General features: G+C 69.4%; 119 protein-coding genes (1 of these 119 cut by a window edge). 78 read left to right on the top strand and 41 right to left on the bottom strand.

The features are described from left to right. The 29 genes from rplB to truA all read left to right on the top strand — a co-directional run. Positions 1–181 carry the 3' portion of a 50S ribosomal protein L2 gene (rplB, locus tag ACZ63D_RS33170; protein ID WP_009072306.1) on the top strand. Its footprint begins 653 nt before the window's first position, so 181 of the gene's 834 nt are visible here — the last part of the coding sequence; the start codon falls outside the window, past its left edge; the stop codon is at positions 179–181. A gap of 18 nt (positions 182–199) precedes the next feature. Further along, the gene (gene rpsS, locus ACZ63D_RS33165) at positions 200–481 is read left to right on the top strand and encodes a 30S ribosomal protein S19 (RefSeq protein WP_003102083.1); all 282 of its coding nucleotides are present in this window, start codon (positions 200–202) and stop codon (positions 479–481) included. A 28-nt stretch (positions 482–509) separates the two neighbouring features. Next, positions 510–923 carry a 50S ribosomal protein L22 gene (gene rplV / locus ACZ63D_RS33160; RefSeq protein WP_037360236.1) on the top strand — a complete coding sequence of 138 codons (414 nt, stop codon included), beginning with the start codon at positions 510–512 and terminating at the stop codon, positions 921–923. Continuing rightward, complete coding sequence (rpsC, locus tag ACZ63D_RS33155) at positions 923–1,768, top strand: 30S ribosomal protein S3 (RefSeq protein WP_465358272.1); 846 nt, start codon at positions 923–925, stop codon at positions 1,766–1,768. Before rplV ends, rpsC begins: the two co-directional genes overlap by 1 nt. Positions 1,769–1,771: 3 nt before the next feature. Beyond that, a complete protein-coding gene (rplP, locus tag ACZ63D_RS33150; protein WP_009072313.1) occupies positions 1,772–2,188 on the top strand; it encodes a 50S ribosomal protein L16 in 417 nt (138 codons plus the stop codon). Further along, positions 2,188–2,433 carry a 50S ribosomal protein L29 gene (gene rpmC, locus ACZ63D_RS33145; protein WP_009072314.1) on the top strand — a complete coding sequence of 82 codons (246 nt, stop codon included), beginning with the start codon at positions 2,188–2,190 and terminating at the stop codon, positions 2,431–2,433. Before rplP ends, rpmC begins: the two co-directional genes overlap by 1 nt. Then, on the top strand, positions 2,430–2,708 hold the full coding sequence (gene rpsQ, locus ACZ63D_RS33140; RefSeq protein WP_037816263.1) for a 30S ribosomal protein S17: 279 nt from the start codon (positions 2,430–2,432) through the stop codon (positions 2,706–2,708). Before rpmC ends, rpsQ begins: the two co-directional genes overlap by 4 nt. A gap of 75 nt (positions 2,709–2,783) precedes the next feature. Then, complete coding sequence (rplN, locus tag ACZ63D_RS33135; RefSeq protein ID WP_004558867.1) at positions 2,784–3,152, top strand: 50S ribosomal protein L14; 369 nt, start codon at positions 2,784–2,786, stop codon at positions 3,150–3,152. Next, positions 3,152–3,466, top strand: coding sequence for a 50S ribosomal protein L24 (gene rplX / locus ACZ63D_RS33130; RefSeq protein WP_009072317.1), 315 nt, complete (start codon positions 3,152–3,154; stop codon positions 3,464–3,466). Before rplN ends, rplX begins: the two co-directional genes overlap by 1 nt. 1 nt (position 3,467) lies before the next feature. Continuing rightward, on the top strand, positions 3,468–4,031 hold the full coding sequence (rplE, locus tag ACZ63D_RS33125) for a 50S ribosomal protein L5 (RefSeq protein WP_009072319.1): 564 nt from the start codon (positions 3,468–3,470) through the stop codon (positions 4,029–4,031). A 4-nt stretch (positions 4,032–4,035) separates the two neighbouring features. Further along, on the top strand, positions 4,036–4,221 hold the full coding sequence (locus ACZ63D_RS33120; protein ID WP_020662790.1) for a type Z 30S ribosomal protein S14: 186 nt from the start codon (positions 4,036–4,038) through the stop codon (positions 4,219–4,221). Between the two features lie 106 nt (positions 4,222–4,327). Further along, positions 4,328–4,726 carry a 30S ribosomal protein S8 gene (rpsH, locus tag ACZ63D_RS33115; RefSeq protein ID WP_009072322.1) on the top strand — a complete coding sequence of 133 codons (399 nt, stop codon included), beginning with the start codon at positions 4,328–4,330 and terminating at the stop codon, positions 4,724–4,726. Positions 4,727–4,742: 16 nt separating this feature from the next. After that, on the top strand, positions 4,743–5,282 hold the full coding sequence (gene rplF / locus ACZ63D_RS33110) for a 50S ribosomal protein L6 (protein ID WP_009072324.1): 540 nt from the start codon (positions 4,743–4,745) through the stop codon (positions 5,280–5,282). Next, positions 5,282–5,683, top strand: a complete 402-nt coding sequence (rplR, locus tag ACZ63D_RS33105) for a 50S ribosomal protein L18 (RefSeq protein ID WP_037712274.1) — start codon at positions 5,282–5,284, stop codon at positions 5,681–5,683. The genes rplF and rplR overlap by 1 nt, the downstream gene beginning before the upstream one ends. A 31-nt stretch (positions 5,684–5,714) precedes the next feature. Further along, positions 5,715–6,356: a 30S ribosomal protein S5 gene (gene rpsE, locus ACZ63D_RS33100; RefSeq protein ID WP_009072328.1), complete on the top strand. Its 642-nt coding sequence runs from the start codon at positions 5,715–5,717 to the stop codon at positions 6,354–6,356. 1 nt (position 6,357) lies between these two features. Then, a complete protein-coding gene (rpmD, locus tag ACZ63D_RS33095) occupies positions 6,358–6,543 on the top strand; it encodes a 50S ribosomal protein L30 (protein WP_004558875.1) in 186 nt (61 codons plus the stop codon). Beyond that, positions 6,540–6,986: a 50S ribosomal protein L15 gene (rplO, locus tag ACZ63D_RS33090; RefSeq protein WP_465358271.1), complete on the top strand. Its 447-nt coding sequence runs from the start codon at positions 6,540–6,542 to the stop codon at positions 6,984–6,986. Before rpmD ends, rplO begins: the two co-directional genes overlap by 4 nt. Before the next feature lie 760 nt (positions 6,987–7,746). Next, entirely contained in the window at positions 7,747–9,054 is a 1,308-nt protein-coding gene (gene secY, locus ACZ63D_RS33085; protein WP_344270202.1) for a preprotein translocase subunit SecY, read from the top strand. Continuing rightward, complete coding sequence (locus tag ACZ63D_RS33080; protein WP_465358270.1) at positions 9,051–9,605, top strand: adenylate kinase; 555 nt, start codon at positions 9,051–9,053, stop codon at positions 9,603–9,605. The genes secY and ACZ63D_RS33080 overlap by 4 nt, the downstream gene beginning before the upstream one ends. Positions 9,606–9,649: 44 nt before the next feature. Further along, on the top strand, positions 9,650–10,426 hold the full coding sequence (map, locus tag ACZ63D_RS33075; protein ID WP_465358475.1) for a type I methionyl aminopeptidase: 777 nt from the start codon (positions 9,650–9,652) through the stop codon (positions 10,424–10,426). A 236-nt stretch (positions 10,427–10,662) separates the two neighbouring features. Then, a complete protein-coding gene (gene infA / locus ACZ63D_RS33070; RefSeq protein WP_004558881.1) occupies positions 10,663–10,884 on the top strand; it encodes a translation initiation factor IF-1 in 222 nt (73 codons plus the stop codon). 37 nt (positions 10,885–10,921) lie between these two features. Continuing rightward, positions 10,922–11,035 carry a 50S ribosomal protein L36 gene (rpmJ, locus tag ACZ63D_RS33065; RefSeq protein ID WP_004558882.1) on the top strand — a complete coding sequence of 38 codons (114 nt, stop codon included), beginning with the start codon at positions 10,922–10,924 and terminating at the stop codon, positions 11,033–11,035. A 197-nt stretch (positions 11,036–11,232) separates the two neighbouring features. Beyond that, a complete protein-coding gene (rpsM, locus tag ACZ63D_RS33060) occupies positions 11,233–11,613 on the top strand; it encodes a 30S ribosomal protein S13 (RefSeq protein WP_009072337.1) in 381 nt (126 codons plus the stop codon). After that, entirely contained in the window at positions 11,610–11,795 is a 186-nt protein-coding gene (locus ACZ63D_RS33055; protein ID WP_009072338.1) for a hypothetical protein, read from the top strand. Before rpsM ends, ACZ63D_RS33055 begins: the two co-directional genes overlap by 4 nt. Before the next feature lie 18 nt (positions 11,796–11,813). After that, a complete protein-coding gene (gene rpsK / locus ACZ63D_RS33050) occupies positions 11,814–12,218 on the top strand; it encodes a 30S ribosomal protein S11 (RefSeq protein WP_009072340.1) in 405 nt (134 codons plus the stop codon). A 23-nt stretch (positions 12,219–12,241) separates the two neighbouring features. Then, positions 12,242–12,847: a 30S ribosomal protein S4 gene (rpsD, locus tag ACZ63D_RS33045; RefSeq protein ID WP_037368514.1), complete on the top strand. Its 606-nt coding sequence runs from the start codon at positions 12,242–12,244 to the stop codon at positions 12,845–12,847. A gap of 106 nt (positions 12,848–12,953) precedes the next feature. After that, a complete protein-coding gene (locus tag ACZ63D_RS33040) occupies positions 12,954–14,027 on the top strand; it encodes a DNA-directed RNA polymerase subunit alpha (RefSeq protein WP_009072342.1) in 1,074 nt (357 codons plus the stop codon). Between the two features lie 42 nt (positions 14,028–14,069). Then, positions 14,070–14,615: a 50S ribosomal protein L17 gene (gene rplQ, locus ACZ63D_RS33035; protein ID WP_465358269.1), complete on the top strand. Its 546-nt coding sequence runs from the start codon at positions 14,070–14,072 to the stop codon at positions 14,613–14,615. 72 nt (positions 14,616–14,687) lie between these two features. Then, complete coding sequence (gene truA / locus ACZ63D_RS33030; RefSeq protein ID WP_465358268.1) at positions 14,688–15,524, top strand: tRNA pseudouridine(38-40) synthase TruA; 837 nt, start codon at positions 14,688–14,690, stop codon at positions 15,522–15,524. 78 nt (positions 15,525–15,602) lie between these two features. On the opposite strand, the gene ACZ63D_RS33025 is transcribed toward truA, so the two are convergent. Beyond that, positions 15,603–16,322, bottom strand: coding sequence for a hypothetical protein (locus ACZ63D_RS33025; protein WP_037816254.1), 720 nt, complete (start codon positions 16,320–16,322; stop codon positions 15,603–15,605). Positions 16,323–16,404: 82 nt separating this feature from the next. Beyond that, entirely contained in the window at positions 16,405–17,637 is a 1,233-nt protein-coding gene (eccE, locus tag ACZ63D_RS33020; protein ID WP_465358267.1) for a type VII secretion protein EccE, read from the bottom strand. An 807-nt stretch (positions 17,638–18,444) separates the two neighbouring features. On the opposite strand from eccE, the gene eccB reads away from it, so the two are divergent. Genes eccB through ACZ63D_RS33005 form a run of 3 tightly spaced genes read left to right on the top strand, consistent with a single transcriptional unit; the run spans position 18,445 to position 21,501 of the window. Next, positions 18,445–20,076 carry a type VII secretion protein EccB gene (gene eccB, locus ACZ63D_RS33015; RefSeq protein ID WP_465358266.1) on the top strand — a complete coding sequence of 544 codons (1,632 nt, stop codon included), beginning with the start codon at positions 18,445–18,447 and terminating at the stop codon, positions 20,074–20,076. A 49-nt stretch (positions 20,077–20,125) separates the two neighbouring features. Then, entirely contained in the window at positions 20,126–20,476 is a 351-nt protein-coding gene (locus tag ACZ63D_RS33010) for a hypothetical protein (RefSeq protein WP_465358265.1), read from the top strand. Continuing rightward, a complete protein-coding gene (locus ACZ63D_RS33005; RefSeq protein WP_465358264.1) occupies positions 20,473–21,501 on the top strand; it encodes a WXG100 family type VII secretion target in 1,029 nt (342 codons plus the stop codon). Before ACZ63D_RS33010 ends, ACZ63D_RS33005 begins: the two co-directional genes overlap by 4 nt. Positions 21,502–21,639: 138 nt before the next feature. Here ACZ63D_RS33005 and ACZ63D_RS33000 read toward each other — a convergent pair whose 3' ends face one another. Together ACZ63D_RS33000 and eccD are read right to left on the bottom strand one after the other, a co-directional pair. Beyond that, complete coding sequence (locus ACZ63D_RS33000) at positions 21,640–23,295, bottom strand: S8 family serine peptidase (RefSeq protein WP_465358263.1); 1,656 nt, start codon at positions 23,293–23,295, stop codon at positions 21,640–21,642. A gap of 8 nt (positions 23,296–23,303) precedes the next feature. Next, positions 23,304–24,704 carry a type VII secretion integral membrane protein EccD gene (eccD, locus tag ACZ63D_RS32995; protein ID WP_465358262.1) on the bottom strand — a complete coding sequence of 467 codons (1,401 nt, stop codon included), beginning with the start codon at positions 24,702–24,704 and terminating at the stop codon, positions 23,304–23,306. 327 nt (positions 24,705–25,031) lie between these two features. Between eccD and eccCa the strand changes: the two genes are divergently transcribed. The 5 genes from eccCa to ACZ63D_RS32970 all read left to right on the top strand — a co-directional run bounded on the left by eccCa (position 25,032) and on the right by ACZ63D_RS32970 (position 32,405). Further along, positions 25,032–29,045, top strand: a complete 4,014-nt coding sequence (gene eccCa / locus ACZ63D_RS32990) for a type VII secretion protein EccCa (protein WP_465358261.1) — start codon at positions 25,032–25,034, stop codon at positions 29,043–29,045. Positions 29,046–29,085: 40 nt separating this feature from the next. After that, positions 29,086–31,107, top strand: coding sequence for a type VII secretion-associated protein (locus ACZ63D_RS32985; RefSeq protein ID WP_465358260.1), 2,022 nt, complete (start codon positions 29,086–29,088; stop codon positions 31,105–31,107). A gap of 14 nt (positions 31,108–31,121) precedes the next feature. Continuing rightward, complete coding sequence (locus ACZ63D_RS32980) at positions 31,122–31,481, top strand: hypothetical protein (RefSeq protein WP_465358259.1); 360 nt, start codon at positions 31,122–31,124, stop codon at positions 31,479–31,481. 241 nt (positions 31,482–31,722) lie between these two features. Next, positions 31,723–32,046 (top strand): WXG100 family type VII secretion target, encoded by a 324-nt coding sequence (locus ACZ63D_RS32975; protein WP_037368543.1) that lies wholly within the window; start codon positions 31,723–31,725, stop codon positions 32,044–32,046. A gap of 68 nt (positions 32,047–32,114) precedes the next feature. Further along, complete coding sequence (locus ACZ63D_RS32970) at positions 32,115–32,405, top strand: WXG100 family type VII secretion target (protein ID WP_465358258.1); 291 nt, start codon at positions 32,115–32,117, stop codon at positions 32,403–32,405. An 82-nt stretch (positions 32,406–32,487) separates the two neighbouring features. On the opposite strand, the gene ACZ63D_RS32965 is transcribed toward ACZ63D_RS32970, so the two are convergent. Further along, on the bottom strand, positions 32,488–33,177 hold the full coding sequence (locus tag ACZ63D_RS32965) for a DUF4333 domain-containing protein (RefSeq protein WP_465358257.1): 690 nt from the start codon (positions 33,175–33,177) through the stop codon (positions 32,488–32,490). 52 nt (positions 33,178–33,229) lie between these two features. Next, complete coding sequence (locus ACZ63D_RS32960; protein WP_465358256.1) at positions 33,230–34,135, bottom strand: hypothetical protein; 906 nt, start codon at positions 34,133–34,135, stop codon at positions 33,230–33,232. Positions 34,136–34,389: 254 nt separating this feature from the next. On the opposite strand from ACZ63D_RS32960, the gene rplM reads away from it, so the two are divergent. The 6 genes from rplM to ACZ63D_RS32930 all read left to right on the top strand — a co-directional run bounded on the left by rplM (position 34,390) and on the right by ACZ63D_RS32930 (position 40,085). Further along, positions 34,390–34,842: a 50S ribosomal protein L13 gene (gene rplM, locus ACZ63D_RS32955; protein WP_009072361.1), complete on the top strand. Its 453-nt coding sequence runs from the start codon at positions 34,390–34,392 to the stop codon at positions 34,840–34,842. Between the two features lie 11 nt (positions 34,843–34,853). Continuing rightward, on the top strand, positions 34,854–35,342 hold the full coding sequence (gene rpsI / locus ACZ63D_RS32950; RefSeq protein WP_037816243.1) for a 30S ribosomal protein S9: 489 nt from the start codon (positions 34,854–34,856) through the stop codon (positions 35,340–35,342). A 204-nt stretch (positions 35,343–35,546) separates the two neighbouring features. Beyond that, a complete protein-coding gene (glmM, locus tag ACZ63D_RS32945) occupies positions 35,547–36,884 on the top strand; it encodes a phosphoglucosamine mutase (RefSeq protein WP_465358255.1) in 1,338 nt (445 codons plus the stop codon). Positions 36,885–36,963: 79 nt separating this feature from the next. Then, complete coding sequence (locus ACZ63D_RS32940) at positions 36,964–37,422, top strand: hypothetical protein (protein WP_465358254.1); 459 nt, start codon at positions 36,964–36,966, stop codon at positions 37,420–37,422. Positions 37,423–37,449: 27 nt separating this feature from the next. Further along, positions 37,450–37,767 carry a hypothetical protein gene (locus tag ACZ63D_RS32935; protein ID WP_465358253.1) on the top strand — a complete coding sequence of 106 codons (318 nt, stop codon included), beginning with the start codon at positions 37,450–37,452 and terminating at the stop codon, positions 37,765–37,767. Between the two features lie 2 nt (positions 37,768–37,769). Next, entirely contained in the window at positions 37,770–40,085 is a 2,316-nt protein-coding gene (locus tag ACZ63D_RS32930) for a WXG100 family type VII secretion target (protein WP_465358252.1), read from the top strand. On the opposite strand, the gene ACZ63D_RS32925 is transcribed toward ACZ63D_RS32930, so the two are convergent. Then, positions 40,086–40,922 (bottom strand): dienelactone hydrolase family protein, encoded by an 837-nt coding sequence (locus tag ACZ63D_RS32925; protein ID WP_465358251.1) that lies wholly within the window; start codon positions 40,920–40,922, stop codon positions 40,086–40,088. Positions 40,923–41,116: 194 nt separating this feature from the next. On the opposite strand from ACZ63D_RS32925, the gene glmS reads away from it, so the two are divergent. Genes glmS through tsaE form a run of 8 tightly spaced genes read left to right on the top strand, consistent with a single transcriptional unit; the run spans position 41,117 to position 50,524 of the window. Continuing rightward, the gene (gene glmS / locus ACZ63D_RS32920; RefSeq protein WP_465358250.1) at positions 41,117–42,979 is read left to right on the top strand and encodes a glutamine--fructose-6-phosphate transaminase (isomerizing); all 1,863 of its coding nucleotides are present in this window, start codon (positions 41,117–41,119) and stop codon (positions 42,977–42,979) included. A gap of 12 nt (positions 42,980–42,991) precedes the next feature. Beyond that, positions 42,992–44,434 (top strand): NAD(P)H-hydrate dehydratase, encoded by a 1,443-nt coding sequence (locus ACZ63D_RS32915; RefSeq protein ID WP_465358249.1) that lies wholly within the window; start codon positions 42,992–42,994, stop codon positions 44,432–44,434. A gap of 50 nt (positions 44,435–44,484) precedes the next feature. Then, a complete protein-coding gene (locus ACZ63D_RS32910) occupies positions 44,485–45,309 on the top strand; it encodes a DeoR/GlpR family DNA-binding transcription regulator (protein WP_465358248.1) in 825 nt (274 codons plus the stop codon). Next, complete coding sequence (gene xylB / locus ACZ63D_RS32905; protein WP_465358247.1) at positions 45,299–46,732, top strand: xylulokinase; 1,434 nt, start codon at positions 45,299–45,301, stop codon at positions 46,730–46,732. Before ACZ63D_RS32910 ends, xylB begins: the two co-directional genes overlap by 11 nt. Positions 46,733–46,735: 3 nt before the next feature. Further along, positions 46,736–47,836: an ABC transporter ATP-binding protein gene (locus ACZ63D_RS32900; RefSeq protein ID WP_465358246.1), complete on the top strand. Its 1,101-nt coding sequence runs from the start codon at positions 46,736–46,738 to the stop codon at positions 47,834–47,836. A 29-nt stretch (positions 47,837–47,865) separates the two neighbouring features. Continuing rightward, on the top strand, positions 47,866–48,987 hold the full coding sequence (gene alr, locus ACZ63D_RS32895; RefSeq protein WP_465358245.1) for an alanine racemase: 1,122 nt from the start codon (positions 47,866–47,868) through the stop codon (positions 48,985–48,987). Further along, positions 48,984–50,072 carry an alpha/beta fold hydrolase gene (locus ACZ63D_RS32890; RefSeq protein ID WP_465358244.1) on the top strand — a complete coding sequence of 363 codons (1,089 nt, stop codon included), beginning with the start codon at positions 48,984–48,986 and terminating at the stop codon, positions 50,070–50,072. The genes alr and ACZ63D_RS32890 overlap by 4 nt, the downstream gene beginning before the upstream one ends. Then, entirely contained in the window at positions 50,060–50,524 is a 465-nt protein-coding gene (tsaE, locus tag ACZ63D_RS32885; RefSeq protein WP_465358243.1) for a tRNA (adenosine(37)-N6)-threonylcarbamoyltransferase complex ATPase subunit type 1 TsaE, read from the top strand. Before ACZ63D_RS32890 ends, tsaE begins: the two co-directional genes overlap by 13 nt. 56 nt (positions 50,525–50,580) lie before the next feature. Here tsaE and ACZ63D_RS32880 read toward each other — a convergent pair whose 3' ends face one another. From ACZ63D_RS32880 to ACZ63D_RS32845, 8 genes are all read right to left on the bottom strand, one after another. Beyond that, positions 50,581–51,990, bottom strand: coding sequence for an MFS transporter (locus ACZ63D_RS32880; RefSeq protein ID WP_465358242.1), 1,410 nt, complete (start codon positions 51,988–51,990; stop codon positions 50,581–50,583). 361 nt (positions 51,991–52,351) lie between these two features. Beyond that, positions 52,352–53,671 carry a carboxyl transferase domain-containing protein gene (locus ACZ63D_RS32875; RefSeq protein ID WP_465358241.1) on the bottom strand — a complete coding sequence of 440 codons (1,320 nt, stop codon included), beginning with the start codon at positions 53,669–53,671 and terminating at the stop codon, positions 52,352–52,354. Continuing rightward, positions 53,668–55,089 carry an acyl-CoA synthetase gene (locus tag ACZ63D_RS32870; protein WP_465358240.1) on the bottom strand — a complete coding sequence of 474 codons (1,422 nt, stop codon included), beginning with the start codon at positions 55,087–55,089 and terminating at the stop codon, positions 53,668–53,670. The genes ACZ63D_RS32875 and ACZ63D_RS32870 overlap by 4 nt, the downstream gene beginning before the upstream one ends. Positions 55,090–55,198: 109 nt before the next feature. Then, the gene (locus ACZ63D_RS32865; protein ID WP_465358239.1) at positions 55,199–55,945 is read right to left on the bottom strand and encodes an ESX secretion-associated protein EspG; all 747 of its coding nucleotides are present in this window, start codon (positions 55,943–55,945) and stop codon (positions 55,199–55,201) included. A gap of 2 nt (positions 55,946–55,947) precedes the next feature. After that, positions 55,948–57,279: a hypothetical protein gene (locus ACZ63D_RS32860; protein WP_465358238.1), complete on the bottom strand. Its 1,332-nt coding sequence runs from the start codon at positions 57,277–57,279 to the stop codon at positions 55,948–55,950. Continuing rightward, positions 57,279–57,590 (bottom strand): hypothetical protein, encoded by a 312-nt coding sequence (locus tag ACZ63D_RS32855; RefSeq protein ID WP_465358237.1) that lies wholly within the window; start codon positions 57,588–57,590, stop codon positions 57,279–57,281. Before ACZ63D_RS32855 ends, ACZ63D_RS32860 begins: the two co-directional genes overlap by 1 nt. Beyond that, positions 57,590–58,192 (bottom strand): DUF3558 domain-containing protein, encoded by a 603-nt coding sequence (locus ACZ63D_RS32850; protein WP_465358236.1) that lies wholly within the window; start codon positions 58,190–58,192, stop codon positions 57,590–57,592. The genes ACZ63D_RS32855 and ACZ63D_RS32850 overlap by 1 nt, the downstream gene beginning before the upstream one ends. Then, positions 58,189–58,680: a hypothetical protein gene (locus ACZ63D_RS32845; RefSeq protein WP_465358235.1), complete on the bottom strand. Its 492-nt coding sequence runs from the start codon at positions 58,678–58,680 to the stop codon at positions 58,189–58,191. Before ACZ63D_RS32845 ends, ACZ63D_RS32850 begins: the two co-directional genes overlap by 4 nt. 251 nt (positions 58,681–58,931) lie before the next feature. Between ACZ63D_RS32845 and tsaB the strand changes: the two genes are divergently transcribed. Genes tsaB through tsaD form a run of 3 tightly spaced genes read left to right on the top strand, consistent with a single transcriptional unit; the run spans position 58,932 to position 61,122 of the window. Continuing rightward, positions 58,932–59,597 carry a tRNA (adenosine(37)-N6)-threonylcarbamoyltransferase complex dimerization subunit type 1 TsaB gene (tsaB, locus tag ACZ63D_RS32840; protein WP_465358234.1) on the top strand — a complete coding sequence of 222 codons (666 nt, stop codon included), beginning with the start codon at positions 58,932–58,934 and terminating at the stop codon, positions 59,595–59,597. Continuing rightward, positions 59,594–60,076, top strand: a complete 483-nt coding sequence (rimI, locus tag ACZ63D_RS32835) for a ribosomal protein S18-alanine N-acetyltransferase (protein ID WP_465358233.1) — start codon at positions 59,594–59,596, stop codon at positions 60,074–60,076. Before tsaB ends, rimI begins: the two co-directional genes overlap by 4 nt. After that, complete coding sequence (gene tsaD / locus ACZ63D_RS32830) at positions 60,076–61,122, top strand: tRNA (adenosine(37)-N6)-threonylcarbamoyltransferase complex transferase subunit TsaD (RefSeq protein WP_465358232.1); 1,047 nt, start codon at positions 60,076–60,078, stop codon at positions 61,120–61,122. The genes rimI and tsaD overlap by 1 nt, the downstream gene beginning before the upstream one ends. On the opposite strand, the gene wecB is transcribed toward tsaD, so the two are convergent. The 3 genes from wecB to ACZ63D_RS32815 form a co-directional block, all read right to left on the bottom strand. Continuing rightward, positions 61,103–62,260 (bottom strand): non-hydrolyzing UDP-N-acetylglucosamine 2-epimerase, encoded by a 1,158-nt coding sequence (wecB, locus tag ACZ63D_RS32825; protein ID WP_465358474.1) that lies wholly within the window; start codon positions 62,258–62,260, stop codon positions 61,103–61,105. The two genes, tsaD and wecB, sit on opposite strands and share 20 nt — an antisense overlap. Positions 62,261–62,328: 68 nt before the next feature. Next, entirely contained in the window at positions 62,329–62,508 is a 180-nt protein-coding gene (locus ACZ63D_RS32820) for an LPXTG cell wall anchor domain-containing protein (protein ID WP_465358231.1), read from the bottom strand. 20 nt (positions 62,509–62,528) lie between these two features. Beyond that, on the bottom strand, positions 62,529–63,296 hold the full coding sequence (locus ACZ63D_RS32815) for a choice-of-anchor P family protein (RefSeq protein ID WP_465358230.1): 768 nt from the start codon (positions 63,294–63,296) through the stop codon (positions 62,529–62,531). Between the two features lie 378 nt (positions 63,297–63,674). Between ACZ63D_RS32815 and xrtP the strand changes: the two genes are divergently transcribed. Both xrtP and ACZ63D_RS32805 read left to right on the top strand, forming a co-directional pair. Then, positions 63,675–64,181 (top strand): exosortase P, encoded by a 507-nt coding sequence (xrtP, locus tag ACZ63D_RS32810; protein WP_465358229.1) that lies wholly within the window; start codon positions 63,675–63,677, stop codon positions 64,179–64,181. Between the two features lie 53 nt (positions 64,182–64,234). Continuing rightward, a complete protein-coding gene (locus ACZ63D_RS32805) occupies positions 64,235–65,563 on the top strand; it encodes a glycosyltransferase family 2 protein (RefSeq protein ID WP_465358473.1) in 1,329 nt (442 codons plus the stop codon). 45 nt (positions 65,564–65,608) lie between these two features. On the opposite strand, the gene ACZ63D_RS32800 is transcribed toward ACZ63D_RS32805, so the two are convergent. After that, entirely contained in the window at positions 65,609–67,531 is a 1,923-nt protein-coding gene (locus ACZ63D_RS32800; protein WP_465358228.1) for an N-acetylmuramoyl-L-alanine amidase, read from the bottom strand. 350 nt (positions 67,532–67,881) lie between these two features. Between ACZ63D_RS32800 and groES the strand changes: the two genes are divergently transcribed. Both groES and groL read left to right on the top strand, forming a co-directional pair. Then, positions 67,882–68,175, top strand: coding sequence for a co-chaperone GroES (groES, locus tag ACZ63D_RS32795; protein ID WP_009072407.1), 294 nt, complete (start codon positions 67,882–67,884; stop codon positions 68,173–68,175). A gap of 98 nt (positions 68,176–68,273) precedes the next feature. Continuing rightward, the gene (groL, locus tag ACZ63D_RS32790; protein WP_465358227.1) at positions 68,274–69,890 is read left to right on the top strand and encodes a chaperonin GroEL; all 1,617 of its coding nucleotides are present in this window, start codon (positions 68,274–68,276) and stop codon (positions 69,888–69,890) included. Between the two features lie 427 nt (positions 69,891–70,317). On the opposite strand, the gene ACZ63D_RS32785 is transcribed toward groL, so the two are convergent. After that, a complete protein-coding gene (locus ACZ63D_RS32785; protein ID WP_465358226.1) occupies positions 70,318–71,058 on the bottom strand; it encodes an SDR family NAD(P)-dependent oxidoreductase in 741 nt (246 codons plus the stop codon). Positions 71,059–71,152: 94 nt separating this feature from the next. Here ACZ63D_RS32785 and ACZ63D_RS32780 point away from each other — a divergent pair, with 94 nt between their 5' ends. Further along, positions 71,153–71,797, top strand: a complete 645-nt coding sequence (locus tag ACZ63D_RS32780) for a TetR/AcrR family transcriptional regulator (RefSeq protein WP_465358225.1) — start codon at positions 71,153–71,155, stop codon at positions 71,795–71,797. 3 nt (positions 71,798–71,800) lie between these two features. Here ACZ63D_RS32780 and ACZ63D_RS32775 read toward each other — a convergent pair whose 3' ends face one another. Continuing rightward, positions 71,801–72,103, bottom strand: a complete 303-nt coding sequence (locus tag ACZ63D_RS32775; protein ID WP_037816439.1) for a WhiB family transcriptional regulator — start codon at positions 72,101–72,103, stop codon at positions 71,801–71,803. Between the two features lie 247 nt (positions 72,104–72,350). Here ACZ63D_RS32775 and ACZ63D_RS32770 point away from each other — a divergent pair, with 247 nt between their 5' ends. Further along, positions 72,351–73,256: a MerR family transcriptional regulator gene (locus tag ACZ63D_RS32770; protein WP_465358224.1), complete on the top strand. Its 906-nt coding sequence runs from the start codon at positions 72,351–72,353 to the stop codon at positions 73,254–73,256. Between the two features lie 963 nt (positions 73,257–74,219). Here the strand turns inward: ACZ63D_RS32770 and ACZ63D_RS32765 are convergent. Next, positions 74,220–74,483, bottom strand: a complete 264-nt coding sequence (locus ACZ63D_RS32765; protein ID WP_465358223.1) for a hypothetical protein — start codon at positions 74,481–74,483, stop codon at positions 74,220–74,222. 308 nt (positions 74,484–74,791) lie between these two features. Here ACZ63D_RS32765 and ACZ63D_RS32760 point away from each other — a divergent pair, with 308 nt between their 5' ends. The 4 genes from ACZ63D_RS32760 to ACZ63D_RS32745 all read left to right on the top strand — a co-directional run bounded on the left by ACZ63D_RS32760 (position 74,792) and on the right by ACZ63D_RS32745 (position 77,578). Continuing rightward, positions 74,792–75,388, top strand: coding sequence for a response regulator transcription factor (locus ACZ63D_RS32760; RefSeq protein ID WP_020662719.1), 597 nt, complete (start codon positions 74,792–74,794; stop codon positions 75,386–75,388). A gap of 323 nt (positions 75,389–75,711) precedes the next feature. Next, positions 75,712–76,284, top strand: a complete 573-nt coding sequence (locus ACZ63D_RS32755) for a sigma-70 family RNA polymerase sigma factor (protein ID WP_009072423.1) — start codon at positions 75,712–75,714, stop codon at positions 76,282–76,284. After that, positions 76,285–77,220, top strand: a complete 936-nt coding sequence (locus ACZ63D_RS32750; RefSeq protein ID WP_465358222.1) for an anti-sigma-D factor RsdA — start codon at positions 76,285–76,287, stop codon at positions 77,218–77,220. 64 nt (positions 77,221–77,284) lie between these two features. Continuing rightward, on the top strand, positions 77,285–77,578 hold the full coding sequence (locus ACZ63D_RS32745; protein ID WP_465358221.1) for a hypothetical protein: 294 nt from the start codon (positions 77,285–77,287) through the stop codon (positions 77,576–77,578). 126 nt (positions 77,579–77,704) lie between these two features. Here the strand turns inward: ACZ63D_RS32745 and ACZ63D_RS32740 are convergent, their stop codons facing one another. After that, a complete protein-coding gene (locus ACZ63D_RS32740; RefSeq protein WP_199785759.1) occupies positions 77,705–78,091 on the bottom strand; it encodes a DUF5319 domain-containing protein in 387 nt (128 codons plus the stop codon). 147 nt (positions 78,092–78,238) lie between these two features. Between ACZ63D_RS32740 and guaB the strand changes: the two genes are divergently transcribed. Further along, a complete protein-coding gene (gene guaB / locus ACZ63D_RS32735) occupies positions 78,239–79,750 on the top strand; it encodes an IMP dehydrogenase (protein WP_465358220.1) in 1,512 nt (503 codons plus the stop codon). 79 nt (positions 79,751–79,829) lie between these two features. Next, on the top strand, positions 79,830–80,249 hold the full coding sequence (locus ACZ63D_RS32730; RefSeq protein WP_465358219.1) for a DUF3574 domain-containing protein: 420 nt from the start codon (positions 79,830–79,832) through the stop codon (positions 80,247–80,249). On the opposite strand, the gene ACZ63D_RS32725 is transcribed toward ACZ63D_RS32730, so the two are convergent. Beyond that, positions 80,201–81,436 carry an MFS transporter gene (locus ACZ63D_RS32725; RefSeq protein ID WP_465358218.1) on the bottom strand — a complete coding sequence of 412 codons (1,236 nt, stop codon included), beginning with the start codon at positions 81,434–81,436 and terminating at the stop codon, positions 80,201–80,203. The two genes, ACZ63D_RS32730 and ACZ63D_RS32725, sit on opposite strands and share 49 nt — an antisense overlap. A 171-nt stretch (positions 81,437–81,607) precedes the next feature. Here ACZ63D_RS32725 and ACZ63D_RS32720 point away from each other — a divergent pair, with 171 nt between their 5' ends. The 4 genes from ACZ63D_RS32720 to ACZ63D_RS32705 all read left to right on the top strand — a co-directional run bounded on the left by ACZ63D_RS32720 (position 81,608) and on the right by ACZ63D_RS32705 (position 85,529). Continuing rightward, positions 81,608–82,747 carry a GuaB3 family IMP dehydrogenase-related protein gene (locus ACZ63D_RS32720; protein ID WP_465358472.1) on the top strand — a complete coding sequence of 380 codons (1,140 nt, stop codon included), beginning with the start codon at positions 81,608–81,610 and terminating at the stop codon, positions 82,745–82,747. Positions 82,748–82,875: 128 nt separating this feature from the next. Next, on the top strand, positions 82,876–83,058 hold the full coding sequence (locus ACZ63D_RS32715; RefSeq protein WP_465358217.1) for a hypothetical protein: 183 nt from the start codon (positions 82,876–82,878) through the stop codon (positions 83,056–83,058). A 60-nt stretch (positions 83,059–83,118) separates the two neighbouring features. After that, entirely contained in the window at positions 83,119–84,825 is a 1,707-nt protein-coding gene (locus ACZ63D_RS32710) for a GMC family oxidoreductase N-terminal domain-containing protein (RefSeq protein ID WP_465358216.1), read from the top strand. Between the two features lie 14 nt (positions 84,826–84,839). Next, the gene (locus ACZ63D_RS32705) at positions 84,840–85,529 is read left to right on the top strand and encodes a maleylpyruvate isomerase N-terminal domain-containing protein (RefSeq protein ID WP_465358215.1); all 690 of its coding nucleotides are present in this window, start codon (positions 84,840–84,842) and stop codon (positions 85,527–85,529) included. A 1-nt stretch (position 85,530) separates the two neighbouring features. On the opposite strand, the gene ACZ63D_RS32700 is transcribed toward ACZ63D_RS32705, so the two are convergent. Beyond that, a complete protein-coding gene (locus ACZ63D_RS32700; RefSeq protein WP_465358214.1) occupies positions 85,531–85,980 on the bottom strand; it encodes an ester cyclase in 450 nt (149 codons plus the stop codon). A gap of 71 nt (positions 85,981–86,051) precedes the next feature. Here ACZ63D_RS32700 and ACZ63D_RS32695 point away from each other — a divergent pair, with 71 nt between their 5' ends. Further along, positions 86,052–86,696, top strand: a complete 645-nt coding sequence (locus ACZ63D_RS32695; RefSeq protein WP_465358213.1) for a TetR/AcrR family transcriptional regulator C-terminal domain-containing protein — start codon at positions 86,052–86,054, stop codon at positions 86,694–86,696. After that, complete coding sequence (locus tag ACZ63D_RS32690) at positions 86,693–88,156, top strand: FAD-binding oxidoreductase (RefSeq protein WP_465358212.1); 1,464 nt, start codon at positions 86,693–86,695, stop codon at positions 88,154–88,156. Before ACZ63D_RS32695 ends, ACZ63D_RS32690 begins: the two co-directional genes overlap by 4 nt. Here the strand turns inward: ACZ63D_RS32690 and ACZ63D_RS32685 are convergent. Next, entirely contained in the window at positions 88,144–88,596 is a 453-nt protein-coding gene (locus tag ACZ63D_RS32685) for a GNAT family N-acetyltransferase (protein ID WP_465358211.1), read from the bottom strand. The two genes, ACZ63D_RS32690 and ACZ63D_RS32685, sit on opposite strands and share 13 nt — an antisense overlap. Before the next feature lie 5 nt (positions 88,597–88,601). Continuing rightward, positions 88,602–90,047, bottom strand: coding sequence for an aldehyde dehydrogenase family protein (locus ACZ63D_RS32680; RefSeq protein ID WP_465358210.1), 1,446 nt, complete (start codon positions 90,045–90,047; stop codon positions 88,602–88,604). A 128-nt stretch (positions 90,048–90,175) separates the two neighbouring features. Between ACZ63D_RS32680 and ACZ63D_RS32675 the strand changes: the two genes are divergently transcribed. Continuing rightward, positions 90,176–90,823, top strand: coding sequence for a rhomboid family intramembrane serine protease (locus tag ACZ63D_RS32675; RefSeq protein ID WP_465358209.1), 648 nt, complete (start codon positions 90,176–90,178; stop codon positions 90,821–90,823). Here the strand turns inward: ACZ63D_RS32675 and ACZ63D_RS32670 are convergent. After that, positions 90,756–91,301, bottom strand: a complete 546-nt coding sequence (locus ACZ63D_RS32670) for a DinB family protein (RefSeq protein WP_465358208.1) — start codon at positions 91,299–91,301, stop codon at positions 90,756–90,758. The genes ACZ63D_RS32675 and ACZ63D_RS32670 overlap by 68 nt on opposite strands. Before the next feature lie 119 nt (positions 91,302–91,420). Here ACZ63D_RS32670 and guaA point away from each other — a divergent pair, with 119 nt between their 5' ends. Next, complete coding sequence (gene guaA / locus ACZ63D_RS32665; protein ID WP_465358207.1) at positions 91,421–92,977, top strand: glutamine-hydrolyzing GMP synthase; 1,557 nt, start codon at positions 91,421–91,423, stop codon at positions 92,975–92,977. Between the two features lie 49 nt (positions 92,978–93,026). On the opposite strand, the gene ACZ63D_RS32660 is transcribed toward guaA, so the two are convergent. The 5 genes from ACZ63D_RS32660 to ACZ63D_RS32640 all read right to left on the bottom strand — a co-directional run bounded on the left by ACZ63D_RS32660 (position 93,027) and on the right by ACZ63D_RS32640 (position 97,329). Further along, complete coding sequence (locus tag ACZ63D_RS32660; protein ID WP_465358206.1) at positions 93,027–93,257, bottom strand: hypothetical protein; 231 nt, start codon at positions 93,255–93,257, stop codon at positions 93,027–93,029. Next, entirely contained in the window at positions 93,250–94,542 is a 1,293-nt protein-coding gene (locus ACZ63D_RS32655; protein ID WP_465358205.1) for a PspC domain-containing protein, read from the bottom strand. The genes ACZ63D_RS32660 and ACZ63D_RS32655 overlap by 8 nt, the downstream gene beginning before the upstream one ends. Before the next feature lie 191 nt (positions 94,543–94,733). Then, positions 94,734–95,297: a hypothetical protein gene (locus ACZ63D_RS32650; RefSeq protein WP_465358204.1), complete on the bottom strand. Its 564-nt coding sequence runs from the start codon at positions 95,295–95,297 to the stop codon at positions 94,734–94,736. Further along, positions 95,294–95,791: a hypothetical protein gene (locus tag ACZ63D_RS32645; RefSeq protein ID WP_465358203.1), complete on the bottom strand. Its 498-nt coding sequence runs from the start codon at positions 95,789–95,791 to the stop codon at positions 95,294–95,296. The genes ACZ63D_RS32650 and ACZ63D_RS32645 overlap by 4 nt, the downstream gene beginning before the upstream one ends. An 83-nt stretch (positions 95,792–95,874) precedes the next feature. After that, a complete protein-coding gene (locus tag ACZ63D_RS32640) occupies positions 95,875–97,329 on the bottom strand; it encodes a hypothetical protein (RefSeq protein ID WP_465358202.1) in 1,455 nt (484 codons plus the stop codon). 238 nt (positions 97,330–97,567) lie between these two features. Here ACZ63D_RS32640 and ACZ63D_RS32635 point away from each other — a divergent pair, with 238 nt between their 5' ends. Together ACZ63D_RS32635 and ACZ63D_RS32630 are read left to right on the top strand one after the other, a co-directional pair. Beyond that, positions 97,568–98,842, top strand: coding sequence for an ATP-binding protein (locus tag ACZ63D_RS32635; RefSeq protein WP_465358201.1), 1,275 nt, complete (start codon positions 97,568–97,570; stop codon positions 98,840–98,842). Between the two features lie 44 nt (positions 98,843–98,886). Further along, positions 98,887–99,555, top strand: a complete 669-nt coding sequence (locus ACZ63D_RS32630; protein ID WP_009072456.1) for a response regulator — start codon at positions 98,887–98,889, stop codon at positions 99,553–99,555. On the opposite strand, the gene ACZ63D_RS32625 is transcribed toward ACZ63D_RS32630, so the two are convergent. Then, positions 99,552–100,460 (bottom strand): DMT family transporter, encoded by a 909-nt coding sequence (locus ACZ63D_RS32625; protein WP_465358200.1) that lies wholly within the window; start codon positions 100,458–100,460, stop codon positions 99,552–99,554. The genes ACZ63D_RS32630 and ACZ63D_RS32625 overlap by 4 nt on opposite strands. Before the next feature lie 105 nt (positions 100,461–100,565). Between ACZ63D_RS32625 and ACZ63D_RS32620 the strand changes: the two genes are divergently transcribed. Next, positions 100,566–101,468 (top strand): LysR family transcriptional regulator, encoded by a 903-nt coding sequence (locus ACZ63D_RS32620; protein ID WP_465358199.1) that lies wholly within the window; start codon positions 100,566–100,568, stop codon positions 101,466–101,468. An 8-nt stretch (positions 101,469–101,476) separates the two neighbouring features. Here ACZ63D_RS32620 and ACZ63D_RS32615 read toward each other — a convergent pair whose 3' ends face one another. From ACZ63D_RS32615 to ACZ63D_RS32585, 7 genes are all read right to left on the bottom strand, one after another. After that, positions 101,477–102,646 carry a serine/threonine-protein kinase gene (locus ACZ63D_RS32615; RefSeq protein WP_465358198.1) on the bottom strand — a complete coding sequence of 390 codons (1,170 nt, stop codon included), beginning with the start codon at positions 102,644–102,646 and terminating at the stop codon, positions 101,477–101,479. A 16-nt stretch (positions 102,647–102,662) separates the two neighbouring features. Beyond that, entirely contained in the window at positions 102,663–104,303 is a 1,641-nt protein-coding gene (locus tag ACZ63D_RS32610; RefSeq protein ID WP_465358197.1) for a serine/threonine-protein kinase, read from the bottom strand. A 212-nt stretch (positions 104,304–104,515) separates the two neighbouring features. Then, positions 104,516–105,415, bottom strand: a complete 900-nt coding sequence (locus ACZ63D_RS32605) for a hypothetical protein (protein WP_465358196.1) — start codon at positions 105,413–105,415, stop codon at positions 104,516–104,518. 252 nt (positions 105,416–105,667) lie between these two features. Then, positions 105,668–107,485 (bottom strand): DNA polymerase III subunit gamma/tau domain-containing protein, encoded by a 1,818-nt coding sequence (locus tag ACZ63D_RS32600; RefSeq protein ID WP_465358195.1) that lies wholly within the window; start codon positions 107,483–107,485, stop codon positions 105,668–105,670. A gap of 346 nt (positions 107,486–107,831) precedes the next feature. Beyond that, positions 107,832–108,137 carry a hypothetical protein gene (locus ACZ63D_RS32595; protein WP_465358194.1) on the bottom strand — a complete coding sequence of 102 codons (306 nt, stop codon included), beginning with the start codon at positions 108,135–108,137 and terminating at the stop codon, positions 107,832–107,834. A gap of 57 nt (positions 108,138–108,194) precedes the next feature. Continuing rightward, on the bottom strand, positions 108,195–108,491 hold the full coding sequence (locus ACZ63D_RS32590) for a chorismate mutase (protein WP_409183406.1): 297 nt from the start codon (positions 108,489–108,491) through the stop codon (positions 108,195–108,197). Positions 108,492–108,655: 164 nt separating this feature from the next. Then, complete coding sequence (locus ACZ63D_RS32585; RefSeq protein ID WP_465358193.1) at positions 108,656–109,090, bottom strand: DUF1707 SHOCT-like domain-containing protein; 435 nt, start codon at positions 109,088–109,090, stop codon at positions 108,656–108,658. A 134-nt stretch (positions 109,091–109,224) separates the two neighbouring features. Here ACZ63D_RS32585 and pcrA point away from each other — a divergent pair, with 134 nt between their 5' ends. Continuing rightward, positions 109,225–111,636 carry a DNA helicase PcrA gene (gene pcrA / locus ACZ63D_RS32580; RefSeq protein WP_465358192.1) on the top strand — a complete coding sequence of 804 codons (2,412 nt, stop codon included), beginning with the start codon at positions 109,225–109,227 and terminating at the stop codon, positions 111,634–111,636. Positions 111,637–111,862 lie beyond the last annotated feature (226 nt).

Genomic DNA, 111,862 nt, shown 5'->3' with positions numbered 1-111,862 from the left:
CCCGACTGTCCGCGGTGTCGTGATGAACCCGGTCGACCACCCGCACGGCGGTGGCGAGGGCAAGACCTCCGGTGGCCGTCACCCGGTGAACCCGAACGGCAAGCCCGAAGGCCGCACCCGCAAGAGCAAGCCGTCCGACAAACTGATCGTCCGCCGCCGGCGCACCGGCAAGAAGCGCTGAGCAGGGAGGTAGAAGCACATGCCACGCAGCCTTAAGAAGGGCCCGTTCGTGGACGACCACCTGCTCAAGAAGGTGGACGCGCTGAACGAATCGGGCAAGAAGACCGTGATCAAGACTTGGTCGCGGCGCTCCACGATCATCCCGGACTTCCTGGGTCACACGATCGCGGTGCACGACGGCCGCAAGCACGTCCCGGTGTTCGTCACCGAGGCGATGGTGGGTCACAAGCTGGGCGAGTTCGCCCCGACGCGGACCTTCAAGGGCCACATCAAGGACGACCGCAAGTCGCGCCGCCGCTGAGCGGGCCAGAGAAAGTTAAGGGAAGCAGATGAACGCCCAGTCAAACGCCACGGCCGCAGCCGAAGAGCTGCCCTCGGCCGTCGCGCGGGCTCGTTTCGTCCGGGACTCGCCGATGAAGGTGCGCCGGGTGATCGAGCTCGTCAAGGGTCGTAGCGTCAGCGAGGCCTTGGCCGTCCTCCGGTTCGCGCCGCAGGCGGCCAGCACGCCGCTCGCGAAGGTCATCGCCAGCGCGGCGGCCAACGCCGAGAACAACCTCCAGCTGGACCCGGAGACGCTCTGGATCAAGTCCGCGACCGCCGACGAGGGCCCGACCCTCAAGCGCATCCGTCCGCGTGCCCAGGGTCGTGCGTACCGGATCCGCAAGCGCACCAGCCACATCACCGTGGTGGTCGAGTCGCGGCCTGCGGAGAAGAAGAGCAACAAGAAGGCAGGTGGCCGGTAGTGGGCCAGAAGATCAACCCGCACGGCTTCCGCCTGGGTATCACCACTGACTGGAAGTCGCGCTGGTACGCCGACAAGCAGTACGCGGAGTACGTGGCCGAGGACGTCAAGATCCGCAAGCTGCTCTCCACCGGCATGGAGCGCGCCGGCATCTCCAAGGTCGAGATCGAGCGCACCCGTGACCGCGTCCGCGTCGACATCCACACCGCCCGGCCGGGCATCGTCATCGGCCGCCGCGGCGCGGAGGCCGACCGGATCCGCGGCGCGCTGGAGAAGCTGACCAAGAAGCAGGTCCAGCTGAACATCCTCGAGGTGAAGAACCCCGAGGCCGACGCGCAGCTGGTCGCCCAGGGTGTCGCGGAGCAGCTGAGCAACCGCGTGGCGTTCCGCCGCGCGATGCGCAAGGCGATCCAGACCTCCATGCGCTCGCCGCAGGTCAAGGGCATCCGCGTGCAGTGCGGCGGTCGTCTCGGCGGTGCCGAGATGTCCCGCTCCGAGCACTACCGCGACGGCCGGGTCCCGCTGCACACGCTGCGCGCCGACATCGACTACGGCTTCTTCGAGGCCAAGACGACGTTCGGTCGCATCGGCGTGAAGGTGTGGATCTACAAGGGCGAGCTGGTCGGCGGCCTGAAGGCGCGCGCCGAGCGCGACGCCGCCGCGTCGGCCGCGGACCGCGCGCCGCGCCGCGACCGTGGCGACCGGCCGTCCCGTCCGCGCCGTTCCGGCTCCTCGGGCACGACCCCGACCTCGACCGAGGCCGGCCGCGCCGCCGCTGCCGCGAAGAGCGACACCGCGACCGAGGCGGCCCCGGCCACCGAGACCGCAGAAAAGACGGAGGGCTGAGACGTGCTCATCCCGCGCAGGGTCAAGCACCGCAAGCAGCACTCCCCGAAGCGCCACGGCGCCGCCAAGGGCGGTACCAAGGTCAACTTCGGCGAGTACGGCATCCAGGCGCTTGAGCACAGCTACGTGACGAACCGGCAGATCGAGTCCGCTCGTATCGCCATGACCCGTCACATCAAGCGTGGCGGCAAGGTGTGGACGACGATCTACCCGGACCGCCCGCTGACCAAGAAGCCGGCGGAAACCCGCATGGGTTCCGGTAAGGGTTCGCCCGAGTGGTGGATCGCCAACGTGAAGCCGGGCCGCGTGATGTTCGAGATCAGCTTCCCGAACGAGGAGACCGCCCGCGAGGCGCTCCGCCGCGCGATCCACAAGCTGCCCATGAAGTGCCGCATCGTGACCCGGGAAGGTGAGTTCTGATGGCTAACGGAGCCGCACAGGCATCCGAGCTGCGTGAGCTCACCGCCGAAGAGCTCGTGCTGCGTCTGAAGGAATACAAGGAGGAGCTCTTCAACCTCCGCTTCCAGATGGCGACCGGGCAGCTGGACAACAACCGTCGGCTGCGCACCGTCCGCACGGACATCGCGCGGATCTACACGGTCATGCGCGAGCGCGAGCTCGGCCTGTCCGTGGCGCCCGACGCCGAAAGTGAAGGTGCCGCATGAGCGAGGCTGCCACCGAGAAGACCGCCCGGAACTACCGCAAGGTCCGCGAGGGCTACGTCGTCTCGGACAAGATGGACAAGACGATCGTGGTCGAGCTCGAGGACCGCAAGAAGCACCCGCGCTACTCGAAGGTCGTCCGCACCACCTCCAAGGTGAAGGTGCACGACGAGAACAACGAGGCGGGCGTGGGCGACCGGGTCACCCTGATGGAGACCCGGCCGCTGTCGGCCACCAAGCGCTGGCGTCTGGTGCAGGTCGTGGAGAAGGCCAAGTAAGCAGGGCTCTTCGGAGTCCTTGGTTCCGCAAGGCTCGCCGGCAGGCGAGAACCAGCGCGACATACAGGAGTTGACGTGATCCAGCAGGAGTCGCGGCTTCGGGTTGCCGACAACACCGGGGCAAAGGAAATCCTTTGCATCCGCGTGCTCGGCGGCTCCGGGCGGCGCTACGCCGGCATCGGCGACATCATCGTCGCCACCGTGAAGGACGCCATCCCGGCCGCCGGGGTGAAGAAGGGCGATGTCGTCAAGGCAGTCATCGTCCGCACGGTGAAGGAGCGCCGTCGTCCGGACGGTTCCTACATCCGGTTCGACGAGAACGCCGCCGTGCTCATCAAGAACGACAACGAGCCCCGGGGCACCCGCATCTTCGGCCCGGTGGGCCGCGAGCTGCGCGACCGAAAGTTCATGAAGATCATTTCGCTCGCGCCGGAGGTGCTGTGATGAAGGTGAAGAAGGGCGACACGGTCGTCGTTATCGCCGGCAAGGACAAGGGCGCCAAGGGCAAGGTCATCCAGGCCTACCCGGACCGCGAGCGCGTGCTGGTCGAGGGTGTCAACCGGATCAAGAAGCACACCCGGATCACCCAGACCCAGCGCGGCGCGCAGTCCGGCGGCATCGTGACCCAGGAAGCGCCCATCCACGTCTCGAACGTGATGGTCGTGGACTCGGACGGCAAGCCGACCCGGGTGGGCTACCGCATCGGCGAGGACGGCAAGAAGGTCCGGGTCTCGCGCCGGAACGGCAAGGACATCTGACATGACCACCGCAGAGAAGATCGTGCCGCGTCTCAAGACCCGGTACCGCGAAGAGATCAAGGGCGAGCTCCAGAAGGAGTTCTCCATCCCCAACGTGCACCAGATTCCCGGCGTCGTGAAGATCGTCGTGAACATGGGTGTCGGGGACGCCGCCCGCGACAGCAAGCTGATCGACGGCGCGGTCCGCGACCTCGCCCTGATCACCGGGCAGAAGCCGGAGATCCGCAAGGCTCGCAAGTCGATCGCGCAGTTCAAGCTGCGCGAGGGCCAGCCGATCGGCGCGCGCGTCACGCTGCGCGGCGACCGGATGTGGGAGTTCCTCGACCGGCTGCTGACCATCGCGCTGCCCCGTATCCGCGACTTCCGCGGGCTTTCGGCCAAGCAGTTCGACGGCAACGGCAACTACACGTTCGGTCTCAACGAGCAGTCGATGTTCCACGAGATCAACCCGGACGACATCGACCGCCCTCGCGGCATGGACGTCACCGTCGTCACGACCGCCACCACCGACGACGAGGGCCGGGCGTTGCTGCGCAAGCTCGGATTCCCGTTCAAGGAGAACTGAGCCGATGGCCAAGAAAGCGCTAGTCAGCAAGGCTTCGAAGAAGCCGAAGTTCGCGGTGCGCGCCTACACCCGTTGCAACCGGTGCGGGCGTCCGCACTCGGTCTACCGCAAGTTCGGCCTGTGCCGGATCTGCCTCCGGGAAATGGCGCACGCGGGCGAACTGCCCGGTGTCCACAAGTCCAGCTGGTAAGGCTCGAAACTCTATTCCCAGTTCGCCACAGGCCCCGCCGACCCGGCCCGGAACGCTCCGGGCCGGGCGAGGCGGGGAACCAGGCGAGAAAGGTTGACAGGTCACCATGACGATGACCGACCCCATCGCAGACTTCTTGACCCGTCTGCGCAACGCGAACTCGGCGTACCACGACGAGGTCGTGCTTCCGCACTCGAAGATCAAGGCGAACATCGCCGAGATCCTCAAGCGCGAGGGCTACATCGCGAGCTACCGCGACGAGCCGGGCGAGAAGCACAAGAACCTGGTCGTCGAGCTCAAGTACGGCCCCAACCGCGAGCGGAGCATCGCCGGCCTTCGCCGCGTCTCCAAGCCGGGTCTGCGGGTCTACGCAAAATCGACCGAACTGCCGTCCGTGCTCGGCGGCCTCGGCGTCGCGATCATCTCGACGTCCGCGGGTCTGCAGACCGACCGGCAGGCCAAGCGCAACAACGTGGGCGGCGAAGTCCTCGCCTACGTCTGGTAAGGAAGGGGGCACAGACATGTCACGCATCGGAAAGCTGCCGGTCTCCGTCCCCTCCGGGGTCGAGGTGACCATCGACGGCCAGAACGTCAAGGTCAAGGGGCCGAAGGGCACCCTGGAGCACACCGTCGCCGAGCCGATCACCGTCGAGCGCGGCGAGGACGGCGCGCTCCTGGTGAAGCGCCCGGACGACGAGCGCACGAGCCGCGCCCTGCACGGCCTCACCCGCACGCTGGTGAACAACCTCGTGGTGGGCGTGACCGAGGGGTACGAGAAGAAGCTGGAAATCCACGGCGTCGGTTACCGTGTGCAGGCCAAGGGCTCGGACCTCGAGTTCGCGCTCGGCTACAGCCACCCGGTGAAGATCGAGGCTCCGGAAGGCATCACCTTCAAGGTGGAGTCGCCGACCCGGTTCTCGGTGTCCGGCATCGACAAGCAGAAGGTCGGCCAGACCGCCGCGGTCATCCGCAAGCTGCGCCGCCCGGACCCGTACAAGGGCAAGGGCCTGCGCTACGAGGGTGAGAAGATCCGCCGCAAGGTCGGAAAGACGGGTAAGTGATGAGCGACACGACTACCACGAAGCGCAAGCCGGTCGGCAAGGACATCTCGACCCGCCGCCGCGTCGCCAAGGCCCGTCGGCACTTCCGCCTCCGCAAGAAGATCAGCGGCACGCCGGTGCGTCCGCGCATGGTCGTCAAGCGGTCCTCGCGGCACATCACCGTGCAGGTGATCGACGACCTCGCCGGTCACACGCTGGCGTCGGCGTCCACCCTCGAGTCGGACCTGCGGTCCTTCGAGGGAGACAAGAAGGCCAAGGCGGCCAAGGTCGGCGAACTGGTCGCTTCGCGCGCCAAGGACGCCGGCATCGAAGCCGTGGTGTTCGACCGTGGCGGCAACGCCTACCACGGCCGCATCGCCGCGCTCGCCGACGCCGCCCGTGAGGCGGGGTTGAAGTTCTGATGCACATGCTCGTGAATGGAAGGAAAGCCTGATGCCGGGACGTACACGGCAATTCGGCGGCGGCCAGGGCGGACCGGGTCAGGGCGGCAACGACCGCGGTGACCGTCGGGACCGTCGCGACCGGCGCGACGGCGGCCGTGGCGGGGCGGCCCAGGACAAGACCCCGCACCTTGAGAAGGTCGTGACGATCAACCGCGTCGCCAAGGTCGTCAAGGGCGGTCGTCGCTTCAGCTTCACCGCTCTGGTGGTCGTCGGCGACGGCGACGGTCAGGTCGGCGTCGGCTACGGCAAGGCCAAGGAAGTTCCCGCGGCCATCGCCAAGGGCGTCGAGGAAGCGAAGAAGAACTTCTTCCGCGTTCCGCGCGTCGCCGGTACCATTCCGCACCCGATCCAGGGTGAGGAAGCCGCCGGTGTCGTGCTGCTCCGTCCCGCCTCCGCTGGTACCGGCGTCATCGCCGGCGGCCCGGTGCGCGCGGTGCTGGAGTGCGCGGGCGTCCACGACGTGCTGTCGAAGTCGCTCGGCTCCGACAACGCCATCAACATCGTGCACGCGACGGTGGCGGCCTTGAAGGGCCTGCAGCGTCCGGAGGAGGTGGCCGCTCGCCGCGGTCTGCCGCTCGAGGACGTCGCCCCGGCCCGGATGCTGCGCCAGCGTGCCGGCCAGGGGGTCTGACATGGCTCAGCTCAAGGTCACTCAGGTCAAGAGCAAGATCGGCACGAAGCACGCTCACCGCGAGTCGCTGCGCACCCTCGGGCTGCGCAAGATCCGCCAGAGCGTCGTGCGTGAGGACACCCCCCAGGTGCGCGGCCTGATCCACACCGTCCGCCACCTGGTGGAGGTCGAGGAGGTCCAGGCATGACCGCCATCAAGATCCACCACCTTCGTCCGGCTCCTGGCGCCAAGCGCGACAAGATCCGCGTCGGCCGTGGTGAGGGCTCGAAGGGCAAGACGGCGGGCCGCGGCACGAAGGGCACCAAGGCCCGGAAGAACGTGCCCGCCGGTTTCGAGGGTGGGCAGATGCCCATCCACATGCGGCTGCCGAAGCTGCGTGGGTTCAAGAACCGGTTCCGCACCGAGTACCAGCCGGTGAACGTGGGCGACATCGCCCGCGTGTTCGCCGATGGTGGCAAGGTCGGGCCGGAGGAGCTGGCCGCGAACGGGCTTGTGCGCAAGGGCAAGCTCGTGAAGGTGCTCGGGAACGGGGACCTGAACGGGGTCAAGCTCGAGGTGACCGCGCACGCGTTCTCTGGTTCCGCCAAGGAGAAGATCGAGGCTGCTGGTGGTTCGGCCACTGTCAGCTGATATCTGGCTGCGTTGATTACGGGCCCGTCCGGCTTTGCTGGGCGGGTCCGTTTTCGTTTTGGCTCGTCGCCCTGGGGGGCGACATTGCATGCGGGGGTTTGCGTGGGGCACCCCGAAGGTTGATTGTGCTGACGGTTCGGGGGTGGTTTTTCAAGGGGGAAAAAGGGCCTTCACAACAACCCCCACCCGCCGAGAGGGGTTTTTCCTTGGGTTTGGGTGTTTTGGGTGTTTGGGGGTTGTTTGTCAAGGCGGGAAAGATGCCTTGACAAGCACCCCCGAACCGCAGGGAGGCTTCGTATCGGGGTGTGGGGGAGGGGCTGAGTACCTCGATTTCTGGGTGCGGCGGCTGCGGTTGGGGCTAGGTGCCTTGATCGCCGGGTGCGTCGGCTGCGGTGGGGCGCGCCGTGGCGGGCGGGGCGGTGGATGGTCGTGAGGGGAACCCTCACGACTTGCCAAGGGTGCTGGTTTCCGTGCTGCTGTTAGGAATCCCGCCTAACGGTGCGGGCCGAACAGGTGATCATCTGTGCTCCGACCGGCCCTACCTGCGGCTCAACGCCGCCGGGTGGTCGTGCACTGAGACGTAAAACGCACACGCGCTGCGGGCGGCCCATGCGAAGCTGTTAGAGTCGGCGGCACGCTTCCGGGCCTGTATGCCCTGAAGCGTTCCTGGCTTGCCAGTGAGTCAGACATCCCGCCGGTCTCGTACCGGCCAAGCCGATCGTCGGTTGGGACGACCGACGACGCCGAGGAGGTCCCCCGCGTGCTCAGCGCATTCCGCTCGGCTCTCGCGACGCCGGATCTACGCAAGAAGATCCTGTTCACGCTAGCCATCGTCGCGGTCTACCGGATCGGTGCAACCATCCCGGCTCCGGGGGTCTCGTTCGCCGCCGTGCAGGCCTGTACCGCACAGGCCGATCAGCAGGGCGTGTACCAGCTGCTCAACCTTTTCAGCGGCGGTGCGCTGCTGCAGCTGTCGCTGTTCGCGACGGGCATCATGCCCTACATCACCGCGAGCATCATCATTCAGCTGCTCACCGTGGTCATTCCGCGGTTCGAGGAGCTGAAAAAGGAAGGTCAGTCCGGCCAGAACAAGCTGACCCAGTACACCCGGTACCTCACGATCGCGCTGGCGATCCTGCAGGCCACCGGCGTGGTCGCGCTGGCCGACCGCGGCACCCTGTTCCAGGGTTGCTCGCAGCCGATCATCCCGGACAACAGCATCTACTCGCTGACGCTGATCGTGGTCACCATGACCGCGGGCACCGCCGTCATGATGTGGCTGGGCGAGCTGATCACCGAGCGCGGCGTCGGCAACGGCATGTCGGTGCTGATCTTCCTGAACATCGCGGCTCGCATCCCGGCCGAGGGCGCCAACATCATCAGCAACGGCGGTGGCGTCGCGCTGGTCGTCGTCCTCGCGTTCGGTCTGGTGATCATCGCCAGCGTCATCTTCGTCGAGCAGGGCCAGCGCCGGATCCCGGTGCAGTACGCCAAGCGCATGGTCGGCCGCCGGATGTACGGCGGGACCTCGACCTACCTGCCGATCAAGGTGAACCAGGCCGGTGTCATCCCGGTCATCTTCGCTTCGTCGCTGCTGTACCTGCCGCAGCTGCTCAGCCAGCTGATCGGCGACCCGCAGAGCAACTCGGGCTGGCAGTCCTTCATTCAGAACTACCTGGTCAACCAGAGCAGCTGGGTGCACATCCTGCTCTACTTCCTGTTGATCATCTTCTTCACCTACTTCTACATCACGATCACGTTCAACGTGGACGAGCGTGCGGAAGAGATGAAGAAGTTCGGCGGCTTCATCCCGGGCATCCGGCCCGGCCGTCCCACCGCCGAGTACCTCAGCTTCGTGCTGGGCCGGATCACTCTCCCCGGCTCGCTGTACCTGGGCATCATCGCGATCCTCCCGAACTTCTTCCTGTCCCTCACCGGCAGCGGGAACAACCAGAACTTCCCGTTCGGTGGCACGGCTGTGCTGATCATGGTCGGCGTCGGGCTCGACACCGTGAAACAGATCGAAAGCCAGCTGATGCAGCGCAACTACGAAGGGTTCTTGAAGTGACGCGACTGGTTCTCGTCGGACCGCCCGGCGCGGGCAAGGGCACGCAGGCGGCGGCCCTGTCCGAACAGCTGCGGATCCCGCACATCTCGACGGGCGACCTCTTCCGGGCGCACGTCGGCCAGGAGACCCCGCTCGGCCAGGAGGCCAAGCGGTACCTGGACTCGGGCGAACTGGTGCCGGACTCGGTGACCAACGAGATGGTCCGCGAGCGGCTGGCCGAACCGGACGCGAAGGCGGGCTTCCTGCTCGACGGGTTCCCGCGCAACACCAAGCAGGCCGAGGTCCTCGGCGAGATGCTGAGCGAAGCCGACACCAAGCTCGACGCGGTCATCCAGCTCGACGTGGCCGAGGACGTCGTCGTCGGCAGGCTGATGTCGCGGGGCCGTTCGGACGACACCGAGGACGTCATCCGCCGCCGCCAGCAGGTGTACGTGTCGGAGACCGCGCCGCTGCTGGAGTACTACGCCGACATCCTGGTGAAGGTCGACGGCGTCGGCGAGGTGCAGGAAATCTCGGACCGCGTGCTGAAAGCGCTGCGCGCCCGCACGTGAATCTCGGAGGATTGCGTGTTCTGCAAGTGCTCCGCCGCGGGCGCATGATCGAGATCAAGACGCGCGGCGAGCTGGAGGCGATGCGGGCGGCCGGTCTCGTCGTCGCCCGCACCCTGGCCGCCGTGCGCGAACTCGCGCGGCCCGGAGTCAGCACGGCCGAACTGGACCAGCTGGCCGAGCAGACCATCCGCGACGCCGGCGCGGTGCCCTCGTTCAAGGGCTACCACGGGTTCCCGGCGTCCATCTGCGCGTCGGTGAACGAGCAGATCGTGCACGGCATCCCGTCGGACAAGCAGGTGCTCGCCGACGGCGACCTGATCTCGGTCGACTGCGGCGCGATCCTCGACGGCTGGCACGGCGACTCCGCGGTGACCCTGGAGATCGGCGAGGTCAGCGAAAAGGACCGGCAGTTGTCCGAGGCGACCAAGCGCGCCATGTGGGCGGGCATCGAAGCCGTCCGCGCCGGATCGCGGCTCACCGACATCTCGTTCGCCGTGCAGACCGCCGCCCGCCAGGCGGGCGAGGACGACGGCCGCGAGTACGGCGAGATCCTCGAGTACGGCGGCCACGGCATCGGCCGACAGATGCACATGGAGCCGTTCCTGCCGAACGTCGGCAAACCCGGCAAGGGCCCGCGGCTCAAGCCCGGCATGGCGCTCGCGGTCGAACCCATGCTGACCGGCGGCAGCGGCGAAACCCTCGAACTGGAAGACGGCTGGACGGTCGTCACCATCGACGGTTCGCGCGCCGCGCACTGGGAACACACCGTCGCCATCACCGAGGACGGTCCCTGGGTGCTCACCCTGCCCGAAGAGTCCTGAGCGGCCCGGCCGCCACTCACACGGGTCTACTTACACCCCGGTCGACGGGGCACTGCACGGGTTGCGTACACTGTCAAGTCGGCGCGCTCATGCGCCGGTTCCAGCATGCTCGTGAATTCTCGCGAACCACGTGGACCCGGGGCCGAGTGTGGCCGAGCACCACCCAGTAAGCAAGGACTCGAGCTCAAAACCGATCACGCTGTGCACATCGAGCGTGCTCAGGGATTGCGGAGGACATGGCTAAGAAAGACGGGGCCATCGAGGTCGAAGGCCGCGTGGTCGAGCCGCTCCCCAACGCGATGTTCCGCGTCGAGTTGGAGAACGGCCACAAGGTCCTGGCACACATCAGCGGCAAGATGCGGCAGCACTACATCCGCATCCTGCCCGAAGACAGGGTTGTCGTGGAGCTGTCGCCCTACGACCTCTCCCGTGGTCGCATCGTCTACCGCTACAAGTGATCACGCCAGAGCCGAGCAGAGCAGGAAGCAGGAAGACGTGAAGGTCCAGCCGAGCGTCAAGAAGATCTGCGACAAGTGCAAGGTGATCCGCCGTCACGGCCGGATCATGGTGATCTGCGAGAACCTGCGTCACAAGCAGCGTCAGGGCTGAGAACCGCACTGCAGCAGGCCGCTTGACGGCTAACCCACCCTCCCCGTACCTGCCGGGCCGCGCGAGCGGCCCGGCGCACCCCCGGACTTCAGGCCGGGGCCGGGACACCCGCGGCGCAAGCCACGGGCACGACAGGCGAGTCGGTTCCGGAACCGGACGGGGAGCAGACCTGAAGACAACTCGAAAAAGGAGCACCAGTGGCACGACTCGCTGGCGTCGACCTCCCCCGCGAGAAGCGGTTGGAGATCGCGCTGACCTACATCTACGGGATCGGCCGTACCCGCTCGAAGCAGATGATCGCTGCTGCCGAGCTGAACGCCGACACCCGCGTCAAGGACCTCAGCGACGAGGATCTCGTCAAGCTGAAGGACTACATCGACGAAAACTTCAAGGTCGAGGGTGACCTTCGCCGTGAGGTGAACGCCGACATCCGGCGCAAGATCGAGATCGGGACCTACCAGGGTCTGCGCTGGCGTCGTGGTCTGCCGGTGCGCGGTCAGCGCACCAAGACCAACGCCCGCACCCGCAAGGGCCCGAAGAAGACGGTCGCCGGCAAGAAGAAGGCTGGCAAGAAGTGAGCACCCAGGGCAAGAAGGTCGTTCGCATGGGCGGTTCCGTCCGTCGTTCCACGGCTTGTGTCTCGCCCAAGGCGCTCTACGCCCGCCCGATGGCGCTGCGGAACCTCTACACCGACGCCGGATCCATCATCCGCCGCGGGCAGCAGGAAGCCGTCGCCGCTCACCAAGAGAACGCGCGTTAACAGGAGATCCCTCAGACAATGCCACCCAAGAGCCGCACTGCGGGGGCCAAGAAGGTCCGCCGCAAGGAAAAGAAGAATGTCGCGCACGGTCACGCGCACATCAAGAGCACCTTCAACAACACCATCGTCTCCATCACGGACCCGACCGGCGCCGTGATCGCGTGGGCCTCGAGCGGCCATGTGGGCTTCAAGGGCTCGCGCAAGTCGACTCCGTTCGCCGCGCAGATGGCCGCCGAGAACGCCGCCCGCAAGGCCGCGGAACACGGCATGAAGAAGGTCGACGTTTTCGTGAAGGGCCCGGGTTCGGGCCGCGAGACGGCGATCCGCTCGCTGCAGGCGGCCGGCCTCGAGGTCGGCACCATCCAGGACGTGACCCCGCAGCCTCACAACGGCTGCCGCCCGCCCAAGCGGCGCCGGGTCTGAGGAACGGGGAGGAGTACTAAGAAATGGCTCGTTACACCGGCCCCGCGACGCGTATTTCGCGTCGCCTCAAGGTTGACCTCATCGGCGGCGACCAGGCGTTCGAACGTCGCCCCTACCCGCCGGGCCAGCACGGCCGCGGGCGCATCAAGGAGTCCGAGTACCTCCTGCAGTCGCAGGAGAAGCAGAAGGCTCGCTACACCTACGGCGTTCTCGAGCGCCAGTTCGTCCGGTACTACAAGGAAGCCGTGCGGCGTCCGGGCAAGACCGGTGAGAACCTGCTGCAGATCCTCGAGTCCCGGCTGGACAACGTGATCTACCGCGCCGGCATCGCCCGCACCCGCCGTCAGGCGCGGCAGCTGGTGAGCCACGGCCACTTCCTGGTCAACGGCGTCAAGGTCAACGTGCCGTCCTACCAGGTCACCAAGTGGGACATCATCGACGTGCGGCCGAAGTCGATGGGCATGCTGCCCTTCGTCGCGGCCAAGGAGTCCTTCGGCGAGCGTCCGGTTCCGGCGTGGCTGCAGGTCGTCCCGTCGAACCTCCGCGTGCTGGTCCACCAGCTGCCGGAGCGCGCGCAGATCGACGTTCCGGTTCAGGAACAGCTGATCGTCGAGCTTTACTCGAAGTAACCGGTCTCTGCGACTGGTTACGGGGCGGCGGCGCCCGGAGTGCGCCGCCGTCACGCCATCCCTTCGACGTCATATGGCGGGCGTCGTCTGGAAAGGAAACTAAGGAATGCTGATTTCCCAGCGGCCGGCTCTTGGCGAAGAGACGGTCAACGAGACCCGCTCCCGGTTCACCATCGAACCGCTGGAGCCCGGCTTCGGCTACACGCTCGGCAACTCGCTGCGGCGCACGCTGCTGTCGTCCATCCCGGGCGCGGCCGTGACGAGCATCCGCATCGACGGCGTGCTGCACGAATTCACCACCGTTCCCGGGGTGAAGGAAGACGTCACCGACATCATCCTGAACCTCAAGGAGCTCGTGGTGTCCTCGGAAGAGGACGAGCCGGTCACCATGTACCTGCGCAAGCAGGGCCCGGGTGAGGTCACGGCTGCCGACATCGTGCCGCCCGCGGGCGTCACCGTGCACAACCCGGATCTGCACATCGCGTCGCTGAACGGCAAGGGCAAGCTCGAGATCGAGCTCGTCGTCGAGCGCGGCCGCGGTTACGTTCCGGCCCTGCAGAACAAGCAGGCGGGCGCGGAGATCGGCCGGATCCCGGTCGACTCGATCTACTCGCCGGTGCTCAAGGTGACCTACAAGGTCGAGGCCACCCGTGTCGAGCAGCGCACCGACTTCGACAAGCTGATCCTGGACGTCGAGACCAAGCCGTCGATCACCGCGCGCGACGCGGTGGCCTCGGCGGGCAAGACGCTGGTGGAGCTGTTCGGTCTCGCTCGCGAGCTGAACGTCGACGCCGAGGGCATCGAGATCGGCCCGTCGCCGCAGGAGGCGGACACCATCGCCGCCTACGCGATGCCGATCGAGGACCTGGACCTCACCGTCCGGTCGTACAACTGCCTCAAGCGCGAAGGCATCCACACCGTTGGCGAGCTGGTCTCGCGCAGCGAGGCGGACCTTCTCGACATCCGCAACTTCGGCGCCAAGTCGATCGACGAGGTCAAGCTCAAGCTCGTCGGCCTCGGCCTCGCGCTGAAGGACAGCCCGCCCGGGTTCGACCCGTCCGCGGCTGCCACCAGCTACGACGGCGAAGGCTGGTCGGAAGGGGTCGCCGGCATCGGCGGCGGGATTTCGGACGACGGCCACGACGATGGCCAGGACTACGCAGAGACCGAGCAGCTCTGAGGCCTCGTGCCCGGACGCTGTGAGCTGAACTAGGAGAAAGTCATGCCCACCCCTACCAAGGGAGCCCGGCTCGGCGGGTCCGCCGCGCACGAGCGGCTGATCCTGGCCAACCTGGCCACTCAGCTGTTCGAGCACGGCAAGATCACGACGACCGAGGCGAAGGCCAAGCGGGTCCGCCCGCTGGCTGAGAAGCTGATCACCAAGGCGAAGCGGGGCGACCTGCACAACCGTCGCCTGGTGCAGAAGGTCGTCCGGGACAAGGACGTCGTGCACAAGCTGTTCGCCGAGATCGGCCCGCACTTCGCGGAGCGTGCCGGCGGTTACACCCGCATCACCAAGACGATGCCGCGCAAGGGCGACAACGCCGCCATGGCCGTCATCGAACTGGTCGCGGAGAAGACCGTGACGTCCGAGGCCGAGCGGGCCCGCAAGACCAAGTTCGCCAAGGACGAGGTCGCCGCCGCTCCGGTCTCCGAGGAAGCCGCTGAGGCTCCCGCCGCGACCGAAGAGGCCCCGGCTGCCGAAGAGGCTCCGGCCGCTGACGAGGCCGCTGCCTCCGAGAGCGACGCCGACGCCAAGAAGGACTGAGTCCTGCCGGCACTGTCTGCATCGGACGAGCCCGCCGCTCCCCACGGGGAGGGCGGGCTCGTTCGTCTGCGCTTGGACGTGAGCTACGACGGCACGGACTTCTCCGGCTGGGCCCGCCAGCCCGGCCGCCGCACCGTGCAGGCGGAACTGGAGCAGGCGTTGCACCGCCAGCCGCCGGGAGAGTCGGTGCCGAAGTCCGTGGTCGTCGCGGGCCGCACGGACGCCGGGGTGCACGCGACCGGTCAGGTCGTGCACGTCGACGTCGTCCCATTCGCGCCGGGTGCGCCGGGCCGGATTCCGGTGGACTCGCTGGGAATCCCGGACCTGACGCGCATGCGCGGCCGCTGGAACAAACTTCTCCCCGCCGACGCCCGGGTCCTCCAGGCACGCGTGGCTCCGGCCGGGTTCGACGCGCGGTTCTCAGCCATCCGGCGGCATTACCGGTACCGCGTCTCAGATGCTCCGTGGGGCGTCGATCCCTTGCGCCGCCACGACACTTTGGCTTGGGGGCGTCCACTGTCGACAGAGCGGATGAACGCTGCCGCCCAGGAGTTGTTGGGCCTGCAGGATTTCGCGGCGTACTGCAAACAGCGCGAGGGCGGCACGACGATCCGCGAGCTGCAACGGCTGGAGTGGACTCGGATCGACGAGCATCTGCTGGAAGTCCAGGTAAGCGCGGACGCGTTCTGCCATTCGATGGTCCGCAGCCTGGTCGGAGTCTTGCTGCTCGTGGGGGACGGGCGGCGCGGAACCGGGTGGCCCGGCGAGGTTTTGGCGAGCGGGACGCGCGACAGCGCGGTCGCCCCGGCGCACGGATTGACGTTGACGGCGGTGGATTACCCGCCGGATGAGTTGCTGGCCGCGCGGGCGGAACAGACTCGGAACGTGCGGTCGTCGACCGAGCTTTAGGGGAGAGCAATGAGGGCCTCCTTGAGGGAATCGGATTCCCTCAAGGAGGCCCTCACGGACTATTCGCCCAGCGAAAGCTCAGTCGCCCCGGCGAACCGGCCCGAGAAGCTGCTGTTCCTTCTGCGTCGTGACCAACCGCAGCGGACGCCACAGGTTCGTCCCCAGCGCCACGACCTGGTCGTCCTTCAACGTGGTCAGCTGGCGCATCATCTGCGGCGGCAACCGCCAGATCCGGGCCGCCAGCTCAGCCTGTCCGGCGGGGAGCCGCTGCATCAGGACCAGATCCGCGGCGTTCGCCGTGGTTCCGGCCTGCGGGTGCAGGTACGGCAGCACGTACACCGTGGTCTGCCACGGCGAACGGGGCGGGAACAGGTCCTGCGGGGTCGGCCCGCCGTCGGTCACCACGAGCAGTGGGGCGTCCTCGGACGGGCGCGGCAGCTCGACCGGCGAAAGCCGGCGGATCTGCACTAGCGGCGACGGGCGTCCGTCGCGGCTTCCGGCCGCCTGCTGCAGCACCTGCCACGCTGCGGGGCGTCCGGTGGCCACGACCACCCACGCACCCGTCGCCATGGCGCGCATCGCGACCTGGCGGGCCAGGTAGAGCCCGCCGACGAGCACGATTCGGGTCGGCTGCGAGCGCAGCGCGGAGACGGTCAGCGGTTCGCCCTTGAGGCCGGAGCCGAGGACGACGCCACCGCGGTCGCCGGACGGGCTGATCGCGTCGAGCATGGCCGGATCGACGGTGAACTCCGGGGCGATGCCGGGGTTCTGTCCAGCATCCCGAACTCGGGTGCTCATGCCGCCGCCTCCTTGAGGAGTTTCACGCTAGTCGCCGGGGAGGCGACGGCATGAATAACGATGATTCGCTGGCAAGCCGCGCTCATGCTGTGCCTCCGATTGGCAGCGTCGCGGAGAACGCCGAGATCTGCATGCCCTTCATCGGGGTCAGGTCGACGTCCAGCCGCTCCGCGATGCTCTGCAGCCGCTGGTCGGCGGCGTCCAGCTCGCGCGGGTTGCGGGCGCTGAGCCGCACCACGCCGCGCAGGCCGATGCGGCCCTCGTCGGCTGAGGGCGAGATCGCCATGGCGACCGTCGCGGACAGCGCGCGCACGCTGGTGAGCCCGTTGAGGCTGCCGCTGATCTTGCCCTTGGGCCAGCCGGTGATCGCGTAGCTGGAGTGCCCGATGCCGGCCGCGGTGACGCCGGTCCAGCTCTCCTGCAGGCTGACCTTTTCGTTCGAACCGGCGACCGCGGTGAGCTCGGCCGCCGAGATGCTGGCGCGCAGCAGCTCGTCCGGGTCCAGCGGCCGGGTCGGCACGCCCTGGGACTCCAATGCGTTGCGCACCCGCGACAGCGCGCCGATCATCGCGCGGTGCGCGCCGACGACGCCGCCGCCGCGTTCCCGGATCGCCTCCGGGCAGCGGCGCGGGTCCAGCCGGACCGCGATCCACGTGGTCCGCCGGGCGGCCGCGGGCAGCGGGCCGAGCACCTCGAGATAAGAACTGAGCGCCGGGGCGTCCGCGGGCATCGCGGCCGAACCCGGGTAGCTGTGCCAGATCATCTGGATGGAGTCCAGCAGCACGCCGCGGTCTTCCAGGCACGGCGCGAGCGCGGACAGCGGAAGGCTGGGCGCGCCGCCGGCTTGGGAGATCATCGCGGGCATCGGCTCGACGAGCAGGACCGCGGTCCAGGTGCCGTCGTTCCAGGCGATGCCGACTTCCTGGCGTTCGTGGTCGACGGCGTGCGCCACCACGAGGTCCGGGACAGCCAGCCGCAGCAGGCTGACGCGCGCGTCCTCCGGGCCGGTAACGGCGCTTTCCTCGGCGAGTTCCTCGATGCTGGTCGGCGGCGGAGGGGTCGCCACGCGGCCGTGCGAGCGGAACCGGTACCGCAGCGTCAGCGAGAGCCACTGGGTGAACCAGCGGCCGCCCACGCGCAGGAACGCGAGGATCAAGCCGAGCGCGGCGACGCCGATCGCGACGTACTTGAGCTGCATGTTGATCGCGAGCAGCACGAGCCCGATCGCGACGCCGACTTCCAGCACGACGAGGTTGACCACCGGCAGCGGGCCGAGCGAGATGCCGCCGGAACGCTTCCGCGAGGGCGGGGCCATCCGGAGCGCGGTCGCGGTGCCGCCGCCGGTCGGTGCGGGTTCGCTGCTTTCGGGGCTGCCGCCGCTGTTCGGGCCGCCAGGTCCACCAGGTCCGCCGGGGCCACCGCCGCCGGGACCTCCCGGGCCACCAGGGCCTCCGCCGCCAGGCCCGCCGGGGCCTCCGGGACCGCCACCGCCAGGTCCGCCCGGACCTCCGGGGCCGCCCGGGCCGCCAGGACGCGGACCGTTAGGCCCGCCGCCGCCAGGACGTCCGGTTCGCGGGCCGGTAGGAACGACAGGTCCGCCAGGGCCACCCGGACCTCCCGGGCCGCCAGGCCCACCAGGTCCGCCGGGCTTGGGTCCGCCGGGCCCACCCGGCTTCGGTCCGCCAGGCCCGCCAGGCCCAGGAGCGCCAGGAAGGCCGGGTCCGCCGGGCTTGGGAACGCCGGGTCCGGGAGTGACCGGCCCGCCGGGTCGCCCGGGACCGCCAGGTCCACCGGGACCACCCGGGCCGCCGGGGGCGGGAGTGCGAGGGGGCATGCCGGGTCCGCCGGGAGCCGCGCCGGGTCCGCCGGTTCTGCCGGGCCGCTGCGGCGGACCCGGGGGACGTCCCCCGGGAGGCGGTGGCGGCCCCTGTGGACCAGGCGGACGTGGAGGCGTGCTGACGGACATCCGCGCGTTCTCTTCCCCTCGTGAGTGCTGCGTACCCGGAAAGCCGGTCCCGGGATGCCTGACCCTAACCGGAGTTGGTAGAAACCCCACACCAGACGGTCCCCGTACGGCTATCCTGCGGAACCGTACCGCGACGGGGAGGACTGTAGGTCGAGAATGCCATCAACACCCACGACTAAGTCTCAGGTTCAGGCATACAAGTTCGTCCTGCGCCGGATGCAGTCCGCGCTGGTCCGCCGCGACGCGGTGATGTTGCACGACCCGATGCGCTCCCACGGGCGCGCGACCGCGGTCGGCGTGATCCTCGGCGTGCTGGGCGCCGTCGTTTTCGTGCTGTGGGGCCTGTTGAGCCCCGCGCCCTCGGTGCCGTCGTCGGACAACATCGTGATCGGCGAGCAGTCCGGCACCGTGTATGTCGTCACCGGGAATCCGGCGCGGCTGATCCCGACGTTCAACCTCGCGTCCGCGCGGCTGATCCTCATGGCGCAGAAGCAGCAGGGCGGCCAGGGGCAGCAGGGCGGTCAAGGCGGCCAGCAGCAGGCGGCGGAGGTGAAGAACCCGACTGTCGTCTCGGATGAACAGTTGAAGAACATGCCGCGCGAGAAGCTGACCGGCATTCCGGACGGCCCGCAGCTGATCCCGTCCGCGGATCAGCGGATTTCCCCTAACTGGGCAGTGTGCGACGAAGTGCTGCTCGACCCGTCGCTGCCGCAGCCGGACTCGGTGAACAAGACCAATACCGACGTGATCGCCGGCATCGACAAGCTCGGCGGCGAGCTGCAGGAAAACCAGGCGCTGCTCGGCGACGCGGGCAACGGCAAGACCTATCTCATCTACCGGCTTCCCGCGACGCAGAGCCGGCCGAACGCGAACACCGTGCGCGCCGAGGTGCCGTCCGGCTCCAGCGACCCGGTGCGGTCCGCGCTGCATCTGCCGACGAAGGCGCGCAAGGTGTCGCAGGCCTTCCTGAACGCGATCCCGGAGGTCACCAAGCTGACCCCGCCGCTGGTGGACGGCGACAACACGACGCCGTCGAGCAGCTTCGACGGCCTGACCGTCGGCAACGTCTTCTCGACCCAGCCGACCGGCGGGGCGCAGGAGTACTGGCTCATCGCGAAGAACGGCATCCAGAAGGTGTCGCCCGCGGTCGCGGACATCGTCCGCACGGCGAAGAGCGGCGGCACGGCCACCACCCCGGTGCTGGGCCTCGACAAGATCAACAACGTCAAGGTGCTGCAGCAAGGCGACCCCGGCTACGTGCGGGTCGACGACTACCCGAAGGTCGTCCCGACCGTCCTCGACGCCACGCAGGGCTCGCCGGTGGCGTGCCTCGGCTGGTCGCTCAACGCCGACCGCACCCAGGCGCACACCTCGGTCTACATCAACAAGCAGATCCCGGTGGAGAAGAACGCCGACGGCACCTCGAAGATCCTCAGCGTCAGCAACACCGGCCCGAACGGCGTGCCGATCACCGGCTTCTACATGCCGACCGGATACGGCGCGGTGGTGCAGTCGGCCACCGAAACGGACAAGACCTTCGGCAAGGGCCCAATCCAGCTGATCTCCGACCGCGGCATCCGCTACGGCGTGCCGGACGTGGCGACCGCGGAAGAGCTGGGCTTGAACAACCGGCTGCCCGCGCCGGAATCGATCATCGGGCTGCTGCCGACCGGGGCGTCGCTGAACGTGCAGAACGTGATGAAGCAGTTCGATTCGGTGCCGATCGACCCGAACGCGGGCTCGTACAAACCGCAGGCGGCCGGACAGCAGCCACCGGCCGGGAACTGACGGCGGGTTCCGTCCGTCACACTCGGACACGCACCGGGTGAGCGGAGGGATGAACGTGGCAGCGCCGGGAAGCAGTCCGGGAACAAGCGCCGTGCGGATCGACGGCGCGGTCGTCGGCGGCTACGCGGCGAAAGTCGCGCGGGCGGCCGACGAACTGGAAACCGCCGCAGGCGAGGTGGGCGCGGGAGCGACCACCGCCGAGGCGTACGGCGAGGTCGGTGCGCGGCTGGGCGTGCCGGAGTCGTATGCGCAGGCCTCGCAAGCATTGCGCGGTCAGCTCACCGCCGGGGTGGCCGCACTGCGGTCGGTCACCGCGGCGCTGGAGCAGCTCACCACCGGGCACACCGAGCGGGACGCCGACGCGGCCGAGCGGATCGAGCGCGCCGGGAGGGTCTCGTGACGGAGCCGTCTTTGGCGTATGTGACCGAACTCGCCCGCGAGCTGGGCGTGACCGATCCGGTCGCCACTTACTACCGGCCGCTCACCGGCCGCTGGGAGGAACTGGACGCGGAGGCCGAGAGCCTGCGCGGCGCGGCCCGCACGGCGGCGAGGGTGTCGACGGATCTCGCGGAGGATCTCGGCCGGATCGACGCGTCGTGGTCCGGCCCGGACGCGGACGCGTTTGTCGCCTACCTAGGTGAAATCCGCGCCGCGAGCGAAGGCGCGGAAGATGCGCTCGACGCGCTCGCTGACTCGATTGACCAGCTCACCGAATCGCTGCGCAAGATCGCTGGCGCGGCGGAAGAGGTATTGGTCGACGCCGCGGACTTGCTGTCCGAATCGGCGATGCTGCCCAGCGGCGGCGCCTCCCGGGCGCGGTCGCAGCTGCGGGAGACCGAGCAGTCGTTGAAGTCGTTGCACGAGGCCGCGGAGGACGTCCTGCGCGAGTTCGGCCGGTTGTGCGCCGGGGTCGACGCACCCGCCGGGAGCCCGTCGAGCATCGAATTGCGGCACCACTACCCGGCGCAGCAGTTCCGATTGCACGACGCGGACTCTCCCGCGAGCGCTCCGGCGGAAACCAGCGCGAGAGAGTCCACAGTGGCCTCTTCGGCGTCCACTTCGGACGATTCGGTGAGCCCGTCCGCCGCGGAGGATTCCCATCACGGCAAGGAAACCGCCGCTGATCCTCGGCTGGAGCAAGGCCAAGCGGGAATTCCGCCCGCCGAGCCGATCGCCCCGGCCGCGCAGCCCGCGGCGGCGAACCAGGGCTCGGGCACGTCGATGATGCCGATGATGGGCTTCGCCGGGATGGGCGGTGGTGGCGGTGGCGGCGGCAGTTCGCAGCACAAGCCGAGGCAGCGCACCGCGGCGAAGACGTCGGAGATCTTCGGCGAGCCCGCGCAGGTGACCCCGCCGGTGATCGGGCAGGACCCGCCCGCACGGCGGCCGGAGAAGGACGGGAAGCCGCCGAAACCCGGGAAGTGACCAGGAAGGCCGCCGCCGCGATCTCCGCGGCGGCTGCCTTTTCCGTGCCTGGAAACGGGTCTCGCGCACAGACTGAACAAAAAAGGGGGCCGCCCTCCGCGACAATCGCGGTGAGCGGCCCCTTTTCGGTGCCGGAAGTTATCGCGCCGGTGGCGACCCGGACCGGTTCCGCCGGATCGTGTGCACCACGAACAGCGTGATCAGCAGCGCCGCGACGCCGCCGCCGGTTCCGGCGAGCGCGACGATCATCGGGGTCGAGCTGATGCCGTCGGCTGGCGGCAGTTTGGCCTCCTGCACCACCGGTTTCGGCAGCGACAGGTTGCCGGTGTCGCCGGGAAGGTTCGCGGTGAGCGCGGCCACCGGGTCGATCACGCCGTAGCCGACGAAGTTGTCGCGCCCGCCCGGAGCGGCCGGGTGCTGCGCGGTCGCCTTGAGCCGCTTGACCACGTCGCGCGCGCTCAGCTTCGGGTACATCGAGCGGACCAGCGCGGCGACGCCCGCCACGTACGGCGCGGCGAAGCTGGTGCCCTGGATCGGCGACGGGTTGCCGTTCGCGATCGTCAAGTTCGCGAGACCGGTCGAATGCTCCGCCGGGTCGAGCGACACGATCTTGGTGCCCGGCGCGGCGACGCCGACCCACGGGCCGTGCACGCTGAACGGCGCGACGCCGCCGTCATCCTGGATCGCCCCGACGGACAGCACGTCGTCGGAGAACCACGGCGGCGTGACGATCGACTTCGGCTTGTTCGGGTCGGCCTGGTCGTTCTGCGGGCAGTTCTCCGAAACGTTGCCCGCGGCCGCGACGACCACGATGTTGCGTTCGGCCGCGTAGTGCACCGCGGCCTGGACCTGGCGCTCGCCCCGCTGGATGTCGCCGGGCGCGGTGCCCGCGCGGCAGTGGTCGACCGACATGTTGATCACGCTGGCCTGGCCTTTGTCGGCGATGCCGCGGATGATCTGCGCGAGCGTGTTCAGCGTGCCCGCGGTGCCTTCCTTCTGCAGCTGCCGGTTGTCGCCCTTGTTGTCCTGCTGGGGCGCCGTGCCGCTTCCGCTGCCGGTGCCGCCGCCCGAGGACGGGGGCAGCTGGCTGTTGCTGCTGCCCGCCGGGGGCTGCTGGCTCTGGCTGCCCGCGGGGGGCTGGCCGGTCCCGCCGGACGGCGGGTTCGCGGGCTGCTGCGGGCTGTCGTCCTTGGCGTAGTTCTCGCTCAGCTGGCGGTAGGACACGATGCGCGCGTCCGGGGCCACGCCGATGAAACCGACCTGCGGATCCTTCGGGTTGCCCGCGATGATCCCGGCGACCTCGGTGCCGTGGCCGTCACAGTCCTGCAGGCCCGGCTCCGCGCCGTTGTCCGGGTTGGCGACGTAGTCTCCGCCGCTTTCCACCCGGCCCTGGAACCACGGATGCGGCGTGACGCCGGTGTCGATCACCGCCACCTTCTGGTCGCCACCGACCGATCCGGTCGCCGCGCGGACGATCTGCTGCGCTTTGTCCAGCTGCAGGTAGTCCTGCCCCCACGGGCGGAAGTTGATCTTGACGTCCTGCCCGAGACTGCGCTGCACGCACTCGTTTTTCTTCTTGTACGTGGTGTCCGAGTGCCCGCTGTCGGCGGGCGGCTCGTCGCCGGGGCCCAGCGGCGGGGGAGTCGCCCAGGTGCCCGCGGGAGCGTCCGCCGTCTGCGCCGACGCCGGAGCGACGGCGAACGGCGAGGCCAGTCCGAGCCCGGCCGCGAACAGCGCCACCCCGGCCCGGCCCGGAAGGCCGAGCCTGCGGGGGAAGGAACGTCGGGAGCCCATCGCGGCGCTCACTTGAGGTTGAGGTGGCGCAGCGTCGAGTAGAGGTCCATCACGCCGAGGGCGAGCGGAAGCACCACGGCGATGCAGATCGCCTCGATGATTTCCACGGTGCGCCGCAGCGGCGGCGAGAAGCGCTGGTCCGGGAAGACCACGCCGACCACGAGAGCGCCCGCGGCGATCAGGATCAGCGCGCCGAAGACGTACAGCAGCCGCTGCTCCGCGGTGGCGGAGAAGAACAGCCAGCCGAGCAGGATGCCCGCCGCGGCGACCATGCCGGTGGTGAGCAGCGCGATGGCCTGCGCGCCGTTGGCGTAGGCACGGGCGCGCAGCAGCAGAACCAGCGTGGCGACGACGCCGAGGATGATGCCGAAGACGTTCGGGGCGGTGGCCGCGAGGACCGCCGCGACCGCCGTGGTGGCTCCGCAGCCGATCATCAGGCCGGTCATGTAGTCGTGCGCGACCGCGGTGCGCTGCTCGATCGCCTTGTAGTCGGGGAAGCCGGAGTCTTCCTTGAGCTCCTCGGCGGTGCTCGGCACGTACGGCAGCGGCAGCTTGGCGAGCCAGATGGTGGCGCGCGGCAGGAAGGAGATGCAGCCCAGCGCGACGGCGACCGTGCCCGCCGCGACCGACGCGGTGTCCGCGGTGGTCACGAGCGTCGCGACGAGGAAGGCGAGCGCGCCGAACACGCCCGCGGTGGCGGTGGCGATGAAGACCCGGATGCCGGTGCCGACCACGAGGATGCAGACCGCCGAGACGATCAGCACCAGCACCGCGCCGAGCAGCAGGTTCGCCCGCACCGACAGCCCGGGCACGATGTAGAAGCCGCTCACGAACGCCAGCGGGAGGCCGCCCGCGGAGGCGATCAGCACGCCGGTGGCCTCGGCCTGGTACGCCTTGGCGAGCGTGGCTCCGACCGCGACGCAGGCGATCGCGCCGAGACCGCCGGCGATCGCCGGGCCGAGCGAGGAACCGCCGTAGAGGGAACCGCTGAAAAACAGGGCCAGCGCGGAGAAGAACAGGGCGAGGCCGCCTGCGGCGTGGCCGAACCGGCGGGCGGTTTCCTTCGTCCACGGGCGGAAAGAGTCCGGGTCGGCCTCCGCGATCGCGTCGACCACGTCGTCGTACATCGGCGGCGGCGGGTTCTCGTTGCGCTTGCGCAGCTGCAGCAGTTCGCCGTCGACCACGCCGAGGGACGCGAGCGTCCGGCTCGGGTCGAGCGGGGCGTCGCCGAGCTTGGCCAGCGCCCAGCCGCCGTGCCGGGCCCCGCCGTCCGGAGTGACCTCCTTGGCCATCTCCAGAAGCATGGGCAGCAGGTCGGCCACCGCCACGTCGGCCGGAAGCGCGACGTCGATGCGTGTCGTCGGTGCGACCACCGTGACCCTGCTGAATACCGTCGTGCCCGTTGCCACTAGATCCCCCGCTCTGAAGAGTCAGCTCCCGGGGGAACTTATACCGAACCTGGTGACAGGTTTCAGCGCGTCTCCGCAAATCATCGGCGAAAGTACCCGCACAGGCCGGGTTGGGCCAGACCGACCAGCGGGTTCGTCCGGCTGGTCCGATAACTGTCGGTGGCGGTCCTTACACTCGGGCGCACTGGGAGGACGGGCCCCGCCGGGGCCCGGGGAGGGGTTGGGAGATGCCGATCCTGGAGTTGGCCGGATTTCCGGGGCGACGTTCGATAGGTTGTCCCGCGCACCCGGGTGCAGGCGTCGAGCAGGAATAGAGGGGTCCCTTCGATGAGCACGCTGCAGTTCAAGAAGTCGCCGCGGCTGGCCGCGCCGCGCCCGCCCGGCGGCGAGGTGCATCTCGAGCCGCCGCCCGAGGTGCCCCGCACGATCCCGGGAAACATCGTCGCCAAGGCGATTCCGGGCGTGATGATCTTCGCGTCGCTCGGGATGATGGTCTTCATGTTCACGGCGGGTGGGAAAAACCCGACCACGATCATGATGAGCGGCATGATGCTGATGGGCACCGTCGGCATGCTCGCCGGAGGCGGCGGCAAGGGCGGTGGCCAGAAGAAGGCCGAGATGGACGAGGACCGCAAGGACTACCTGCGGTACCTCGGCCAGATGCGCGACCGTGCCCGCGAGGCGATGGTCGACCAGCGCGCCGCACTGGAATGGGTGCACCCGGACCCGCAGTCGCTGTGGTCGCTCGCGGCCAGCCGCCGGATGTGGGAGCGCAGGCAGAACGACCAGGACTTCCTGCACCTGCGCGTCGGCCGCAGCTCGCACCGCCTCGCCACCCGGCTGGTCCCGCCCCAGACCGGCCCGGTGGACGAACTGGAGCCGATCGCCACCCTCGCGCTGCGCCGGTTCGTGCGCGCGCATTCGATCGTTCCGGACCTGCCCACCCAGATCACCCTGCGCGGGTTCGCGGCGGTCAGCATGCAGGGCGAGCGCCACCGCACCCGCGCGCTGACCCGCGCGATGCTGGCTCAGCTGGTCGCCTTCCACAGCCCCGACGACGTCATGATCGCGGTGGCCACCGCGGGCCGGGCGAAGCAGGAATGGGAATGGGCGAAGTGGCTCCCGCACGCCCAGCACCCGACGCTGTCGGACGGCATCGGCCAGCTGCGCATGATGGCCGGCTCGCTCAAGCAGATCGAAGACTGGCTGGACGAGGAACTGCGCGACCGGCAGCGGTTCTCCCGGAACGCGACGCCCGCGCCGGACCAGCCGCACGTCGTGATCATCATCGACGACGCCGAGGTCACCCGCGAGGAACAGATCATCCTCGAAGAGGGCCTGGTCGGCGTCACCCTGGTCGACCTTTCCGATTCGATCGGCAACCTCGCCGCCCGGCGCGGCCTGCGGCTCGTGGTCGAGGAGGAGCGGCTCGGCGCGCGCAGTGCGGGCGGGGTCGAATGGTTCGGCCGTCCGGACCAGCTCAGCGTGGTCGAGGTCGAGGCGCTGGCCCGGCTCATCGCGCCGTACCGCGTCGGCGGGGGCGGCGGAGCGGACGTCAGCGAGGAAGAGCCGCTGCTGTCCAACCCGTCGCTGCTGGAACTGCTCGGCATCCCGGGCGACCCGATGACCTTCGACGTCCAGCAGGCGTGGCGGCCCCGGCCGATCCGCGACCGCTACCGCGTCCCGTTCGGCGTCGGCGAGTACGGCCAGCCGGTGGAGCTGGACATCAAGGAGGCCGCGGCCGAGGGCATGGGCCCGCACGGCCTGTGCATCGGCGCGACCGGTTCCGGCAAGTCGGAGTTCCTCCGCACGCTGGTGCTGGGCATGCTGGCCACGCACTCGTCGAGCACGCTGAACTTCGTCCTCGTCGACTTCAAGGGCGGCGCGACGTTCCTCGGGCTGGACAAGGCCCCGCACGTGTCCGCGGTCATCACCAACCTCGCGGACGAGGTCACGCTGGTCGACCGCATGAAGGACGCGCTGGCCGGCGAGATGAACCGCCGCCAGGAAGCACTGAAAAACGGCGGCAACTTCAAGAACGTCTGGGAGTACGAGAAGGCCCGGGAGAACGGCGCCGACCTCGACCCGCTGCCCGCGCTGTTCATCGTCTGCGACGAGTTCTCCGAACTGCTGGCGGCGAAGCCGGACTTCATCGACCTGTTCGTCGCCATCGGCCGGCTGGGCCGGTCGCTGCAGATGCACATGCTGCTCGCGTCGCAACGGCTGGAAGAGGGCAAGCTGCGCGGCCTCGACTCGCACCTGTCCTACCGGATCGGCTTGAAGACGTTCTCCGCGGCGGAGTCCCGCGCGGCGATCGGCGTGCCGGACGCGTTCGAGCTGCCGTCGGTCCCCGGTGGCGGGTACTTGAAGTACGACACCTCGACCCTGGTGCGGTTCAAGGCTTCCTACGTTTCGGGCCCGTACCGGCCGGCTGGCATCAAGGCGGCCGGACCGGCGGCCACGGTGGTGCGCGCGGACAAGCGGCCGCAGCTGTTCGTGCCGGACTTCGTGGAACTGCCGAAGGAACCCGAGCCGGAGCCGGTCGTCGCGGAAGAGGCTCCGAAACAGCAGGAGTCCGAAGAGGCGGTCGAACCCAGCGAACTGGACGTGATCGTCAGCCGCCTGGTCGGGCAGGGCCCGCCGGCGCACGAGGTGTGGCTGCCGCCGTTGAACGAGCCGAACTCGCTCGACACGATGCTGCCGAACCTCAACCCCACCGACGACCGAGGGCTGTCCCCGGTCGGGTTCTTCGGCAACGGCAGGCTGCAGGTGCCGATGGGCATCGTCGACCGGCCGTACGAGCAGCGGCGCGACCTGCTGTGGGCGGACTTCTCCGGCGCGCAGGGCCACGGCGTCATCGCCGGCGGTCCGCAGTCGGGCAAGTCGACCATGCTCCGGACGCTGATCATGTCGATGGCGCTCACCCACACGCCCGAGGAAGCGCAGTTCTACTGTCTCGACCTCGGTGGCGGCACGCTGTCCGGCCTCGCGGACCTCCCGCACGTCGGCGGAGTCGCGGTGGCCCGGCGCGAGCCGGACAAGGCCCGCCGGATCGTGGCCGAGCTGACCACGCTGCTGACCGAGCGCGAAGGCCGGTTCGGGGCGCTGGGCGTCGACTCGATGACGGAGTTCCGCAACCGGAAGCGCCGCGGCGAGATCACGCCGGAGCAGGACCCGTTCGGCGACGCGTTCCTGATCGTGGACAACTGGCGGGCGCTGCGCGACGACTTCGAGGAGCTGGAGACGTCGATCACGCGGCTGGCCACGCAGGGTCTGGCCTACGGCGTGCACGTGATCATCTCGGCCAACCGGTGGGCCGACCTCCGGCCGGCCATCAAGGACATGCTCGGCACGCGGTTCGAGCTGCGCCTCGGTGACCCGACGGAGTCCGAAATGGACCGCCGGATCGCGGTCAACGTCCCGGCCGGGCGGCCGGGCCGCGGGCTCACCCGCGACAAGCTGCACCTGCTCACCGGCCTGCCGCGGATCGACGGGTCGAGCGATCCGGAGACGGTCGCGGCGGGCGTCGCGGACGCGGTCGCGAAGATCCGCGGGGCGTGGCGCGGCCGGGTGGCTCCGCAGGTGCGCTTGCTGCCGGAGATGATCACCTACGAAGAGGTCCTGCAGATCGACCAGAAGCGGGACACGAAGCTGGTCCCGATCGGCGTCAACGAGGAAGACCTGCAGCCGATCTACCTGGACTTCGACGCGGACCCGCACTTCTTCGCGTTCGCCGACGGCGAGTCCGGCAAGACCAACCTGCTGCGGCAGATCGCGCGCGGGATCACCGAGCGCTACACGCCGCAGGAGGCCGTGGTCCTGCTGGTCGACTACCGGCGCACGATGCTCGGCTTCCTCCAGGGCGATTCGCTGCTCGGCTACGCCGTGTCCTCGGCGCAGCTGGACAGCATGGTCCAGGACGTGGTCGGGTCGATGACGCGGCGGCTGCCGGGTCCGGACGTCACGCAGGAACAGCTGAAAACCCGGTCCTGGTGGACCGGCCCGGAGCTGTTCATCCTGGTCGACGACTACGACCTGGTGGCCACGCAGTCCACCAACCCGCTCAAGCCGCTTTCGGAGTTCCTCGCCCAGGCGAAGGACGTCGGCCTGCACTTGGTCGTGGTCCGGCGCACCGGTGGTGCGTCGCGGGCCGCGTACGACCCGATCATCGGCAAGCTCAAGGAGCTGGCGGCCACCGGCATGGTGATGAACGGTTCGCGCGACGAGGGCGCGCTGATCGGCAACATCCGGCCGAGTGCCATGCCGCCGGGCCGGGGCAACATGCTGAGCCGCAAGAACGGGAAGCAGCTCGTGCAGGTGTCGTGGATCCAGCCCGACTGACCGACCGGGGAGCCGTCGCGGTTGACGGAAGGGGTGCCCGGTGACGGTGCGGGTCGCGGTCGACTTCGGGACCTCGAGCACCTGCGTCGTCGTGTCGGTCAACGGCCGCGAGCCGCAGGTCGTGGTGATCGACGGCCAGCCGCTGATGTCCTCGGCGGTGTACGCGGCGTCCGACGGCACCCTGTTCGTCGGCCAGGAGGCCGAACGGCAGGCGGCCGTCGACCCGTCGCGGTACGAGCCGAATCCGAAGCGGCGGATCGACGAGGGCGATCTGCTGCTCGGCGATTCGGTGCTGCGGGTGATCGACGTCGTGCACGCGGTGCTCGACCGGGCGGTCGCGGAGGCGCGGCGCGTCGCGGGCGAGGCCGAGGTCGACCTGCTGGTGCTGACCCATCCGGCGGACTGGGGCGCGATCCGCACCCGGCTGCTGCGCCAGGCCGCGGGCCGGTTGGCGCGCGAGGTGGCGCTGGTGCCGGAGCCGGTGGCGGCGGCGGTGTACCATGCGGCCACCTTCGCCCCGGAGGCCTCGCCGGGCGGGCGGACGGTCGAGTTCTCCGGCCGTCCTGGCGACGCGCTGGCGGTGCTTGATCTCGGCGGCGGCACCGTCGATGTCAGCGTCGTGCAGCGGTCGCCGGAGACCGCGCGTGCGGCGCGAGTGCCGGGTGCGCCGCCGCAGCGGGGCGGGTTCCAGGTGCTGGCCACGCGAGGCGATCCGAGTTTCGGCGGAGCCGACATCGACCAGGCGTTGCTGGAGCACGTCGGGTCGCTGGTGTCCGGCACGGATCCGCAGGCGTGGCAGCAGTTGGTCGAGGGCCGTGAGCTGGCTGAGCGCCGGCGGCGCCGGGTGCTGCGGCAGGACGTCCGCGGCGCGAAAGAAACGTTGTCGCGGCACACGTACACCGATGTCCCGTTGCCGCCGCCGTTCGCGGACGCGCACGTGACGCGGGCGGACCTGGAACGGCTGATCGCGGCTCCGCTCGGCCGGGTGGTCGAGCTGACCAGTGCCGCGATCGCCGACTCGGGGCTGCGCCCGAAGCAGCTCGCGGCGATCTTCCTCGTCGGCGGGTCGAGCCGGATCCCGATGATCTCCCGGCTGGTGCACGAGCGCACCGGCGTGGTGCCGACGAGCCTGGACCAGCCGGAGACGGTGGTCGCGCGCGGTGCGCTCCGTGCGGTGCTGCTGGAGCCGGACCGCACCGGGGTGCTGCCCGGTTCGTCGATGCCGGGGCAAGCCGAGCACCGCACCGAGATCGTCCGCGGGGACGCGCCGACCCGGCGGAGCCTGCCGCCGGTGCCGAACGCGCCGCTTCGGAACGCTCCGGCGCAGCCGATGCCGCCGCGCGGGTTTTCGTCCGCCGATCCGGCCAGGGGACCGCAGAGCGCGTCGTTCGGTGCGATAGCTCCCGTCGGCGGGAGTCCATTGCGGACGGGGCCGGGCAAGAACGCGTTGGGGCAGAACGGTTCCGGGAACGGAGCGTTCGCCGCTCCCGGAACGGAAGCGTCCGGAGGCTCCGGCAAGGCGAAGAAACGCCGCCGGCTGTGGTTGATCACCGCTGCGGTGGCGGTCGTGGCCTTGGTCGCGGGCGGAGTCGTGTACTTCGTCAGCAGCGGGGACGACTCGAAACAAGGGCGTTCGTTCTCCCAATACGATTTCAGCCTCGTCGCGCCGAGCGACTGGATCCAGACCACCGACGAGGTCGCGGACCGGCAGGTGATCCTGCATCCGCAGGACGCCGCCAAAGGCAACGATCTCGTGCTCGCGCAGGAGTTCGTCATGGACTACGACGCGACGGCCGACCGGCAGAAACTTGTCGACGCTTTGCGGTCCGGGGTCAACGGAAACGCGAACTACACTGCGTTCCGCCCCGATCTGACTTACGGTGGCCGGACCGTGATCGGCTACGTCGAGAACAAACCGGAACGGATTACCGTCCGCTGGTATGTGCTCGTGCAAGGGCGGATCCGGGTGCACGTCGGCTGCCAGTACCAATCGCCCGCGGTACAGCAGCGCGTCGACGCCGCGTGCGAGCAAGTGGTGCGCACGTTGAAGATCACCAGCTGAAGGAGCGAGCGCCTGTGCCGTCCGAACCGGAATCCGCGCCGGCGGCATTCACCCGAGCGGGACAGGACGCCGTCACCTTCTCGCGCCGCGTCGCGGGCACCGCGCTCGCGCGCAGCGAACGGCACCGCAGTGAAAACCGCGAATTGCTGAAAGAGTTCGGCAGGCGGCGGCTTTCCGGAGCCGCGGAGCCCGCGCCGTCCGCGTTGCGCGGGGCCGCCCGCCGGTTCCGCGCGGCCCGCGGTTTGCCGATGCCCGTCGAGCCCGCCGCGTCCGAGCAGGTTCCCGTTCGTCCCAAGATTTCGCCCGAACAGACCCGGACGAGTGAAGAGGACGAGGACTTTTCGCAGTCGCGAATCATGAGCCGGGACTCCTGAAAATTCCCGGGAACCGGCTGTGCGAGTGCTAACCACCCTGGTGGACAAGGTTTTTCCGGGGGCGCTCCGACGCTGTTCACCCGGCCGTTGCCGGGCGGTTCCCTGATCGCGCGTTCACGCAAGCAACTACTTGCGAAGAAGTCGCGACAAGTGTGAACCGAACTGGCAATGTCTTCGTCGTAGGTGCAGTGCCGGAAACACCAGCCGGCGCGCACAACCACTCACGAAGGGGGTAGCTCCCATGGCTGCTGGCGGTTTCACTGGGGATCCGAAGGAATTCACCGCGGCGGAGGGGCGCGTCGTCGACGCGACCAGCCGGATGAACAAGAACCTGAGCGACCTGCGCTCCAACATCGAAGCGACCCGCGCGGGCTGGGAAGGCGACGCGCAGCGCGCCTTCGACAACGTCATGCGCCGCTTCGACGACGCCGGTCGCGGCCTGAACGACGCGCTGCACCGCATTGGTGAGCTGCTCCAGGAAGCGGGTTCCACCTACGCCAAGAGCGAGGCTGCGCAGCACGAGCACATCAACTCGCTCAACAAGGGCTTCGGCGTTCTCGGCTGATCCAGATCTTTCCGTTCCAGTCTCGCCTTCATCTTCCATTCTTTTCTTTCTTCTGACAGGAGTTCGACATGCCTGACGGCCGCATCGTTGTTGATCCGGGCACCATCCACCGCGCCGCGGAGGACTGCACCTCCACCGGTGGCGAGCTGAAGACGCTCTTCGACAACCTGAAGAGCGACCTCAACCCGCTGACCCACAGCTGGACCGGTGAAGCGAAGGACCAGTACATCCAGGCCCAGAACGAGTGGGACCAGAAGTTCGACGAGCTGACCCAGCTCCTCGCGCAGATCGCCGCCGTGCTGCCGCAGATCGCGGACGGCTACCAGGCGACGGACCGCTCGGTGCAGAACCTGTTCTGAGCCAAGCTCCGAAACCACGGCGGGCCGGGCACCTTCGGGTGCCGGCCCGCCGTTTTCGTTGTCCGGAAAAGAGGTCCGCGGGTCAGTGCGGAGCGCCGACGGAATATTCCGGCTTGTCGTTGAGCACCCGCACGGTCACCTTCTTCGGCTGGCCGCCGACCTGAACCGTGCAGTCGAACGTGGTGCCGTTCTCAATCGTCTGCCCCGACGGGCACGAGACGTTCTTGACGTCCGGCTCGCCGTAATTCTCGTTCAGCACCCGGGAAACCCCGTCCTGCAACGACTTCTGGTCGAGGGTGTCGCCGCTGAACACCCCGGTCGCCCACGAGATCCCGGCCGCCGCGGCCAGCGCCACCACGACCGCCCCGGCGATCAGGAAAGGTTTCTTCGACCGCGGTTTTCCGGGCTTGGCCGAGGAAAACGCGCCGAGCCCGCCGTATTCGGACGGCTGGAAACCGCCGCCGTAAGGACTTCCGGACTGTTGCTGTCCCGGCTGTGCCGGAGTCGGCTGGCTCTGCGGCTGGCCGGGGCCGCCGTACGGCGCGGGCGTCGGCTGGCTCTGCGGCTGACCGTAGGGCTGGGCCGGGTAGCCCTGCTGCGGGTACTGCGCGGGCGGAAACTGCTGCTGCGCTGGAGGTTGTGCCCACTGGCCGCCCTGCCAGCCCTGGCTGTCCACTTCGGACGGATAACCCGGCTGTGGCCGCGGCGCGTTCGTCCCCGGCTGCCACCACTGCGGCTGTCCCTGCGGCTGCGGGTCGGGAGGCTGGGTCATCGGAGGTCACCTCGGCGGTCGATGAGCGGGGAGGCCGGCGGAAGGACGCGCATCAACGCCCCTGCAGTTCGCCGAGCCTGCGGTAGAAGTCCTGCTTGGCCGCGTCGTCCGCGAGGACGGTGACCTGGGAGGCGTCCGGGACCGTCGGCAGGTCCGACGAGGTGGCCTCGCCGGTGAACTTGAAGTCGTAGCGCAGTTCGACCTTGTGCCCGTCGCCCTCGAACTTCGCCCCCATGGTGAACTCGGCGAGCGAGCCGTCCGGCTTGAGCGTGATCGTGCTCGGCACGACGGCCTTGCGCAGTTCCGGCCCGACCTGGTCGACCACCTTGTCCGGCAGCAGCTCGACCCGCCGGTCGAGGAAGATCTGGAACGGCACGTTCACGGTCAGCTGCTCGGTGCCGTCCGCGGAACTCTTCGCGCCGCGCAGCGCCTTCTTGTCCGCCTTGTACGAGCTGTCGACCGCGTCGCCCATCTTGCACGCGATCTGCACGCCGCCCCACGCGCACGGCTGGATGAGCCCGGCCTCCGGCTTCGGCATCGAGACCCACGGCGTCGGCGCGAGCGATTTGTAGGCAGGTCCGAGGTAGAGGTACTCGACTGTGCCTTCGGCCGGGGTGAACGAGTCGAGGAACTCGTTGGGGTTCTTCTGCGACCGGTTGTGCACGATGCGGCTCTCCGGGCTGCCGGTCCGCGCCGAGGTGACGATGTTGTGCAGGTACTTGTCGTCGAACTTGAAGTACCGGTCCGCGGAGTTGGTCACATTGCGCGGCTCGACGATCGTGTCCCCGAGCTTCGCCATGGCCTTCTCGAACTTCGCGCCGACGTACGCGGCGGCTTGGTCGCCGTCGGGAAGCGCGGTGCCGGCGCGGGCCTGCCCGCACGCGGTCGCCAGCGCCAGCACGGCGGCGACGGCTCCCGCCGTCCGTGCGGCTCGGGTCGTCCTCGCTCGTGTCTTCAACTGCTGTCCCCAGGTGCTCGTCGTGCTCGCGCGGCCGCGCGTGGCGAAATCGTCTCATCCTGGTCCGACCCGCGCGGCGGCGTGGTGGTTCCGGGAACCGGTCGGGTACGCTGTGACCGGCCGACGAGGCGCCTTCGCACCCCCCGCTGCAAAGCAACGGGACCACAGGGGTATCTTCATATGTCGTTGTGCGTTGCGGCGCGTCAGCGCTCGGCCCGCACATTACCCACACGCAATGACGACGAGGTAGACCCTTGCCCACGTACAGCCCCAAGCCCGGCGACGTCACTCGTGCCTGGCACGTGATCGACGCCGAGGATGTCGTGCTCGGACGGCTCGCGACCGAGGTCGCCACGCTGCTGCGCGGCAAGCACAAGCCGACCTACGCCCCGCACGTGGACACCGGTGACTTCGTCATCATCGTCAACGCCGAGAAGGTCGCTCTCACCGGTAACAAGCGCGAGCAGAAGTTCGCGTACCGGCACAGCGGTTACCCCGGCGGTCTGCGGAAGCGCTCCTTCGGCGAGCTGCTCGACACCAAGCCCGAGCACCTCGTGGAGAAGGTGGTCAAGGGCATGCTGCCGAAGAACAAGCTCGGCCGCGCCATGGCCAAGAAGCTGAAGGTGTACGCCGGCCCGCAGCACCCGCACGCCGCGCAGCAGCCGCAGGCGCGCGAGATCACCAAGATCGCGCAGGTCGCGCAGTGAGTGAGGAACAGTTGACCAGCACCGAGACCGAGGTCGTCGCTTCGACCGAGACCCCCGCCGAGGCTGTGGCGACCAGCGAGTCCGCCGCCGCTCCGCGCCCGTCGCGTGCCGCCGGTGGCAACGCGCAGACGGTCGGCCGCCGCAAGGAGGCCGTGGTCCGCGTCCGCGTCGTGCCGGGTACCGGTGAGTTCAAGCTCAACGGCAAGTCCCTTGAGCAGTACTTCCCGAACAAGGTGCACCAGCAGCTCATCAAGGAGCCGCTGGTGACTGTCGAGAAGCCGGACTCCTTCGACATCTTCGCCAACCTCAAGGGCGGCGGGATCTCGGGCCAGGCGGGCGCGCTGCGTCTCGCCATCGCCCGTGCGCTGGTCGAGGTCGACGCCGACGACCGTCCGGCCCTCAAGAAGGCCGGCTTCCTGACCCGTGACGCGCGCGCCACGGAGCGGAAGAAGTACGGCCTCAAGAAGGCCCGCAAGGCCCCGCAGTACTCCAAGCGCTGATTTCCGCGCCTGGCGCAACCCTGGAAGCGCCCATCCGTCCATCGGATGGGCGCTTCCGGCGTTTTCCGGGCTGGTTGACGCGTTTTCCGCCGCTGGCACGACTGTCTTGGGGTAGGGCAGGGGATCACCCTCGCCGGGTCCGGCGCTAGGTTTGTCGAGGCCGGGCGCGTCCCGAGGCAGGTGAATCAAGACAAGGAGGTCGAGATGGCTCGACTGTTCGGCACCGACGGGGTACGCGGTCTGGCCAATGCCGACCTGTCCCCGGAGCTGGCCCTGTCGGTCGCGGCGAGCGCCGCCCGGGTGCTGGCGGCACACGACCGTTCGCACCGTCCGGTGGCCGTGGTCGGCCGCGACCCGCGCGCCAGCGGCGAGATGCTGGAGGCCGCCGTGGTGGCGGGCCTCGCCTCAGCCGGTGCGGACGTCCTGCGGCTCGGCGTGCTGCCGACGCCCGCCGTCGCGTACCTCGTGGGCGCGCTCGACGCGGACCTCGGCGTGATGATCTCCGCCTCGCACAACCCCATGCCGGACAACGGCATCAAGCTCTTCGCCGCCGGCGGGCACAAACTGCCGGACAGCATCGAGGACGAGATCGAAGCCGGCCTCGACGCGACCGGTGTCACTCGCCCGACCGGTGACGGAGTGGGCCGCGTCACCGACGTCCCGGACGCCCTCGACAAGTACATCGAGCACCTGGTCGCCGCGACGCCGCATCCGCTGACCGGTCTCAAGGTCGTGGTGGATTGCGCGAACGGCGCGTCGTCCGCGGCCGCCCCGGAGGCGTACCGCCGAGCCGGGGCCGAGGTCGTCGCCCTGCACGCGGAGCCGGACGGCATCAACATCAACGACAGCTGTGGCTCAAACCACCCCGACCTGCTGCGCGCGGCAGTCGTCGAGCATGGTGCGGACCTCGGCATCGGCCACGACGGAGACGCCGACCGCTGCGTCGCCGTCGACGCCGCCGGCGAGCTGGTGGACGGCGACCAGATCATGGCCGTCCTGGCGCTGGCGCTGGCCGAAGAAGGCGCGCTGGTGAAAGACACCCTGGTCGCGACCGTGATGAGCAACCTCGGCCTGCACCTGGCGATGAAGGCCCACGGCATCACGGTCGTCACGACTGCGGTGGGTGACCGCTACGTGCTGGAGGAACTGCGCGCCTCCGGTCTGGCCCTCGGCGGCGAACAGTCCGGCCACGTCGTCCTCCCCGCCCACGCCACGACCGGCGACGGCCTGCTGACCGCGATGCGGCTGATGGCCCGGATGGCCGCCACGGGCAAACCGCTGGCGGAACTGGCCGCGGTGATGAACCGCCTGCCGCAGGTGCTGGTCAACGTCCCGGTCGCGGACAAGGCCGCGGTAGCGGGTTCGGCCGAGGTCCGCGACGCGGTCGGCGAAGTCGAAGCCGAACTCGGCGAGGAGGGGCGGGTCCTGCTGCGCCCCTCGGGCACCGAACAGCTCGTGCGGGTGATGGTGGAAGCCCCGGCCCAGGCCACGGCCCAGGCGGCGGCGGACCGGCTGGCCGGGGTGGTGTCGGCGGTCTCCTGACCGAAATCTGGTGAATACTCTGCGCCACCGCTGACCCGGCAGGTACATTCCGCAATGCGGGACCAATCGGGGAGGGGCGATGTACGACCAGAGTGAGGTGCCTCCGCATTTCGCCAGAAGCCTGGCGGCGATGGAAGAGGTGCGCGCGCAGTACAGCGCCGATCACGAACGCGCGATCGCCGACGACGAGGCGAGGCAGGCCGCGTTCGCGAAGCTTCTCGAGGAACACCGCGCTCAGGACGCCCAGTCGCAAGCCGACCGCGAAGCCGCGATCGCTGCCGCCGCTGAGGGAACCGAGGACGACCGGGCCGCGTCGGAACAGGCAGAACGGACAGCCCAGCGGGTTGCCAAACAGGTCGCCGAAGACGACGCCGCCGCCGCGATGTTTCGCGTCGAGGACGACACCGAACCGGTCGTCCCGGCAGCGGCGGCGCCCGCCGCTCCGCCCGCGGTGCCTCCTCCGCCCGCTCCGGCGGCCCGGCACCGGGCGTGGGAGGACGACGACTTCTCGGCCACCAACTGGATTGACGCAGAGTAGCCGCGGGCGCGAGGGGAGAGGGCGACGATGGCGAAATTCCACATTGAGCCGGACCAGGTCAAAAAGGTGGCGAACGACGTCTCGACGATGAGCACCTCGTTCAAGGAGATCAAGACCTACACCGCGCAGTCCCAGCTGGCGCCAGCGCATTTCGGCAAGATCCCCGGTCTGTCGGAGGCCGCGGGGGCCTACGTGGCGAAGATGCAGGCGCTCGGCGACTCCGCCGCGAAGGGCAGCACTTTCCTCGGCGGTTTCGCGGAACGGCTCAACACCTCGGTGACTTTGCACAGCGAGAACGAGCAAGAGAACGCCTGGGGCGTCACGAACGCCGGCAAGGGAGCCTGACTGTGACTCCGCCACCGGATCAGGGCTCCGGTCGTCTCGGCGACACGATCATCGCCCCGCTGCAGCCTCCCGCGGACGTCCATCTCGACGACACGTCCGACAACATTCTCAAGCCGCTGGCCGGTTTCCGGGAAAAGATGACCGGCAAACTCGTGCAGCCGTACACGCGGTGGATGGGGCATCCGTCGCGGAACCTGGGGCTGCGGTTCTCCCCGCCGTACGGCCAGGGCGACGAAGAGAACCGGATGCTGAACGAACTGGGCGGCTTCGGTTTCGGCTATTTCTGGGGTGCGCAGGGGCGCGCGGCGAACCTGGGCAAGGCGGCGAAAGCCGCACAGGACGACACCGCCCAGGTCAAGCAGAGCCTGACGGCTGCCTGGCAGGGCAAGGCCGCCGACTCGGCCGTCGAGAAGCTGGACGATTTCAGCAAGGCGTCCGGTGAATACCTCGGCACGGTCAATGGTTTCAGCCAGCTGCTGCAGCAGTTGTGGCAGACGGTTCGCAAGCCGATCTTCGATTTGGGACAGCTGCCCGAAAACGGCGGACAGGCGCCCAAGAAGTTCCTGGACGCGCACAAGCCCGAGGACACCGACGGGCTGCTGATGTTCATGGACCGGCTCGACGACGCGATCAAATGGGGACGCATCGCGCCAGCCCGTTCGGAGGTCGCCAAAAGCGCAAGTGGCACTGGCCCGATCGGTGCGCAGGATATCCGGAGCATGTCGGTGGACCTGGACACCGGTTACGACTCCAAGTGGTCTGACATGTTCTGCCGTCAGATGGACGAGTACTGCCAGCAGTACTCGGACGCGATGGATTGCTTCCGGCAGTACATCCGCAACGCGCACACCGCCGCGACGAACGCACTGCGCGCGTTCTCCGACGGCTTGAACGTGCCGACGGATCCGTTCGGCCGCCTGCAACTCGGTGCCGACAGCGGCGGGCATGACAAGGGACCGCCCGGCCGGAACGACGGTGGCGGCGGGGACACCAAGCCACGCTCCTCCGGCGGCGGGGGCGACACGAAGCCGCAGGAGGCCACGGTGCCGCCGCAGGTCGGTCCGACCCCGGCGCAGCCGCAAACGCCGCCCACGCAACCGGATCCGAACCAGAACCCGGTCACGCACAAGCCGCTCGAGGTGGATCCGTCGACGGGGCAGCCGTATCCGATCGATCCGCGGACCGGGGAAGCGGTCAAGACCGAGCACGAAGCACCGGACACCGTGACGGTTCAGCACGGCAATCAGAAGATCACCATGTCGGAGCCGGACGACCACGGGAAGATGGCGGTCTCGATCGGCGACGGGACCGGGCACGACAAGGCCTATCAGCTCGATTTCGGTGACAAGACGCCCGGTGCCGCCACTGACGCGGCACAAGGGGACCCGGCTGCCCGCCCGCACGATGGTCAGGCCACCGCGCCGAAGCCGCAGGACGCTCCCGGCGGCCCGGTCCACCAACAGCCGGACGGCACCGCGCCGACGACGGACCCGAACCAGGTACACCGTCCTGGCCCGGACGGGAAGATCCACATCGAGGACGGCAACCTCAAGATCACCGCCGAGCGCCCGAACGGGCCTGACGGCCCAACCGTGGTGACGGTGGACGACGGGTCCGGCGAGCCGACGAAGTACACCCTCGACGACCATGGAAAGATCGATCCGGCCACCGGACGTCCGGTCGACGGAGTGACCGCGCAGCAGCACGGCGGCGGTGCGGCGAGCCCAGCCGCGCCTGCCCACGAGCTGCCCGCGGAGCACCTTCGCGACGCTCGCCAGGTCGTGGCGGACGCTGCCGGACATGGCCAGATCGTGCACGAGCAAGCGGCGGCGCAGGACCAGTCAGCGACCGGGCATCCGGCAGACCAGCCCGCGGGCGAGCAAACGGGACGGCACCACGCCCAGCCGGTCGCCGCGCAGGCGGAGGCGACTCCGGCCTACGGAACGCCGGCGGCGAGCGGTCCGGACGAGTCCACCACGGCGCAGTCCGTGCTGGACCCGTTCAGCAGCGACCCCGGCCTCGGACATGTCCCGACCGATCCGAGTTTCGGGGATTCGGCGGTTCCGGCCGGCTGGGAGCAGGGCGGAGCGGAACACCCGGCCGAGCTCGGCACCGCGCCGACCACCACCGATCAGCAGCAAGGCCAGTCGATGGGCATGATGGGCAGCCCGATGATGGGCGGCGGCGGACAGGGCAACTCCGGCGACCAGGAACGCGGCAGCAGCGGTTACCGGGTCGACGGCGGCCTGTTCGGCACCGCGCCGGGCGGCAGCCGGATCAGCGGATCGCTCGCTGAGGAGGACGAGGGGCGGCGCTGATCAGGCAGCCGGTTCCGCGTCCTCCGGAACCTCGATCTGCGCGCGCTTCACGTCCGCGTCCAGCAGCGGCAGGTACTTGTCCGTGCCCGTCAAATGCGTCAAAAAGAACGCGGTGAACAACGCCTTCGTCAACTGCTGAGTCGCGCGCTGAGGTTTGCCCTGCAGCAGCAGCTGGCTCCAGTGCCGACCCTCGGTCACCGCCAGATGTGACGACTTCGTCAGCGTCCGCAGCTGAGCCGGACCGGCCCAGGCCTGCGCGATCGCGTCCGCGTGGCCCACCGCCGGGGCCACCAGGTCGCCGTCTACCGCGAGGTGCAGGCTGGGGGCGCTGATGAGCTTCGCGGCGTCCGTCGCGGGCGGGAAGGTCTGGGCCGCGGCGACAGTCGCCACCGCACGGACCTTCGGGCGGGCGTCGTCGCCTGCTTCGGCGGACTGGGCGGCTGCCAGGACCGCGGAACCGGCGCCGGTGGAGTGGCCGGCCAGGCCCAGTTTCTCCGGGTCGACGCTGATGCCGTCCGGGCCGAGGCGGACCGTGGTGACGATGTCGAGTGTCGTCAGCAGGTCGCCGGCCAGGAGGCGGTGCGACGGGAGCGGGCTGAGCTGGGTCGCGGGGGCCGCGGCGACGACGCCCCAGCTCGCGAGGTGGCGCAGCAGCTGCCGGTATCGGGTGGCCGGTTGCATCCAGCCGTGCCCGAACGCGATGGCCGGGAGGCCGAGGCCTTGGCGCGGGGTGAACACGACGCCGGGGAGTCCGACCAGGGCGAGGTTGCCGCGCACAACCTCGTGGGGTCCCGGGTGGGACAGCTCCGTGAGCAGCTGCTTGGGCTTGCTGGCCATGCGCGTGACCTTACTGCCCGTGCCCCGCCTCGGCCCGGTGCGCCACCCCGAGCGGTTTAGGGGTGCGCCGCCACACTGCGCGAAGACCCGGTCAGCGGTTGTCCGGAAGGCCGCTCGCCCTGCTCAGCGGCACTGAAAACCCCGCTCTAGGGACCGGAGTAGGGGACTGGACTTGTCTCGTTACGCTAGTTCGCGTGTGTGGAATCGTGGGATACGTCGGACACCGCCCGGCTCTGGACGTCGTGCTCGGTGGGCTCCGCCGCATGGAATACCGGGGCTACGACTCGGCGGGCGTGGCGGTGCTGGACGGCGCCGGCGCGCTGACTGTCGAGCGCAAGGCCGGCCGTCTGGCCAACCTGGAAGCCCGGCTCGACGAGGTGGGCCGCGACGCGTTCGCGGGCACCGCGGGCATGGGGCACACCCGCTGGGCCACGCACGGGGCCCCGATCGACCGCAACTCGCACCCGCACCGGGACACCACCGGACGGGTCGCGGTGGTGCACAACGGGATCATCGAGAACTTCGCCGCGTTGCGCGCCGAACTCGAGGCCGAGGGCATCGAGATGGCCAGCGACACCGACACCGAGACCGCCGCGCACCTGGTTTCCCGCGCCTACAACGAGGGCGACACCAAGGGCGACCTGGCGGCCAGCGTCGCCGCGGTGTGCCGTCGGCTGGAAGGCGCGTTCACGCTCGTGGTGACGCACGCCGACGAGCCGGACACGATCGTCGCCGCGCGCCGGTCCTCGCCGCTGGTGGTCGGGGTCGGCGAGGGCGAGCACTTCGTCGCGTCCGACGTCGCCGCGTTCATCGAGCACACCCGCGAGGCCGTCGAACTGGGCCAGGACCAGCTGGTGGTCATCACCCGCGACGGCTACCAGGTCACCGACTTCCACGGCGACGCCGCGCAGGCCAAGCCGTTCACCGTCGACTGGGACCTGTCGGCCGCCGAAAAGGGCGGCCACGAATACTTCATGCTCAAGGAGATCGAGGAGCAGCCGGAGGCGCTGGCGAACACGCTGCGCGGGCACTTCGAGGCCGGCCGGATCATCCTCGACGAGCAGCGCATTTCCGACCAGGACCTGCGCGACGTCGACAAGGTCTTCGTCATCGCCTGCGGTTCGGCGTATCACTCCGGCCTCGTCGCCAAATACGCCATCGAGCACTGGACGCGCCTGCCGGTCGAGGTGGAGCTGGCGTCGGAGTTCCGCTACCGCGACCCGGTTCTCGACCGCGACACGCTCGTCGTCGCCGTCTCGCAGTCCGGCGAGACCGCGGACACCCTCGAAGCCGTGCGGCACGCGCGCGAGCAGAAGGCCCGCGTGCTGGCGGTCTGCAACACCAACGGCGCGCAGATCCCGCGCGAGTCCGACGCGGTGCTGTACACGCACGCCGGGCCGGAGATCGGCGTCGCCTCGACCAAGGCGTTCCTCGCGCAGATCGCCGCGAACTACCTCGTCGGCCTCGCGCTGGCGCAGGCGCGCGGCACGAAGTACCCGGACGAGGTCGCCCGCGAGTTCGCCGAGCTGGAAGCCATGCCCGCCGCGGTGCAGAAGGTGCTGTCCACTGTGGAGCAGACGCGCGAGATCGCGCGGCGGATCTCCGACTCGCGCGCGGTGCTGTTCCTCGGCCGCCACGTCGGGTTCCCGGTGGCGCTGGAAGGCGCGCTCAAGCTCAAGGAACTCGCGTACATGCACGCGGAGGGCTTCGCGGCGGGAGAGCTGAAGCACGGGCCGATCGCGCTGATCGAAGAGGGCCTGCCGGTCGTCGTCGTGATGCCGTCGCCGAAGGGTCGCGCGGTGCTGCACTCGAAGCTGGTGTCGAACATCAGCGAGATCCAGGCGCGGGGTGCGCGCACGATCGTGATCGCCGAGGAGGGCGACGAGACCGTGCGCCCGTTCGCCGACGAGCTGATCGAGGTGCCCGCGGTGCCGACGCTGCTGCAGCCGCTGGTTTCCACCGTGCCGCTGCAGGTGCTGGCCGCGGAGATCGCGAGTTCGCGCGGGTACGACATCGACAAGCCGCGTAACCTGGCGAAGTCCGTCACCGTGGAGTAAGGAGCCGCCGCCGTGCAAGGAATCTGGACGACAGAACGGATTCGCGCGGCGGAGGACCTGCTGCTCGCGCGCACTCCGGACGGCGAGCTGATGCGCCGGGCGTCCTTCGGCCTCGCCGCCGAGGTGGCCGGGTTGCTGGCCGAGGACACCGGCGGAGTCTCCGGCCGCCGGGTCGTGCTGCTGGTCGGTTCGGGCAACAACGGCGGCGATGCGTTGTGGGCTGGCGCTTTCCTGCGTCGGCGCGGGGTCGCGGTGGCCGCGGTATTGCTCAAGCCGGAAAAGGCGCATCCGGCCGGATTGGCCGCGCTGCGTCGATCCGGTGGTCGGGTTGTGTCTATTGCGGACAGTCCACAGTGGATCAAACAGGCGGACGTCGTTGTCGACGGCATCGTCGGCATTTCGGCGCGCGGCCCGTTGCGGCCGGAAGCGGCCGAGCTGGTCGAGCAGATCGAGGCGCCGATCGTGGCGGTGGATCTGCCGAGCGGGGTCGACCCGGACACCGGCGCGGTCGACGGCCCGCACGTCACCGCCGCGCGCACGGTCACTTTCGGCGCGCTCAAACCCGTGCACGTGCTGGCCCCGCAGGAATGCGGCGAGGTCGTGCTGGTGGACATCGGCCTGCGTCCCTGGCTGGACGAGCCGGATCTGCACCGCCTGGAGCTGTCCGACGTCGCCGAGGTGTGGCCGATTCCCGGTCCGGAGGACGACAAGTACACCCAGGGCGTGGTCGGCATCGCGGCTGGCTCGGCGACATACCCCGGCGCGGCGGTGCTCGCTTCCGGTTCGGCGGTCCGCGCGACGGCGGGCATGGTCCGCTACGCCGGGCACGCGGCGGACGTCGTGCGCTCGCACTGGCCGGAGATCGTCGCGACCGGCTCGGTCACCGACGCGGGCCGGGTGCAGGCCTGGGTGGTCGGCCCGGGCATCGGGACCGGCGGGGAAGGCCGGGAAATCCTGCGGCACATCCTCGGCCAAGGCGTCCCGGTGTGCGCGGACGCCGACGCCACCACGATCATCGCGCACACCCCCGAAGTCCTCGACGCTCGCGACCCGGACACTCCGCTCGTGCTCACCCCGCACGCCGGGGAGTACGAACGTCTGATGGGCCGCCGCCCGGGTGCGGATCGAGTCGCGGCGGCGCGGGAAGCGGCGAAGAAGTACGACGCCGTTGTGCTGCTGAAAGGCCATTGCACGGTGATCGCCGCTCCGGACGGTCGCGTCGCGGTGAATACCCCGCGCGGCTCCTGGCTGGCCACTGCTGGCTCCGGCGACGTGCTGACCGGCCTGGTCGGCTCGCTGCTCGCTGCCGGACTCGACCCGTGGCTGGCCGCCGCGGCCGCCGCGCAGGTGCATTCGCTGGCGGGCGCGCTCGCCGCCGAGGACGTGCCGACGTCGGCGTCCGGTCTGGTCGACGCCATCCCGGCCGCGCTCCGGTTGGTCCGCGCGACCGCATAGTTATCGAGTTATGTGTTAACTCGGCTCGGGATATCTGGTAAGAACAAGATGTGAGTCGAGACACGCCAGGACGGCCGAAGACGCGCCCGTCCGACGCCGCGGTGGAGCAGCGGCGGCAGGAGATCCTCGACTACGTCATCGACCAGGGCGAAGTCCGGATCGACGACCTCACCGCCCGGTTCGGCGTCAGCCTCATGACGATGCACCGCGACCTGGACGACCTCGCCGACAAGCGGCTCCTGCGGAAGCTGCGCGGCAAGGTCGAGGCGTATCCCGCGCTCACCATGGAGACCGCCAGCCGGTTCACGCTGCACTCGGCCGAGCGGGAAGCCCTCGCCGACCTCGCGATCCAGCAGGTCGAACCCGGCCAGTCGGTGTTCGTGGACGACTCCACCACGCTGTTTCCGCTGGTCGAACGGCTCGCCCGGATCGAGCGGCTCACCGTGATCACCAACTCGCTGCAGGCCGCGCGGCTGCTCGGCAACGGCGTCGAAGTGGTGCTCGCCGGCGGCCGTTACGACCCCGAGTACGACTCCTGCTCCGGTCCCGACGTGCTCGCGCTGCTTGAGCGGATTCGCGTGGACATCGCGTTCGTCTCGGTCAGCGCGGTCGCGGTGGGCAGGCTGTTCCACCCGGTCCGCGACTACGCCGAGTTGAAGAAGGCCGTGCTGCGCGCCGCGAACCGCAATGTGCTGGTGCTCGACCACTCGAAGTTCGGCCGCACCGCGACGTACGCGCACGGCACCGTCGGCGATTACGACCTCCTGATCACCAGCGAAGCCGCTCCGACCGAGGAGATCGAGGCGGCGCTGAACGAGGGAACGGCGGTCGAGGCCGCGGAGTACGTCGAGGAGGGGCAGCCCTATGACAGCTGAGCTGGTGGCCGGGGTCGATTCGTCGACCCAGTCGACCAAGGTCGTGGTCTGCGACGCGCGCACGGGCGAGGTCGTGCGCACCGGCCGGGCGCCGCACCCGGACGGCACCGAGGTCGACCCCGCGGCATGGGCGCAAGCGTTCGCGGACGCCACTCGCGACGTCCTCGACGGCGTGCAGGCCATCGGCGTCGGCGGCCAGCAGCACGGCATGGTCACGCTCGACGAGGCTGGCGAGGTCGTCCGTCCGGCGTTGCTGTGGAACGACACTCGCTCGGCGCAGGCGGCCAAAGACCTCACCGAGGAGCTGGGCGGACCTGGCGTGTGGGCGAAGTCGGTTGGGCTGGTGCCAGTCGCCAGCTTCACCGTCACCAAGCTGCGCTGGCTCGCCGAACACGAGCCGGAGAATGCCGACCGCGTCGCCCGCGTCCTGCTGCCGCACGACTGGCTCACCTGGCGGCTGCTCGGCCGCCCGGAAACCGCGGTGACCGACCGCGGCGACGCGTCGGGCACCGGCTATTTCTCGCCGACGGACAACACTTACCGCCCGGACGTCCTCGCGCACGCGTTCGGCGGCCGTACCCCGGAGCTCCCGACGGTCCTCGGCCCGTCCGACGTCGCCGGGCACACCAGCGACGGCATGCTCGTCTCCGCGGGCACCGGCGACAACATGGCCGCCGCCCTCGCGCTCGAACTGGCCCCCGGCGACGCGGTGATCTCGATCGGCACCAGTGGCACGGTTTTCGGCGTCACCGAGACCGGTGCGGCCGACGCAAGTGGCCTGGTCGCTGGATTCGCCGACGCCACCGGCCGGTTCCTCCCGCTGACCGCCGCCCTCAACGCCGCCCGCGTGCTCACCGCGGGCGCGGCGATGCTCGGCGTCGATCTGGCCGAATTCGACCGGCTCGCGCTGGCTGCCGAACCGGGTGCGGGCGGGCTCACGCTGCTGCCGTACCTCGACGGCGAGCGAACCCCGAACCTGCCTGGCGCGACCGGCTCCCTGCACGGGCTGACCAGGGCGAACATGACCCCGGAGAATGTCGCGCGGGCGACCGTCGAGGGCATGATCTGCGGCTTGGCCGCCGGGCTCGACGCGGTGCGCGCGCAGGGCATGGCCGTGAAGCGCGTGCTGCTTATCGGCGGCGGCGCGCAATCCGCCGCGGTGCGGGCGATCGCGCCGATCGTGCTCGGCCTGCCCGTCGTGATCCCCGAGGTCGGCGAGTACGTCGCACTCGGCGCCGCTCGGCAGGCCGCCTGGGCGCTCTCTGGCGCCGCCGAGCCGCCCGCGTGGACCGGAACCAAGAACCAGCTCGTGTTGGACGAGCCGACCGGGGCGCTGCGCGCCGCGGGCATCGAGATCCAGCAACGCCACCTCGAGGCGCGCGAGGCCGCGCACGGGGTTTCCGCGAAATTGGGAGAGGACTGACCGATGGCCAGCATCACCTACGACAAGGCGACCCGGCGCTACTCCGGGACCGAGCGTCCCGCCGTCGACGCGCTGGACCTGGAGATCGCCGACGGCGAGTTCCTCGTGCTGGTCGGGCCGTCGGGCTCGGGCAAGTCCACCGCGCTGCGGATGCTCGCCGGGCTGGAGGACATCGACGAGGGCGCGGTCTGGATCGGCGACCGCGACGTCACCCAGCTGCCGCCGCGTTCGCGCGACATCGCGATGGTGTTCCAGAACTACGCGCTCTACCCGCACATGACGGTCGCGCAGAACATGGGCTTCGCGCTCAAGATCGCCGGGCGGCCGGCGTCGGAGATCAAGCAGAAGGTGCTCGACGCGGCGAAGCTGCTGGACATCGAGCAGTACCTGGACCGCAAGCCGAAGGCGCTGTCCGGCGGTCAGCGTCAGCGCGTCGCGATGGGCCGCGCGATCGTGCGTGAGCCGCAGGTCTTCCTCATGGACGAGCCGCTGTCGAACCTCGACGCGAAGCTGCGTGTCTCGACCCGTACGCAGATCGCCGCGCTGCAGCGCCGCCTCGGCGTCACCACCGTGTACGTGACCCACGACCAGGTCGAGGCCATGACGATGGGTGACCGCGTCGCGGTGCTGTCGGACGGCCTGCTGCAGCAGTGCGACACCCCGCGCGCGCTGTACGACCGGCCCGCAAACGTTTTCGTCGCGGGCTTCATCGGGTCCCCGGCGATGAACCTGGTCGCCGCGAAGCTGACCGCGGACGGCGCCGAGGTCGGCGGCGTGCAGGTGCCGCTCAAGCCCGAGGTCCGGTCCGCGGCCGACGGCGACACGGTCACCATCGGTTTCCGCCCGGAGTCGCTGGAGGTCACCACCGACACCGCCGGAGCGCTGCCGATCAAGGTCGAGCTGGTCGAGGAGCTGGGCTCGGACGCTTACGTCTACGGCAAGCTCGGCACCAGCGTCGAGGAGAGCGCCGAAGGCTCGTCACGCAACGTGGTCGCCCGCGTCGACCCGCGTACGCCGCCGGCCATGGGCGACACCCTGCACCTGCGGATCCGTCCGGACGAGCTGCACGTGTTCTCCGGCACGTCCGGGCAGCGTCTCTCCTGAGCCGATAGCGTGGGAAACTGGCAGTCGTTATGACTGCCAGTTCTCCGCACGCCGAGACCGTGGTCGATCTCGGCGCAGTGCGCCACAACGTTTCTTTGCTGGCCGCCCGGGCACCCGGTGCGGCCGTGATGTGCGTGGTCAAAGGCGACGCGTACGGCCACGGTGCGGTGCCCGTCAGCCGCGCCGCGGTCGAGGCCGGAGCGAGTTGGCTCGGCACCTGCTCTCTGCAGGAAGCCCTCGACCTGCGGGCTGCCGGGCTGTCGGTGCGGCTGTTCAGCTGGCTGGACGTGCCGGAGCTGGATTTCACGCCCGGCATCGAGGCGGACATCGACCTCGGCGTCAGCTCTCTGAGCGAGCTGGCCCGGGTCGACGCCGCCGCGGAGCGTGCCGGAAAACGCGCCCGCGTTCACCTCAAAATCGACACCGGGCTGGCACGTAATGGCTGTCCGCCCGCCGCTTGGCCGGAGCTAGTCGAAGCGGCGGCCAGAGCACGGGGCGTCGAGGTCGTGGCGATCTGGTCGCATCTGGCCTGCGCCGACGAGCTGGGGCACGCGTCGATCGACGCGCAGGCGAAGCTCTTCGCCGAGGCTTACGACGCGGCTCGCGCGGCCGGTCTCGACCCGATCCGGCATCTGGCCAACTCCGCGGCCACGCTCACCCGGCCCGATTTGCACTTCGACCTGGTCCGCCCGGGCATCGCGATGTACGGGCTGAACCCGGTGCCCACCGACGACGACCTGCGCCCGGTGATGACGTTCCGTTCGACCGTCGTGCTCACCAAACCGCTGGCGGCCGGTGAGTCCGTCTCTTACGGCCACACCTGGACCGCGCGGGAGGACACTACGCTCGCGCTGGTGCCCGCCGGATACGCCGACGGGGTGCCGCGCACGCTGTCCGGCCGGATGGACGTCTGGCTCGGCGGGAAGCGGCGGCCGGTCGTCGGGCGGATCTGCATGGACCAGCTCGTGGTCAACGTCGGCAACGAGGACGTGCCTCGCGTCGGCGACGAGGTCGTGCTGTTCGGATCCGGCCGCTCCGGCGAGCCGACCGCGCGCGAATGGGCGGACAAGCTCGGCACCATCGACTACGAGATCGTCACCTCGATGTACCGGCCGCGCGTGCACCGCCGGTACGTGGGGGAGCAGGCGTGAATCCTTCGACGCGGCTGTGGGCGATCGTCGGCGGAGTCGGAGCGGTAGTGACGGGTGCGGCAGCGGCAGTTGTCGCTACGCAGCAACGCAAACCGGCCGAAGACCCGTTCGCCGACGAGCCGCTCGGCGAGCTGAAGCCGGACCGGACGTCCACTGTCGCGGCCGAAGACGGTACGCCGCTGTCGGTGGAGGAAATCGACCCTGAGGACGGCGAAAAGCCGGAGCTGACTCTCGTCGGCGTACACGGCTTCGCGCTTTCGCGGCTCTCGTGGCACTTCCAGCGCCGCGACGTCGCTTCGCTGCGACTTCCGCGCGTACGGCAGGTCTACTTCGACCATCGCGGCCACGGTCTGTCCGGAGAAGCGTCCACCGCCACGTCGACGATCGAACAGCTCGCGCGCGACCTCGACAGCGTGCTGCGCGCGATGGTGCCCGAAGGACCGATTGTCCTCATGGGACATTCCATGGGCGGCATGGTGATCATGGAGCTGGCCGCGCAACGGCCAGACCTCTTCGAGGACCGCGTATGCGGCGTCGCCTTCATCGCGACCGCGGCCGGCGAAGTCGGCGCGCGCGGGTTGCCGCGGCCGCTGCTGTCCAAATACAACCCGCTCACGCGTGGCGTCGGCGAGCTGGCTGGGTGGCAACCCGGGTTGGTGGAGTTCGTGCGCGCAGCCGGTGGTCAATTGACGCGGCAGGCAGTGCGACGGCTCGCGTTCGGCAGCCGTGACGTCTCGCCGCGGCTGGTCGACTTCATGCTGGAAATGCTGGCCGTCACGCCGGTACGCGGGCTGATCAACTTCGTCGACACTCTCGGCAGCCACAACCGCTACGCCGTGCTGGCCGGGCTGAAACACGCGCACGTGCTGGTCATCGGTGGCGATTCGGATCGGTTCACGCCGTTCGCGCACGCCGAGCGGATCGCCGAAGAACTGCCGGACGCCGAGCTGGTGCGCGTGCGCGGAGCTGGGCACATGGTGCAGCTCGAACAGCCCGAGCTGGTGAACAGCCATCTCATCGACCTGCTGCAGCGCTGTGCGGGCAGCGCCGCGCCGAACCGGCGGAACTGGTGGTGGACAAGGTGATTCTGGAAACCCCCGAGGACACGATGGCCTTCGGGCGGACGCTGGGCGCGGCCCTGCGCGCGGGCGACCTGGTGCTGCTGGACGGTCCGCTCGGAGCCGGAAAGACCACGCTGACCCGCGGGATCGCGGACGGCCTCGGCGTGGGCGGACGGGTCAGCTCGCCGACGTTCGTGCTGGCGCGAGTGCACGCCGCGGGGGCGGCCGGGGTGCCGTTGATCCACGTGGACGCCTACCGGCTCGGCGGCGATCTGTCCCAATTGGACGACCTCGACCTGGACACCGACCTGGAATCGTCCGCGGTCGTCGTCGAATGGGGCGAGGGCAGCGCGGAGCGGCTGTCGGAGAACCACCTGGTCGTTCGCCTGACCCGGCACGACGACGACACCCGGACCTTGGTCCTGGAACCGCACGGCTCCTGGACCGACCGAGTCCACGAGCTGCAAGCGGCCTGAACGCCGTGAAGGGCTCCTCGATTACCTCAAGGAGCCCTTCACCGGCAGCGGCTCGGTTACGAGCTGGCCTTGGCGGCCGCCTCCTCGGAAGCGGACAGAGCGGGAGCCGACCCCAGTAGCGGCTTCTTCGCGGTCTCCTTCAACTTCACCAGCGTGAGCACGCCGACCACGCCCGCGATCATCAGGTAGTACCCGGGCCACTTGAGATCTCCGGTGGCCAGCACCAGCGCGCTCATCACCAGCGACACCGTCCCGGCGAACGCGGACACGAAGATGTTGAACGAGATCGACAGCCCGCCGTAGCGGACTTCGGTCGGGAACAGCGCGGGCAGCGTGGACGGGCAGGTCGAGGAGAAGCAGATCAGCAACAGTCCCATCAGGACCAGGCCGAGCAGCACCGCGATCAGCGACCCGCTCTTGAGCAGCAGCACCATCGGAATGCCGAGCACGATCAGCCCGCCGGCGCCGACCCACAGGATCGGCTTGCGGCCGATCTTGTCGCTGAGCCTGCCCAGCAGCGGGATGAGCAGCACGCCCAGCCACAGCACGCCGATCTGCAGCCATTCCGCCGCGGTGGCCGAGATCGCCTGGCCGCCGTTCGCGGACATCGTGCGCTCGTCCTTGAGATAGGTCGGCATGTAGCTGGTGAGCATGTAGTTGGTGACATTCCAGGTCACCACGAGCCCGCCGGCCAGCAGCATCGTCGGCCAGTACTTCGAGAAGATCGTGCGCACCACGTGCTGGGACTGGGCGTCCTCGCGCTTGCCGGATTCGTCGAGCAGCTGCTGGAACGCGGGCGTCTCTTCGAGCTTCGTCCGCAGGTAGACGCCGACGATGCCGAGCGGAAGCGCCACCATGAACGGGATGCGCCAGCCCCAGGTGTCCATAAAGGCCGGGGTCGAAACCAGCGGGAGCACCGACGACACGGTCGCGCCCAGCGCGTACCCGATGAAGGTGCCGAACTCCAGGAAGCTGCCGAAGTAGCCGCGGCGGCGGTCCGGGCTGTACTCGGCGATGAACGTCATCGCGCCGGCGTACTCGCCGCCGGTGGAGAAGCCCTGCAGGACTCGCGCGCAGACCAGCAGGATCGGTGCGGCCAGCCCGATCGAGGAGTACGACGGGATCAGTCCGATGAGGAACGTGCCGGTCGCCATCAGGATGACCGTGACCGCGAGGACCTTGGTCCGGCCGATCTTGTCGCCGAGCGGGCCGAAGAACAGGCCGCCGAGCGGACGCACCAGGAACGCCACCGCGAAGGTCGCGAACGTCGCGAGCTGGGCCAGGGCGGGATTGCCGGGCGGGAAGAACTGCGCCTCGATGGTGGTGGAGAGGTAGCCGTAGACCCCGAAATCGAACCACTCGGTGATGTTGCCGACCGCGGCCGCGCCGACCGCCCGGCGCATTGTCGCGTCGTCCGTGACGGTGGCGCCGCCCGACGGCCCCCTCCCGTCTGCTGCCTCTGTCACATCGCTCCCTTCGCGTTTTCGGGACTCACTGCGCAGAGCCCCCGACATCACCTACCGCGAGCGATCCAAAGCCTAACGTGACACGTCTCACTCCCGCTCGGGGGTAGCGAAGGTAACGCCGACCGGGGAGCATGCGTTGTAGCAGGTAGATACCTGTTCAACCCCATCAACTCGCACGCGTCGGCCAGCGGATCACCCGGATTCGCCGACGGCATCGACGCATGCAACCCCGTGAGGAGGAGCCGCAATGACGGCAGTATTCGTGGCCATCGCAAGCTGTGCAACCGCGGGAGTCGCTGTAGCGGCCACCCTCGCGTCCTACGCCCAGCGCAAGTGGCGGGTCCGGGCCGAGGCCTGACCGCTACTCAGTCTCGACGATCCCGGCTGCCAGGCCGAGGCCGACCAGATCCTGCGGACGCAACCGCAGCTGGTCGGCCACGGCCGGCACGTCGGTCATCGGGCGTTTCAGGATCGCCGCCGCCGCTTCCGGGGAAGTAACCGAGAAATAGGCGTCCGGAGCGATCCACGTCGCGCCCGAAGCGGCGAAAGCCAGCGCGCCACCGGAACCGCCTTCGCCGATCACCAACGTCGTGACCGGAACCGCGGCGGTGGCGATCGCCTCGAACAGTTCCGCGATCGCTGGTCCGATGCCGCCTTCTTCCGCTTCCGCGTCGTTTGCCGCGCCGGGAGTGTCCACAAGGGTCAGCACCGGGATCCCTAGGCGAGACGCTAGCCGGACAAGCCGTGCCGCGGTACGGAAACCCGCGGGACGCGTCGCGGTGCCGCATTGTGCTGCGTACGCGATCGTGCGGCCTTCTCGCCAGCCGAAGCCACACTGCACACCTTCATCGACGTGACCGGCACGGTCGCCTTGTACGTTCTCTCGCCAGTCGAAGTAGGCGTCGAGGTACTCGGGTGCGCGCGCTCGCGAAGAAGCGCGCGCCGCACGTACGGCGTCCCAACCGCTTTCGGGCAGCGCGGTTTTGCGAAGGGCATGGGGCGGGGGAGCGGGCTCTGTCGAGGGCGCAGCCAACAGCTGTAGCCAGCGCGCGAGTACGTCACCCAGCTCGTCTGTCGCAACGAGGCGGTCGACCTGACCCCACTCCAGCTTCGCTTCGACGGTGTACGCCTCTGCCGGAGACGTCGCTGGCCGTACGCGAGAGCCTGCGAAACCGACTTGCGCGTCTGGCAGTCCTAACACGACATCGGAACCAGCACCCAGCGTCGCCCAGCCGCCGCCAGTGGACGGATCGCGCAGAACGGAAATCTGCGGGACACCTGCCGCGCGTGCTTCCGCGGCGGCGCGCGCGATGCGCTGGAGCTGGGAAAGCGCGCGCATGCCGTGCTGCATCCGGCTGCCGCCAGTCGCGACCAGCGACACCACCGGCAGTCCACGCTCCTTCGCGTGGGCGAAGGCGGCTTCGACCCGGTCGCCGGTCTGCTGTCCGATCGAACCGCCGAGGAAGCCGAACTCCCAGGCGATCAGCACCGTGGGCACGTCACCGATCCGAGCCTCTCCGACGACCACCGATTCGGTCTCGCCGGTGCGCGTGGCGGCCGCGGCCCGGGACTCCGGATACCCCGGCCAGCCGAGCGGATCGTCCGCCGGAGTGTCCGCGAGGGACAGGTCGGTGAACCCCACGGAAATGCTGGCCAGCAGCTCGCGCGCAGTCGTCCTCATCCCAGCGCTCGCTTCATGACCTTGCCCATGTCGTTGCGCGGCAACGCGTCCAGGTACCGCACGACGCGCGGCCGCTTGTGCGGAGCGAGCAGTTTCGACACGTGGTCAGCGAGTTCCTCGACCGTCGGGCGCTCCCCGTCCGGCACGACCCACGCGACGATCCGCTCGCCGAGGTCGTCGTCCGGTTCGCCGGTCACCGCCACCTCGGCGACGTTCGGGTGTTCCAGCAGCGCGTTCTCGATCTCGCCCGCGCCGATCTTGTAGCCGCCGCTCTTGATCAGGTCGGTGGCCTTGCGGCCGACGATCCGGACGTACCCGTCGGGGTCGCGGGTGGCCATGTCGCCGGTGCGGAACCAGCCGCCGTCGAACGCGGCGGCCGTCGCGTCCGGCCGGTTGAGGTATTCGGTGAACAGATTCGGCCCGCGAACCTGGATCTCACCCACTGCCTCGGACTCGCTCACCTCGGCTCCGGACTCGTCCACCAGCCGCAGTTCGACCCCGGCGAGCGGGACGCCGACCGAACCCGGCTTGCGCTCGCCGTCGGCGCGGACGCTGGTGTTCATCAGGGTTTCGGTCATCCCGTAGCGCTCCACGACCTGCTGTCCGGTCGCGGCGGTGATCCGCTGGTGGTCGTGCACCGGCAGCGCGGCCGAACCGGACACCAGCAGTCGCGCGGATTTGAGCGCGCTGGCGAGGGCTTCGTCGGTCGCGACCGCTTCGGCGATCCGGTGGTACATCGTCGGGACGCCGAACAGCATCGTCGCGCCGTTCGCGAGTTCCTCGGTGACGCCTTCGAGGGAGAACCGGCCCAGGTGGCGGACTGAGCCGCCACGGCGCAGCGGGCCGAGGATGCCCAGGATCAGGCCGTGCACGTGGAACAGCGGCAGGCCGTGGACGAGGACGTCGTCAGCGGTCCATTGCCAGGCGTCCTCGAGCGCGTCGAGCGTGGTCGCGATCGAGCGGCGGGGGAGCACGACGCCCTTGGGCGGGCCGGTCGTGCCGGAGGTGTAGACGATGAACGCGGGTGCCTCGGCGTCCGGCTCGCTGGCCGGTGGCTTCCCGTTCCCCGCCAGCGGAATGTCGCGCCGCGGCAGGTCAAGCGTGGCAGGCAGTTCGACGCCGGGCTCGGCGAGCACCAGCGCGGGCTCGCTGTCGGCGAGGATGTGGCCGAGTTCGCGTTCGCCGATCTTGGGGTTGAGCGGCACCACCGGAACCCCGGCGAGCAGCGCGGCGACCACCGCGACGCTGGTGTGCAGCGTCGGCGTCGCCCACACCGCGACCCGGCGGTCAGACGGCAGTTCGGCGGCCAGCGCCCCGGCGACCGCGCCGAGCTCGGCGTAGGTGAGTTTTCGGTCGCCGAAGCGCAGCGCTTCCTTGCCGGATCCGGCGGCGACTGCGGGAAACAGCGGATCGGGCACTTTCGCGGACCTCCTGCGTCGCCGGCACCTGGAACCGCACCGTACCGCCTGGTGGCGGTCGCCACCTGCGACGCGATTCACAGATCTCCGATGACAGGGGTACCCAGGCTCAGGCGAGATTATCGAGCAGCGCGCGCACCCGTTCGACCATCGTTTCGTAGCGGGCCGGGGCGACGTTCACGTACCGCTCGCCGCCGTCGGTTTCGGAGAACGAGAACAGGTAGCGCCCGTGCTCGGTGTCGTAATACGTGCAGATGTCGCGCCCGCTGACCCGCCGCCCGCCGAGCCCGTCGCGGACCCCCGCGGCGATCTGGCCGCCGCCCATCCGCGGCAACGCGGCGACGTCCAGCAAATGCCGGACGTCCTGCCTCGCCGGACCGCCGTCGAGAGCCAGGTTCAGCGCGGATTCCGGCACCGATACCGCCTGCCCCTGCGCAGGACGGACGCGCGGCAACTCCCGGATCAAATCCTCAGCCAGCGCCTCGGGCCGGGCCGGACGCAACACCACGGTGCTGGTGGACGGCATGTGACAGGCCAGCACCGCGTCCTTGCCCAACGCCGCGACGACCAGCCGATACCGCCGATCCCGCCCGCTCTCGACGGTCGCCGACAACTCACTGGCCCCACGACACAACACGGTCATCGTCCGAGCGAACGTCTCGTCCAACCCGCCGCGGCCCCACACCCCTTGGTCGGCCATCGCGCTCACCGCCGCTTCGCGGTACGCCCGAGCCTCCTCCGGGTCGCGCCACAGCGGGTCGGGCGCGAGCGTTGCCGGGAGCGAAACCCCAGCCAGTTCCGCCGCGAGGGGCAGGCAGTCGGCCGGGAGCACCACCTCGCGGGCGAGCACGAGCATCGTCAGAGCCCGATCACCGGCGGAACCGCCTTGGGAAGATCCCCGATGAGCGCGGCGTCCGGGTCCTGCTCGACCAGGTAGTCGGCGGTCTCGTGGACGAGGTCCTCCTCGCCTTCGCCCTTCTGCCCGCGGCCGCCCATCGCGCCCATCCCCGGCGCACCCGCGCGCCCGTTGGCTCCGGACGCCGCTCCACCTCGGGCGGTGCCTTCGGCGTTGCTGAACGGACCGGTTCCTCGGCCGGAGTTGTTGCCCGGGTTGCTGCCGTTGCCGCCTGCGTTGCCGCTGCCCGGGCCGCCAAACGCGTTGCCGCTTCGGCCGCCCAGGTCGCCGCTTTGGAAGCCGGGCGCGTACAGATTGCTGCTGTTGCCGCCGTTGGGGCTGGCGGTGTTGGGGTTGCCGGTGTTGACCGACCAGGAGTTGGGATTGCCGGTGTTGGTGCTGGTCAGATCCGGCGGCACGTAACCGGAGGTCCGGGTGCCATCCGGCGGGTCGACGTGCGGCGGCACGTACCGCCCCGGCGTCTCCCGCGGGTCGTTGTGGGGCGGGTCGTTGTGCGGCGGGTCGTTGTGCGGCGGGTAAGGCCCCGGATCCCACCGGTGACCCCCCTCCGAAGGAGGCGTGACCCCCGGCGGCCCGGTGCGATCATTGGTGTGGTCGCGGTGGCTGGCGGTGTTGTCGGTGCTGCTGGTGTTGCCGGAGTCGCCTGAGACGTAGCCGCCCTCGGAGTAAGTGCCGCCGGGACCGCCCGGGGTGTAGTGCGTGGGGAGATGCGCCGTACCGGTGCCGCCGGGCTGGGTGATGGTGAAATCCCCGCCGGCGGAGGGGAGGGCCAGCTGCCCATATTGCGACGGGTCCGCCCAGCGAGCGGAGTTCTCCGTCGATTCCCCGTGATACGACTCGTAACTGCTGACGACCTCTTGCGCTTTTTTGTTCCACGCATCGATTTCGTCCGCGCGATTGGACAGAAAAGACAGGGGAGTGTCGCTGACCCAGTCGTCCGCCGGTTTGTCCCCCAGATCGCCGACGGACGCGATTTTGCTGCGCAGCCCGTCGAAGGAACCGCCCTGTCCCGAGTAGAGCGCCTGAGCCTGTGCGAGGTGCTGGCCACTGGTCTGGGACGCCTGAACCAGCGGTCCGGCCCCGACGTAAGCCCGGCCGGCGGCGTCGCCCTTCCAGTACTCGTCCATCGAGCTCTGAAGCTGCCGCATCTCGTTGGCGATCTCCTCGTGCTGAGCGGAGAGGGCCGCCGACTGGTCGGAACCGTGGAACATGCCGCTGGAACCCTTGCCCGATTTGACCAGGTGAACGATTTCCTGCGGGGTGAGGTTAGCCATCAAGCACCTGCCTTGAGAGTGGCGACGGCAGCGGCTGCTGTGTTTGCTGCCAGTGAGCACGGGTCGTGGTGAAGGGCGGACGTCGACGGGAGCCGCACGGAGGTTGTGAAGAGTTCGTCGTCTTTTCCGACGGCGAGTTGGCAGCCGCCGTGTTTCCGGTCGTCGAGGTCTTTGGCGCAGGCGATGACGGCGAGCGGAAGGAGACTCTCGGCTGGAGCGAAGGTGACCGGTTTTGCTGACTCAGGCCCACTGACCGCAGAGCTGTCGGCGTCGCGAATGCGGAGGACATCCACCACGATGTTGCTCGTCATCACGCACCGGCCTTGATCGTCGTGATGGCGGCCGCGGCCGTTTTGACTGCCAGCGAGCACGGATCCTGATAGAGAGGCGATTGTGGCTGGAGCAGGATCGAACTGGTGAAGGCTTCGTCGTCGGCGATCCCGACGATGGCCTGGCAGCCGCCACTTTTCCGGCTGTCGGTCGTTCCGGAAAGGACCGCCGGATAACCGTCGATCTCGGGGATCGCTTCGAAGTAGCCGGACTGGCTGTCCTGGTGTTGGTACGCGCTGGCCAAGCCGCCCTGGTGCGGGAGAAGACCGAGTCCGATCCGGTTGCCGTCGGCGTCGTACCAGCTGCAGATGGGTGCGACGGCGCCTGCGGCCTGGCGGTTGCGGACGGAGTTGATGAGCTGGGTTGCTTGGGCTTGGCTGAGCAAGGCACAGGGGTTCTGCTCGTATTTGGTCGCGTCGAGCGGGCTGGCCACCCGCGGCACGTTGCTCGCGGTGCTGGGCGGTGCCGCGGACGTCTCCGAGGTTGCCGGGGCTGGGGTGCCCGGGTTGGAAGAACAGGCAGTCACAGTGAGTAGCAGGAGCGCGCCTGCCGCAGCGTAAACGGTCGTCTTCACCCGGCTCATCCTTGCTTGCGCAGGCCGTCGGTGTTTGCGTGCTCCTGTTTTTCGTACTTGGCGATGGCGTCCTTCAGCTGATTCGCGTAGCCCTGTGCGTAGATCTGCTGCTGCTTGAGGCTTGCCATATACGCATCGGCGTGGCTGTCGGCGGCCTTCTTCTGCAGCGTGCTGGCCGGGTCCTCCGCGGGCTGTGGAAGACCCTTGAACTGATCGCCCAACTGCATCATGTCGCTGAGCTTGTCCGCGATCCCTTGCCACCTCGGTTGCAGTGCCTTCATCGCCGCGATGTCCATATTGAACCCGCCACCCGCCGCGGCTGCGTTGACCTTGGCGTCTTCGGCTGCGCGCTGCTGGTAGACGCGCACGCCATTGGAGTTCATCGCTTCGCCGAACTGCTTGTCCTGGCGGTCCCGCTTGGCCTGCTCTTCCGGATCGACGTACCCCGCGCGACCGTCCACCGGCTGGCTGTTGCTGGACGACTGCCCATTGCCCACGATGACGTTCCCCCTCGCTCCCGGCGGCATTGTCTCCGACTGCCGACGCTTTGACTGAGCTTAATCGGTCGAGGTTCCGCGTGCGGACAAAATCCCCCAAGCCGGGCAGGTGTCCGGAAGCCGCCAACCAGCACCCCGCCCACAGCCACCACGAAAGACAGCTTCGTCACGGAACGTATTCACCCTGCGCCCCGAAGACCGACCCCGCCCGCTCCCCGGTCTCCTTCGGACCAGAGCTATCCTGGGAAATCGTGCTGGTATTGGCGATCGACACGGCTACTCCGGCGGTAACGGCGGGCATCGTTGCCGTCGACGAGGCTGAGCTTGTCACCCGGGCGGATCGCGTCACGGTGGATCCTCGGGCGCACGGCGAGTTGATCGCCCCGCATGCGCTGGCTGCGGCGGAAGAGGCTGGGGTCACGCTGCGCGAGCTCGACGCGATTGTGTGCGGTGTCGGGCCAGGGCCTTTCACGGGACTGCGCGCTGGCATGGCCACGGCGGCTGCGTACGCGCACGCGCTCGGCATCCCGGCGTACCCGGTGTGCAGCCTCGACGCGATCGCGGCTGACGTGGTGCGGACGGAGAAGCCGTTTCTCGTCTTCACGGACGCGCGGCGCCGCGAGGTCTACTGGGCCGCGTACGACGCTTCGGGTGTGCGTACCGACGGTCCTCACGTACAGCGGCCCGCGGACGTCGAGACCGACATTCGGGTCGCGGCGGGCGACGGGGCGTTGCAGTACGCGGCGGCGGTGGGCGTGGTGCCGATCGAGCCGCGGTTTCCGTCGCCGGCTGGGTTGGTGAGTGTGGCGCGTACGGCGCTTCTCGAGCGTGCGCAGCCGGAGCCGTTGACGCCGCTGTACCTGCGTCGTCCGGACGCTGTCGAGCCGACGGCGCGCAAGAGGGTGACAGCACTGTGAAGCTCGACCAGTTGCGCCGCGCTGACGTCGCGAGGTGTGCGGAGATCGAGAAGATCCTCTTTCCCGGCGACGATCCGTGGAGTGCGCGCGCGTTCCATTCCGAGCTTGACCAGGGGCATTACTACCTGGCCGCGCGGTCGGACGACGGTGCCGAACTGCTCGGGTACGCGGGGCTCGCGGTGGTCGGGCGACGCGGGGATTACGAAGCGAGCGTCCACACGATCGGCGTGGTTCCGGAGGCGCAGGGGCAGGGCATCGGCAAGGCATTGCTGCGCGCACTGCTGACGCGCGCCGACGAGTTGCACGCGGCCGTGTTCCTTGAAGTGCGTACGGACAACGACCCGGCCGTGAAGCTGTATGAGGCGCACGGTTTTCAGAAACTCGGCATTCGGAAGCGGTATTACCAGCCGTCTGGTGCCGACGCGTTCACCATGGCCCGCCCGGCGCAGGCCCCGGCACGAGACGAGGTGGCCGGCTGATGGCGCGCGTCATCATGGGCATCGAAAGCTCCTGTGACGAGACTGGAGTCGGACTCGTCCGGCTTCACGACGACGGCACGGTGGAGCTGCTCGCCGACGAGGTCGCGTCCAGTGTGGACCAGCACGCGCGCTTCGGCGGGGTCGTGCCGGAGGTGGCCAGCCGCGCGCATCTCGAAGCGATGGTGCCGACGGCGGAGCGGGCGTTCGCGACAGCGGGACTGAAACTGTCCGATGTGGACGCGATCGCGGTGACGGCCGGGCCGGGGCTCGCGGGTGCGTTGCTGGTGGGCGTTTCGGCGGCGAAAGCGTATGCGACCGCACTGGATGTGCCGTTGTACGGCGTGAATCATCTCGCGGGGCACATCGCGGTGGACACGCTGCAGCACGGCCCATTGCCGAAGCCGGTGCTGGCCTTGCTGGTTTCCGGTGGACACACGCAACTGTTGCGGGTGGACGACATCGCGTCTAGCATCACCGAGCTTGGGTCCACTGTGGACGATGCAGCGGGCGAGGCGTACGACAAGGTCGCGCGTGTGCTGGACCTGCCGTATCCGGGTGGGCCGCCGATCGACAAGGCGGCCAAGCAGGGCGACCCGAAGGCGATCGCGTTCCCCCGCGGGATGACCGGACCGCGTGACGCGAAGTTCGACTTTTCCTTCTCTGGCTTGAAAACGGCGGTGGCGCGCTGGGTGGAGAACGCCGAGCGCACTGGCGGCGAAGTGCCGGTGAACGACGTCGCGGCGTCCTTTCAGGAGGCGGTCGCGGACGTGCTTACCGCGAAGGCGATCCGTGCCGCGCGCGAACAGAACATCGGCACGTTGGTGATTTCCGGTGGTGTGGCAGCGAATTCACGGCTGTCCGAGCTGGCGGCGGAGCGGTGCGCGGAAGCGGGCATCGAGCTTCGCGTGCCGCGGCCGAGGTTGTGCACGGACAACGGCGCGATGATCGCGGCGTTGGGGGCGCATGTGGTGGCAGCGGGCCGGGCTGTGGCACCGTTGGACTTTTCGGCGAACCCGGGGCTTCCGGTCAACGTTGTGTCCCTTTAGGACTCACGAGCGCTGCGGAGTCAACAGACAGCAGTGCCTCGATCGCCGAAGCGGACAGAGCTGCGGCGGAGCCATTGCCATACGGATTCGCGGACGCGGCAGCACTCAGCTCGCCGCGAAGGACGCGTGCGGCGGTATCGGTGATCAGCTCCGTGTCGGTGCCGACCAGCCAAGCGCAACCGGCTTCGACAGCTTCCGGGCGTTCCGTAGTGTCGCGCAGCACCAGCACCGGCGTGCCGAACGTCGGCGCTTCTTCTTGAATACCACCGGAATCCGTCAGCACGAGCGACGCCAACCGCAGTGCGCGCACGAGATCCGGATACTCCAACGGCTCCGTGACGGTCACTCGCGCGACGCCGCCCAGTACTTCTTCGACTTGTTCTCGCACAGCCGGATTCGGGTGCACCGGGAACAGCACCTGCACGCGTGGATGGGCATCGACGATCTGCCGCACGGCGGTCAGCGTGCGCGTCAACGGTTCGCCCCACGACTCGCGGCGGTGCGACGTAACCAGCACCAGCTGCTCGCCCGCTTCGGCGATTCCCATCTCCAGCAAGGCAAGCGCCGGATCGCGCGCCGGGAGATCGCGCGCGGCCACCGCGAGCACCGCGTCCACAACGGTGTTGCCAGTGCGCGTGATTCGCTCTGCCGGTACGCCTTCGGCCAGCAATGCCGCGCCCGCGGCTGCTGTCGGGACTAGGTGCAGCGCCGCGATCCGCGAGATCATCTGCCGCGTTCCCTCCTCGGGGAACGGCGATGCCAGATCGTGGGTACGCAGCCCGGCTTCGAGGTGCACCACCGGAATGCCAAGCCAGAACGCGGCGAGCGCACCGGCCAGCCCCGTGGTCGTGTCGCCTTGTACGACGAGCGCCGACGGCTGATACCGGCGCAGCGCGGCATCGAGCGCGGGCAGCAGGCCGGACACCAGTTCCGCCTGGGTGCCCGACACTCGCGGCGGCACGTCGAGCCACACGTCGATGCCGACTTCGAACGGGGCCAGCGCCTGTTCGACCATGCCCTGGTGCTGTCCGCTGTGCACGATGAGCGGGCGCAGCCCGGGCCGGGCGTCCAAGGCCAGTGCGAGCGGCGCGAGCTTCACTGCCTCCGGCCGAGTGCCGGCCAGCAACATCACGTCCAACGTTTCCACCCTTCGAGTGTCCCGGAAATCCGGGCTGCCGGCGGGATCACGCCGGCAGCCCGGATTCGTCAGCCGTCCAGGCGGGACAACCGCCGATTCCGCCGGCGGACGGCGATCAGCGCGACGATCCCGAGGATCACCAGCGCCACCCCGACCGCGAGCCACCAGCCGACATCGGCACCGGTGGCGGCGAGGGTGCCCACCCCGCCACCGGCGACGCCGACCCCGGCGCCAGGCATCTTGTACATCGGTCCATCACCTCACCGGGTCAGGCAGCCGAACGACGCCGGGTGAAGCGCAGGCCGACCGGCACCGCGACCGCGGCGACCACGCCGAAGCCGATCCACATGCCGGCGCCCGAGGCGAGCGGCATCGGCGGCGCGGCCGGGCCGCAGGTCGCCGACGACAGGATCACGTCGCCCGAACCGAGCGCGCCCAGCGCGTCGCCGCCGAGCAGCTTGAGGTGCAGGGCGTTGACGGTGAGGCTGCCGTCGCTGTTCTTGATCTGCTCGTTCAGGATCAGCGTCGCCACGTGCAGCGGGCCGACCTGGACTTTCAGCTCGGTGTTCGCCGCCGGGCTGGCGTCGACGTTGCCGAGGCTGCCGAGGTTCGCGCCGACCAGCGTGGTGCTGCCCTTGACGCCTTCCTGGGTCGCGGTGCAAACGGCTTCGACCGCCTTCGCGCCGACATTGCCGACGGCGGCCTTGAGCAGCGGCAGTCCGACGTCGGCGACGGACGCCTTCGCCGTGACCGCGCCGGAGTTGTCGTCGCGCACGGCGGACGTCTTGATCACGCCGGTGGTCAGCACGCCGGGCACGTTCGCGGAGACCGCGGTGCTTTCCGTCGGGCCGTTGGTGTTCGCGGCCGCGAGCGGGCCGAGATGCACCGCGGGCTGGCCGAGCAGCGTCACGTTGACGTCGACGCCGTAGGCCGACCCGTCGCCGGGAGCGGCGCTGGCCGGAGCTGCTCCGGCCAAGGCGATGCTCGCCACGACAGCGGCGAGCAGGCCGCCTCGTCGCACGAGGTGTCTCTTCACTGGTCCTCCGATTTTTCTCAGGGCGAGCCGCCGCGCGGACTAAACCCGCTGAGCAAGAGTCGGCACGCGGATCGGTTATCGGCGGACGTTTCCGAAATGGCACAGATTTTTCGCGCTATCACCACATCGGGTGATAAAAGTTTTGGTTTTCCCCAGGTCGCGTGAAGCATCACCCGAACGGAGTAGCAAGCATGAGCAAGAATATGCCGAAAGGTGCTCGGGCATCCCCGGAACGGGGCTGCTCGGCGAAGGGGCGGAAACCGCCGCGGACACGACCGTGGCTGCGGTTCCCCCGGTTCCGCTGGGTTTCTTCTCGAGAGGGTCGTCGTGACAGCAGTCAACGCGCCGGTGTCAGGCGCATCCCGGTTTCCGCAGCGTATGGCGGTGTTCGGGGTGCTCGCCGCGGGGGTGGTGCTGGTCCTCGTGGAGCGCGGGTACCGGGAGCTGGAAGTGCAACTGGCCGGTGCGATTCTCCGGGTCATCACCTCATCGGGGGTATATGTGGCCGGAAACCGCGAATCGGTCTACTTCGGGTTGTCTGGTGATACTCCATTCGGGTTACGGATGACTCCGGAATGCTCGTCGGTTTTCCTTTTGCTACCGCTGCTATTAGTCACCGCCGCACTTCTGTGGTTCCGGCCGCAGAATGCCCGGCGGCTCTTTTTCTCGCTGGGAATCGCCGCGATCGCGGTGGTTGTGGTTAATCAGTTACGGATTCTCACCATCGTCGGGCTGGTCAACGGGCTCGGCACCGACGAGGGCTACTACTGGGGCCACACCCTGCTCGGCTCGCTGGTCAGCGTCATCGGCGGGGCGATCTCGCTGGTGCTGTTCGTGTGGCTGGCGACGCGGAAGACGAGGGCCGAGAAGCGGGCCGCGGCGTGAGCGACTCCGGCTTGAAGATCCTGCTGTCGGTCACGCAGGCGTTCGCGCTCACCATGAGCGTCGCGTTCCTCGTGTACGTCGTGGTGATCGTCGTGCCGTACCTGCGCCGCAAACCCGCTCCGGTCGGCGATCCGGACGACTTCTCCTGGCACTTCTTCGTTCCGTGCCGCGACGAGGAGGTGGTGATCCGCGAGACGGTGAAGTACCTGCGCGGCACCTTCCGCCGCGCGCACGTGTGGGTCGTGGACGACGACTCCGACGACCGCACCGCCCGGGTCGTGCGTTCGGTGTGGCGGCGCAACGGCGGCTACGACGCGAATCTGCACCTCGTCGCGCGTCAGCGCCCGGAAGCCCGTACCGGCAAGGGGGACGCGCTCAACGCCGCCTACCGCGAGCTGGACGAGTGGCTCGGTCCCGACGCGGACCGGGACCGGGTGGTGGTCGTGGTGGTCGACGCGGACGGCCGCCCCGCGCCCAACTGTCTCGAAGTGTGCGCGGCGGACCACCTGTTCGGCGACGAAACCGTGGGGGCCGTACAGCTCGACGTCCGGATGAGCAATGCTCGCAGCCGTCCGCCCGGCCGGACCTGGTTCTCCCGCGCCTTCGGACTCAAGCTCGCTCAGTTGCAGGACCTGGAATTCCGTACCGCGATCGCGGCGATCCAGACGTCGCGCGGCTTCACCGGCACGATCTCCATGGGCGGCAACGGACAGTTCACCCGGCTGTCCGCATTGGACTCGATCGCCGGGGAGGAACTGGCCCCGTGGCGCGGTTCTCTGCTGGAGGACTTCGAACTCGGCGTGCACCTGCTCACCACGGGCTGGCGCACTGGGTTCACCCCGGATTCCTATGTGGCGCAGGAAGGTTTGTACAGTCTCCGCCGGTTCCTGGTGCAACGCACGCGCTGGGGGCAGGGGACTATGCAGTGCATGCGGTACCTGCGCCGGATCTGGGACTCGCCGCATCTGTCCACTTTGGGCGCCGCGGAGATGATGTACTACCTGGCGCAGCCGTGGATGCAGCTGCTCGGTTCGCTGCTGTACCCGGTGCCGTTCATCATGCTTCTCGTCACCACCGCGGGCGATCCAGGTCAGGTGTGGACGTGGTTCACCGGTGGCGCTTGGATTCTCTTCGCGATCTACGGTTCGTTCGGCCTGCTGCCGTTCGTCGTGTGGGGCCCGATCTATCAGATGAAATGCCTGCGCAGCAAGAACATCTTCCGCGGGCTCGGCATGGGCCTGCTGTACGCGGCGTACATCTACACCTTCTACATCACGTCCTGGCGTGCGCTGTTCCGGCTGGTGCGCGGTCGCAACGGCTGGGCCAAAACCCGGCGCAACACCGAGGCCAGCGCTGGCGTGAAGGTGGCTCTGGACGCGTGAATGCCCGGGCCGATGCTCCCGGCCCGGGCATTCAGCGAGCTGCGGTCAGGACGCCGGTTCGAGGTCGACGTCGTCGCGGCTGACGTACGCGACGCGGTGGCCGAGCTGGATTTCCACGTACTTCGCCTTGCCCTTGACGACCTTGTTGGTCGAGACGTCGAAGGACGACGAGTAGTACTCCGAGCCGGTCAGCCCGCCGACGGAGTACTTCTGTCCCGCGCCGAGCTGATACGGCAGCGGCTTGAGCTCCTGCACCGGAATGTCCTTCGGGTACGCCCCGGCCTCCGGATACGCGCTGCCGTAAACCGGCACCGTCGCTTTGCCCGCCTTGGGTGTCGCGACGAATCCGTCGGCCGGGTACGCGGCAGGTGCGTCGGCCGGGTTGCGGAACCAGCCCTTCTGGCCGAGGTACCAGATCGCGGTCCAGTCGCCGCGGGTGTCCGCGACGGCGTACTTCTGGCCGGTGGCGACGCGGCTGCCGATGTCCGAGACGTCCATCGTGGACGGATTCGGTCCGTGCATGCCCACATCGGACAGCAGCGGCGCGGATTCGCTCGGCTCGGTGTGCAGCACGACGGAGCCGGAATCCCGCTCCGGGCACGGGTTTCCGGACCCGATCTTGTCGCAGCCGGTGAACGCCGGACGGTTGGCGGAGAACTCCGGATCGATCAGGACGAGGCCGGAATCCGAATCGCCGTCGTGCTCCAGCGGGGCGCCGAGCAGGTCGAAGTAATGCGCCCAGTCCCAATACGGACCCGGGTCCCAGTGCATGCTCTTGATTCTGTCCGCGTTCGGGCCGGGCACGTTGTCGTGGCCGAGGATGTGCGCCCGGTCCAGCGGAACGCCGAAGCGGTGGGCGAGGTAGCGGACGAGCTTCGCGGACTGGCGGTACATCGCCTCGGTGAACCAGGTGCCCTGCGCGGCGAAGCCCTCGTGCTCGACGCCGAGGGATTTCGCGTTCACGTACCAGTTCCCGGCGTGCCAGCCGACGTCCTTGGTCGCCACGTGCTGGGCGACCTGGCCGTCCGAGGAACGGACCGTGTAGTGCCACGCGGTCTGGCCCGGCGTCTGGGCCTGCTTCATGACCGAGTCCCAGGTGCCCTCGGTGTCGTGGATGACGATGTAGTCGATCTTCTGGTCGTGCGGCCGGTCGGCCTTGTCGTAGTTGCCGTAGCTGTCGCCGATCTTCTGGAACGGCGCGGGCGCCGATTCGCAGGACATCGACCTCGGGCACTCGGTCGCCGGCGGCTGCCCGGCGCGCAGCCCGAGGCGGTCCGCTTGGGCGCGGTCCGGGGTGACGCCGGAGGTCGCGGCGAGCTTGACCGCCTGGCCGTCGTCGGTCGTACGCGCGACGCCGCTGTTGATGGTGGCGAAGACTTCGTCGGCGAAGGTGCGGGCGCCGGTGACGTCTTCGGAGCCGCTGTAGCGCGCGACGGCTCCGTACCAGTCCTTCGCGTTGTCGCTCTTGACGCCTAACTCTCGCTGGTAGTCGGCCAGCAGCGCCGCGCCGCCGCGAATGTTCGCTTCGGCGTCCGTACGGAGCTTCGCCGCGTCGGTGTGCAGTAGCTCGGCAGCCTTGTCGATGGTCTGGCTGCCAGGCGGGGGAGCGGACGGTTCGAGCGTCCGCAGCCGCAGGGTCGGACGCGAGTCGTCGCCGCGGGGGTCTTCGTCGGGGTTGTCGAATTCGCTGGTGCGCAATCCGGTGGTGCGGACGTCGGTGAGGTGCATCGGGCCGTATCCGGCGGCGGTGCTGGGAGCGCCGGAATGAGTGTCCCAGCGGGATTCGAGGTACGAGACGGCCAGCAAGACATCCACTGGGACGCCGAATTCGGAGGCGGCGTCGGCGAAGGTCCGCTGGCGGGCTTTGTTGGCGGGCTGTGCGGAGGCGGGCGCGGCGACCGCGATCGCGGCCAATGCCAGCAGCCCGGCGGTGGCGGCGGCCAGGCGCCACGGGAGTGAGCGGGGCATAGGAGGACTCCAGGGGTGAGATGCCTGTCTGTGCGGATCCAACCAGGTGCCGAGGGCGATTGGCGGGGTTTTTCCGCCGGACGGGAGCCGATCGGGCACGCAGCGGTGCCCTGGCCGCCGGTCGCCTGGTCGGGGCGCTCGCGCCGGACCGTGGAACAAACGGGCCGGTCAGCGGCTTCCACCTGGCGGATCGCCAGGTCCGGCGGACCCTCCTTGCGAAGCTGGCACTCACATGGCTAGAGTGCTAATCGAACGGCCCGGACACGCCCCGGCACCCGCGACGGCGGGGGTGGTATGAGCCGTAACCAGTCATCATGCCGACGCTTTCGACGACCGTGGAGGTCAACCCGGTGAGCGTGAACATCAAGCCGCTCGAGGACAAGATCGTTGTCCAGACGAGCGAGGCCGAGGAGACGACCGCTTCCGGCCTCGTCATCCCCGACACCGCCAAGGAGAAGCCCCAGGAGGGCAAGGTTCTGGCCGTGGGCCCGGGCCGCATCGACGACAAGGGCAACCGCGTTCCGCTGGACGTGGCTGTCGGCGACGTCGTCATCTACTCCAAGTACGGCGGCACCGAGGTCAAGTACAACGGCGAGGACTACCTGATCCTCTCCGCCCGCGACGTGCTGGCCGTCATCAACTGACGCGTCACTCGCAGCGCAAGGACGCCCCGGGCCCCGCACATGCCGGGGTGCGGGGCGTTTTGCGTCGCACGACAACCGAAAGGTAAGCGGAAAGCGTTATGCCCAAGCAGATCAGTTTCGACGAGGACGCTCGTCGCGCGCTCGAGCGCGGGGTGAACAAGCTCGCCGACGCGGTCAAGGTCACCCTCGGCCCGCGCGGTCGCCACGTCGTTCTCGACAAGAAGTTCGGCGGTCCGACGATCACTCTCGACGGCGTCACCGTCGCGCGCGAGGTCGAACTCGACGACCCGTTCGAGAACCTCGGCGCGCAGCTCGCCAAGAGCGTCGCCACCAAGACCAACGACGTCGCCGGCGACGGAACCACCACCGCCACGGTGCTGGCCCAGTCGCTGGTCAAGCACGGCCTGCGCAACGTCGCCGCCGGCGCCAACCCGACCGCGGTCGGCAAGGGCATCGAAGCGGCCGCGGAGAAGGTCGTCGAGGTCCTCAAGGCCAAGGCCACCCCGGTCAAGGGCCGCGACAACATCGCCCAGGTCGGCACCGTCACCTCGCGGGACGCGGCGATCGGCGCGCTGCTCGGCGAGGCCGTCGAGCGCGTGGGCGAGGACGGCGTGATCACCATCGAGGAGTCGTCCACGCTGGCGACCGACCTCGTGATCACCGAGGGCGTCCAGTTCGACAAGGGCTTCCTGTCGGCGCACTTCGCGACCAGCCCGGAGGACCAGAAGGCGATCCTCGAGGACGCCTACGTCCTGCTGCACCGCGAGAAGATCTCGGCGCTGGCCGACCTGCTCCCGGTGCTGGAGAAGGTCGTCGAGGCGAAGAAGCCGCTGCTCATCATCGCCGAGGACGTCGACGGCGAGGCGCTGTCCACCCTCGTGGTGAACTCGCTGCGCAAGACGATCACCGCGGTCGCGGTCAAGGCCCCGTTCTTCGGCGACCGCCGCAAGGCGTTCCTGGACGACCTCGCGGTCGTCACCGGCGGCGAGGTCATCTCCGCGGAGATCGGCCGCAAGCTGTCCGAGGTCGACCTCGGCTCGCTGGGCAAGGCCCGCCGGGTCGTCGTCACCAAGGACGACACGACGATCGTCGACGGCGCGGGCACCAAGGACGCCATCGCCGCGCGGACCGCGCAGATCCGCAAGGAGATCGAGACCACCGACTCCGACTGGGACCGCGAAAAGCTGCAGGAGCGGCTCGCGAAGCTCGGCGGCGGCGTGGCCGTGATCAAGGTCGGCGCGGCCACCGAGACCGAGCTGAACGAGCGCAAGCACCGCATCGAGGACGCCGTGGCTTCGACCAAGGCGGCCGTCGAGGAGGGCATCCTGCCCGGCGGTGGTTCGGCGCTGGTGCACGCGGTCAAGGAATTGGCAGGGCTCGAGTCCGAGTTCTCCGGTGACGAGGCCACCGGCGTGCGCATCGTCCGCGACGCGCTCACCGCCCCGCTGTTCTGGATCGCGACGAACGCGGGCCACGAGGGCGCGGTCATCGTGAACAAGGTCCAGGAGCAGGGCTGGGGCCAGGGCTTCAACGCCGCCACCGGCGAACTGACCGACCTGATCGCGGCCGGCATCGTCGACCCGGTCAAGGTGACCCGCTCGGCCGTCGCGAACGCGGCGTCCATCGCCCGGCTCGTGCTCACCACGGAAAGCTCCGTGGTCGAGAAGCCGGCCGAAGAGGAGCCGGAGGCCGCTGGCCACGGGCACTCGCACTGACGCGGTTTTGTTTTGGCGGGGCGGCACTCCCTTGGGGGTGCCGCCCCGCTTCGCGTTGGTTCCGTTTGGTGGTTGCGCCGCTTCGCGTGGGCCCCGCTTCGCGTCCGCGCCGTCACGCGTCGGGTCCGCTTGGCGTCGGCCCGTCACGCGTCGACTCCGCTTCGCGTCGGCCCGTCACGCGTCGGCTCCGTTTGGGTCGGCTCCGCTTGGCGTCGGCCCGTTTGAAGTCGGACTCGCTTTACGTTGTGCCGTCGAGCTTCCGCGGCTCGCTAGCGACTGCGCGGACTCCTCCCCTTCCAGTGCCGAACGTTGCTCTCCACAACTCCGCATCGCTGTGGACAACTGCGGTCGAGAACCGGGTTCAGGGGTGCGGGGCCGATAGAATGGGGCTGGGGCGTCCCCCCGTGGAGGGTGGGGGCTGGGCCGGTCAGGCCGTGAACCCGCCGTCCACCGTGATCGACGTCCCCGTCAGGTACCGGCCGTCCGGTCCAGCCAGATAGGCCACCGCCGCGGCGATGTCCGACGGATTTCCGTAGTGTCCCAACGCGATATGTGCCAGCTGGTCGCCGGAATGCGGGCCGTCCGCCGGGTTCATCTCCGTGTCCGTCGAGCCCGGGTGGACCACCATCGCGGTGATCCCGCGCGCCCCCAGATCGCGCGCGAGCCCCTTGGTCATTCCGACCAGCGCCGCCTTGCTCGCTGAGTACAGGCTCAATCCGACGAACGGCGTGCGTTCCGCCAGATCGCTGCCGATCGACACGATCCGGCCGCCCGGCTTCATGTGCCGCACCGCTGCCCCGGCCGCGACCAGCGGGGCTTTCACGTGGATCGCCAGCGTGCGGTCGATCGTCTCCGGCGTCAGTTCGTCGACCGGTGCGGCCGGGAACACCCCGGCGTTGTTCACCAGCACGTCCAGTCCGCCCAGTTCGGCCGCGGTCTGGTCGACCGCGCTGGTCACGGCTGCCGCGTCGGCGACGTCTGCCTGCAGAGCCAGCCCGCGACGGCCGAGCTTTTCGATGGACGCGACCACGTCCGCCGCCCGGTCCGCGGCGCGTTCGTAGGTGATCGCGACGTCCGCGCCTTCCTCGGCCAGCCGGAGTGCGATCGCCGCGCCGATCCCGCGGCTTCCGCCGGTGACCAGTGCGACCTTGCCGTCCAAGGTGCCCATGCCCCCACCTCTTTCTGTAGTGATGACTAAATAAATAGCTGCGTACGATGGGCGGAGTCAAGACTTCTGTATCGCTCACTAAAGAAGGTGGTTCATGTCACCCCGCGGCCGTCCGCGCGCGTTCGACCGCGAGCACGCGCTCACCCAGGCGATGCTGGTGTTCTGGGAGCGCGGCTACGAGGGTGCGTCGCTGACGGAGCTGACCGAGGCGATGGGGATCAAGCCGCCGAGTCTGTACGCGGCCTTCGGGGATAAGGAAGCGCTGTTCCGCGAAGCGATCGAGCACTACAAGTCCATGTACGGGCAGTACACGACGCGCGCGTTGACCGAAGAGCCGACAGCGCGCGTGGCGGTCGAAGCGCTGCTTCGCAACAACGCTTGCGCGTACGTGGAACCTGGTCACCCCAAGGGCTGCATGGTGGTTCTCGCGGCTACCAACTGCACGCCAGCGAATGCGTCCGTGTGGGAATTCCTCGCCGCTTCGCGCGACGACGTGCGAAGCCAGCTTTGCGCGCGCCTTCGCCGCGGCGTGGAAGAAGGCGACCTATCGGCCACTGTGGACACTGATGCGCTCGGCGCGCTTTACGCGACTGTCTTTTATGGACTGACTGTGCAGGCGCGCGACGGCGTCAGTCTCGACTCGATGATGGCCGCGATCGACCTCGCGCTCTCACTGTGGCCAGGAAACGGCGGAGGGGCGGAGTCCACTGTGGACACCGCCCCTTCCGCGCCGGGATGAAAGTCAGATGTGCGCCATGGTCAACGCGCGTTTGTCCTGTTTGATGATGTGGTCTCGTTCCGATTCGGACAGTCCGCCCCAGATGCCGTAGGGCTCGTGCACGGCGAGCGCGTGCTTGCGGCACATCTCCAGTACCGGGCACGACAGGCAGATCGCCTTGGCCCTGGCCTCGCGTCGCGCCCTCGCCGGTCCCCGCTCTCCGTCCGGGTGGAAGAAGGATCCGCTGTCCATCCCCCGGCACGACCCCTCCAGCTGCCAGTCCCACATGTCTGCGTTGGGGCCGGGGAGCCTGCGCGTGTCTGCCATCCTGACCGCCTCCGTCATCCGGTCGATGCCATTAGCTGCTCTGCTGTGGTGCCGATACTCCATTCGGTGCAACGGCGGTAACGTTAGAAGCGCGCCAATAGTTGTTCAATAGATCGGCGGCGATTCAGCCGTTAGGCATCCCCCAGATGTGTGAGCAGGGCTTTTGGCTCGGGTTGCCGCGACCGCGAACGAGCTGGATATTGACCGGGTGGGATCCGGATCAGGCGATGGAGAACCCACCCTGCCGGTGGCCTCGGTCGCCCGTCGGCTCGGTGTCGCGCCGTCCACCCTTCGTACGTGGGACCGCCGCTACGGTCTCGGCCCCAGCCGCCACACTGACGGCAGGCATCGCCGCTACGGCAGCTCTGACATCGGCCGTCTCGAACTTATGCAGCGCGCGCTCCTTCGCGGCGCTTCGACAGCGGAGGCCGCGCAGTACGCGTTAGAGCAGATGCCGCGCGCGGACTTCGTGCCAGCGCCCGCGGAGCCCGTTGAAGCGACGGAGACGAAGGCAGCGGCTGACGACGTCGAAGTCCCTTCGCGGCTCGCGCGCCGGCTGAGTACTGCTGCGTTGGCTATGGACGTCGGCGCGGTACAGCGAATGCTTGTCGACGCTATTTGCGAGCTAGGCGTGCTCCAGGCGTGGTCGGGCGTGATCGACCCAGTTCTCACCGCGCTCGGCGCGCGGTGGCGAGGCGTGCACGCGGGCGCGGAAGTGGAGTACTTGCTCGCTGAGTGCGTGTACGCGGCATTAGTGCGTGCGACGCCGGTTTTCGACGAGCCCCGCAACCAACGGCCGGTCCTTCTCGCGTGCGTGCCGGACGAACGGGACAACATGCCGGTGTACGCGCTCGCGGCCGCTCTCGCGGGACGACGGATCGGCGCACAGCTCTTCGGCATCGCGCTGCCGCAGGAAGTACTGGCGGTCGCGGTACGGCGAAGCGCGCCCGCCGCGGTCGTGCTGTGGGCGAATCGCGCGAACGCCGACCCTCGGCTTTTCGCGCGCGTGTCTCGCGGGCGGCAGCGGACCCGGCTGTTCGCCTGCGGTCCTGGCTGGGATCCGGCGTCGCTGCCACCGAAAGTCGAGCTGCTGACGGATCTTTCCGCGGCGGCCGACCGCGTGGAGCACGTTCTTGTCGGTGCTCCACGCTAGAAAGGTCAGGTGGACGAAGAAGCGCTGGCGGCCCTCGCGTTCGGCCCGGATGCCGGATCGGCGGACCCGATACCTCGCGACGGCTCGCCAAGGCAACGCCTCCTGGCGGCGATCGTGCTGGGCGCCCGCGGCCGGTACGCGGCGGCCGCCGAGCTGCTCGACCCGCTCCGGCGCGGCCGGGATCCGCTGACGGCCTCGCTGGCGGCAAGCACGCTCGCGTCGCACCGGCGGCAGCTCGGCGCGCATGTGGTGGCACGGAAGCTGGACGGGGAGGCGCTGCTGGCGGTCGGCTTGCAGGGGGTGGGAGCTTTCGGGTCTACGGCGCTGACGTCGGGCCTGCCTGCGACTGCGAGCCTCAGCGCGTCCGGTTCGGCCGCCTCGGAAGATCCGCGCGAACTGGATCTCCGGGGTGCGCGAGTCGACGCTGTTTCGTCTCGTTCCGCCCAACCGCGTCGGGCGGTGCCCGGCCTCGCCGCCGAGGACCCGCGCGGATCGGGTCTCGGGGGTGCGAGGGCTGACGTTGATTCGTCTCGTTCCGCCCGAGCGCGCCCGGCAGCGCTCAGCCCGGCCGCCGAAGACCCGCACGGATCGGGCCTCCGGGGTGCGCGGGCCGACGTTGATTCGTCCCATTCCGTCCAACCGTCCCGGGCGGTGCGCAGCCCCGCCGCCGAGGATCCGCAGGGATCGGGTCTCCGGGGTGCGGGGGCCGAGGCTGCTTCGTCTCGTTCTGGCCGAGCGCGCCCGGCGGCGCCCAGCCTCGCCGCCGAGGACTCGCAGGGATCGGGCCTCCGAGGCACGAGGGCTGACGTTGGTTCATCCCGTTCCGCCCAAGCACGCCCGCCATCACCCAGCCCCGCCACCGAAGACCCCCACGGACTCGACCTCCCAGGCGCGCGAGCCGACGCCCTCCTCGGCCTAGCCGCCGACAACCTCGCCCTCGGCCGCATCTCCGCTGCCCGTCGCTTAGCCGTCCGCGCCGCGCAAGCCGACCGGCGGTGGCGGGCGACCGTCCGGGGCGGCTGGGTGGGCGCTGAGATCGAACTCGCCGACGGACAGCCCGGCGCGGCCGTCGCCCCGGCTCGGCTCGCCTACGAGACCGCCGTCGCCCGGGGCGCTCGGCGACACACCGTTAAGTCCGGCATCGTCCTCGGCGTCGCCCTGCTCGCCGCCGGACAGGACGGCGCGCGGGAACTCCTCGTCGCAGCCGCCGAAGACGCGGAAAAACATGAACTCAATTCACTTAGCTGGGTGGCGGACCGCGTCGCCGCTGACGTGGACCACGACCGGGCCGAGGAGTATCGATTCAGGAGTCGCCAGGTGTTGCACGCAGTGTTACGGCACGCGGATCCTTGCGTGATGCGTATCGCACACGAATCGCCGTGGGTGCCCGTCGGACCCGGGTAGGCCTGCGGGAACGGGCGTTCCGGCATCCGGGCTAAGAAACTTCAAAAAAAGCCACCGGATCGTGTCAAGGTTCGGGCTAAAGCGTCCGATAGGGGAAGTGGAATGTCACCCGGCTGCAGGAAGGAAACCCCGTGACGACGGTCTTGATCTGCGACGACCGACGCAGTGTCCGCGAAGGGCTCACCCGTGTGATGTCCGCGGTGCCTGGGGTCAGTCGCATCGACTGCGTAGCGCACGGTGACGAGCTGCTGGCCCGGTACACCCGTCAGCCGGTCGACGTCGTGCTGGTCGGAACGCAACGCGCGGTCCCGACAGGCGTCGAGGCCACCCGCCGGCTCGTCTCCGCGAACCCCCAGGCGAACGTCATCGTCTTCGGAGCCCCGGACGACGCGGGCAGCATCGCGGCCGCCATCGCCGGCGGAGCCCGCGGCTACCTGCGCTGGGACGCTTCGCGCCCCGAGCTGGTCGCCGCGCTGGCGCACACCCTGGCCAGCACCTCGGTGCCCGCGCCGCGGCAGCCGTCCGACCCGGGCGTGCAGCTCACCGAGCGCGAGCTGCAGGTGCTGCGCGGCATGAGCCAGGGCAAGAGCAACGGCCAGATCGGCCGTGAGCTGTACCTCTCCGAAGACACGGTCAAGACGCACGCGCGGCGGCTGTTCCGCAAGCTCGGCGTCCGCGACCGCGCGCAGGCCGTCGCGCACGGCTTCCGTCGCGGTCTCGTGTCCTGACCGAGGCCGAGCAGGCCAATACGGGACTTCCGATCCGATTCCCGCGGTGACGAACGGGCCAGGGCAGCCAAGCCCTGGCCCGTACCTGTTGTCCTGGCCCCTGCTCTCGTGCCTCGCCCGCGTCCCCACCGCGTGACGGCACTGCCCCACCCCGTCTGCCTGCGACAATCGCCGCCGCGCCGCGTCCGGCGCGCCGGTCACCACCTCTGGCGGTTGTCTGGTAGGACTCCGACGGTACGGTAGCTGTGACCGGCGCAGGACGGGGACGACCACGCGCCGGATTCTTTGCACGCCTACACGTAACGCTGGGACTGTTGTCTGCGATGGCCACTGTGGGGGATGGACTGGACGAGCCGGTCGCCGCCGCTGTCGAGGGAGACCCTCAGGCAGTCGAGCGGTTGCTGGCCGCCATTCGTCCCCTTGTGGTGCGGTATTGCCGCGCCAGGGTAGGCAGGCAGGAGCGTTCGTTCGCTTCGGCAGACGACGTTGCGCAGGAGGTGTGTCTCGCGGTGCTTACGGCCCTGCCTTCGTACCGTGACCAGGGACGCCCTTTTCTGGCGTTCGTCTACGGAATCGCCCAGCACAAGGTCGCTGACGCGCATCGCGCCGCGGCCCGCAACCGGGCGGAGCCGGTCGCCGAGATCCCCGACGAGATCGAGGGCGGCGTCGGCCCGGAGCAACGTGCCCTGCAGGGTGAGCTGAACGAGCGGATGGCGCAGTTGCTGCAAGTGCTGCCGGACAAACAGCGGGAAATCGTCGTTCTGCGGGTCGTGGTCGGGCTGTCGGCGGAGGAGACGGCGGAAGCCGTCGGTTCCACCCCGGGTGCCGTCCGCGTCGCCCAGCACCGGGCACTCGCCCGGCTGCGCAAGGTGCTTGCCGCCGAGGAGGTGATCTGAGTGACCGATCGCGAAGACCGGGACAGAGACCTGTCACCTTCCGCCCAGGCCAGCGGCCTGACCGGGTACGAAGCGGAAGCCGACGGCGACCTCACGGCCATCCAGGCCGACGACGCGCTCCTCGACGCGCTCGGCGGGACCGATCCGGCTGTCGCCGACGGGCTCGGAGACCAGGAACTGAACGCGCTGCTGCTCGCGTGGCGCCGCGACATCGACAGCGAGCCGCTCGCCGAGCTGGTCGACGTCGACACCGCGGTCACCACGGTGAAGACCGCCACGCTGGCGCGCAAATACCAGAACCGCGGCCGCCGTCGCCGCTATCTCGTGCCGGTGGCCGCCGCGTGCGCCGCCGCCGCGATCGCCTTCACCGGCACCGGGCTCGCCGCCCGGGACGCCCAGCCCGGCGACACGCTGTGGGGCCTCACGAAGGTGCTTTACGCCGACCACGCCCGCTCCGTCGAGGCCGCCGCCGCGGCGAAGCTCGACCTGGAGAAGGCGAATCTGGCGCTGGCCGACAACCGGCTCGCGGACGCCCGGCGCGCGCTCGCTGACGCGCAGGCCGCGCTCACCCAGGTCACCGACGCGGACAACCGCAACCAGCTTTTGCAGCAGCACCACGAGCTGGCCGCTCAGCTCGGCCAGCCGACGGCTCCGCCCACGGGCCAGCCGGCGTCGACGCCGCCCGCCGTTCCGCCGGTGCACGCCCCGGCCAGCAGCGCGGCCCCGCCGCCCGGCCAGTCGACCTCGCTGCCGGGCACCGGTGGCGGGCACACCAATCCTCCGCCGGTCTCGTCGGTGACCCCGCTGCCGCCGGAGACGTCCACGCCGAGTTCGCCGCCGCCATCGCCGAGCGCCACTCCGAACGATCCGGGCAGCAGCCCGCGCAACGAGTCGTCGCAAGGGGTGCAGACCCCGAACGGCACCAGCGGCTCATAGGTTTCGCGAAGGTCCCGGCACGCACAGTGCCGGGGCCTTTTTCGTCGTCGACGGGGGAGGCGCGGTGCTGGTTTTCGGGGAGCCCTACGAGACCGCCAGCGGGACGGTGCTGGTCACGGTCACGCGGCAAGGCCGTCGAGGCGGACCGGGGCGTGCGGTCGGGCTGTACACGATCAACGCGGACGGCGTGACCTGGACGCCCGCGGTCGATGAGGGCCGGATCGCGCTGGTCGGGGCCTGCACCGGGCTCGTGGCGGCGGCGTTCGCGACCCTGGCCGTCCTGCGCCGTCCGCCGTGGCCGGACCTGACCGAGCGGGCGATGATCGCCCAGGCGGCGAGCGCGAAGTACCGCCGCTGAACTGGGTTGTCCACAAGTCGACACGACTGTGGACAACCCTTGTGGACAACCTGCGGGCACACGAAGAAGGCCCTGGTGGCCAACCTCACCAGGACCTTCTTTTCAGGCTGTGCGGGACCGAAAGAGTCAGTACGCGCTTTCGTTAGCGGTGACGCCGTCCGCGAACCCGCGGCAGTAGTCCCAGCTCACGTAATCGGTCGGGTTCGGGTCGAAGGCCGGCTCGTGCGGGCGCATCCGGCCGTCGGACAGCAGCTGTTCGAGGCTCGCGCGCAGCAGCGTCCAGTCGTGGTAGTGGGGCTCGTCGCACTCGCCGCAGTCGACCACGATGCCGCGAACCCCGCGAGGCTCCAGCAGAGCCTGGTACACGGCGAGGTCGGACAGGTCGGCCAGCAGCTCGGTGCGCTCGTCCGCGCTGATCGGCTCTTCCAGGTGGTCGTCGGGGTCGGGGATGGCCCGGGCCGGATCGTCCGGGTCGTCCGCGAACGGATCGGGGGGCAACACATCGTGCGGCACGCCTGCACGCTACCCGCCGGGCCACCCGCCCGGGCCAGGACCCCGGCCCGGATATCATGAGGGGAAGGCCTGAGCACCCTCGGCCCACGCCCGGCACCGCTGCCCGCGACTCCAGCCCACTCCCGCCAGGAAGGCCCTTCGCCCCTCATGACCAGCGAAAGCATCACCCCCGCAGTGCCCAGCAAGTTCGCGATGCTCGGCTTGACCTTCGACGACGTGCTGCTGCTGCCGGCGGAATCCGACGTGGTGCCCAGCGGCGTGGACACGAGCACCCGGCTCACCCGCAACATCAAGCTCAACATCCCGCTGGTCTCCGCGGCGATGGACACGGTCACCGAGGCGCGGATGGCGATCGCCATGGCCCGCCAGGGCGGCATCGGCGTGCTGCAGCGCAACCTGCCGATCGAGGAGCAGGCGGCGGCGGTCGAGGTCGTGAAGCGGTCCGAGGCGGGCATGGTCACCGACCCGGTCACCTGCTCCCCGGACGACACCCTGGCCGAGGTCGACGCGCTGTGCGCGCGGTTCCGGATCTCCGGCGTCCCGGTCACCGACGCCTCCGGCGCGCTCGTGGGCATCATCACCAACCGCGACATGCGGTTCGAGGTCGACCACACGCGGCTGGTGAGCGAGGTCATGACGCGGGCGCCGCTGGTGACCGCTCAGGTGGGCGTGACCGCGGAGGCCGCGCTGGGGCTGCTGCGCAGGCACAAGATCGAGAAGCTGCCGATCGTCGACGGCGCGGGCAAGCTGCGCGGCCTGATCACGGTCAAGGACTTCGTGAAGACCGAGCAGTACCCGCGGGCGTCGAAGGATCCGGACGGCCGCCTCATCGTCGGCGCCGCGGTCGGCGTGGGCCCGGACGGGCACAAGCGCGCGATGGCTTTGGCCGAGGCCGGGGTGGACGTGCTGATGGTCGACACGGCGCACGGCCACTCGCGCGCGGTCGTGGACACCGTGCGGCTGCTGAAAAAGGAACTGGGCGACACCGTCGACATCGTCGGCGGCAACGTCGCGACGCGGGCCGGAGCGCAGGCGCTGGTGGACGCGGGCGTGGACGGCGTGAAGGTCGGCGTGGGCCCGGGCTCGATCTGCACCACCCGGATCGTCGCGGGCGTGGGCGTGCCGCAGATCTCCGCGATCTACGAGGCCGACCAGGCTTGCCGCCCGGCGGGCATCCCGGTGATCGGCGACGGCGGCATCCAGTACTCCGGCGACATCGCGAAGGCCATCGCCGCGGGCGCGTCCTCGGTCATGCTCGGCAGCCTGCTCGCCGGCACCGCCGAGTCGCCGGGCGACCTGATCCTGGTCAACGGCAAGCAGTTCAAGGTCTACCGCGGCATGGGTTCGCTCGGCGCGATGCAGTCGCGCGGCGAGGGGAAGTCGTACTCCAAGGACCGCTACGCCCAGGACGACGTGCTCAACGAGGACAAGCTGGTTCCGGAGGGCATCGAGGGCCGGATCCCGTTCCGCGGCCCGCTGTCGAACGTCGTCCACCAGCTCGTCGGCGGCCTGCGCGCGGGCATGGGCTACGCGGGCGCGGAGACGATCGCCGCGATGCAGGAGGCGCAGCTGGTCCGGATCACCGCGGCCGGGCTCAAGGAAAGCCACCCGCACGACATCACGATGACCGTCGAGGCCCCGAACTACACGACCCGCTGATCGACCCGATCCGCTCTGTTCGCCCGCTCCGCCTTCCCGCCACACTGGATCTCCAGGTGACGGCGAGGGGAGCGGGCGAATGCGGTTTTCCCGGCGGTTCGTGCTGACGGCGGCTGTGGCGATGGTGCTCGGCGGAGGGGTCGCTTCCGCGGCGACGACCGATTCGCCGGACAGTTCGCTGTGGAAACGCACCGAGCTGTACTTCGGCACCGCGAAGCCCGGCGGCGGCGAGGTCAGCGAGAAGGAGTTCGCGGACTTCTCGGCGAAGGACATCACGCCGCGTTTCCCGGACGGTTTCACCCAGCTCGAGGGCACCGGTCAATGGCGGTCCGGCACCGGCGCGGTCGTCCGGGAGCATTCGATCGTGCTCGTGGTGCTGTATCCGCCGACGAACCAGTACGCGAACGCCGATCTCGAACAAATCCGCACCGACTACAAGCATTTGTTCGATCAGGAATCCGTGCTGCGGACCGATTCCACCGCGCGCGTTTCGTTCTGAGCGCGATTCCATCCGAGCAGCAGCAACGGCGTCGCCAGCATCAACGCGCCCGCCAGCCCGAGTGCGCCGCGCGTGCCCAGCCACGTCGCCACCAAGCCCCACACCAGCGTCAGTCCGGCGGTGCTGGCGCTGCCGCTGATCCGCCACGCGGACAACATCCGGCTCACGTACCCGTCTTCGGTTTCCTCCAGCCGGTACGTCGCGATGACTGTGCTGTACGCCGCCGAGCAGACAATCAGGCCGAACTCCACCGCCATCACCCAGAGCAGGCCGCCGATCCCTGGCGGCACGAAAGCCAGCAGCACAACCCAAAACGTCCGAATCGTGGCGAGGAGCGGCAGCAGCCGCACCTGGCCGTAACGCGGCACCAGGCGACGGGCGAGCCGCGAGCCGACCAGGCCGCCGAGGCACGGGACGCCGAACGCGAGCCCGTACTGCCAGGTCGGCAGGCCGAGTTCGCCGAGCAGCAGCACCGCCAGCACTGGCGAGGTGGCCATGATCAGGCCGTTGACCACGCAGCTGTTGAGGAACAGCATCCGCAGCCGCGCGTGCCGGAAGACATAGCGCCAGCCTTCGATCAGGTCCGCGGCGCGGAAGGCGGCGGGGCGGGCAGGTTGGGGCTCGCGGGTGCGGATGGTCGAGAGCGAGAGGGCGGACAGCAGGTAGCTGACGGCGTCCAGGAGCACTGTGGCCAGCGGGCCGAAAAACCCGATCGCCGCGCCGCCTGCCGGTGGTCCGACCGCGGTCGCGGTCCAGAGCGTGGTCTCGAAGCGGCCGTTGGCGGTGAGCAGGTCTGGACCAGTCGCGAGTGATTTCAGATACGCGCCGCTCGCCGAGGTGAACGCGATGTTCGCCGCGGCCACGAGCACCGACACCACCACGAGCTGGGCGAACGTCAGCAGGTCGAGCAAGTACGCGGGCAGTAGCGTGAGCAGGGCGGCGAACCGGACGAGGTCCATCGCGATCAGCACCGGCCGCTTCCGGCGGAATTCCACCCACGGGCCGAGCGGGAGCGCGGCCAGCGAGCCCGCCGCCAGCCCGGCTCCGGCCAGCAGCGATACCTCCGCGGCGCTGCTGTGCAGCACCCGTACCGCGACGATCGAGAAGGCGTCGAGGGCGAAGTAGGTGCCCGCGGTGCTGACCGCGTACGCCAGCCACAGCCGGTGAAAGTCCTTGCCCAGCGCCAAATCCGTCCCCCTCGTTCAGCCGGGGAGCCAACCACCCGCCCGCGCCGGTGGCAAACAACCGCGCGCACAACCGGTGGTTGTCGCCACCGCAACGGTCCCCCGCGCGCAGGTCACCCGTGCCGACTCGCGACAATGGACCGCGAAGGCGTCAGGCGCGAGAAGGGACATCACGTGCGGGATCTGGTCGAGATCGGCATGGGCCGCACCGCGCGGCGGGCGTATGACCTCGATGACGTGGAAATCGTGCCGTCGCGGCGGACGCGGTCCTCGTCGGTGGTGTCCACTGCCTGGCAGATCGACGCCTACCGGTTTGACCTGCCGCTGGTCACTCACCCGACGGACGCGATCGTTTCGCCGGGGACCGCGGTGGCGATCGGCGAACTGGGCGGTCTCGGCGTGCTCAACGCCGAAGGGCTGTGGGCCCGGCACGCGAACGTCGAAGAGGCGATCTTCCGGCTGGTCCGCGCGGCCGAGGACAGCGACGACCCGGCCGCGGTCGTGCGCGAGCTGCAGGAGCTGCACGCCGCGCCGATCCGGCTCGACCTGCTGACCGAGGCGATCAAGACGGTCCGCGAATCCGGAGTGACGGTGGCCGCGCGGGTCAGCCCGCAGCACGCCGCCGAGCTGACGCCGGACCTGATCGCCGCGGGCGTCGAGATCCTGGTCGTGCAGGGCACGATCATCTCCGCCGAGCACGTGCAGCGCGACGCGGAACCGCTCAACCTCAAGGAGTTCATCGGCCGCCTCGACGTGCCGGTGATCGCCGGCGGCGTGAGCGACTACCGCACGGCCATGCACCTGATGCGCACCGGCGCGGCGGGCGTCATCGTCGGCCACGGCTACACCGAGGGCGTCACCAGCACCGACCGCGTGCTCGGCATCGGCACCCCGATGGCGACGGCGATCGTGGACGCGGCCGCCGCGCGCCGCGACTACCTGGACGAGACCGGCGGCCGCTACGTGCACGTCCTCGCCGACGGCGGCATCACCACCTCCGGCGACATCGCGAAGGCGATCGCCTGCGGCGCGGACGCGGTCATGCTCGGCGCCCCGCTGGCGACCGCATCGGACGCTCCGGGCCAGGGCCTGTACTGGACCGCCGCGGCGGCGCACCCGTCGCTGCCTCGCTCGCGCGTGGTGGCCGGCCCGGACTCGGACTACGCAGTTGACCTCAAGACGCTGCTGTTCGGCCCGTCCTCGGACGCGGAGGGCGTGGTGAACCTGTTCGGTGCGCTGCGCCGCGCGATGGCGAAGACGGGTTACTCGGATCTCAAGGAGTTCCAGCGCGTCGGGCTCACCGTGCGCGGCTGAGGCGCTGCCAGCTGAGACACTCGCAAAAAAGGCCCCCTTCGCGGGGGCCTTTTTTGTGCGCGCTGGTCCGGAAAGCCTCTTTCTCCGTTATACGTTCGTTATCTTTGGCGCGCCGGAAGGGTGGGCGTATGGCACTGCTGGGGGAGTCCGCGCCGACCTGGTGGCTCGGCGGGATCGTGGTGGGCAGCCTGGCAATCCGGCTGCTCGCGCTGGTGGTGGCGTTGCGCGGGACGAAACCGGCGGAGCGGCCCGCCATCATCCGGGCGCTCGGCGACCTGTTCCGGTTCGCGCCGCGACGCAGGACCCGCTGAGGTAACTCGTCAGTAACTTCCCTCTGGCCTGGCGGCTTCCCGGGGGTTACGCTCTTTCCTGTGACTGCCAGTAACACCACCACCGCGCGGCAAGAACCCGACTACGACGTGCTCGTGGTCGGTTCCGGATTCGGCGGCAGCGTCGCGGCGTTGCGGCTGACCGAGAAGGGCTACCGCGTCGCGGTGGTCGAGGCGGGCAGGCGGTTCGCCGACGACGAGTTCGCCAAGACGTCCTGGGATCTCAAGCGCTACCTCTGGGCCCCGCAGCTCGGCTGTTACGGCATCCAGCGCATTCACATGCTCAACGACGTGATGGTGCTGGCCGGCGCGGGTGTCGGCGGCGGTTCGCTGGTGTACGCGAACACGCTGTACCGCCCGCTCAAGCCGTTCTACCAAGACCGGCAGTGGGCGCACATCACCGACTGGGAAAGCGAACTCGCGCCGCATTACGACCAGGCCAGCCGCATGCTCGGCGTCGTCACGAACCCGACGATCACGCCGTCGGACGTGGTGATGCGAGACGTCGCGAAGAAAATGGGCGTCGAGGATTCGTTCCATGCCACGCCGGTCGGGGTGTATTTCGGCAAACCGGGCGAGACAGTGCGGGATCCGTACTTCGGCGGTGCCGGACCGGATCGGGTCGGGTGTACCGAATGCGGTTCGTGCATGACCGGCTGTCGGGTCGGCGCGAAGAACACGCTGGTGAAGAACTATCTGTACCTCGCGGAGAAGGACGGCGCGAAGGTCATTCCGCTGACCACGGTGACGTCGGTAAGCCCGCGCGGCAATGGTTACGAGATCACGCTGCAAAAAACCGGTACGCGTTCGCGTCGGTTCCGGACCACGGTCACCGCGTCGCAGGTGGTGTTCGCCGCGGGAACTTGGGGAACGCAGAACCTGTTGCACCGCATGAAGGACACGGCCGCGCTGCCGAAGTTGTCGCGGCGGCTCGGAGAATTGACGCGGACGAATTCCGAAGCCATTATCGGCGCGGCGCGGACCACGGTGGACCCCGAACGGGATTTCAGCCGCGGTGTCGCGATCACCTCGTCGATTCATCCGGACGAGAACACGCACATCGAACCAGTGCGTTACGGCAAGGGCAGCAACGCGATGAGCCTGCTGCAAACCATTGCCACTGACGGGTCTTCGAGCGTTCCGCGCTGGCGGCAGGCGGTCACCTTCCTGGTCAAACACCCGGTGCAGTCGGCGAAACTGCTGAACGCGTACCGATGGAGCGAGCGCACGGTGATTCTGCTGGTGATGCAGAGCCTCGACAATTCCATCACCACCTACACTCGCCGCGGTCTGTTCGGACGGCGGAAATACACGTCGAAACAGGGCCACGGCGAGCCGAACCCGAGCTTCATCCCGGCCGGGCACGAGGCGAACGTCCTTACCGCGGAACGGATCGGCGGCATGCCGGGCGGAACCTGGGGCGAGGTCTTCGACATCCCGCTCACCGCGCACTTCATCGGCGGCGTGCCGATCGGCGACAGCGCCGACACCGGCGTGATCGATCCCTACCACCGGGTGTACGGCTATCCCGGACTGTCCGTTGTGGACGGTTCGGCGATCACCGCGAACCTCGGGGTGAACCCGTCGCTCACCATCACCGCGCAGGCGGAGCGGGCGTTCTCGTTCTGGCCCAACAAGGGCGAGGCCGATCAGCGGCCGGAGCAGGGCAGCGGGTACACGCGGGTGGAGCCGGTCGCGCCGAAGAACCCGGCGGTTCCGGCGAACGCGCCCGCGGCCTTGCGCCGCTGACCTAAGATCGTCCGGTGACGACTGCGGCGCTGGACCGGATCCGGGAACTGCACGACGAATGGGCCCGGGTCGCCGAGGCCATGCCGGTCGCGGCGTTCGGCGAGCCGAGCGCGCTGCCGGGCTGGACTCGCGCGCATCTGCTCACTCATCTCGCGCGCAACGCCGACGGCCTCGGAAACCTGCTGACCTGGGCCGAAACCGGGGTCGAGCGGTCGATGTACGGTCCCGGCAACGCCCGGGACGACGACATCGAGGCCGGTTCCGGTCGTGCCCCGGCGGACATCGTGGCCGACCTGGTGGCGTCCGGGAAACGACTGACGGAGCACGCCGCGCGGCTCCCGGACGAAGCTTGGTCGGCGCGCGTCCGGCACCGGCACGGCACCGAGCTGACCGGCGCGGACGTGCTCACGCTGCGGCTGTCGGAGACCACGATCCACCTCGCCGACCTCGACGCCGGCCACGATTTCGACAGCGTCACCGCGTTGCTCGGCGAGCATCTTGACGCGGTAGTCGCCACGTTGATCCGGATGTGCCCGCGGCCGCTGCCGTCGTTCCGCCTCACCGATGGCGTCCGCACCTGGACCCTCGGCGAGGGCGGCGATCTGGTCACCGGCACGCCGGGCTCGGTGCTGGCCTGGCTGACCGGCCGCGGCGACAGCTCCGCGCTTTCCGGGCCGGTGCCGGAAATGGCTCCGCTGATTTGATTCAGCCGGCTTGCCGGGCGGCGGCGAGTTCGTCGTCGACCCCGACGATGCCCAATTGCTGCAGGATCGCGAGCCGGTCGGTCTGGATGTCGAGTTCGGAGATCCGGCCGTCGGCCACTCGCGCCAGGACGAAGCCGCGCCACGTTCCGCGGTTGCCGGTCGCGAAACCTCTGCGGTAGTAGCCGGTGTTGGTCGCGGTGAGCGTCACCGTCGCCGCGACTCGATCGCCTTCGGCGAGCAGCGAATCGATCTCCACGCGCAGGTCTGGGAACGCGGTCAGCATTTGCGTCCAGCCGGTGCGGAAGGCGGCGAGCCCGCCGGTCGACGCGTCGACCACGACCGGGCCGGACTCGGTGATGTCGGCAGCCACCACGGTGTCCAGTTCGCTGAGGTCGTGGCTGTTGACGAGGGCGACAAAACGGCGCAGGACGGTCTTGGGATCGGTCATCATTCCTCGATTCTTACACTGTAAGAGGCCTGGGCAGTGGTACCTTACGATGTAAGAAACGTCAAGGGGGACCAGTGGCCGATCGGCGGGCCCGGCCGCGTGCCGGGCTGACCAGGGAGCGGGTCGTGGACGCCGCGCTCGCGTTCGTGGACGAGCACGGCGTCGCCGCGCTGTCGATGCGCAAGCTCGGCGCGGAGCTCGGCGTGGAGGCGATGACGCTCTACCACTACGTGCCGAACAAGGAAGCGCTGCTCGACGCCCTCGTTGACCGGCTCGTCTCGGCGCTGGCCGGGATCGAGCCGAAGCCGGGAGAGCCCGGCCAGCGGTGGCTGGGCCGGGTAGCCCGGGCGTATCGCGAGCAACTGCTCGCACATCCGGGCGTGCTGCCGCTCGCCGCGACCCGGCCCGCGGTCAGCCCGGACTCGCTCCAGGTGCTCGAAACCGCGTTGCGGCTGCTCGAGTTGCCGCCGGCGCGCGGACTGGACATGGTGAACGCTGTGATGACTTTCGTCCTCGGCCACACGCTCGCCGAGGCTGGCCGCACGCCCGGCACTCAGTCCGATGTGGACAGTTTGGCGCACCTCGACCCGGACCGGTTTCCGCTGCTCGCGCAAGCGCTGCGGGACGGAGCCCGGCACGACGAGCGGTTCGAATTCGCCCTCGCGGCATTATTGGCCGGGGTGTTCGCAACCCCTTCCCGGTCTGAGGCGTCTGAATGAACATGACATTGGGGAGAAGGACGTTCTTGCGCGCCGCCGGGCTGACGGCGGTCGGCGCGGTAGCCGCGGCGTGCACCGCGAAACCGGGACCGTCGGTGCCGCAGACCAGCCCGACGACCAGAACGTCCGTGCCGCCGAGCACCAGCTCGAAGCCGTCCGGGCCGCCGGACTGGAACGCGTTGCGCGGCAAGCTCTCCGGCGATCTCGTGCTGCCCGACGACAACGGATTCGCCACCGCGAAACGCGCGTTTAATCCGCTTTTCGATGGGCATAATCCGGCAGCGGTCGCGAAATGCGCGAAACCGGAGGATGTGCAGGCTTGCGTCGAAGCGGCGGGTGGCCGGCTCCCGCTCGCCGCGCGCAGCGGCGGGCACAGTTATGCCGGGTATTCCGCGCCGGACGGCGGACTTGTCATCGACGTCGGCGGCATGGCCGGTGTGGACGTCCAGGGCGACCAGGTGGTGATCGGGGCGGGCGCGAAACTCGGCGACGTCTATGCGGAGCTGGCGAAAGCGGGCCGTTGCCTGCCCGCGGGTTCGTGTCCGACGGTCGGCATCGCCGGGCTCGCGCTCGGCGGCGGAATCGGCGTGCTGACCCGTAAATACGGCCTGACCTGCGACCGGCTGCAGTCCGCGCAGATCGTCACACCGGACGGCAAGCTGCGCACGGTGAGCGCGCAATCCGACGACGACCTGTTCTGGGCGCTGCGCGGCGGCGGGGGCGGAAACTTCGGCGTGGTCACGTCGTTCACCTTCACCACCGTGGAAGCGCCGAGTGTCACGGTGTTTTCGCTGAAATTCCCGTCCGGTTCGGCGGGCGACGTGGTCGACGCCTGGCAGCGCTGGCTGCCGAGCGCTCCGCCCGAATTGTGGTCGAACTGCGTGGTTTCCGGCGGTCCGAGCGGGGCGTGCCGGATCGGTGGTGCGTTCGTGGGCAGTTCGGCCGGCCTGACGTCGGCGCTCAGCGGATTGTCGGTGACGCCGTCCAGCCGCACGATGAAAACCCTCGGCTACGGCGCGGCGATGAACTACTTCTCCGGCAGCTCCGAGCGGCAGACGTTCGTGGCGTCGTCGCGGATCATCACCGATCCGGTCGACGGCGGGAAGATCGCCGATCTCGCTTCCGGGCACAAGGGGATGGATCTGCTGATCGACGGTCTCGGCGGCGCGGTGGGCGACATCGCGCCGACAGCCACGGCGTTCCCGCACCGGAAAGCCTTGGCCAGCATCCAGATCTACGCTCCGGCGACGGCGAGCAGTCAGGAAAGCGCGCGCAAGTCAGTGTCCACTGTGGTCTCCGGGCTGGCCGATGCGGGCGCGCGCGGCGGCTACGTGAATTACATCGACCCCGACCTGCCGGACTGGAAGTCGGCCTATTACGGCGACAACGCGGCCCGGCTGGATCAGGTAGCGAAGAAGTACGATCCCAACGGGGTTTTCAAGTTCGCTCAATCCGCTTGAGGAGGGGGCCAGACGTACCGGACGTCTGGCTCCTTCTCTTCATTGCGCTGCCCGTCGGTGTATTCGACGGCGACGAAACCGTGTCGACGGTAAAACCTTTGCGCGGGTTCGTTGACCTGGAACGTCCACAGCGTCAGACCGTCGGGACGGAGCTGTTTGGCCAAGTCGATCAACTGGTCGCCGATTCCTTGTCCGCGCCACGGAACGTCGAGGTAGAGCTGCGCGAGTTCGGCCCCGTCGAGCACGAGCAGTCCGGCCACAGTGGACTCGGCAACCGCGACCCAGGTTTCTTGCTGGGGCACCACGATATTCGCGAACCACCAGCGGACCTCGTCATCGTCGTGGGCACGGCGGACTGTCAGCAGCGCAGCGGAGAACGACCGCAGCCACACGTCGGCGATGTCGCGTGCGTCAGCGGCCGTTGCCCGTCGAAAGTCCACTGTGGTCAGAGGTCGACCCCGGTGAAGACCGTCACGCGTTCCTCGGTCAGGTCATGCATCGCCGACAGAACACCCTCTCGGCCGACGCCGGAACCCTTCACCCCGCCGTACGGCATCTGATCCGCACGGTACGACGGAACATCGCCGATGATCACGCCGCCGACTTCCAGCTCCGCCGAAGCATGGAACGCCAGCTGCACATCGCTGGTGAACACTCCGGCCTGCAGTCCGTATGCGGACGCGTTCACCGAAGCGAAAGCCTCATCCACGCCGTCCACAATGGACACGGCCAGCACCGGTCCGAAGATTTCCTCCGACCAGGCCTTGGCGTCCGCGGGCACGTCAGTCAGCAGGGTCGGCGCGACCGTCGCGCCCGAACGGGTTCCGCCGGTCAGCACCCTTGCGCCACCGGCCACCGCTTCCTCGACCCACGCGATGATCCGTTCCGCGGCCGCCTCGTCGACGACCGGCCCGACATCGGTGTTGCGGTCATACGGATCGCCGGTCTGCTGCGCTTCGACGGCCTCGGTCAGCGCGGGCACGAACTCGTCCGCGATCGCCGCGTCCACGATCACCCGCTGCACCGCGATGCACGACTGGCCCGCCTGGTAGTTGCCGAACGTCGCGATGCGCTGTGCGGCCCCCTCGACGTCCGGCCAGTCCCGCAGCACGACCGCCGCGGCGTTGCCGCCTAGTTCGAGCACCACGTGCTTGCGCGCCGCCGCGTCCGCGATCGACCAGCCGACCGGACCCGAGCCGGTGAACGACACCACCGGCAGCCGCGGGTCGGCGACGAGCGCTTGAGTCTCTTCGTTTCCCAACGGCAGCACGGAAAACGCGCCTTCCGGCAGATCGGTCTCGGCGAGCAGTTCGCCGAGCACCAGCGACGACAACGGCGTGCGCGGCGCGGGCTTGACGATGATCGGCGCGCCGACCGCCAGCGCGGGCGCGACCTTGTGCGCCACCAGATTCAGCGGGAAGTTGAACGGCGCGATCCCGAGGACCGGTCCCCGCGGCACCCGGCGAGTCAGCGCGAGCCGGGCGTCGCCGGACGGGTCGGCGTCGAGCCGCTGCATCTCGCCGCTGAACCGGCGCGCCTCTTCGGCCGCGATCCGGAACACCGACACCGCACGCTTCACCTCGGCCTCGGCCCACTTCAACGGCTTGCCGTTCTCGGCCGTGATCACCTCGGCGAGCTCCTCGGCCCGCATCGCGAGCCCGCGCGAAACGTGCTCCAGCGCGGCCGCGCGCTGATGCGCGGGAGTGCGCCGGAACTCCTTCGCGACCGCGGCCGCCGCGGCCACCGCCCGTTCCACCTGGTCAGCGCCGGGCACCGCGACCGTGGCCACTTCGCTGCCGTCGAACGGGTGGTGCACCACGAGGGTGCTCGCGCCCTGCTCAGCCTGACCGGCGATCCACGCGGCCCGCGGCTGTGGGGTGATCGTGTCCATGCGCTCAAGGTATTAGGGAGCACCAGGCCCGGCACGCCGGACTCGGTCCTCCTTTTGTGGCACCTGTCCTGGCGCCGGGATGACATTTGTCGGGGGTCTCCGGCATCGGTGCGCCCTATCGTCAGCCCATGACCAATTCGGTTGCCTCTCGCTGGTCCGAAAGCCCGGTTCGGGCCTTCTTCGCTCGCGTCGGAACACCGCGCCGTCCGGTGCTGACCGGCGCGGTGTTCCTCGTGACCGCAGCCGTGCTCATCGCCCAGCTGGTGGATCCGTCCCTCTTCGACCGTTTCAAGCGCGACGCCACCGCGATCGACGCCGGGGAGTGGTGGCGGCTGCTGACCGGCATGGTCTTCCAGGATGGCAAACTGCTCGGCGGGATTTTCAACCTGATCGCCCTCGCCGTGGTGGGCACGTTCGCGGAATGGTGCCTTGGCCGGGTGTCCTGGTTCGTCCTGTACTTCGGCTGTGGCCTGTTCGGCCAGTACCTCAGCTACGTCTGGCTGAACCCGGTCGGGGCGGGAAACTCGATGTGCGTCGCCGGACTGCTCGGCGCGCTCGCGGTGGTGGTCTGGCGGGCGCGCGACGCCGAGCCGCCGCTAGCTCTCTACCGCGCCGCGCTGCTGATCGCACCGCTCGCCGTGCTCGACACAGTCCTGCACGACAACCACGGCATGCCCGCGCTGCTGGGCATCGTGCTGGGGCTGGCGGTCACCGGTTTCGGTAAAGGTCGCGCAGCAGCAGGATTTCCGCGCAGTGATGGATCATCTCTCGGTTGATGTGCAGGACGAGCGCGGCCATCGAAAGCTCGGCGTACGGCCCTTCAGCCGGACCGCACGGACGAGCCAACGCTTCGGCGTCGAGGCTGCGTACGCCGGCGATCCAGGTCGCGTACGCGTCATCGAGCTGCTTCAACGCCTCGTCGGCAGTGCCTGCGTACGGGAAGTCCTGGTAGGACACCGGCGGCCCGCCGAAGTGCGACGCGGAACGCATGCCCAGCACGCCCGGGATGATGTGGGCCAGCCGCCACGCGATCGTGGTCACCGGCGGCGGAGTCGGCTCCGGGAACGAGAAATCGACAGTGAAGTCTCCCGTTCCCGGGTCGTTCTCGCTCGTGCGGGGATGCACGGTCCAGCAGTCCGCGACCGGGTGCCAGAAGTATTCGTCGTCGGTGAGGCCCTCCAGCTTGGGGCGCACGTGGCGCTGCCAGTGCCAGTCGAGCTGCTCGATCAGTTCGTTGGTCCAGTCGTTGGTCATGGAGGGACGGTAAGCCGGTTCGCGGACAGTGGCTGTCCTCATTCCGGGGGCATTGCCGACGTGACCGAGCCCACCTGGGACGATGGTGGCAAAAGCGCTCATTCGCCTGGAGGTCGTAGGTGGCCAATCCCACCGGTCCGGTACTCGTCATGGACTTCGGGGCGCAGTACGCGCAGCTGATCGCCCGTCGCGTGCGCGAGGCGCAGATCTTTTCCGAGGTCGTGCCGTCCAGCGCTACCGTCGAGGAGCTGCTGGCCAAGAACCCGTCCGCGATCATCCTGTCCGGCGGCCCGTCGAGCGTGTACGCCGAAGGCGCCCCGGCGATGGACCCGAAGCTGGTCGAGGCCGGCGTGCCGATCCTCGGCATCTGCTACGGCCACCAGCTGCTCGCCCGCGCGCTCGGCGGCGTCGTCGAGCCGACCGGCGTGCGCGAGTTCGGCCGCACCGACGTGCGGATCGTCGGCGAGGGCGGCGTCCTGCACACCGGGCTGCCCGGCCACCAGACGGCGTGGATGAGCCACAACGACAGCGTCACCAAGGCTCCGGAGGGCGCGGTCGTGACGGCCAGCTCTGACGGGGCCGAGGTCGCCGGTTTCGAGGACGTCGAGCGGCGCTTCGCCGGCGTGCAGTACCACCCGGAAGTGGCGCACTCGCCGCACGGCCAGGAGGTGCTGCGCCGGTTCCTGCACGAGATCGCCGGGGTCAAGCCCGGCTGGACCACTTCGTCCATTGTGGACGATCAGGTCGCCGCGATCGCCGCGCAGATCGGCGACGGGCGCGCGATCTGCGGCCTGTCCGGCGGCGTTGACTCCGCGGTCGCGGCCGCGCTCGTGCAGCGCGCCATCGGCGACCGGCTGACCTGTGTGTTCGTCGACCACGGCCTGCTGCGCGCGGGCGAGCGCACCCAGGTCGAGCGCGATTTCGTGGCCGCGACCGGCGTCAACCTGGTCACCGTGGACGCGCGCGAGCGGTTCCTGAACGCGCTGGCCGGCGTCACCGACCCGGAGCAGAAGCGCAAGATCATCGGCCGCGAGTTCATCCGCGTGTTCGAGCAGGCCGAACGCGACCTCAAGGCCCAGGGCGACTACCGGTTCCTCGTGCAGGGCACGCTGTACCCGGACGTCGTCGAGTCCGGCGGCGGCGAGGGCACCGCGAACATCAAGAGCCACCACAACGTCGGCGGCCTGCCGGACGACCTGCAGTTCGAGCTGGTCGAGCCGCTGCGGCTGCTGTTCAAGGACGAGGTTCGCCGGGTCGGGCTCGAACTGGGGCTGCCGGAGACGATCGTGCAGCGCCAGCCGTTCCCCGGGCCGGGTCTCGGCATCCGGATCATCGGCGAGGTGACCGCGGACCGGCTGGAAACCCTGCGCGAGGCGGACGCGATCGCCCGCGAGGAACTCACCGCGGCCGGGCTGGACCAGGAGATCTGGCAGTGCCCGGTGGTGCTGCTCGCGGACGTTCGCAGCGTCGGCGTCCAAGGCGACGGCCGGACGTATGGCCACCCGATCGTGCTGCGCCCGGTGTCGTCGGAGGACGCGATGACCGCTGACTGGACGCGGCTGCCGTACGAGGTGCTGGAGCGGATCTCGACCCGGATCACGAACGAGGTGTCCGAGGTCAACCGCGTGGTGCTGGACGTGACGAGCAAGCCGCCGGGCACCATCGAGTGGGAATGACGTAAAAAACGGGGCCCGGACTGAGCCGGGCCCCGTTTTTTGTCGCGCCTTACCGCCGTCGTTTGCCGAACGACGCGCCGAGCATCAGGATCCCGCAGAACACCGCGCCGCCCGCGACGATCCAGCGGAAGTCGAAGGTCGGCAGCCAGCTGGAACCGTCGGTGAGGACGTAACCGGACACCAGCAGCGTCGCGACCCCGACGATCAGCGTGATCCAGTCGACCCCGCGGCGGCGGGCCGGGGCTTCGGGCTCGTCGTAGGAGTAAGGGTTCTCAGTCACGACGCACCTCCACGTGGCCCACGCCGTTGGTGACGTGGAGCGTGATCTTCTGTCCGCCGACGTTGTCGTCGCCGTTGTCGGTCCCGGTGATGGCCGGCTGGCCGACCCCGTTGGACGTGCGGTTCAGGCAGTCGACCTCGCCCGCGGAGTTTTCGCAGGTGAAGGTCACGTCCGCGGTGCGCGGCACGATGACCTCGGTGTTTCCCGCGCCGTTGGAGACCGTCGTGGTGATCGGCTCGCTCGCGGGAAGCTGGGTCAGGTCGATCCGCATGTTCCCGGCCGTGTGCCGGTACACCGGCTGCAGCTCGGTCACCGAACGCGGAGTGGCCGTCAGATCGCCGACCCCGCCACGCACGTCGAGGTTGTCGAACGTGCTGGTCGTGAGCACCATCCCGGCGATCGACAGCGGAATCGCGAGCCCGATCAGGCCGCGTGCCCCGCGAGCGAACGCCCCGGCCACGAGCCCGACCCCCAGTACGGCGAGCGTCATGCCGATGATGTGCCGCAACGAGAACCAGTCGAACCCGTTCAGCGCGAGCGCGATCCCGACGCCGGCCACGATCACCGCGACCCCGAGCGTGGCGGCCCCGATCTTGGACCGCCGCCGAGGCGGCCGGTGCTGATAGTTGTTGTAGTCGCCAGCCGGAGGCGGCGGCGGTGGCGGCCCCGCCGGATCAGGCAGATCCCAGCCCGCCGGGTCGGCGGCCAGCGGATCCCAGCCCGGTGCCGCCGCCGCGGGAGTCGGGGTGTCGCTGTTCATCGTGAAAGCTCCGGTTCCGGAAGCGGTTCCGTCCGCCGCGAACGCGACGACCGGCGCCGGTCGGTTGTCCTGCCCGCGGGTGCGATGCAGGAGATAAAGGCACGTGGCGAGCAACGCGAACCCGATCAGGCCGCCGCCGTCGAACCAGCCGCCGCCGAACGTCCACCCGACAACCGGAATCAATGCGACGGTCAGCACCGCCGCGAACCCCTTGGTCATGGTCGACCGGCCGCGCCCCAGCAACGCCTCGAAGCCGGAAACCTCGTCGCCCTCCCCAGGGAAGAACAACCAGCCGAGCAGGTAAAGCACCAGCCCGAATCCCCCGAAAACGGTCGCCGCCGCCAACGCGACCCGAATCACCACCGGATCGATCCCGTAGCGATCCCCCAGCCCCGCCGCGACCCCAGCAACCTTCCGACCCGAGAGCGGCCGCCGAGGCCTGCTGGCCCAGAAGTCCTTGACGGTCTCCTCGAACCCGTTCAACGGGTTGCTCCGCGGAGGCCGCACGTCGTTCGCACCACTCATGCCGTACAGCATGGTTGATCCGCGGGGGCGGCACATCGGGGAAGGTCCCTGAGGTTGTCCCGGAGATGGGGCCGGGGTGGGCGGCTCGCGTGGCGCGGATTGTGGATCCCTGCGCTGACCAGCGAACCCCGGTTCGCCATGACCTCGATGGATCGACTGGCTATCGGCTTCCGCCGGAATCTTTGGAGGGTTCAGTTCCGGGGCAGCAGTTTGTCCAACGCGGTCGCGACGTCTTCAGCCTTTTTGCAGGCGGCCACGGTGTCAGTGCCGATCAGCACGATCACCAGGGCGCGCGCGTTGGGTCCGACCTCCATGCCTATCTGGCAGCCACCCGGAGATCCCAGGAGGTCGCGTTGCTCGATGAGCTTCCGGCCGTCAACGTTTCCTTCGTGCGCGGTATTAGGATTCTGAATATTTTCCGTATACTTTTGGCCATTTTGAAGCGCGATCCCGACTTCGACCGCTGGATCCTTCGCGGCGTTTTCGGAAGTCTTCTTTGATCGGCAGCTTCGGTGGGCGTCCGCGATTGAGGGTTGTGCCGGCGGAAACCCTTGGCCGGCCAGAATTCGGTCGACCAGCTGGCACTGGTTCAACGAACCGAACGGATTGCCGGAACTGGAAGCGGGACTGCTGGCTGACTCGGGTGTCGATGCGTTCGGCGTTGCCGAGCCGTTAACAGGGTTGCTGCAGGATGCTGTACCGATGAGAGCCAGCGCGGCGCCGAGTATCCCGATGGTTCGACGAGTCTTCGTCACGAATTGTCCAGCTTCTTGTTAAGTTCGGCGAACGACATAGTGTTCTCTGATTCGTTCTTCTTGTAGTTTTCGCGGGCGATGGTCAAGGCGTCGAGGGCAGCCTGGACGCCTTCGTACATCAGGTCCAGGTTGGGGAGCATTGCTTCCTGGTCGCCCTCGGCGACTTTGGTGTTGAAATTCGCTACTTTGGCGGCGTAGCCGGAACTGCCCATTTGCGCGGTCTGGGTCAGAAGATGCAAGTCGTAGCGCATGTCCGGGTAGCCCTGGAGGAAGAAATTGCAGGCTTTCAGGTAGGCGTTGAATCCGGCTTCGTTGACCGCGAACGACCCGTTTTGCGCTAACGTTTTCAGCGTATTTCCGGCATCGCGCATCTTCTCGGCGGCTTCATGGCTCCCCGGACCCTCGGTGAGCCCCGCCAAGAAGGCGTTGCCCGCCGTATCGGCCGCGGAAGAGTTTCCGGAGAGCGGCTCCGGGTTTACCTGGATTCCTGACATCAGCTGCTCCTGTGTCTACGTCTGCGCTCGAGGTGGCGGAGGTCATGGCGTGGGAAAGGACCGCCCCACGCCTAGCAGCTGGGTCAGCCGCCGAGGACCGGGGGAGTGATCTTCTCCCCGTCCGGCCCACGTTCAGGCTTGACCTCGAAGACCTCGTCGGGATCGACCTGCGTCGGGATCTTGTTCTTGTGTTCCTTGTCCTCTTCCTTCTTCTTCCCAGCCCCCGCCGCGCCAGCGCCCGCAGCACCAGGTTTGCCGCCCTTTCCAGCGTTCGCGGCGGCAGTAGCCCCGCGCTCAAGCCGTTCGGCAGCACCCTTGCCGCCGGACTCGCCCGGCTTCCCAGAACCGCCGGAACCACCCGAACCAGCACCGCCAGTCACCCGGCCACCAGCGCCGCCCCGGCCAGCACCGCCGCCCGTCCGGCTGCGGGGCGTCTCCTCGCCAGGACTCCCGACACTGCCCCCGCCCAGCGCGAGGCCCTCGGGCGACAGACGGCCGAGGGGACCGGACGTGGTCCGAAGGGTGTTGCCACCAGTCAAACCGGGGTTGCTGAGCGGTCCGGTGCCAGTGTTGACGCCCGGCCCCGGCGTGTACGGCAACCCGGCCGCGGGGACGCCGGGATTTCCGACAGACGGCGGGCCGAACGTATTAGCCGCGGGCCCGCCCAGCGGCGGATTCGTGAAGCCGGGCCCAGGCCCACCGGTAACGGGACCGCCAGGCCCCACATAAGGCCCGCTGGAAGCCCCGCCAGGTACGGTCACCGGTGAGGCGCTGCTCGCGTGCGTGCTGTCGTTGTTCATCTGCGGCGGAGGCGAATAAACCGGCTGCGTAGTGGCCGTCTCGTGGTACGTCGAGTCCAGCCCGTGCATTACCTGGACCGCCTGCTGATGCGCCGCGTCCGCCTGCTGTTGCTTGACCGCCACGTCGTTCAACGCGATCACGCCCTGCAGCGGGTTGCCGTTCTGGAACTGCTCGGTCGCCTTGGCCAGCTCCGCTTTCTGGTTGAACCCGGTCGGCTCCGGCATGTTCTTGTGCGCGTAGTCGGCCGCCGCGGACTGCTGGGAGTAGCGGTTCGACACCAGCTGCATCGCGTTGCCGGTTTTTTCCGTGTGGTCGGCCGTGCTCTGGAAGAACGAATGCGCTTGCGCCGCGGCCTCGCCCTGCCATTCGGCTCCCGCGGTGCTGGCCGCGTCGCGGAACTGGTTGGACGCGTCCGCGAGCCAGTTGCCGTAGGTGTTCGTCACGCGGCTGCGCTCGTTGATGCTCTCCAGGTTCAAGCCCTCGTTGACCATCTTGTGCAGGTCTTCGTGGCTGTAGGACGCGTAGTTCGCGTCCGGCGCGGGTGCGTCGCCGCGGGTTTGCTGGCCCTGGAGCAGCTGCTGGCCCTGCTGGACCGAGTACTGCGAGGCGTCCCGCTCGGTCGCGCTGCGCGTCTCCGGCGAATCCTCGCCGACCGCGAAAATCTGGTGCACGTTGTGCGCCCGGGCGTAGTAATCGCCTGCGGACTCGACGTGCTCCGCGCGATGGTGCTCGGTCATCCGGCCTCCCCGCCCGTGTACGCACTGTGATCGCTCGCCCCCTGCATCGTACCGAGTCCCGGCGGACGGCAGGGAGGTTCGCGGAATTTCCCCTCGGGCGGCCATCTGGGGGAATGGATCAGGGCCTTCCCCGATGTCCGGGCCGCTCCCGCGTGTGACGATGGGACCCGTGCAGGACTTTCTCGACATCAGTGCCCCAGGGCGGGTTGCCTCGACCTCCGAGGAGTCCTCGGCGCTCATGTCCGCCCAGGCGATGGAGATCGCCGAACCCGAGGCGCGGCACAAGATGTACCGGCGGCGCTCCGGACGGGCCGTCGCGGGCGTCGCGAGCGGGCTCGCCGATCACCTCGGCGTTCCGGTCGTCTGGGTCCGCGTCGTGTTCGCGTTGCTGGCCGCGCTCAACGGGGCCGGCCTGCTCGCCTACGGCCTGCTCTGGGTGTTCGTGCCGCAGAGCTCCGAGGAAACCGAAACCGCGCCCAAGGCCCGCGACCGGCAGCAGGCGTATGGGCTGATCGCGCTCGGCATCGGGCTCGCGGTCGCCAGCAGCACGCTCACCGGCGCCATCCGCGGCTGGGTCGCGGTGCCGATCGCGCTCGCCGCGCTCGGTGCGGCGGTCGTCTGGCGGGAGGCGGACGAATCGCAGCGGCGGCGCTGGCGCGTCGGGGCCCGCGACGGACTGGTCGGCGAGGGCGGCAGGCTCGCGGCGATCGTCCGGATCCTCGCCGGGGTCGCGCTGGTGGCCACCGGCATCGGCTTCGTCGTGTTCGCCAGCGGCGACTTCGACCAGGTCAAGTTCGCTTTGATCGCGGTGCTCGCGACCCTGATCGGCGTCGCCGTGCTCACCGTTCCGTTCTGGCTGCGGCTGGTCCGCGACCTCGGCGAGGAACGCCAGGCCCGCATCCGCACCGACGAACGCGCCGAAATCGCCGCGCACCTGCACGATTCCGTCCTGCAGACCCTCGCGCTGATCCAGCGCCAGGCCGACCAGCCCGCCGAGGTCGCCCGGCTCGCCCGCGGCCAGGAACGCGAGCTGCGCGGCTGGCTGTACGGCCCCGGCGGCTACGGCAAACCCAGCGACAAGCGGACCAAAGAAGAGGAAGAAGGCACCCGGCAGCAGCTGTCCGAGGCGCTCGCCGCGGCGTGCGGCGAGGTCGAGGACCAGTTCGCCATCTCGGTCGGCCAGGTCGTGGTCGGCGACGCCGAGCTGAACCCGCCGCTGACCGCGCTGGTGCAGGCGGCCCGCGAGGCGATCGTCAACGCGGCCAAGCACGCGGGTGTCGACGAGGTCAGCGTGTTCGCCGAGGTCGAACCCACCGAGGTCACCGTGTTCGTGCGCGACCGCGGCAAGGGCTTCGACCCGGACGTGGTGCCCGCCGACCGGCACGGCCTCGCCGACTCGATCCGCGGCCGGATGGAACGCCACGGCGGCACCTGCAAGCTGCGCACCGCGCCCGGCGAAGGCACCGAAGTCCAGCTCGCCATGCCGGTGAAAGCAGGCAAAGGGGTGGCGTGACCTCGCTATGCTCGGGGACAGGCGAAGCGAGGGAGTGGGCAGTCGTGACGGAGAGCCAGCGGGAACCGGTCAAGGTCTTCCTCGTGGACGACCACGCGTTGTTCCGCGCGGGAGTGCGCACGGAACTCGATTCGATCACCGACGAGGTGCAGGTGGTCGGCGAAGCGGGGTCGGTCGCCGAAGCCGTCGCGGGCATCGCGCGCACCCGTCCGCAGGTCGTGCTGCTCGACGTCCACATGCCTGACGGCGGCGGTGCCGAGGTGCTCCGCCGCGTACGTCCGGAGCTGCCGGACGTCGTCTTCCTCGCGCTCTCGGTGTCCGACGCCGCGGAAGACGTCATCGCGGTGATCCGCGCCGGCGCGCGCGGATACGTCACCAAGACGATCTCGTCGAAGGAACTCGTCCGCGCGGTGGTCCGGGTGGCCGACGGCGACGCGGTGTTTTCCCCGCGCCTGGCTGGTTTCGTCCTCGACGCCTTCGCCGACCGCCCCGGCTCCGCGCCGATCAACGACCCGGAACTGGACCTGCTCACCCCGCGCGAGCGCGACGTGCTGCGCCTGCTCGCGCGGGGTTACGCGTACAAGGAAATCGCGTCTGAGCTGTTCATCTCGGTGAAGACGGTCGAAACGCACGTGTCGAGCGTCCTGCGCAAGACACAGCTGTCGAACCGCTACGAGCTCTCCCGCTGGGCCTCGGACCGCCGCCTCGTCTAAGCCGGAGTCAGCTCTTCTTCCGGAACCACGGCCGGTTTGCGCTGCAACCGCGTCAGCGCGACGCCGAGCAGCACCACGACCATGCCCGCGATCACGCGCAGATTCAGCTGCTCGTGCAAGAACATCGCGCCCAGCAGCACCGACACCACCGGCAGCAGATAGCCGACCACCGACGCCGCCACCGCGCCCTCGCTCGCCAGCAGTTGGTAGTTGAGTGCGAACGCGATCCCCGTCGAACCGAGGCCGAGGATGACCACCGCGATCAGCGCGCCCGGGCTCAGGTGTACCGGCGTCAGGCCGCCGAACGGCATGGCCAGCACCAGAAAACCGGTGGCCAGCAGCATTTGCCCGGCCGCGATCGCGTACGGCGAGGAGCCGGTGTTCGACAGGTACCGGCCTTCGTAGACGAACGCGAATCCGTAGCTCGCCGCGGCGGCGAGGCAGGCCAGCGCGCCCCAGCTGAGCAGTCCGGACGCCTGCCATGGCGCGAAAATCAGCAGGATCCCGCCGAGCCCGATCACCAGACCGGCGATCCGCGTCGCGGTCATCCGGTTCGACGCCCCGAGGAACGGGGCCGCCACGAGCACCCAGAGCGGGGTGGTGGAGTTCAGCACCCCGGTGATGCCGGAGTCCACAGTGGTCTCGCCGATCGCGAAAAGCAGGAATGGCAATGCATTGTGGAAGAACGCCGCGACCAGCAGATGCCCCCACGTGCTTCGCTGCGCCGGAAGGCTCCGGCGGCCGATCAGGCACAGCGCCAGCAGCACCGCGGCACCGAGCACGAGCCGCGCGAGCACCAGCTGCACCGGCGAGAACGCTTCCAGCCCCAGTTTGATCCAGAAAAAGCTCGATCCCCACATCAACGCGAGCGCCGCGATCCTCAGCAGCGTCTTCGTCTCGCCCACCCCAGGTTCCTCCTTCGCCTCAGCAGCCAGCTTCGCCGCCGTGAGGTGTAAGAACAAGCGAAAATAACTGCAGGGACGATTAAGCAAAGCTGTAGGATTGAGCCCATGCTCGATGTACGGCGCATGCAGGTGCTGCGCGCGGTGATCACGAGCGGTTCGATCACTGCCGCGGCAAGGAATCTCGGCTACACGCCGTCGGCGATCAGCCAGCAATTGGCGGTGCTCGAACGCGAAGCGGGCACGCCGTTGCTTGAACGCGTCGGTCGTGGCGTTCAGCCGACCCCAGCGGGGACGCTGCTCTCCGAACACGCGGAAACGCTCAGCGCGGAGCTAGCCCGAGCCGAGGCCGCGCTCACCGAGCTGAAGGAAGGCCGCACCGGCAAGCTCGCCATCCGCTACTTCGCCACCGCGGGCGCGACGATGGTGCCGTACGCAGTGGCCGCGCTGCGCCGCGAACATCCCGGCGTATGGCTTGATCTCAAGCTCATCGACCCGGGCGACCCGCTCACCGAGGTCGAGGAAGGCCGCGCGGACCTGGCGATCATCGTGTTCCCGCGTTCGTCGGAGCCGGGCCGGGACATCGAGCTGATGCCGCTGCTGGACGACCCGTACCGCGCGGTCCTGCCGCGGGCGCATCGGCTGGCCCGCAAACGCGTCCTCGACCTGGCCGACCTCGCCGACGAACCGTGGGTCGGCGTCGACCCGATTCCCGGCGCGTGTCGGGCGATCCTGGACGGCGCCTGCGCGTCGGCCGGTTTCCACCCGAACGTCGTGGTCGAGTCCGAGGATTACCCGTCGGCGCAAGGGTTCATCGCCGCCGGGCTCGGCGTGGGGCTGGTGCCGGAGCTGGGTCTCGGCACGCCGCATCCGGGCGTGGTGGTGCGCCGCGTCCGCAATCCGCAGCCGAGCAGGCACATTCACGCCGCGGTGGCCGCCCGGGTCGCGGGCAGCCCGGCGGTGCGGACGTTCCTGGAAGCCATGCAAGAGGCGACCGAGAACGTCGCCTGACCGCCGGCTCAGACGAACAGCAGCTGCGAAACGCCGATCCCGATCAGGATCGCGCACAGGATCGCCGCGACGGTGAGGATGATCCGTCGCCGCGCGGCCGCCTTCTCGCGAGCGGCGGCTTGGGCGGACGCGGCCTGCTGCGCCGGGGTCGGGGTGTACCGGGCGGTCGGTTGCTGCATCGCTGGCCGCATCGGCTGCGCCGGCGCGGGAGCCTGCGGCACCTGCTGAACCGGAAGCTGCATGAGCGGAGCCGGTTGCGGCGGGGGCACCGGCTGCTGCGGCGGCAGGATGTGCTGCGTGACCTCGTCCGGCTGGATCTGCTGCGTCGGCTCCGGCACGTTGGGCTGCTGCGCCGGCATTGGCCGCGACGCCGGAAGCGTCGGCAGCGCGGGCGCGGTCGGCGGGATGAACGCGGTCTGCTCGCGCCCGACAGTGATCGCCTTGAGCGCGTGCACGGTGTCGTCCATGGTCGGCCGAGCCGCCGGGTCGGCGCGCAGCATCTTCTGCAACGCCCCGGCGAGCGGGCCCGCGTTCTCGGGCGGACGCTCCGGGGACTTGCCGTCGTCGCCGAACGGCGGCACGCCCTCGACCGCCGTGTACAGCGTCGCACCCAGCGAGAACACATCCGCGGCCGCGGACGGAGGCGCGCCACGAGTGACCTCGGGCGCCCGGTAAGCCGCGTGCGGACCGCCGCCGGTGATGCCGATGTCGGTCAGCTTGACGCTGCCGTCGTCGGCGAGCAGCACAGTGTTCGGTTCGAGCGTGCGGTGGACGATGCCCGCCGAGTGGATCGACGCCATCGCGTCGCCGAGCTGGATGCCGAGGAACGCGGCTTGCTCCGGAGTGAGGCGGCCGTGCTCGGCGAGGAACACCGACATCCCGCGCGACGGGATGTACTCCATCACCAGCCACACGTCCTGGCCGTCGGGCAGCACGTCATACACCGTGATCGCGCACGGATGGTCGATCCGGGCCGCGGCCTTGCCCTCTTCCATCGCCATCGCGCGCGCCTGCTCGGCCCGCTCCGGCGGCAGGCCGACGGGCAGGTACATGCGCTTGATGGCGACGGTCCGGAACAGCCGCGTATCGAACGCGAGCCACACGATGCCCGCGCGGCCGCGCCCGATCGGCTGGTCGAGCCGGTACCGCTCGCCGACGATGCTGCCTTCTGAACTCAATGCTTTCCCTGGATCGCTAGCTGGTCGCGGTCGGCGGCGCTGACGCCGAGGTTTCCGACTGCTGCGGCTTGGTCGGCGACTGCTTAGTCTGCGACACCCGCGTTTGCGACGGCTGATCCTGCGTCGGAGTGTCCTCCGCCGAAGTGGCCCGCCGCGAATGCCGCGTCGACTGGGTCTCGCCGCGGGTCGCGCTTTCCCGGAAAGACGTAGGCGGGGACGTAGTGGTTGCGTCCGACGGCGGCTGTGTGACGGACGTCGGCGCGACCGCGGACGACGAAGCGGGCGGGGCCGGCTGCGAGGCGTCCGGCGGATTGCCCGGAGTCAGCAGCCACACGCCGAGCACGACCAAGGCGACGACCACGACACCGCCGATGATCGCGGGCTTCTTCCACGCGCCGGGCTTTTCGTCCTCGTCGTCCTCGGGCGCGGTCTGCACGCGAGTCCGCGGCGCGGGTTCCTCGTCGTACTGGTCGTTCTCGTAGCGATCCGGCACCGGGACCGCGCGCGTGGCGGCGAGGCCATTGCGGCTCGGGTCGCCGTAGAGCGGCGGTTCCTGATAGCCGCCCTGCTGGTAGCCGTGGTCGTCGTAGTCGTTTTCCGGGTAGCCGGAGCCCGCCGGATACGGGTCTTCGTCGTAGTACTGCTGCGCGCTCGGGTCGTACTGCTGGGTGACGCCCGGGTTGTCGAGCAACGTGCCCGAGTGGCTGGCCTGCTCGTCGTCGTGCAGCAGACCCGCGGCAGCCGCGCCGCCCGCCGCACCGAGCGCCGCCGCGCCGAGGGTGCCCGAGGACGGGGCCATCATCGTGTCGTCGGCCGGACCGCCGAGCGGGGTCTCGCCGCGTGCGACCGCGGACAGCAGCTCCTCGCATTCGTCCGCGGTGGGCCGGTGCTGGGTCTCCGGGTGCAGCAGCACCGCGAGCACGCTCGCCAGCGGACCGGACTGCCGCGGCGGGTTGATCTGCCCCGCGGCGACCGCGTGCAGCAGGCTCAGCGTGTTCTCGGACAGGCCGAACGGCGGCTGTCCCTCGCAGGCGGCGTACAGCGTGGAGCCGAGGGAGAAGACGTCCGACTCCGGGCCGGGGTCGCCGCCGATCGCGACCTCCGGGGCCAGATACGCCGGGGTTCCGGCGATCATCCCGGTCTTGGTGACCGTGACGTCGTCCTTGGCCCGCGAAATGCCGAAGTCGGTGATCTTCACCGTGCCGTTGCCGGCGAGCAGGATGTTGCCCGGCTTGATGTCGCGGTGCACGATGCCGACCGCGTGCGCCTCGCTCAGGGCGGCGGCGATCTGCGCGCCGATCCGCGCGACCTCCAGCGGCGGCAACGTGCCCTTTTCCTGCAGCACCTGCGCCAGGCTGGTGGAAGCCAGGTATTCCATGATCAGGCACGGCTGGCCGTTGTCGTCGGTGACGACGTCGAACACGGTGATCGCGTTCGGGTGGTGCAGCCGGGCGGCGATCCGGCCCTCGCGCATGGTGCGCTGCCGGGCGTCCTCCGCCTCGTGGTTCTCCAGCCCGGGCTGGAGAAGCAGCTGCTTGATGGCGACCGTACGGCCCAGCACCTCGTCGTGGGCGCGCCAGACCGCCCCCATCGCGCCGGAACCGATCTTTCCGACGATCCGGTACCGGTCGGCGACCAGACGACCCTCGTCGCTCACGCGACCTCCCTTTGGGGCTCCGACTTCCCGGGGCGGGACTTTTCTACCCCAAAGGGGTGAGTTCGAACCCGCCGCAGCACCGGAGCGTAGGCACCTGCTGTGGACCGTGTGCCGGTTTTGCCGAGACCGACCCGTGACAAGGCTAGGCGCTCACTCTGCGCACACGCACGCGGCACACTTCGGACGGCAGGGCAGCACTACGTTATCGCAGGTCAGGAGTACACCGCGGACAGGACGCGGGCCTGGGAGATCACATCCTGCTCGACGACGTCGAACAGTTGGGTCACGCGCAAGAGGGTTCCGTCGGCCTGGTGGACCAGTGCCACGGCGAAGACCGAACCGTCGTCCTGGACGTGCAATTCCTGGACGTCGATCGAGTCGGCCCCGCTCCACGCGCGGACCAGATCGCCCGCTTCGCCGCGCGCGACGTTCGGGGCGAGCAGCGCGAGCGCGTTCTCCGGCTGGTGGTCGATCGAGGCGTAGAACTTGCGCACCGCTTCCAGCTTCACCGGGGCCGGTGCGGCCGCCGACGAGGTAGCGGACTTCTTGTGCGATTCCGCCGAGAACGGCGCACTCGGCGCGGAGGACGACGTAGTGCCGGAAGTGGTTTCCGGAGTCGTGGTGCCCGAATTCGACGGCGTCGTGGCCGCGGTGCCGGTGCGCTTGGACTGCGCCGTGCTGTCGCTCTGCCCGGACGTCGTGCCGCCGGACGAGTGGCTCTTGCGCTGCTGCGGCACGGCTTGGCCGCCGAGCGCCGCCGCGCCGCTGAACCCGGCGGGCATGGCTGCTTCTCCGGCGATCGGCACGGTGGGCCGCGGGCCGCCGCTGAGCAGCGAGGCGGTGACGACGGCACCGGCGACGAGCGCGCCGGCCCCGACGAGCCCGGCCAGCTTCGCGCGCCGGGCGAGCTTGCTTTCGGGCTCCTCGACGGGTTCCTCGGTCCGGTCGGCCGGGCGCCGGGTGCGCGGCGGCAGGTATTTCTGCGGTTCGCGGAACACCTGCTCGAGATACTCGCGGTCGGCTTCGGCCACGTCCTCGAGCAGTTCCGGCGGAATCACGTCCTCGACGCGCACGGCGTCGGGTTCTCGCCGGGTTCGCTGCCGTTCAAGCACGAAAGTCCTCGCTCTGGGGGTTCGGGGCGGGACACGGCACGGGTGGCGGTGTCCCCGGGGCGGGCCGGGCGATTCGTGGTCGGCCCGGACCTCGTAGTCGCCAGGTAACCCTGTGCCGACAGGTGGCCGCCAGACTCCGTCGCCGGAATGCCGCCGTCGTACGACGAACGGCAGCTTATGTCACCCAACCGGACGAGGGAACAGCCGCTCACCGCACCGCACGTGCATCGGCATTTGCAGACAGTGCGCTGGTCAGCGACCGTCGTCGGTGATCTTGCCGTTGTCGTCGAAAGTGAGCGTGCGCTGCTCGGTGCTCTTGCTGCCGTCCTGGTGCGTGACCTCGACGGTGTTCACCGTGGTGCCGTGCTGCGGGTCGATGGTGACCTTCTTGACCTCGAAATACGCGACGTCGGCGTAGCGCTTGCGCAGCCCCTGCGGGCCCTCCTGCTTGAGGTCGCCGGACGTGACCGACGAGGCCTGCGACGGGTCGGTGGTGACGGTGTTGAAGAACTTCTCCGAGTTGTTCCCCATCGTGTTCGGGTCGGCGGCCGTGAAATACGGGTCCTTCGTTTCCCGCTGAGCGGGGGTGACCGGCGGCTTCCGCGGCGGCTCGCTCGTCGAGGGCGAGCCCGTGGTGGTCGGCGCGGACGTCCTGCTGTGGGTGCCGGGACCGGCCGGGGCGGTCATGTCGGCCGAACTGCTGCTAGCGGAGCTGCTCGCGCCGGTGCCCTGCTGCGGTTGCGTGCCGTTGTCCGAGGTGACGCCGTCGGGGCTGGTGCTGGAGCTATCGCGCGGGGCAGTGCCGCCGACTCCGCCGTGCTGCCCGTTCGGAAGCAGCGCGCTGAGGTTCGGGTTGCCGCCGTTCTGCCTGCCCGGCCAGCCGCCGCCCCCGATCGCGTCGGTCGTCGTGCTGCTGGGCCCGCCGACCAGGAACGTCCCGGCGAACAGCAGTCCGACGACCACCGCGCCGGACGCGCCGGTGGCGAACCACGCGGCCTTGCGCCAGGTCTTCGGCGGGGTGACCGACGCGGGGACGGAGCCGAGATCGAACGTGCCGAGCCCGTCCGGCTCCGGCGCGGCGTACACGCGCACCTCGTCGTCCTGCTGCTCTTCTTTCTCCTGCGGCGACCCGGCCGGCTCGCCGAGGATGACGCGCTGGCGCTGCGGCGGTTCTTCCGCCTCGGGGCTCAGCTCGACGCGTTCGCGGGGGCTTTCGGGCCGGTTGGCCAGCGCGGCGGAGGTGGCGGCGACGCACTCCTGCCTGCTGCGCCGGGTCGGCTGGGGGAGCGCGCTTTCCGGCGGCGCGAAGGCGAGGTGTTCCTCGGGGATCCGGTCCTGCGGGGGAGCGAAGGCGGCGCGGGACCCGGGTTGCCGGGCGGACTGGCGGCGGGATTCGGCGGTGTGGCCAGGTTCGGCCAGCCGGTCCGGGGCGGCCGGGGGGTTTTGTGGTTCTGCTGGCTGGCCGAGAGAGACGGTGGTTCGGCGGCCTTGCGGTTCGGCCGTCCTGCTTGGGGCGGCCGGGCGGTTCTGCGGTTCTGCTGGCTGGCCGAGGGAGACGGTGGTTCGGCGGCCTTGCGGTTCGGCCGTCCGGCCCGGGGCGGCCGGGCGGTTCTGCGGTTCTACTGGCTGGTCAAGGGAAACGGTGGTCCGACGGCTTCGGGCTTCGGACACCCGGTCCGGGGGCACCTGGCGGCGCTGCGGCGCTGGGGCGGTCCGGCGGCGCTGCGGCTGCGGCAACGGGGGCTCGCCGATCGGCAACGTGCCACTGGCGGCGGGGAAAACCGGCTGGTCCGGGCCTGGCCGGTTCCGGGCGTCGGGCACGCGGTTCGCGCGCGGAGCCGGTGCGCCGCGCTGCTGCGGATTCTCGCTGCCCCGCTGCGCAGGAGCGCCGTTGACGGCCGGGGCGGCACCGGTGCGGTGCCGGTGATGTCCGGCGGCGCGGGGCGGCACCACCGGAGTCCAGGTGCCGTCGGCACGGACGCGGTGCCGTCCGGGAACGGTGACCTCGGCGTCCGGCACCGCACCGGAACGGCCAGCGTGTCGCGGACCGCCCATCGTGTTTCCCGTCATGCCGGTCCGACCCCTCCACGCGAGGGGCGTGACGGCGCCGGGGCGGTCGTCAACCCGAACGGAGCAGGGACGAGGAGAACGACGCTTGCGTCCACACTTGCGGACTCCCGAGCAAATGCACGCGCACGCGGAGGACGGCGCGCGGAGCCGCAGCTCCCGCGCGTCCTCCGGGCATAGCCCGGCGCAGACGCCAGGGTCCTCACGAGCTTCACAGTAGAAAACCGGCAGGCGAATGTCTTCACCCATCCTGCAACTTGCACCGGTTTCACTCGACCGGGCGCGCCCGAACGGGCGGCACGTCACGCAGCGCAGCGTGCCGCCAGCGTTTGCCCAGGTCGGAGGCTGGTCAGCCGCCGCTGCGGTACTTCGCCTGGGTCGACTGGAGGGCCTTCACCGACGTCGCGCCGCTACCGAGCGCGATAACAATGGCGAGAACGTCCAGCACGACGTTGCCGGAAGTGAGCAACCAGGCGAACAGCGAGGCCGCGGTGGCACCGCCGGCCAGCGCCCAGCGGCTGCGCACGTACTGCGCCACCGGAGCCCCGCCCGCCCGCTTGCCCGCCGCGTTGTTCAGCAGCGCCAGGTAGCCGACGTGGCCAAGGGCCGCCAGCACGCTCGCGATCGCGATGATGACGGCGATGAGGTTAATCATGTGTCCAGTCTGCCCGGTTCCCGCGCGGAGCGAATCGGGGATGACCCGGATCCCGCGTCAGCGGCCCAGCCTGCCGCGGCCGAGGTTCAGCAGCAGCAACGCCAGCTGCCTGCCCTCCGGGCCCAGTTCGCGGTAGCGCGCGAGCACGTCCATCTCGCGGTTGTAGACGATTTTCGTGCCGCCCGCGGCCATCCGGGCCGCGCCGATGGTCTTCGACACCTCGACCCGGCGCTTCACGAGCCGGAGGATTTCGGAGTCGAGCCAGTCGATCTCCTCGCGAAGCGACGAGATGTCCTCGCCCGCCGGGGTGTGCTCGGCGGGCTGTCCGTCGGCGTTCTGCGTCTGCGCGTTCATCGGGACCTCTCTGAAGTCCGGACTCCCCTTGGCCCAGGGACGGCGAAAGCCCCGGGTCCAGTGGACTCCGGGGCTGCGGGTGATGGCGGGTGGGGCACTACGCGATCACGGGAGCCGGAGTCCGGGTCCCGTAAAAAAATCGCTCGCTGCTGTGCCGCACGGGTTCAGTATGGCACAGGCGCGCCCGGCCGCCGCCGGAACGCCCGCACCCGCGCGTGCAGCACGAGGCTGATGAACAGCCAGAACAACGGCATCGCCGGCCAGAAGAAGAACGCGCCGCCGACCGCCCAGCGAACGATCAGCAAGGTCGCGAGCACGACGACGATGCCGAGGTGGACGCGCAGCGCCGGATTGTCGCGCAGCGCGGCCCGGGTCAGCGGCCAGCCGCCTACGCGCGGCCGGACCGGGGCTGGGCGGGGAAGATCGGCGGTGAGTTCGCCGAGTTCGTCGGTGTAGCGGGTGGCGTAGATGGCGAGCAGCCGCTCTTCCACCTCGTCGAGAGTGAGCCGTCCGTCGGAACCGGCGGCCTGGATGGTCTCGGCGACGCGCTCGCGGTCGCCGTCGGAAGCCCGCAGCCGGGCGGGAATCTTGTCGTCCATACCGTTCGATGCTCCGCGCCGAGGCGGCGTCACGCGTCGGACGCGAGGCGACACCGCGGCGTACGTCCGGAAGCGCAGTCCGACCCCGTGGCTGTTCCGGGACTGTCGTACCCCCGGGGTAGCGTTGACAGACGATGGACACCCTCTTCGATCTCCCCGCAGACCCGCCCGCCCGCGCTGCCCGGCCGGGAACCGCAGACCTGCTCGAGGACCTCAACCCCGCCCAGCGCGAGGCGGTGACGCACGCCGGAGGTCCGCTGCTGGTCGTCGCGGGAGCCGGATCGGGCAAGACGCGCGTGCTCACGCGCCGGATCGCCTACCTCCTCGGCCAGCGAGGCGTGCATCCGGGCGAGATCATGGCGATCACGTTCACCAACAAGGCCGCCGCCGAGATGCGCGAACGCGTCGCGGCGCTCGTCGGCAAACGCGCGAACGCGATGTGGGTGTCCACGTTCCACTCGATGTGCGTGCGGATTCTCCGCCGCGAGGCGAAAACGCTCGACATGTCGTCGAGTTTCTCCATCTACGACTCGGACGACACGAAGCGGCTCATCACGCTCGTGGCGCGCGATCTCGACGTCGACCCGAAGAAGTACGCCGCGCGCACGCTCGCGGTGCACATCTCGAACCTGAAAAACGAACTGGTCGATCCGGACGAGGCGGCTTCGAAGGCGGCCAACGACCTGGAGCGCCGCGTCGCCGAGGTCTACGCCGAGTACCAGCGCAGGCTCTCGAGCGCGAACGCGTTCGACTTCGACGACCTGATCATGCAGACAGTGTCGTTGCTGCAAGCGTTCCCGGACGTCGCGGAGTACTACCGGCGGCGCTTCCGGCATGTCTTGGTCGACGAGTATCAGGACACCAACCACGCGCAGTACACCTTGGTGCGCGCGCTCGCCGGCACCGAAGCCACGGACACCGGGATCGAACCCGCCGAACTGTGCGTGGTGGGTGACGCGGACCAGTCCATCTACGCCTTCCGCGGCGCGACCATCCGCAACATCGAGGAATTCGAACGCGACTTCCCGAACGCGCACACGATTCTGCTGGAGCAGAACTACCGCTCCACGCAAACGATCCTGTCCGCGGCCAACGCGGTCATCGCCCGCAACCCCAACCGGCGCGCCAAGCGGCTGTGGACCGATTCGGGCGACGGCGAGAAGATCGTCGGCTACGTGTCGGACAACGACCACGACGAGGCCGCCTTCGTCGCTGGGGAGATCGACTCGCTGGCGGAGAAGGGCGAGGCGGACTACTCGGACGTCGCGGTGTTCTACCGCACCAACAACCAGTCGCGGGTGTTCGAGGAAATCTTCATCCGGCTCGGCCTGCCGTACAAGGTCGTCGGCGGCGTGCGCTTCTACGAGCGGCGCGAAGTGCGGGACATGATCGCGTACCTGCGCGTCCTCGCGAATCCCGATGACACAGTCAGCCTGCGGCGGATTCTCAACGTTCCCAAGCGCGGGATCGGCGACCGTGCCGAGGCAGTCGTGGCGACGCACGCGGAACGGGAACGGATCTCGTTCTGGGCCGCCCTGCGCGACGCGGTCGACGACAAGGTGGCGCTGCTGAACCCGCGCTCGGCCAAGGCGATCACCGGATTCGTGACGCTGCTGGACGAACTGCAGGAGATGGCGTCGTCCGGCACCGAGGTGCACGACCTGCTCGAAGCGATCCTGGAGCGCACCGGATACCGCGCGGAGCTGGAGGAATCCGACGACCCGCAAGACGCCTCGCGCGTCGAAAACCTCACCGAACTGGTGACGGTGGCCCGGGAATTCGCCGAGTTCACCGCCGAGGTCACCAACGACGAAAACGCGGAACTGGTCCTGGACGACGGCGTCCCCGCCCCGGGGTCGCTGCCTGCTTTCCTGGAACGAGTCTCGCTGGTCGCGGACGCCGACTCGATCCCGTCGCCAGACGGCGGCGAAGAAGGCGACGGCGGCGCGGGCGTGGTCACCTTGATGACCGTGCACACGGCAAAGGGCCTGGAGTACCCGGTCGTCTTCTGCACCGGTTGGGAGGACGGCGTCTTCCCGCACATGCGCGCACTGGGCGATCCAGCGGAACTGGCCGAAGAACGCCGCCTGGCCTACGTGGCGATTACCCGTGCGCGGCAACGGCTTTACGTGTCGCGAGCGCTTACCCGGTCGGCGTGGGGACAGCCGCAGATGAATCCCGCTTCCCGCTTCCTGGACGAACTCCCGCCGGACCTCGTCGACTGGCGGCGCCTGGAACCGTCCTCGCCGGGCTTCGGCAACTTCGGCTCCTCGTCAAGTTCCTCGTCCGGCCCTCGAGCCGCGACCACGTGGGGTCGGCGGTCCTCGTCGTCGACGTCTTCGAGTTCGCCGTTCGGGAAGGCGTGGAAGGACACGGTGGCTCTGAAGCTGGACGTCGGAGACCGGGTCAGCCACGACAAGTACGGCCTGGGCACAGTCATCTCGTGCGACGGCGTCGGCCCGCGCGCTACGGCGACTATTGACTTCGGGGCTTCGGGGAAGGTCCGGCTGATGCTGATCGGCAGTGTGCCGATGGTGAAACTCTGACGTTTGCGCCTAGCGGGGCTGAGGTTTTGAGCTCTGCGGCTATGGGCGCTGCCGGTCTGGGCGCTGCGTCTATGGGCGCTGCGGGTTTGCGTGGTGCGGTCTTGCCTGCGGCGGCTTTTGGGGTTTGATCCTCCGTGCCGTGCCGTGCCGTGCCGTGCCGTGCCGTGCCGTGCCGTGCCGTGCCGTGCCGTGCCGTGCCGTGCCGTGCCGTGCCGTGCCGTGCCGT

Source organism: Amycolatopsis sp. NPDC104775 (assembly GCF_055583325.1).
This window is presented reverse-complemented; position numbering and strand designations above follow the sequence as displayed.

Bases quoted from the DNA above. Each gene is read 5' to 3' on its own strand.
- rpsS (WP_003102083.1), top strand. From the start codon at position 200: ATGCCACGCAGCCTTAAGAAGGGCCCGTTCGTGGACGACCACCTGCTC.
- rplV (WP_037360236.1), top strand. From the start codon at position 510: ATGAACGCCCAGTCAAACGCCACGGCCGCAGCCGAAGAGCTGCCCTCG.
- rpmC (WP_009072314.1), top strand. From the start codon at position 2,188: ATGGCTAACGGAGCCGCACAGGCATCCGAGCTGCGTGAGCTCACCGCC.
- rpsQ (WP_037816263.1), top strand. From the start codon at position 2,430: ATGAGCGAGGCTGCCACCGAGAAGACCGCCCGGAACTACCGCAAGGTC.
- rplX (WP_009072317.1), top strand. From the start codon at position 3,152: ATGAAGGTGAAGAAGGGCGACACGGTCGTCGTTATCGCCGGCAAGGAC.
- rplE (WP_009072319.1), top strand. From the start codon at position 3,468: ATGACCACCGCAGAGAAGATCGTGCCGCGTCTCAAGACCCGGTACCGC.
- ACZ63D_RS33120 (WP_020662790.1), top strand. From the start codon at position 4,036: ATGGCCAAGAAAGCGCTAGTCAGCAAGGCTTCGAAGAAGCCGAAGTTC.
- rpsH (WP_009072322.1), top strand. From the start codon at position 4,328: ATGACGATGACCGACCCCATCGCAGACTTCTTGACCCGTCTGCGCAAC.
- rplF (WP_009072324.1), top strand. From the start codon at position 4,743: ATGTCACGCATCGGAAAGCTGCCGGTCTCCGTCCCCTCCGGGGTCGAG.
- rplR (WP_037712274.1), top strand. From the start codon at position 5,282: ATGAGCGACACGACTACCACGAAGCGCAAGCCGGTCGGCAAGGACATC.
- rpsE (WP_009072328.1), top strand. From the start codon at position 5,715: ATGCCGGGACGTACACGGCAATTCGGCGGCGGCCAGGGCGGACCGGGT.
- rpmD (WP_004558875.1), top strand. From the start codon at position 6,358: ATGGCTCAGCTCAAGGTCACTCAGGTCAAGAGCAAGATCGGCACGAAG.
- rplO (WP_465358271.1), top strand. From the start codon at position 6,540: ATGACCGCCATCAAGATCCACCACCTTCGTCCGGCTCCTGGCGCCAAG.
- map (WP_465358475.1), top strand. From the start codon at position 9,650: ATGATCGAGATCAAGACGCGCGGCGAGCTGGAGGCGATGCGGGCGGCC.
- infA (WP_004558881.1), top strand. From the start codon at position 10,663: ATGGCTAAGAAAGACGGGGCCATCGAGGTCGAAGGCCGCGTGGTCGAG.
- rpsK (WP_009072340.1), top strand. From the start codon at position 11,814: ATGCCACCCAAGAGCCGCACTGCGGGGGCCAAGAAGGTCCGCCGCAAG.
- rpsD (WP_037368514.1), top strand. From the start codon at position 12,242: ATGGCTCGTTACACCGGCCCCGCGACGCGTATTTCGCGTCGCCTCAAG.
- ACZ63D_RS33040 (WP_009072342.1), top strand. From the start codon at position 12,954: ATGCTGATTTCCCAGCGGCCGGCTCTTGGCGAAGAGACGGTCAACGAG.
- rplQ (WP_465358269.1), top strand. From the start codon at position 14,070: ATGCCCACCCCTACCAAGGGAGCCCGGCTCGGCGGGTCCGCCGCGCAC.
- ACZ63D_RS33025 (WP_037816254.1), bottom strand. From the start codon at position 16,322: ATGAGCACCCGAGTTCGGGATGCTGGACAGAACCCCGGCATCGCCCCG.
- eccE (WP_465358267.1), bottom strand. From the start codon at position 17,637: ATGGCCCCGCCCTCGCGGAAGCGTTCCGGCGGCATCTCGCTCGGCCCG.
- eccB (WP_465358266.1), top strand. From the start codon at position 18,445: ATGCCATCAACACCCACGACTAAGTCTCAGGTTCAGGCATACAAGTTC.
- ACZ63D_RS33010 (WP_465358265.1), top strand. From the start codon at position 20,126: ATGAACGTGGCAGCGCCGGGAAGCAGTCCGGGAACAAGCGCCGTGCGG.
- ACZ63D_RS33000 (WP_465358263.1), bottom strand. From the start codon at position 23,295: ATGGGCTCCCGACGTTCCTTCCCCCGCAGGCTCGGCCTTCCGGGCCGG.
- eccCa (WP_465358261.1), top strand. From the start codon at position 25,032: ATGAGCACGCTGCAGTTCAAGAAGTCGCCGCGGCTGGCCGCGCCGCGC.
- ACZ63D_RS32975 (WP_037368543.1), top strand. From the start codon at position 31,723: ATGGCTGCTGGCGGTTTCACTGGGGATCCGAAGGAATTCACCGCGGCG.
- ACZ63D_RS32970 (WP_465358258.1), top strand. From the start codon at position 32,115: ATGCCTGACGGCCGCATCGTTGTTGATCCGGGCACCATCCACCGCGCC.
- ACZ63D_RS32965 (WP_465358257.1), bottom strand. From the start codon at position 33,177: ATGACCCAGCCTCCCGACCCGCAGCCGCAGGGACAGCCGCAGTGGTGG.
- glmM (WP_465358255.1), top strand. From the start codon at position 35,547: ATGGCTCGACTGTTCGGCACCGACGGGGTACGCGGTCTGGCCAATGCC.
- ACZ63D_RS32940 (WP_465358254.1), top strand. From the start codon at position 36,964: ATGTACGACCAGAGTGAGGTGCCTCCGCATTTCGCCAGAAGCCTGGCG.
- ACZ63D_RS32935 (WP_465358253.1), top strand. From the start codon at position 37,450: ATGGCGAAATTCCACATTGAGCCGGACCAGGTCAAAAAGGTGGCGAAC.
- ACZ63D_RS32925 (WP_465358251.1), bottom strand. From the start codon at position 40,922: ATGGCCAGCAAGCCCAAGCAGCTGCTCACGGAGCTGTCCCACCCGGGA.
- xylB (WP_465358247.1), top strand. From the start codon at position 45,299: ATGACAGCTGAGCTGGTGGCCGGGGTCGATTCGTCGACCCAGTCGACC.
- ACZ63D_RS32900 (WP_465358246.1), top strand. From the start codon at position 46,736: ATGGCCAGCATCACCTACGACAAGGCGACCCGGCGCTACTCCGGGACC.
- alr (WP_465358245.1), top strand. From the start codon at position 47,866: ATGACTGCCAGTTCTCCGCACGCCGAGACCGTGGTCGATCTCGGCGCA.
- ACZ63D_RS32875 (WP_465358241.1), bottom strand. From the start codon at position 53,671: ATGAGGACGACTGCGCGCGAGCTGCTGGCCAGCATTTCCGTGGGGTTC.
- ACZ63D_RS32865 (WP_465358239.1), bottom strand. From the start codon at position 55,945: ATGCTCGTGCTCGCCCGCGAGGTGGTGCTCCCGGCCGACTGCCTGCCC.
- ACZ63D_RS32860 (WP_465358238.1), bottom strand. From the start codon at position 57,279: ATGGCTAACCTCACCCCGCAGGAAATCGTTCACCTGGTCAAATCGGGC.
- ACZ63D_RS32855 (WP_465358237.1), bottom strand. From the start codon at position 57,590: ATGACGAGCAACATCGTGGTGGATGTCCTCCGCATTCGCGACGCCGAC.
- ACZ63D_RS32850 (WP_465358236.1), bottom strand. From the start codon at position 58,192: ATGAGCCGGGTGAAGACGACCGTTTACGCTGCGGCAGGCGCGCTCCTG.
- tsaD (WP_465358232.1), top strand. From the start codon at position 60,076: ATGGCGCGCGTCATCATGGGCATCGAAAGCTCCTGTGACGAGACTGGA.
- ACZ63D_RS32820 (WP_465358231.1), bottom strand. From the start codon at position 62,508: ATGTACAAGATGCCTGGCGCCGGGGTCGGCGTCGCCGGTGGCGGGGTG.
- xrtP (WP_465358229.1), top strand. From the start codon at position 63,675: ATGGCGGTGTTCGGGGTGCTCGCCGCGGGGGTGGTGCTGGTCCTCGTG.
- ACZ63D_RS32805 (WP_465358473.1), top strand. From the start codon at position 64,235: ATGAGCGTCGCGTTCCTCGTGTACGTCGTGGTGATCGTCGTGCCGTAC.
- ACZ63D_RS32800 (WP_465358228.1), bottom strand. From the start codon at position 67,531: ATGCCCCGCTCACTCCCGTGGCGCCTGGCCGCCGCCACCGCCGGGCTG.
- groL (WP_465358227.1), top strand. From the start codon at position 68,274: ATGCCCAAGCAGATCAGTTTCGACGAGGACGCTCGTCGCGCGCTCGAG.
- ACZ63D_RS32785 (WP_465358226.1), bottom strand. From the start codon at position 71,058: ATGGGCACCTTGGACGGCAAGGTCGCACTGGTCACCGGCGGAAGCCGC.
- ACZ63D_RS32780 (WP_465358225.1), top strand. From the start codon at position 71,153: ATGTCACCCCGCGGCCGTCCGCGCGCGTTCGACCGCGAGCACGCGCTC.
- ACZ63D_RS32775 (WP_037816439.1), bottom strand. From the start codon at position 72,103: ATGGCAGACACGCGCAGGCTCCCCGGCCCCAACGCAGACATGTGGGAC.
- ACZ63D_RS32765 (WP_465358223.1), bottom strand. From the start codon at position 74,483: ATGTTTTTCCGCGTCTTCGGCGGCTGCGACGAGGAGTTCCCGCGCGCC.
- ACZ63D_RS32755 (WP_009072423.1), top strand. From the start codon at position 75,712: ATGGCCACTGTGGGGGATGGACTGGACGAGCCGGTCGCCGCCGCTGTC.
- guaB (WP_465358220.1), top strand. From the start codon at position 78,239: ATGACCAGCGAAAGCATCACCCCCGCAGTGCCCAGCAAGTTCGCGATG.
- ACZ63D_RS32730 (WP_465358219.1), top strand. From the start codon at position 79,830: ATGCGGTTTTCCCGGCGGTTCGTGCTGACGGCGGCTGTGGCGATGGTG.
- ACZ63D_RS32715 (WP_465358217.1), top strand. From the start codon at position 82,876: ATGGCACTGCTGGGGGAGTCCGCGCCGACCTGGTGGCTCGGCGGGATC.
- ACZ63D_RS32700 (WP_465358214.1), bottom strand. From the start codon at position 85,980: ATGATGACCGATCCCAAGACCGTCCTGCGCCGTTTTGTCGCCCTCGTC.
- ACZ63D_RS32690 (WP_465358212.1), top strand. From the start codon at position 86,693: ATGAACATGACATTGGGGAGAAGGACGTTCTTGCGCGCCGCCGGGCTG.
- ACZ63D_RS32680 (WP_465358210.1), bottom strand. From the start codon at position 90,047: ATGGACACGATCACCCCACAGCCGCGGGCCGCGTGGATCGCCGGTCAG.
- ACZ63D_RS32675 (WP_465358209.1), top strand. From the start codon at position 90,176: ATGACCAATTCGGTTGCCTCTCGCTGGTCCGAAAGCCCGGTTCGGGCC.
- ACZ63D_RS32670 (WP_465358208.1), bottom strand. From the start codon at position 91,301: ATGACCAACGACTGGACCAACGAACTGATCGAGCAGCTCGACTGGCAC.
- ACZ63D_RS32655 (WP_465358205.1), bottom strand. From the start codon at position 94,542: ATGAGTGGTGCGAACGACGTGCGGCCTCCGCGGAGCAACCCGTTGAAC.
- ACZ63D_RS32645 (WP_465358203.1), bottom strand. From the start codon at position 95,791: ATGTCAGGAATCCAGGTAAACCCGGAGCCGCTCTCCGGAAACTCTTCC.
- ACZ63D_RS32640 (WP_465358202.1), bottom strand. From the start codon at position 97,329: ATGACCGAGCACCATCGCGCGGAGCACGTCGAGTCCGCAGGCGATTAC.
- ACZ63D_RS32635 (WP_465358201.1), top strand. From the start codon at position 97,568: ATGTCCGCCCAGGCGATGGAGATCGCCGAACCCGAGGCGCGGCACAAG.
- ACZ63D_RS32620 (WP_465358199.1), top strand. From the start codon at position 100,566: ATGCTCGATGTACGGCGCATGCAGGTGCTGCGCGCGGTGATCACGAGC.
- ACZ63D_RS32600 (WP_465358195.1), bottom strand. From the start codon at position 107,485: ATGACGGGAAACACGATGGGCGGTCCGCGACACGCTGGCCGTTCCGGT.
- ACZ63D_RS32595 (WP_465358194.1), bottom strand. From the start codon at position 108,137: ATGATTAACCTCATCGCCGTCATCATCGCGATCGCGAGCGTGCTGGCG.
- ACZ63D_RS32590 (WP_409183406.1), bottom strand. From the start codon at position 108,491: ATGAACGCGCAGACGCAGAACGCCGACGGACAGCCCGCCGAGCACACC.
- ACZ63D_RS32585 (WP_465358193.1), bottom strand. From the start codon at position 109,090: ATGGACGACAAGATTCCCGCCCGGCTGCGGGCTTCCGACGGCGACCGC.
- pcrA (WP_465358192.1), top strand. From the start codon at position 109,225: ATGGACACCCTCTTCGATCTCCCCGCAGACCCGCCCGCCCGCGCTGCC.